Origin of the sequence: Roseovarius nubinhibens ISM, assembly GCF_000152625.1 — a bacterium.
Taxonomy (GTDB): Bacteria; Pseudomonadota; Alphaproteobacteria; order Rhodobacterales; family Rhodobacteraceae; genus Roseovarius; species Roseovarius nubinhibens.
Window position 1 is genome coordinate 625,050 of sequence record NZ_CH724156.1, and the last position, 112,682, is coordinate 737,731.

At 62.1% G+C, this 112,682-nt stretch carries 111 protein-coding genes and 1 tRNA gene (2 of these 112 cut by a window edge); 42 read left to right on the forward strand and 70 right to left on the reverse strand.

From position 1 onward, the window contains the following. Together ISM_RS03130 and ISM_RS03135 are read left to right on the forward strand one after the other, a co-directional pair. On the forward strand, position 1 holds a 1-nt sliver of the coding sequence (locus tag ISM_RS03130) for a CoA transferase subunit A (protein ID WP_009812656.1). 695 nt of this gene lie to the left of the window's left edge; a 1-nt sliver of its 696-nt coding sequence is all that appears in the window; its start codon lies beyond the left edge, outside the window; only part of the stop codon is in view: it crosses the left edge, with 1 base visible at position 1. A gap of 2 nt (positions 2 to 3) precedes the next feature. Continuing rightward, a complete protein-coding gene (locus tag ISM_RS03135; RefSeq protein ID WP_009812657.1) occupies positions 4 to 630 on the forward strand; it encodes a 3-oxoacid CoA-transferase subunit B in 627 nt (208 codons plus the stop codon). 79 nt (positions 631 to 709) lie between these two features. Here ISM_RS03135 and ISM_RS03140 read toward each other — a convergent pair whose 3' ends face one another. Next, entirely contained in the window at positions 710 to 1,570 is an 861-nt protein-coding gene (locus ISM_RS03140) for a lytic transglycosylase domain-containing protein (RefSeq protein ID WP_009812658.1), read from the reverse strand. A 368-nt stretch (positions 1,571 to 1,938) separates the two neighbouring features. Between ISM_RS03140 and ISM_RS03145 the strand changes: the two genes are divergently transcribed. The 15 genes from ISM_RS03145 to pdeM all read left to right on the forward strand — a co-directional run bounded on the left by ISM_RS03145 (position 1,939) and on the right by pdeM (position 17,662). Further along, positions 1,939 to 2,148, forward strand: coding sequence for a Flp family type IVb pilin (locus ISM_RS03145; protein ID WP_040617804.1), 210 nt, complete (start codon positions 1,939 to 1,941; stop codon positions 2,146 to 2,148). A gap of 177 nt (positions 2,149 to 2,325) precedes the next feature. Further along, the gene (locus ISM_RS03150; RefSeq protein WP_009812660.1) at positions 2,326 to 2,517 is read left to right on the forward strand and encodes a Flp family type IVb pilin; all 192 of its coding nucleotides are present in this window, start codon (positions 2,326 to 2,328) and stop codon (positions 2,515 to 2,517) included. A 124-nt stretch (positions 2,518 to 2,641) separates the two neighbouring features. Beyond that, complete coding sequence (gene cpaB, locus ISM_RS03155) at positions 2,642 to 3,511, forward strand: Flp pilus assembly protein CpaB (RefSeq protein ID WP_040617805.1); 870 nt, start codon at positions 2,642 to 2,644, stop codon at positions 3,509 to 3,511. A 211-nt stretch (positions 3,512 to 3,722) separates the two neighbouring features. Next, complete coding sequence (locus ISM_RS03160) at positions 3,723 to 5,144, forward strand: type II and III secretion system protein family protein (protein WP_050754099.1); 1,422 nt, start codon at positions 3,723 to 3,725, stop codon at positions 5,142 to 5,144. Positions 5,145 to 5,160: 16 nt separating this feature from the next. Continuing rightward, complete coding sequence (locus ISM_RS03165) at positions 5,161 to 5,823, forward strand: OmpA family protein (RefSeq protein ID WP_009812663.1); 663 nt, start codon at positions 5,161 to 5,163, stop codon at positions 5,821 to 5,823. Positions 5,824 to 6,100: 277 nt separating this feature from the next. Beyond that, positions 6,101 to 7,318, forward strand: a complete 1,218-nt coding sequence (locus tag ISM_RS03170; RefSeq protein WP_338053127.1) for a CpaE/TadZ family protein — start codon at positions 6,101 to 6,103, stop codon at positions 7,316 to 7,318. Between the two features lie 28 nt (positions 7,319 to 7,346). Further along, entirely contained in the window at positions 7,347 to 8,795 is a 1,449-nt protein-coding gene (locus tag ISM_RS03175; protein ID WP_009812665.1) for a TadA family conjugal transfer-associated ATPase, read from the forward strand. A 5-nt stretch (positions 8,796 to 8,800) separates the two neighbouring features. Then, a complete protein-coding gene (locus ISM_RS03180; RefSeq protein ID WP_009812666.1) occupies positions 8,801 to 9,769 on the forward strand; it encodes a type II secretion system F family protein in 969 nt (322 codons plus the stop codon). Between the two features lie 13 nt (positions 9,770 to 9,782). After that, positions 9,783 to 10,754, forward strand: a complete 972-nt coding sequence (locus tag ISM_RS03185) for a type II secretion system F family protein (RefSeq protein ID WP_009812667.1) — start codon at positions 9,783 to 9,785, stop codon at positions 10,752 to 10,754. 61 nt (positions 10,755 to 10,815) lie between these two features. After that, entirely contained in the window at positions 10,816 to 11,364 is a 549-nt protein-coding gene (locus ISM_RS03190; protein ID WP_009812668.1) for a tetratricopeptide repeat protein, read from the forward strand. A 32-nt stretch (positions 11,365 to 11,396) separates the two neighbouring features. Then, complete coding sequence (locus tag ISM_RS03195) at positions 11,397 to 12,242, forward strand: tetratricopeptide repeat protein (protein ID WP_040617808.1); 846 nt, start codon at positions 11,397 to 11,399, stop codon at positions 12,240 to 12,242. 143 nt (positions 12,243 to 12,385) lie between these two features. Beyond that, a complete protein-coding gene (locus ISM_RS03200) occupies positions 12,386 to 12,880 on the forward strand; it encodes an A24 family peptidase (protein WP_009812670.1) in 495 nt (164 codons plus the stop codon). 269 nt (positions 12,881 to 13,149) lie between these two features. Then, positions 13,150 to 14,463, forward strand: a complete 1,314-nt coding sequence (locus ISM_RS03205) for an ATPase (RefSeq protein ID WP_009812671.1) — start codon at positions 13,150 to 13,152, stop codon at positions 14,461 to 14,463. 54 nt (positions 14,464 to 14,517) lie between these two features. Beyond that, positions 14,518 to 16,929 carry a ligase-associated DNA damage response DEXH box helicase gene (locus ISM_RS03210; protein ID WP_009812672.1) on the forward strand — a complete coding sequence of 804 codons (2,412 nt, stop codon included), beginning with the start codon at positions 14,518 to 14,520 and terminating at the stop codon, positions 16,927 to 16,929. Between the two features lie 67 nt (positions 16,930 to 16,996). Further along, on the forward strand, positions 16,997 to 17,662 hold the full coding sequence (pdeM, locus tag ISM_RS03215; RefSeq protein ID WP_009812673.1) for a ligase-associated DNA damage response endonuclease PdeM: 666 nt from the start codon (positions 16,997 to 16,999) through the stop codon (positions 17,660 to 17,662). Between the two features lie 3 nt (positions 17,663 to 17,665). Here the strand turns inward: pdeM and ISM_RS17650 are convergent, their stop codons facing one another. Next, the gene (locus ISM_RS17650; protein ID WP_156783299.1) at positions 17,666 to 18,466 is read right to left on the reverse strand and encodes a LytTR family DNA-binding domain-containing protein; all 801 of its coding nucleotides are present in this window, start codon (positions 18,464 to 18,466) and stop codon (positions 17,666 to 17,668) included. A gap of 125 nt (positions 18,467 to 18,591) precedes the next feature. On the opposite strand from ISM_RS17650, the gene ISM_RS03225 reads away from it, so the two are divergent. After that, positions 18,592 to 19,032: a PaaI family thioesterase gene (locus ISM_RS03225; RefSeq protein ID WP_009812675.1), complete on the forward strand. Its 441-nt coding sequence runs from the start codon at positions 18,592 to 18,594 to the stop codon at positions 19,030 to 19,032. Between the two features lie 54 nt (positions 19,033 to 19,086). On the opposite strand, the gene folD is transcribed toward ISM_RS03225, so the two are convergent. From folD to tolQ, 12 genes are all read right to left on the reverse strand, one after another. Beyond that, positions 19,087 to 19,977: a bifunctional methylenetetrahydrofolate dehydrogenase/methenyltetrahydrofolate cyclohydrolase FolD gene (gene folD / locus ISM_RS03230; RefSeq protein WP_009812676.1), complete on the reverse strand. Its 891-nt coding sequence runs from the start codon at positions 19,975 to 19,977 to the stop codon at positions 19,087 to 19,089. A 167-nt stretch (positions 19,978 to 20,144) separates the two neighbouring features. Continuing rightward, positions 20,145 to 21,821 carry a formate--tetrahydrofolate ligase gene (locus tag ISM_RS03235; RefSeq protein ID WP_009812677.1) on the reverse strand — a complete coding sequence of 559 codons (1,677 nt, stop codon included), beginning with the start codon at positions 21,819 to 21,821 and terminating at the stop codon, positions 20,145 to 20,147. Positions 21,822 to 21,969: 148 nt separating this feature from the next. Continuing rightward, positions 21,970 to 22,587, reverse strand: coding sequence for an MOSC domain-containing protein (locus ISM_RS03240; RefSeq protein WP_009812678.1), 618 nt, complete (start codon positions 22,585 to 22,587; stop codon positions 21,970 to 21,972). 111 nt (positions 22,588 to 22,698) lie between these two features. Then, positions 22,699 to 23,475, reverse strand: coding sequence for a methyltransferase domain-containing protein (locus ISM_RS03245; RefSeq protein WP_009812679.1), 777 nt, complete (start codon positions 23,473 to 23,475; stop codon positions 22,699 to 22,701). Between the two features lie 5 nt (positions 23,476 to 23,480). Beyond that, complete coding sequence (gene ftsH / locus ISM_RS03250) at positions 23,481 to 25,400, reverse strand: ATP-dependent zinc metalloprotease FtsH (protein WP_009812680.1); 1,920 nt, start codon at positions 25,398 to 25,400, stop codon at positions 23,481 to 23,483. Between the two features lie 81 nt (positions 25,401 to 25,481). Next, positions 25,482 to 26,672 (reverse strand): tRNA lysidine(34) synthetase TilS, encoded by a 1,191-nt coding sequence (tilS, locus tag ISM_RS03255; RefSeq protein ID WP_009812681.1) that lies wholly within the window; start codon positions 26,670 to 26,672, stop codon positions 25,482 to 25,484. A 65-nt stretch (positions 26,673 to 26,737) separates the two neighbouring features. Further along, positions 26,738 to 27,580 (reverse strand): tetratricopeptide repeat protein, encoded by an 843-nt coding sequence (locus ISM_RS03260; protein ID WP_040617810.1) that lies wholly within the window; start codon positions 27,578 to 27,580, stop codon positions 26,738 to 26,740. A gap of 20 nt (positions 27,581 to 27,600) precedes the next feature. Beyond that, positions 27,601 to 28,116, reverse strand: coding sequence for a peptidoglycan-associated lipoprotein Pal (gene pal / locus ISM_RS03265; RefSeq protein ID WP_040618272.1), 516 nt, complete (start codon positions 28,114 to 28,116; stop codon positions 27,601 to 27,603). A 110-nt stretch (positions 28,117 to 28,226) separates the two neighbouring features. Beyond that, positions 28,227 to 29,549: a Tol-Pal system beta propeller repeat protein TolB gene (gene tolB / locus ISM_RS03270; protein ID WP_009812684.1), complete on the reverse strand. Its 1,323-nt coding sequence runs from the start codon at positions 29,547 to 29,549 to the stop codon at positions 28,227 to 28,229. After that, positions 29,549 to 30,703 carry a hypothetical protein gene (locus ISM_RS03275; protein WP_009812685.1) on the reverse strand — a complete coding sequence of 385 codons (1,155 nt, stop codon included), beginning with the start codon at positions 30,701 to 30,703 and terminating at the stop codon, positions 29,549 to 29,551. The genes tolB and ISM_RS03275 overlap by 1 nt, the downstream gene beginning before the upstream one ends. Continuing rightward, complete coding sequence (tolR, locus tag ISM_RS03280; protein WP_040617812.1) at positions 30,703 to 31,176, reverse strand: protein TolR; 474 nt, start codon at positions 31,174 to 31,176, stop codon at positions 30,703 to 30,705. Before tolR ends, ISM_RS03275 begins: the two co-directional genes overlap by 1 nt. A 3-nt stretch (positions 31,177 to 31,179) precedes the next feature. Beyond that, positions 31,180 to 31,842 (reverse strand): protein TolQ, encoded by a 663-nt coding sequence (tolQ, locus tag ISM_RS03285; protein ID WP_246557592.1) that lies wholly within the window; start codon positions 31,840 to 31,842, stop codon positions 31,180 to 31,182. Here tolQ and ISM_RS18495 point away from each other — a divergent pair. Further along, positions 31,739 to 31,960: a hypothetical protein gene (locus ISM_RS18495; protein WP_254655712.1), complete on the forward strand. Its 222-nt coding sequence runs from the start codon at positions 31,739 to 31,741 to the stop codon at positions 31,958 to 31,960. The two genes, tolQ and ISM_RS18495, sit on opposite strands and share 104 nt — an antisense overlap. Before the next feature lie 31 nt (positions 31,961 to 31,991). Here ISM_RS18495 and ybgC read toward each other — a convergent pair whose 3' ends face one another. From ybgC to ISM_RS18625, 12 genes are all read right to left on the reverse strand, one after another. Continuing rightward, positions 31,992 to 32,420, reverse strand: coding sequence for a tol-pal system-associated acyl-CoA thioesterase (gene ybgC, locus ISM_RS03290; protein WP_050754100.1), 429 nt, complete (start codon positions 32,418 to 32,420; stop codon positions 31,992 to 31,994). Beyond that, positions 32,417 to 33,466, reverse strand: a complete 1,050-nt coding sequence (locus tag ISM_RS03295) for a 5-oxoprolinase subunit C family protein (RefSeq protein WP_009812689.1) — start codon at positions 33,464 to 33,466, stop codon at positions 32,417 to 32,419. Before ISM_RS03295 ends, ybgC begins: the two co-directional genes overlap by 4 nt. After that, a complete protein-coding gene (locus ISM_RS03300; protein WP_009812690.1) occupies positions 33,463 to 34,152 on the reverse strand; it encodes a 5-oxoprolinase subunit B family protein in 690 nt (229 codons plus the stop codon). Before ISM_RS03300 ends, ISM_RS03295 begins: the two co-directional genes overlap by 4 nt. A 2-nt stretch (positions 34,153 to 34,154) precedes the next feature. After that, positions 34,155 to 34,916 (reverse strand): LamB/YcsF family protein, encoded by a 762-nt coding sequence (locus tag ISM_RS03305; RefSeq protein WP_009812691.1) that lies wholly within the window; start codon positions 34,914 to 34,916, stop codon positions 34,155 to 34,157. A gap of 133 nt (positions 34,917 to 35,049) precedes the next feature. Continuing rightward, positions 35,050 to 35,703 carry a GntR family transcriptional regulator gene (locus tag ISM_RS03310; protein ID WP_009812692.1) on the reverse strand — a complete coding sequence of 218 codons (654 nt, stop codon included), beginning with the start codon at positions 35,701 to 35,703 and terminating at the stop codon, positions 35,050 to 35,052. A gap of 114 nt (positions 35,704 to 35,817) precedes the next feature. Then, on the reverse strand, positions 35,818 to 37,368 hold the full coding sequence (locus ISM_RS03315; protein ID WP_009812693.1) for an acetolactate synthase large subunit: 1,551 nt from the start codon (positions 37,366 to 37,368) through the stop codon (positions 35,818 to 35,820). 69 nt (positions 37,369 to 37,437) lie between these two features. Next, positions 37,438 to 39,063 carry an ABC transporter ATP-binding protein gene (locus ISM_RS03320; RefSeq protein ID WP_040617814.1) on the reverse strand — a complete coding sequence of 542 codons (1,626 nt, stop codon included), beginning with the start codon at positions 39,061 to 39,063 and terminating at the stop codon, positions 37,438 to 37,440. A 4-nt stretch (positions 39,064 to 39,067) separates the two neighbouring features. Then, entirely contained in the window at positions 39,068 to 39,907 is an 840-nt protein-coding gene (locus tag ISM_RS03325) for an ABC transporter permease (protein ID WP_009812695.1), read from the reverse strand. Next, positions 39,904 to 40,881, reverse strand: a complete 978-nt coding sequence (locus ISM_RS03330) for an ABC transporter permease (protein ID WP_040617815.1) — start codon at positions 40,879 to 40,881, stop codon at positions 39,904 to 39,906. The genes ISM_RS03325 and ISM_RS03330 overlap by 4 nt, the downstream gene beginning before the upstream one ends. A gap of 66 nt (positions 40,882 to 40,947) precedes the next feature. After that, positions 40,948 to 42,498, reverse strand: coding sequence for an ABC transporter substrate-binding protein (locus ISM_RS03335; protein WP_009812697.1), 1,551 nt, complete (start codon positions 42,496 to 42,498; stop codon positions 40,948 to 40,950). Positions 42,499 to 42,678: 180 nt separating this feature from the next. Continuing rightward, positions 42,679 to 43,452 (reverse strand): histone deacetylase family protein, encoded by a 774-nt coding sequence (locus ISM_RS03340; protein WP_338053128.1) that lies wholly within the window; start codon positions 43,450 to 43,452, stop codon positions 42,679 to 42,681. A gap of 30 nt (positions 43,453 to 43,482) precedes the next feature. After that, entirely contained in the window at positions 43,483 to 43,716 is a 234-nt protein-coding gene (locus ISM_RS18625; RefSeq protein WP_338053129.1) for a hypothetical protein, read from the reverse strand. 238 nt (positions 43,717 to 43,954) lie between these two features. Between ISM_RS18625 and ISM_RS03345 the strand changes: the two genes are divergently transcribed. The 3 genes from ISM_RS03345 (at position 43,955) to ISM_RS03355 (ending at position 47,270) form a co-directional block, all read left to right on the forward strand. Then, positions 43,955 to 45,319, forward strand: coding sequence for an aspartate aminotransferase family protein (locus ISM_RS03345; RefSeq protein ID WP_040618275.1), 1,365 nt, complete (start codon positions 43,955 to 43,957; stop codon positions 45,317 to 45,319). A 126-nt stretch (positions 45,320 to 45,445) separates the two neighbouring features. Next, complete coding sequence (locus ISM_RS03350; protein ID WP_009812701.1) at positions 45,446 to 46,192, forward strand: SDR family NAD(P)-dependent oxidoreductase; 747 nt, start codon at positions 45,446 to 45,448, stop codon at positions 46,190 to 46,192. 253 nt (positions 46,193 to 46,445) lie between these two features. Continuing rightward, positions 46,446 to 47,270, forward strand: a complete 825-nt coding sequence (locus ISM_RS03355; RefSeq protein WP_198011641.1) for a DUF995 domain-containing protein — start codon at positions 46,446 to 46,448, stop codon at positions 47,268 to 47,270. Positions 47,271 to 47,294: 24 nt separating this feature from the next. Here ISM_RS03355 and ISM_RS03360 read toward each other — a convergent pair whose 3' ends face one another. After that, positions 47,295 to 48,137, reverse strand: coding sequence for a glycosyl hydrolase (locus ISM_RS03360; protein ID WP_009812703.1), 843 nt, complete (start codon positions 48,135 to 48,137; stop codon positions 47,295 to 47,297). Positions 48,138 to 48,682: 545 nt separating this feature from the next. On the opposite strand from ISM_RS03360, the gene ISM_RS03365 reads away from it, so the two are divergent. The 5 genes from ISM_RS03365 (at position 48,683) to ISM_RS03385 (ending at position 54,070) form a co-directional block, all read left to right on the forward strand. Beyond that, positions 48,683 to 49,726 (forward strand): UDP-glucuronic acid decarboxylase family protein, encoded by a 1,044-nt coding sequence (locus ISM_RS03365; protein WP_009812704.1) that lies wholly within the window; start codon positions 48,683 to 48,685, stop codon positions 49,724 to 49,726. Next, positions 49,723 to 50,721, forward strand: a complete 999-nt coding sequence (gene galE / locus ISM_RS03370) for a UDP-glucose 4-epimerase GalE (protein ID WP_009812705.1) — start codon at positions 49,723 to 49,725, stop codon at positions 50,719 to 50,721. The genes ISM_RS03365 and galE overlap by 4 nt, the downstream gene beginning before the upstream one ends. A 4-nt stretch (positions 50,722 to 50,725) precedes the next feature. Continuing rightward, complete coding sequence (locus ISM_RS03375; protein WP_050754165.1) at positions 50,726 to 52,552, forward strand: glycosyltransferase family 2 protein; 1,827 nt, start codon at positions 50,726 to 50,728, stop codon at positions 52,550 to 52,552. Between the two features lie 3 nt (positions 52,553 to 52,555). Continuing rightward, the gene (locus ISM_RS03380; protein WP_040617816.1) at positions 52,556 to 53,467 is read left to right on the forward strand and encodes a beta-mannosidase; all 912 of its coding nucleotides are present in this window, start codon (positions 52,556 to 52,558) and stop codon (positions 53,465 to 53,467) included. Between the two features lie 318 nt (positions 53,468 to 53,785). Continuing rightward, positions 53,786 to 54,070, forward strand: a complete 285-nt coding sequence (locus ISM_RS03385) for a hypothetical protein (protein WP_009812708.1) — start codon at positions 53,786 to 53,788, stop codon at positions 54,068 to 54,070. Positions 54,071 to 54,080: 10 nt separating this feature from the next. On the opposite strand, the gene ISM_RS03390 is transcribed toward ISM_RS03385, so the two are convergent. Continuing rightward, positions 54,081 to 54,719, reverse strand: a complete 639-nt coding sequence (locus tag ISM_RS03390; RefSeq protein ID WP_009812709.1) for a hypothetical protein — start codon at positions 54,717 to 54,719, stop codon at positions 54,081 to 54,083. A gap of 108 nt (positions 54,720 to 54,827) precedes the next feature. Between ISM_RS03390 and ISM_RS03395 the strand changes: the two genes are divergently transcribed. Beyond that, a complete protein-coding gene (locus ISM_RS03395; protein ID WP_009812710.1) occupies positions 54,828 to 55,283 on the forward strand; it encodes a transglycosylase SLT domain-containing protein in 456 nt (151 codons plus the stop codon). Further along, entirely contained in the window at positions 55,280 to 56,215 is a 936-nt protein-coding gene (locus tag ISM_RS03400; RefSeq protein ID WP_009812711.1) for a cation efflux transmembrane domain-containing protein, read from the forward strand. The genes ISM_RS03395 and ISM_RS03400 overlap by 4 nt, the downstream gene beginning before the upstream one ends. A 16-nt stretch (positions 56,216 to 56,231) precedes the next feature. On the opposite strand, the gene ruvB is transcribed toward ISM_RS03400, so the two are convergent. From ruvB to ruvC, 3 genes are read right to left on the reverse strand one after another with little or no spacing between them, the layout of a single operon-like run. Continuing rightward, positions 56,232 to 57,260, reverse strand: a complete 1,029-nt coding sequence (gene ruvB / locus ISM_RS03405; RefSeq protein ID WP_009812712.1) for a Holliday junction branch migration DNA helicase RuvB — start codon at positions 57,258 to 57,260, stop codon at positions 56,232 to 56,234. 6 nt (positions 57,261 to 57,266) lie between these two features. Next, complete coding sequence (gene ruvA, locus ISM_RS03410; protein WP_040617818.1) at positions 57,267 to 57,941, reverse strand: Holliday junction branch migration protein RuvA; 675 nt, start codon at positions 57,939 to 57,941, stop codon at positions 57,267 to 57,269. Next, the gene (gene ruvC / locus ISM_RS03415) at positions 57,938 to 58,441 is read right to left on the reverse strand and encodes a crossover junction endodeoxyribonuclease RuvC (RefSeq protein ID WP_009812714.1); all 504 of its coding nucleotides are present in this window, start codon (positions 58,439 to 58,441) and stop codon (positions 57,938 to 57,940) included. Before ruvC ends, ruvA begins: the two co-directional genes overlap by 4 nt. A gap of 346 nt (positions 58,442 to 58,787) precedes the next feature. Between ruvC and ISM_RS03420 the strand changes: the two genes are divergently transcribed. Beyond that, positions 58,788 to 58,970 (forward strand): DUF1127 domain-containing protein, encoded by a 183-nt coding sequence (locus tag ISM_RS03420; protein WP_040617819.1) that lies wholly within the window; start codon positions 58,788 to 58,790, stop codon positions 58,968 to 58,970. Positions 58,971 to 59,106: 136 nt separating this feature from the next. Here ISM_RS03420 and ISM_RS03425 read toward each other — a convergent pair whose 3' ends face one another. From ISM_RS03425 to ISM_RS03440, 4 genes are all read right to left on the reverse strand, one after another. Then, positions 59,107 to 59,448 carry a hypothetical protein gene (locus ISM_RS03425; RefSeq protein WP_009812716.1) on the reverse strand — a complete coding sequence of 114 codons (342 nt, stop codon included), beginning with the start codon at positions 59,446 to 59,448 and terminating at the stop codon, positions 59,107 to 59,109. A 112-nt stretch (positions 59,449 to 59,560) separates the two neighbouring features. Next, entirely contained in the window at positions 59,561 to 60,424 is an 864-nt protein-coding gene (locus ISM_RS03430) for a 50S ribosomal protein L11 methyltransferase (protein ID WP_009812717.1), read from the reverse strand. Positions 60,425 to 60,442: 18 nt separating this feature from the next. Then, a complete protein-coding gene (locus ISM_RS03435) occupies positions 60,443 to 61,675 on the reverse strand; it encodes an MFS transporter (RefSeq protein WP_009812718.1) in 1,233 nt (410 codons plus the stop codon). Between the two features lie 184 nt (positions 61,676 to 61,859). Then, positions 61,860 to 64,139, reverse strand: coding sequence for a primosomal protein N' (locus ISM_RS03440; RefSeq protein WP_083780889.1), 2,280 nt, complete (start codon positions 64,137 to 64,139; stop codon positions 61,860 to 61,862). Positions 64,140 to 64,187: 48 nt separating this feature from the next. Here ISM_RS03440 and fsa point away from each other — a divergent pair, with 48 nt between their 5' ends. From fsa to ISM_RS03460, 4 genes are all read left to right on the forward strand, one after another. Continuing rightward, positions 64,188 to 64,841 carry a fructose-6-phosphate aldolase gene (gene fsa, locus ISM_RS03445; protein WP_009812720.1) on the forward strand — a complete coding sequence of 218 codons (654 nt, stop codon included), beginning with the start codon at positions 64,188 to 64,190 and terminating at the stop codon, positions 64,839 to 64,841. Positions 64,842 to 65,054: 213 nt separating this feature from the next. After that, positions 65,055 to 65,762, forward strand: a complete 708-nt coding sequence (locus ISM_RS03450) for a DUF484 family protein (protein WP_040618280.1) — start codon at positions 65,055 to 65,057, stop codon at positions 65,760 to 65,762. Then, on the forward strand, positions 65,759 to 66,676 hold the full coding sequence (locus ISM_RS03455) for a tyrosine recombinase XerC (protein ID WP_009812722.1): 918 nt from the start codon (positions 65,759 to 65,761) through the stop codon (positions 66,674 to 66,676). The genes ISM_RS03450 and ISM_RS03455 overlap by 4 nt, the downstream gene beginning before the upstream one ends. A 35-nt stretch (positions 66,677 to 66,711) precedes the next feature. Further along, positions 66,712 to 67,407: a CDP-alcohol phosphatidyltransferase family protein gene (locus ISM_RS03460; RefSeq protein ID WP_040617820.1), complete on the forward strand. Its 696-nt coding sequence runs from the start codon at positions 66,712 to 66,714 to the stop codon at positions 67,405 to 67,407. 177 nt (positions 67,408 to 67,584) lie between these two features. Here the strand turns inward: ISM_RS03460 and ISM_RS18140 are convergent, their stop codons facing one another. The 3 genes from ISM_RS18140 to trpA all read right to left on the reverse strand — a co-directional run bounded on the left by ISM_RS18140 (position 67,585) and on the right by trpA (position 69,705). Then, positions 67,585 to 68,220, reverse strand: coding sequence for a hypothetical protein (locus tag ISM_RS18140; RefSeq protein WP_156783300.1), 636 nt, complete (start codon positions 68,218 to 68,220; stop codon positions 67,585 to 67,587). Between the two features lie 158 nt (positions 68,221 to 68,378). Beyond that, entirely contained in the window at positions 68,379 to 68,831 is a 453-nt protein-coding gene (locus ISM_RS03465; protein WP_009812724.1) for a methylated-DNA--[protein]-cysteine S-methyltransferase, read from the reverse strand. Between the two features lie 82 nt (positions 68,832 to 68,913). Next, complete coding sequence (gene trpA / locus ISM_RS03470; protein ID WP_040618281.1) at positions 68,914 to 69,705, reverse strand: tryptophan synthase subunit alpha; 792 nt, start codon at positions 69,703 to 69,705, stop codon at positions 68,914 to 68,916. Positions 69,706 to 69,926: 221 nt separating this feature from the next. On the opposite strand from trpA, the gene ychF reads away from it, so the two are divergent. Next, entirely contained in the window at positions 69,927 to 71,024 is a 1,098-nt protein-coding gene (gene ychF / locus ISM_RS03475) for a redox-regulated ATPase YchF (protein WP_009812726.1), read from the forward strand. 280 nt (positions 71,025 to 71,304) lie between these two features. Then, positions 71,305 to 71,394 (forward strand) — tRNA-Ser (locus ISM_RS03480). A gap of 90 nt (positions 71,395 to 71,484) precedes the next feature. On the opposite strand, the gene ISM_RS03485 is transcribed toward ISM_RS03480, so the two are convergent. The 4 genes from ISM_RS03485 to ISM_RS03500 all read right to left on the reverse strand — a co-directional run bounded on the left by ISM_RS03485 (position 71,485) and on the right by ISM_RS03500 (position 75,167). After that, on the reverse strand, positions 71,485 to 72,699 hold the full coding sequence (locus ISM_RS03485) for an NADH:flavin oxidoreductase/NADH oxidase family protein (RefSeq protein WP_009812727.1): 1,215 nt from the start codon (positions 72,697 to 72,699) through the stop codon (positions 71,485 to 71,487). 89 nt (positions 72,700 to 72,788) lie between these two features. Further along, positions 72,789 to 73,922, reverse strand: a complete 1,134-nt coding sequence (locus tag ISM_RS03490) for a DegT/DnrJ/EryC1/StrS family aminotransferase (RefSeq protein ID WP_009812728.1) — start codon at positions 73,920 to 73,922, stop codon at positions 72,789 to 72,791. Positions 73,923 to 73,926: 4 nt separating this feature from the next. Beyond that, a complete protein-coding gene (locus ISM_RS03495) occupies positions 73,927 to 74,574 on the reverse strand; it encodes an acetyltransferase (protein ID WP_009812729.1) in 648 nt (215 codons plus the stop codon). Continuing rightward, a complete protein-coding gene (locus ISM_RS03500) occupies positions 74,571 to 75,167 on the reverse strand; it encodes a sugar transferase (RefSeq protein WP_040617821.1) in 597 nt (198 codons plus the stop codon). The genes ISM_RS03495 and ISM_RS03500 overlap by 4 nt, the downstream gene beginning before the upstream one ends. Positions 75,168 to 75,286: 119 nt before the next feature. On the opposite strand from ISM_RS03500, the gene ISM_RS03505 reads away from it, so the two are divergent. From ISM_RS03505 to ISM_RS03510, 3 genes are read left to right on the forward strand one after another with little or no spacing between them, the layout of a single operon-like run. Beyond that, positions 75,287 to 75,550 carry a spike base protein, RCAP_Rcc01079 family gene (locus tag ISM_RS03505; protein WP_009812731.1) on the forward strand — a complete coding sequence of 88 codons (264 nt, stop codon included), beginning with the start codon at positions 75,287 to 75,289 and terminating at the stop codon, positions 75,548 to 75,550. A 14-nt stretch (positions 75,551 to 75,564) separates the two neighbouring features. Continuing rightward, on the forward strand, positions 75,565 to 76,278 hold the full coding sequence (locus tag ISM_RS18145) for a beta/alpha barrel domain-containing protein (RefSeq protein ID WP_217622860.1): 714 nt from the start codon (positions 75,565 to 75,567) through the stop codon (positions 76,276 to 76,278). Next, positions 76,275 to 76,592 carry a hypothetical protein gene (locus ISM_RS03510; protein WP_009812732.1) on the forward strand — a complete coding sequence of 106 codons (318 nt, stop codon included), beginning with the start codon at positions 76,275 to 76,277 and terminating at the stop codon, positions 76,590 to 76,592. The genes ISM_RS18145 and ISM_RS03510 overlap by 4 nt, the downstream gene beginning before the upstream one ends. Here ISM_RS03510 and ISM_RS03515 read toward each other — a convergent pair. The 13 genes from ISM_RS03515 to ISM_RS03580 all read right to left on the reverse strand — a co-directional run bounded on the left by ISM_RS03515 (position 76,578) and on the right by ISM_RS03580 (position 91,958). After that, the gene (locus tag ISM_RS03515) at positions 76,578 to 77,846 is read right to left on the reverse strand and encodes a glycosyltransferase family 4 protein (protein ID WP_009812733.1); all 1,269 of its coding nucleotides are present in this window, start codon (positions 77,844 to 77,846) and stop codon (positions 76,578 to 76,580) included. The genes ISM_RS03510 and ISM_RS03515 overlap by 15 nt on opposite strands. A gap of 7 nt (positions 77,847 to 77,853) precedes the next feature. Further along, positions 77,854 to 79,668 carry a glucosamine 6-phosphate synthetase gene (locus ISM_RS03520; RefSeq protein WP_009812734.1) on the reverse strand — a complete coding sequence of 605 codons (1,815 nt, stop codon included), beginning with the start codon at positions 79,666 to 79,668 and terminating at the stop codon, positions 77,854 to 77,856. A 15-nt stretch (positions 79,669 to 79,683) separates the two neighbouring features. Next, positions 79,684 to 80,877 (reverse strand): glycosyltransferase family 4 protein, encoded by a 1,194-nt coding sequence (locus ISM_RS03525; protein WP_050754101.1) that lies wholly within the window; start codon positions 80,875 to 80,877, stop codon positions 79,684 to 79,686. An 83-nt stretch (positions 80,878 to 80,960) separates the two neighbouring features. Next, complete coding sequence (locus tag ISM_RS03530) at positions 80,961 to 82,268, reverse strand: hypothetical protein (protein ID WP_156783302.1); 1,308 nt, start codon at positions 82,266 to 82,268, stop codon at positions 80,961 to 80,963. A 37-nt stretch (positions 82,269 to 82,305) separates the two neighbouring features. Continuing rightward, complete coding sequence (locus ISM_RS03535; protein ID WP_156783303.1) at positions 82,306 to 83,757, reverse strand: polysaccharide deacetylase family protein; 1,452 nt, start codon at positions 83,755 to 83,757, stop codon at positions 82,306 to 82,308. A gap of 7 nt (positions 83,758 to 83,764) precedes the next feature. After that, positions 83,765 to 84,766 carry a GNAT family N-acetyltransferase gene (locus ISM_RS03540; protein ID WP_009812738.1) on the reverse strand — a complete coding sequence of 334 codons (1,002 nt, stop codon included), beginning with the start codon at positions 84,764 to 84,766 and terminating at the stop codon, positions 83,765 to 83,767. Then, the gene (locus tag ISM_RS03545) at positions 84,759 to 85,748 is read right to left on the reverse strand and encodes a sulfotransferase family protein (RefSeq protein WP_040617823.1); all 990 of its coding nucleotides are present in this window, start codon (positions 85,746 to 85,748) and stop codon (positions 84,759 to 84,761) included. Before ISM_RS03545 ends, ISM_RS03540 begins: the two co-directional genes overlap by 8 nt. A gap of 33 nt (positions 85,749 to 85,781) precedes the next feature. After that, complete coding sequence (locus ISM_RS03550; RefSeq protein WP_040617824.1) at positions 85,782 to 87,302, reverse strand: lipopolysaccharide biosynthesis protein; 1,521 nt, start codon at positions 87,300 to 87,302, stop codon at positions 85,782 to 85,784. Further along, positions 87,295 to 88,383 (reverse strand): DegT/DnrJ/EryC1/StrS family aminotransferase, encoded by a 1,089-nt coding sequence (locus ISM_RS03555; RefSeq protein ID WP_009812741.1) that lies wholly within the window; start codon positions 88,381 to 88,383, stop codon positions 87,295 to 87,297. The genes ISM_RS03550 and ISM_RS03555 overlap by 8 nt, the downstream gene beginning before the upstream one ends. A 2-nt stretch (positions 88,384 to 88,385) precedes the next feature. Beyond that, a complete protein-coding gene (wbpD, locus tag ISM_RS03560; protein WP_009812742.1) occupies positions 88,386 to 88,967 on the reverse strand; it encodes a UDP-2-acetamido-3-amino-2,3-dideoxy-D-glucuronate N-acetyltransferase in 582 nt (193 codons plus the stop codon). Then, positions 88,964 to 89,908, reverse strand: coding sequence for a Gfo/Idh/MocA family protein (locus tag ISM_RS03565; RefSeq protein WP_009812743.1), 945 nt, complete (start codon positions 89,906 to 89,908; stop codon positions 88,964 to 88,966). The genes wbpD and ISM_RS03565 overlap by 4 nt, the downstream gene beginning before the upstream one ends. Positions 89,909 to 89,912: 4 nt before the next feature. After that, positions 89,913 to 91,241 (reverse strand): nucleotide sugar dehydrogenase, encoded by a 1,329-nt coding sequence (locus ISM_RS03570; protein ID WP_009812744.1) that lies wholly within the window; start codon positions 91,239 to 91,241, stop codon positions 89,913 to 89,915. Between the two features lie 342 nt (positions 91,242 to 91,583). Beyond that, entirely contained in the window at positions 91,584 to 91,958 is a 375-nt protein-coding gene (locus ISM_RS03580; protein WP_009812746.1) for a MarR family EPS-associated transcriptional regulator, read from the reverse strand. Positions 91,959 to 92,566: 608 nt separating this feature from the next. Here ISM_RS03580 and nusG point away from each other — a divergent pair. After that, positions 92,567 to 93,076: a transcription termination/antitermination protein NusG gene (nusG, locus tag ISM_RS03585; RefSeq protein WP_009812747.1), complete on the forward strand. Its 510-nt coding sequence runs from the start codon at positions 92,567 to 92,569 to the stop codon at positions 93,074 to 93,076. Positions 93,077 to 93,205: 129 nt separating this feature from the next. Here the strand turns inward: nusG and ISM_RS03590 are convergent, their stop codons facing one another. The 15 genes from ISM_RS03590 to ISM_RS03660 form a co-directional block, all read right to left on the reverse strand. Continuing rightward, on the reverse strand, positions 93,206 to 94,141 hold the full coding sequence (locus ISM_RS03590; protein WP_009812748.1) for a 3-hydroxyacyl-CoA dehydrogenase NAD-binding domain-containing protein: 936 nt from the start codon (positions 94,139 to 94,141) through the stop codon (positions 93,206 to 93,208). Beyond that, a complete protein-coding gene (locus ISM_RS03595; RefSeq protein WP_009812749.1) occupies positions 94,141 to 94,881 on the reverse strand; it encodes an SDR family NAD(P)-dependent oxidoreductase in 741 nt (246 codons plus the stop codon). Before ISM_RS03595 ends, ISM_RS03590 begins: the two co-directional genes overlap by 1 nt. Further along, the gene (locus ISM_RS03600; RefSeq protein ID WP_009812750.1) at positions 94,881 to 96,299 is read right to left on the reverse strand and encodes a gamma-aminobutyraldehyde dehydrogenase; all 1,419 of its coding nucleotides are present in this window, start codon (positions 96,297 to 96,299) and stop codon (positions 94,881 to 94,883) included. The genes ISM_RS03595 and ISM_RS03600 overlap by 1 nt, the downstream gene beginning before the upstream one ends. Positions 96,300 to 96,329: 30 nt before the next feature. Further along, positions 96,330 to 97,265: a 3,5-dioxohexanoate:acetyl-CoA acetone transferase gene (kce, locus tag ISM_RS03605; protein WP_009812751.1), complete on the reverse strand. Its 936-nt coding sequence runs from the start codon at positions 97,263 to 97,265 to the stop codon at positions 96,330 to 96,332. A 14-nt stretch (positions 97,266 to 97,279) separates the two neighbouring features. Next, positions 97,280 to 98,071 (reverse strand): SDR family NAD(P)-dependent oxidoreductase, encoded by a 792-nt coding sequence (locus ISM_RS03610; protein ID WP_009812752.1) that lies wholly within the window; start codon positions 98,069 to 98,071, stop codon positions 97,280 to 97,282. Beyond that, positions 98,068 to 99,624, reverse strand: a complete 1,557-nt coding sequence (gene betC, locus ISM_RS03615) for a choline-sulfatase (protein ID WP_009812753.1) — start codon at positions 99,622 to 99,624, stop codon at positions 98,068 to 98,070. The genes ISM_RS03610 and betC overlap by 4 nt, the downstream gene beginning before the upstream one ends. Next, positions 99,621 to 100,784: an aromatic ring-hydroxylating oxygenase subunit alpha gene (locus ISM_RS03620; RefSeq protein ID WP_009812754.1), complete on the reverse strand. Its 1,164-nt coding sequence runs from the start codon at positions 100,782 to 100,784 to the stop codon at positions 99,621 to 99,623. The genes betC and ISM_RS03620 overlap by 4 nt, the downstream gene beginning before the upstream one ends. A 130-nt stretch (positions 100,785 to 100,914) precedes the next feature. Continuing rightward, a complete protein-coding gene (locus ISM_RS03625) occupies positions 100,915 to 101,946 on the reverse strand; it encodes a GlxA family transcriptional regulator (RefSeq protein ID WP_009812755.1) in 1,032 nt (343 codons plus the stop codon). Between the two features lie 154 nt (positions 101,947 to 102,100). Beyond that, a complete protein-coding gene (locus ISM_RS03630; protein WP_009812756.1) occupies positions 102,101 to 104,512 on the reverse strand; it encodes an FAD-dependent oxidoreductase in 2,412 nt (803 codons plus the stop codon). 22 nt (positions 104,513 to 104,534) lie between these two features. Next, positions 104,535 to 106,088, reverse strand: coding sequence for a trimethylamine methyltransferase family protein (locus ISM_RS03635; RefSeq protein WP_083780891.1), 1,554 nt, complete (start codon positions 106,086 to 106,088; stop codon positions 104,535 to 104,537). Positions 106,089 to 106,189: 101 nt separating this feature from the next. Continuing rightward, positions 106,190 to 107,077: a LysR substrate-binding domain-containing protein gene (locus ISM_RS03640; RefSeq protein ID WP_009812758.1), complete on the reverse strand. Its 888-nt coding sequence runs from the start codon at positions 107,075 to 107,077 to the stop codon at positions 106,190 to 106,192. A 361-nt stretch (positions 107,078 to 107,438) separates the two neighbouring features. Continuing rightward, positions 107,439 to 107,753 carry an H-NS histone family protein gene (locus tag ISM_RS03645; protein ID WP_009812759.1) on the reverse strand — a complete coding sequence of 105 codons (315 nt, stop codon included), beginning with the start codon at positions 107,751 to 107,753 and terminating at the stop codon, positions 107,439 to 107,441. A gap of 282 nt (positions 107,754 to 108,035) precedes the next feature. Next, entirely contained in the window at positions 108,036 to 109,472 is a 1,437-nt protein-coding gene (locus ISM_RS03650; protein ID WP_009812760.1) for an NAD-dependent succinate-semialdehyde dehydrogenase, read from the reverse strand. 100 nt (positions 109,473 to 109,572) lie between these two features. After that, the gene (locus ISM_RS03655; RefSeq protein WP_009812761.1) at positions 109,573 to 110,538 is read right to left on the reverse strand and encodes a LysR substrate-binding domain-containing protein; all 966 of its coding nucleotides are present in this window, start codon (positions 110,536 to 110,538) and stop codon (positions 109,573 to 109,575) included. 20 nt (positions 110,539 to 110,558) lie between these two features. Next, complete coding sequence (locus ISM_RS03660; protein WP_009812762.1) at positions 110,559 to 111,341, reverse strand: aspartate dehydrogenase; 783 nt, start codon at positions 111,339 to 111,341, stop codon at positions 110,559 to 110,561. Positions 111,342 to 111,518: 177 nt separating this feature from the next. Here ISM_RS03660 and ISM_RS03665 point away from each other — a divergent pair, with 177 nt between their 5' ends. Both ISM_RS03665 and ISM_RS03670 read left to right on the forward strand, forming a co-directional pair. Beyond that, complete coding sequence (locus tag ISM_RS03665; protein WP_009812764.1) at positions 111,519 to 112,472, forward strand: dihydrodipicolinate synthase family protein; 954 nt, start codon at positions 111,519 to 111,521, stop codon at positions 112,470 to 112,472. Between the two features lie 9 nt (positions 112,473 to 112,481). Further along, a protein-coding gene (locus ISM_RS03670; protein ID WP_009812765.1) for a DMT family transporter crosses the window boundary here: on the forward strand, positions 112,482 to 112,682 show its 5' end (the start). The gene runs 717 nt beyond the window's last position; the window shows 201 of its 918 coding nt (coding positions 1-201); its start codon is at positions 112,482 to 112,484; its stop codon lies off the right edge, out of view.

Genomic DNA, 112,682 nt, shown 5'->3' on the forward strand with positions numbered 1-112,682 from the left:
ATCATGCCCTGGGACCGCAATCAAATGGCCGCTCGCGCCGCACGCGAGCTCGAAGACGGCACCTATGTCAATCTCGGCATCGGCATCCCGACCCTCGTGCCGAATTTCATCCCCGAGGGTGTCAGCGTCACGCTGCAATCAGAAAACGGGATGCTCGGCATGGGCCCCTTCCCGGTGGCGGGCAGCGAAGACGCTGACCTGATCAACGCCGGCAAGCAGACCATCACCGAACTGCCCGAGACCGCCTATTTCGACAGCGCCACCAGCTTTGGCATGATCCGTGGCGGCAAGATCGCCATGGCGATCCTCGGCGCGATGGAAGTGGCCGAAAACGGCGATCTCGCCAACTGGATGATCCCCGGCAAGCTGGTCAAAGGCATGGGCGGCGCGATGGATCTCGTCGCCGGTGTCGGCCGCGTGGTGGTGGTCATGGACCACACCAACAAGCATGGCGACAGCAAACTGCTCAAATCCTGCACCCTGCCGCTCACCGGCGCGGGCGTGGTCAACCGCATCATCACCAACCTCGGTGTGCTCGATGTGGTCGAGGGTGGTCTGAAGCTCGTCGAGCTCGCCGATGGCGTCACTGAGGACGAACTGCGCGCCGCGACCGAGGCCACGATCCTCTGAGCCGATATATATAGAATGACAAAACGGCCCTCCGCGCGGGGGCCGTTTTCATTTGGGCACTTATGGGTGACGCCCGGATTTACTGCGCCGAGGCTAGGGTCAGCGCACAGCCATCGGTCACAAACTGCGGCCGCGTCTTGCACAGCCCCCGCGCCACCTCAAAGGCCGCCAGAACCTTGGGCACATAATCGAGCGTCTCGGCATAGGGCGGCACGCCCTTGTGGCTCTTCACCGCGTTCTCGCCCGCGTTATACCCCGCCAGCGCGAGGATCGGATCGCCCTTGAACTCGGTCAAGAGCCAGTCGAGATAGGCCACCCCGCCGCGAATATTCTCGCCCGCGTCGAGACTGTCCTTGACCCCGAACCGCGCCGCCGTGTCGGGGATGAGCTGCATCACCCCCTGCGCGCCCGCGCTGCTCACCGCATCGGCCCGGCCACCGGATTCCACCGCGATCACCGCCAAGACCAGCGCCGGCGACACCTCTTTGCCAAGCGTCGACACGAGGATCTGCGGCCCATAGGCGGCGGCGAGCTTTTGCAGATGCTGCAGCCGGAACTGCGGCGCGACCTCGCCCGCCGGCGGCTTGCTCAGCCGCAACAGCGCCGTCTCGAACCGCAACAGCGTCTCTTCGCTGACCCCCGTGGGGACACCATCCCAGAACCAGCCGTATTTGCCCCGCGCCGTCGCCACATCCGGCACGGCGGCCTGCGCCCCCCCGGCGTCGGCTTCGCCCGCAGATTGCGAGGGTCGGGGCGACGGGGTTTGCGCCGCAAACTCTTCGGGCGTGATCCGCACGTCGATCCGCTTGCGCGTTCCGGGTTTGGGCGGCTTGCCCATCTTAAAGGTGAATTCTGGAAACGGGGGGGGATCCTTGGCCCAGACAGGGGCGCTGTGCAGAAAGAGACCTGCTGCCACCATCAAAACCGCCCGGCCTGCCATCCGAGAGAGATACTGCATGTTCACTGCCCATCTTTATTTTTGGGCAAAGTATCACAGAATCCCGTCAATTGCGCCAGCTTCGGCGACAATCGCACCGGTTGATTCTGCTGATTCTTCATGTTTTCCGGGTGTTACGCCGCGAAGTGCAAAAAAGTTTATGAAAAATTTCCGTTATACTTCAAACAATTAACCCTTTTACCCGCAATTAATTCTGGTTGCGCGAAAATTGCACGAATCGCGCCCAATTCCCGCCCGATTTCGCTGGCTATATCTCCCCATACCGCAGCCAAGGTCGTTTAGAGAGAGGCGGCCAGGACGGTGGAGCGGTTGTTAACTTGAGATTACATGATCCTTTGGAGGGACGACTAATGACCAAATTCATCAATGCTTTCGTGAAAGACGAAGACGGTGCCGTGACTGTTGACTGGGTCGTGCTGACCGCAGCCATCGTGGGCCTTGGTATTGCAGGCGTTGCCGCTGTCAGCGACGGCGTGGACGAGCTGGCCGGCCGTATCAGCGACGGTGTCCAAGCCGTTGACGTTGAAGGCGCACCGGCAGCCGGCGGCGAAGCTGAATAATCGCTCGCCGATACGATTTGAGAAAGCCGCGAACATCCTGTTTGCGGCTTTGCTCACCCCCAGACTTCCAGGTTGCAGCGTCGCCTGACGTGGTGCCACAACGAGGCCCGCAAGGAACAGTTCATCATTTGCTTCGCCGTTGCACATCGTAATGCTGCTGAACAAAGGATGAGTGCCATGAAAACGCTCCTTAGAAATTTCCTAAAATCTGAATCGGGTGCGATCACCGTCGATTGGGTTGTTCTGACAGCCGCAATTGTCGGGCTTGGGCTGGCCGCCGTGGCCAGCGTCCACAACAGCACCAACGGTCTGTCCGAAAGGGTAGGCAACGCCGTGGCGATCACCACGCTCGGCACCGAGGGCGAATAACGCCGCCAGAACTTCATGATCCGCGCGTGGTTTCGCCACGAAGGGTCTCTAAACTGAACGCAACCCCGGCCATGACTCGTGCAGTGGAAGATGCGCCGGGAGAAAAACGGGAAAGGAACGCCCAATGCGATTGGTATTTGGATTGGTTTTGATCGTCGGCATCGGCCTGGCGGGATTTGCCGTTTACATGGCAAAATCCGTGATTCAGGGATACCGGACAGAACTCAACAGCGCGCGCGCGGCCAATCAGCCGGCGATCAAGACCGTGGATGTCTATGTCGCCAAACGCGCCCTCGCCTATGGCGACCGTCTCACCAAGGAGGACGTCGTTCAGGTGAAATACCCGGCCCGCGCCCTTCCCGAAGGCGTGTTCCAGACCGTCGAGGATCTCTTCCCCGAGGGTCAGAAAGAATTCCGCACCGTCCTGCGGGCGATGGAGAAATACGAGGCGCTGCTTGGCGTCAAGGTCACCGCCCCCGGCGAAGATGCCGGCATCCTGACCAAGCTCGAGCGCGGCAAACGCGCCTTCGCCATCAAGGTGGACACCACCTCTGGCGTCGCGGGTTTCCTGCGTCCTGGCGATCGTGTCGATGTCTATTGGACCGGCAACACCGGCCGGGGCGGGCTGCGCACCGAAGGCGACAGCACCGGCGACGTGACCAAGCTCATCCTCACCGGCGTCAATCTGATTGCCGTGGATCAGTCGTCCAACGACCAAACCACCGGCGCCATTCTGGCACGGACCGTGACCGTCGCGGTGTCGCCGCAAGAGGTCGCCGCCCTCGCCCAGGCTCAGGCCACCGGCAAGCTCACGCTCTCCCTGCTCGGCACCAAGGAAGACACTATCGCCGAGGTGATCGAGGTCGACCAATCCTCCCTGCTCGGCCTGCAACAGGTGCAAAAGCAGGTGCAGGCGCCCGTCGAACAGGTCTGCACGATCAAGTCCCGACGTGGTGGCGAAGTGGTGGTCACCGAGATCCCCTGCACCAATTGATCGGATCGCAAAGCCACAAGAATTCAGGGCGTTCCGCACGGGACGCCCTGTTGGTTTCACGTAGCATTCCTGCAACTATTGCCCGTACAAAGCGGGAAACATGCAGCATTTTCCTTTGTTCCTTGATAAAAAATGCGAATTAGCGCAGTCTGAGCGCAATATTGGGCAAGAAGACCCACATAACTGAGGCGTGATCGGAAGGCAGGTCACAATGAAAATTAAATCTATTTGCATCGCGGCCCTATTGGGGGTCGCCATCTTTGCAGGACAGGCACCTTCGCCGGTGTCGGCAGAAAATCTTCACGTGGTACGCAAGGGCGCGTCCCGCGACATCTCTGTTTCCATGAACCGCGCGATTGTGGTCGAGAGCGATGTTCCCTTCGCGGAGCTCAGCGTCGCCAACGCCTCCATCGCGGATTTCTCTACATTGTCGGATCGCACGATCTACCTCCTCGGCAAGGCCCCCGGCCGCACGACGCTGACGCTGCTCGACGAGGCCGGTCGGCTGATCACCAATGTCGAAATCCATGTCAGCGCCGATATTTCCGAATTCAAGGAACGGCTCCGGCAGATCCTGCCCAATGAGAAAATCGAAGTGCGCACCGCCAATGACGGGATCGTGCTCTCCGGCGTGGTCTCCTCGACCCCGCGGATGCAGCGCGCCCTCGACCTGGCCCAGCGCTACGCCCCGGAACGGGTCTCGAACCTGATGTCGGTCTCCGGCAAACAGCAGGTCATGCTCAAGGTCCGCTTTGCCGAGATGCAGCGCAGCGTCTCCAAGAGCCTCGGCACCTCGCTCTTCATCGACGGGCTGAGCAACGCGGGCATCGGCGGCGCGATTTCAACCAACGGCATCGGCAGCTCGGCCCAGACCCCCGTCGGCGTTCAGCCTGGTACCGGCACCGCTGGCACCAACAACGGCGCCGCGTTCATCGGTCTGAACGCCGGGTCCGCCCAAGTCGGAATCCTGATCCAAGCGCTTGAAAGCAAAGGGCTTGTTCGCACGCTGGCGGAGCCGAACCTCACCGCCCTGTCGGGCCAAGAGGCCAATTTCCTCGCCGGTGGCGAATACCCGATCCCGGTGGCCCAGGAAGAAGGCGCCATCGCCGTCGAATTCAAACCTTTCGGCGTGCAGCTCAACTTCGTGCCCTACGTGCTCGACGACGAGGTGATCAACCTCGAGATTGCCGCTGCCGTCTCCTCCATCGACCCGAGCAATGGCTATAGCGACGGCACGATCACCATCGCCGGCTTCCGCACCCGCTCGACCTCGACCACCGTATCCTTGCGCGACGGCGACAGCTTTGCCATCGCCGGGCTCCTGCAGGATGATTTCGAGGACACCAACGGCCAGGTGCCATGGCTTGGCGATCTGCCGATCCTCGGCGCCCTCTTCCGCAGCGCCAATTATCAGCGCTCGCAGACCGAGCTGGTGATCATTGTCACCGCCCATCTGGTCACGCCCACCCGGGGCGAGGCGCTTGCCCTGCCCACCGACCGGGTGCTGCCCCCCTCCGAGGCGGATCTCTTCCTCAATGGCCGGGTCGCCCGTCAGGTGCGCAACTCCAAAGGCAGCGTCGGTGAAGTGGCCAAGCAGGACTTCAACGGCTCCTATGGCTATGTGATGGATTGATGAGGGGAGAGGGACAATGAAACATACCACAACTTTCCTCGCGCTACTGGCCCTGGCTGGCTGTGCGGCACCGGGCAGCGAAGTCTACCGCTCCTATCACAGCGAGGCGGGCGCCCTCGTCGACACCGGCAGCTTCGGCAACGCCACCATGCAAAACCAGCATGCGATGACCAATGAGGGGGCCTATGTCTACAACCTCTCGCATCGCTTCGCTAATGAGGTGGCCACCACGGTCAACTTCGCCTTCAACTCGGCCCAGCTCGATGCCGGCGCCCGCGACACGCTGCGCGAACAGGCGCATTGGATCCGGCAATTCCCCGAGGTCCGCTTCCGCGTCTATGGCCACACCGACAAGGTCGGCTCGCATGGCTATAACAAGGCCCTCGGCATGGCCCGCGCCCGTGCCGTGGTCGCCTATCTCGCCAGCCAAGGCATCAGCACCTCGCGGCTCGAGGCGGTCGCCTCTTTCGGCGAGACGCAACCGCTGATCGTCACCGAAGGCCGCGAACGCCGCAACCGCCGCACCGTGACCGAAGTCAGCGGTTTTGTGAAATCGAACCCGATCATCATGGACGGCAAATATGCCGAGGTGGTCTATCGCGAATATATCAAGAGCGCGGTCTCCGGCGCGAGATGGACCATCGTTGGCGACGCCGGCTCCTCCGAAGGGTCAGAGTAACACAAACGAGTTTCTCCCTGCCCGGCTTGTCCGGGACACCTAAAAGCCCGCCGCGACTAGGCGGGTTTTTCTTTGTCTCTAATGACCGCACAATTACGGTTTTTTAGCCCTAATGTTGCCCAGATTTTCACCGACATTCCCCTAAGCCAAAGATGCGCCCGCCCCTTATTTCGTGGGCGTATCGGGTCAGGAGAATCGTCGAACATAACGGCGGCCTGATCACCACGTCGCCAGGCGCGGCACTGAATAGGACGAATACGGCATGACGAGTAGTGCGATGCAACAACCAGAACCGAGCCCGATCGTCGCCTGCACGATTAGCAGGGACGTGCGCAACTTTGATCTGCTGATCGAGGACATGGAAACCGTCATGGGCGAGGCCTGGGGCGACCTTGGCTTTCACGAAGCCTTGGCCTTTCTCAATCAACCGGATGCCAAGGCGCTCGAATTCGTGGCCATTGCCATTGACGAGACGGACGAGAGCAATCTCGAGATGATCTCCGACATCATCCGTCAGGCCCGCGGCCGCAACATTCAGGTGATCCTCATCGCCGATGATGTGAGCCCGATCGCCCTGCACTCCCTGCTGCGTCAGGGTGCCGATGAATTCGTCCCCTACCCGCTGCCGGAGAACGAGCTGCAAGCCGCCATCGAACGGCTGCGCAAACCGGCCGAACCCGCCCCAAGTGCGACGAACAACGCGCCCACCGCCTCCGGGCGCGATGGCGTGGTCATCGGCGTCCAGGGCATTGCCGGCGGCACCGGGGCCACGACGCTCGCGGTCAACCTCGCCTGGGAGCTGACGCTCACCGACAAGAAAAATCCGCCCAAGGTCTGCATCCTCGATTTCAGCCTGCAACAGGGCAGCGTCTCGACCTTCCTCGACCTGCCGCGCCGCGAGGCCGTCTATGAAATGTGGTCCGACACCGAAACCATGGACGAGGACATCTTCCGCTCGGCTCTGCAATCGCATGAGGACAGCCTCTGGGTGCTGACCGCGCCGCCCGACATCCTGCCGCTCGACCTGATCAGCCCCGAGGATGTGAGCCGGGTGCTCGAGCTGGCCCAAAGCCTCTTTGACTATGTCATCATCGACATGCCGACGACGCTGGTGCAATGGACCGAAACCGTGCTCACCGCCTCGCAGATCTATTTCGTCACCATCGAAATGGACATGCGCTCGGCCCAGAACACGATCCGGCTCAAACGCGCCCTGCAGGCCGAAGAGCTGCCGATGGAACGGCTGCGCTTCTGTCTTAACCGGGCGCCGAAATTCACCGACCTCAACGGCAAGTCGCGGATCAAGCGCCTGTCGGAAAGCCTTGAGATCGGCATCGAACTGCAATTGCCCGATGGCGGCAAGCCGGTGACCCAGGGCGCCGACCACGGCCTGCCGCTGGCGGCCTCCGCCCCCAAGAACCCGCTGCGCAAGGAAATCGCAAAACTGGCCACCTCGCTCCACGAGCTTGGCAAGGCCGAAGCCGAGGCCGCCTGAGCCAGGGCCATGTCCGAAGGATTGAACGATGTTTTCGAGATATAAAAAGAACGGGGCCGAGCCCGCAAAACCCGTGATCCCCGCGGTCAAAGCCGAACCGCAGAGCGCCGCCGCCGCGCCCGCCCCCGAGGTCAAACCCTCGCTGCGCAAACCCCTGCCCGCAAGCTCGGCCCAGGCCGCGCCGCAGGACAAGGAGCGCAAGCGCAAGGAACGTCTCGGCGAGATCAAACTCGAAATGCACCGCTCGCTGCTCGACAATCTCAACCTGAGCGCGCTGGAAACCGCCTCCGAGGCCGAGCTGCGCGCCGAAATCGGCGCCATCACCGGCGAGGTTCTGGAAGAGCGTTCGATCATCCTCAACCGCGAAGACCGCACCACGCTGGTGCAGGAACTCTATGACGAGGTGCGCGGCCTTGGCCCGCTCGAAACCCTGCTCAAGGACGACACGGTCAACGATATTCTGGTGAACGGCCCGCATCAGATCTTCGTCGAACGCGAAGGCAAGCTCCAGCTGAGCGACGTCACTTTCAAGGACGAACGCCACCTGCTTCGGATCATCGACAAGATCGTCTCGGCCGTGGGCCGCCGCGTCGACGAATCCAACCCCTATGTCGACGCCCGTCTGGCCGACGGCTCGCGGTTCAACGCCATGGTGCCGCCGGTTGCGGTGGACGGCTCGCTCGTCTCGATCCGGAAATTCAAGAAAGACAAGCTCGGCATCGACGATCTGGTGAAATTCGGCGCCTTTTCCGAGGAAATGGCCGCCTATCTGCAGGCCGCCGTGGCGACCCGGCTCAACGTGATCGTGTCGGGCGGGACCGGTTCCGGTAAGACGACGACGCTCAACGCGCTGTCCTCCTTCATCGACAATTCCGAACGTATCCTGACCATCGAAGACACCGCCGAACTTCAGCTCCAACAGACCCATGTTGGCCGGATGGAAAGCCGCCCGCCCAACGTCGAAGGCAAGGGCGAAGTGTCGCCGCGCGACTGTCTCAAGAACGCCCTGCGGATGCGTCCTGACCGGATCATCGTCGGCGAGACCCGTGGCGAGGAAGTGATCGACATGCTGCAGGCCATGAACACCGGCCACGACGGCTCGATGACCACGATCCACGCCAACAACCCGCGCGACGGCATCAGCCGTCTGGAAAACATGGTCGCCATGGCTGGTATGGAAATGCCGCTCAAGGCCGTCCGCTCGCAGATTTCCTCGGCGGTCAACCTGCTGGTGCAGGCCTCGCGTCTCCAGGACGGCTCGCGCCGCATGACCTCGATCACCGAGATCACCGGTATGGAAGGCGACGTCATCTCGATGCAGGAGGTCTTCCGCTTTCAGCGCGTCGGCCTCACCCCCGACAACAAGATCATCGGCCATTTCACCGCCACCGGCGTCCGCTCGGCCTATTCCGAACGGTTCCGTCTCTGGGGCTATGACCTGCCGCCGTCCATCTACGAACCCACAAAGGCGGGATAAGCCCCATGAGCCTCAGCATCGAACCCATCATCTACGGCCTGATCTTCGTCGGCGTGCTTGTGCTGGTCGAAGGGATCTACCTCACGGTCTTCGGCAAATCCATTTCGCTCAACAGCCGCGTCAACCGCCGGCTCGAGATGCTGGACAAAAACGCCAACCGCGAAGAGGTCATGGAAAAGCTGCGCAAAGAGATGCAGCTCCACCTGCGCTCGCGCCGCATCCCGCTCTATGCGATCCTCGCCACCAAGGCCCAGAAGGCCGCCATCGCCTTCTCGCCGAAACAGCTCATCATGCTGATGGTGCTGCTGAGCATGGTGGCCTTCGTCGGCCTGACCTTCGGCACCGCCACCTCGCTGCCCGTCCGCATTCTCGCCTCCATCGGCATCGGCGTCAGCGCGATCTTCATGTGGATCTCCTCCAAGGCCAAGAAACGCACCGCCCGGCTCGAGGAACAGCTCCCCGACGCGATCGAGCTCATGGTGCGCTCGCTTCGCGTGGGTCACCCGTTCTCGGCCGCGATCTCCATCGTGGCCAATGAGGTCTCTGACCCGCTCGCCACGGAGTTTGGCATCATCGCCGACGAGGCCGCCTATGGCCGCGAACTGGGCGAGGCGCTCAAGGACATGGCCGAACGGCTCGACATGCAGGATCTGCGCTTCCTCGCCGTGGCCGTCACCATCCAGCAGCAATCGGGCGGCAACCTCGCCGAAATCCTCGACGGCCTGTCCAAGGTGATCCGCTCGCGGTTCAAGCTCTTCCGCCGGGTCAAGGCCATCACCGCCGAGGCCAAATGGTCCGGCAACTTCCTCTCCGGCTTCCCGTTGATGGCCCTCATCGGCATTCAGCTCATCGACCCCAATTACTATGACGAAGCCATGGAACACGCGTTTTTCATCCCCGCGGCTATCACCGTCGGCGTCTTTCTTGTCCTGAACCTGATCGTCATGCGCGGTCTGGTGAACATCAAGGTTTGAGGAAACTTACCCCATGTCTCAATTGAACGATTTCCTCACGGCAAACCTGGGCGAATTTGGCCCGCTGATCGCCGTCGGCACGCTCGGCCTGCTCTTGATCATGATCACCGTGGTGCTCATGATCAATCAGCCCGAAGACCCGCTCGACAAGCTCAAGAAATCGCAAAAGCAGCAGGGCCTGGAAACCAAGGCCAAGCTGCGCTCCGGCTCGCGCAACGAAAAGCTCGACAAATATGCGAATTTTCTCGAGCCGCAGGACGAGAAGCAGATGTCGGAGATGCGCAAGAAGCTCCTGCAAGCGGGCTATCGCAACCGTGACGCCGTGCGCTACTACCATTTCGCCCAATTCGCCCTCGGCCTCGGGCTTCTGGTGGTGGGCGTGATCTACTTCCTGCTCTTCGTGCAGGGCCCGGACACCACCACCACCCAGACCATCCTCTATATCCTCGTGCCCGGCGCCATCGGCTATCTCGCGCCGAAATACTGGGTCACCAAACGCCAGCAACAGCGCCAAGAGGAAATTCAGGACGGCTTCCCCGACAGTCTCGACATGATGCTCGTCTGCGTCGAGGCCGGGCAATCCATGGACCAATCCATCGTCCGCGTCTCCGAGGAAATCCGCGCCTCCTACCCGGCGCTGGCCGATGAATATCAACTCGTCGCGCAACAGATCAAAGCCGGCCGCGACAAGGCCTCAGTGCTCAATGAAATGGGCGACCGCTGCGGCGTGCAGGACATCTCGTCCTTCGTCACCGTGCTGGTCCAGTCGCAGACCTTCGGCACCTCGGTGGGCGATGCGCTGCGCGTCTATGCCGCCGAGATGCGTGACAAAAGGGTCATGCGAGCCGAGGAAAAGGCCAACAAGATCCCGACCAAGATGACTTTGTGCACGATGGGGCTTACCGTGCCCCCATTGCTGATCATCCTTGTCGGCCCTTCGGTTCTCGGCATCATGGACCTGATGACCATGGGCACGGGTCTCTGACCCCCGCCCGAGGCGGACCGATAGGCTAGACGGGCACAGGCTGGACCGGTAGACGGTGGGAATGACAAAGACGGCTCTTGCTCTGGCACTGCTCATCGCCCTGGCCGGGTGCTCCGACAGCACCCTGCCGGAGGACCCCTTTGCACCCGGCGTCGCCGACAGCGGCCATTCCACCGACCCGCTCACCGTGGCCCATCGCCTCGTGCGCGCCCAGGAATACGAACTGGCGCTGCAGGCCTTCTCCCGCGCCGCGCTCAAGGACGGGATGACCCCGGAAATCATGGCCGGCATGGGCACCGCCAATCTCGGGCTGCGCCGCCTCGGCCAGGCCGAAACCCTGCTGCGCGACGCGATCAAGGCCGAGGACGCGGTGCCGGAAACCTGGAACAACCTCGGCGTCGTGCTGATGGAACGCGGCGAAACCGCCGAAGCCTCGCAAATCTTCCGCCACGCCTATGCGCTCGACAATGGCGAAAGTGACGCAATCCGCGATAATTTACGCTTGGCACTCGCCAAGCTTGACGAGGCGGTTTATGATCCTGACACAGAGCAAGAATATAAAATCGTGCGACGCGGCAGCGGGGATTTCCTGATCCGTAAGATACGATAACGAGGCAGTAGCAGTAAGAGGACGCAGAAAAAATGCGCCACCCTATCCTTGTTTCGCTGTGCATCCCGGCACTGGTGGCTTTGGCTGCCTGTGAAAATACCGGTGAGGATGCGACCCGATCCTTCAATGGCGTGAACGTCATTGACGAAAGCAATCTCAACGATGTCATGCTGACCGTCGGCGACCCGAACGAGGCGGTCACCTATTTTCAGCGTGCCACCGGCGAACAGCCCGACCGCATCGACCTGCAACGCGGGCTGGCCAAATCGCTGATCCGCGCCGGACGCCATACCGAGGCCGTCTCCGCCTGGCAAAAGGTCGTGGCCCATAAGGACGTCACCGATGACGACCGGGTGGAACTGGCCGATGCGCTGATCCGCAACGGCGACTGGAAAGCCGCGGAAAAGACCCTGAACACCGTGCCCCCCACGGTCGAGACTTTCAAACGCTACCGGCTCGAGGCGATGGTCGCCGACAGCAACAAGGACTGGAAAAAGGCCGACAGCTTCTACGACACCGCCGTCGGTCTCACCACCACCCCGGCGGGCGTCATGAACAACTGGGGCTATTCCAAGCTCACCCGCGGCGATTACGCCGATGCCGAACGGCTCTTTGCCGATGCGATCCGGCTCGATGGCAAGCTTTTCACCGCCAAGAACAACCTGATCCTCGCCCGGGGTGCGCAAAAGAAATACACCATGCCGGTGATGCCCATGTCGCAATCCGAGCGCGCCGAGCTGCTCTATTCTCTCGGGCTCACGGCGGTGAAACAGGGCGATGTCACCATCGGCAAGGGGCTCTTGCGCGATGCGGTCGACACCCACCCCCAGCATTTCGACGCCGCCGCCCGCAGCCTGGCCGCGCTGGAAAACTCCTAAACCCTGTCGCGCGGGGGCTCCCTCCCCCTCCTCCGCGCGCCCCACCCCGTCACTATCTGGCACCCACCACGATCTGAGCTGAGCCACCGCAACACCGGCCTTCCCGGATCACAGGACATCGCCATCGCGCCAGGAGCCGAGCCATGGAGATCACTCAAACAGCCGCGACGTGGTTTTTCCCCTTCGCCCTGCCCATCTGCCTCTGGGTCGCCTATACCGACCTCAAGCTGATGAAGATCCTCAACCTCGCCGTTCTGGCGCTGATCGCGGTCTTTGTGGTGATCGGCCCCGTCGCCCTGCCCTTCGACGCCTATCTCTGGCGCTATGCGCATTTCCTGGTGATCCTTGCGCTTGGCATCGGGCTCAACGCCGCCGGTCTCGTCGGCGCGGGCGACGCCAAATTCGCCGCCGCCGCCGCGCCTTTCGTGGCGCTGGGCGACATCCGGCTCCTGCTCGTCATCCTCGCCTTCACCCTCGTGGCGGGCTTTGCGGCGCATCGGCTCGGCAAACACACCCGCCTGCGCAACCTCGCCCCCCATTGGGAGAGCTGGCACCGCGAAGGCAAATACCCGATGGGGCTGAGCCTCGGCGGCGCGCTGGCGATCTACCTCGGCCTCGGCTTCTGCTACGGCGCGTGAGGCGCGCGCTCAGGGCGAAATCCACCACAGCCGCTTTACCGCCGCCATACCGACAGGATACCGACCCGCCATATCGGCGGGTTTTTCCTGTGCCGCGGGCGTGCTTTTGGCGGATTTCGCCACTGTCGTTTTACCGTCGCAATACCGACGTGGTACCGACCCGCCATTTTACCCTCTGCCGCCCCTCCCCGGCCCAACGGCTTCCTTAATATGTCCTCATTTTGCAGGCATACCGGAGCCGAGTTCGGACAGGTCATGGAACCCCAATCATGAATATGGAAGTCACCCAGCAAGGCGTGCAGCCCCCCCCGCCGCCCAACCGTATCGAAGAGATGCGTATCCCCGTCGTGATGATGCGGGACATCTTGCTAAAAACCATGTTTCGCAAGAACTTAGACCTCGTGACCGACATCTCCGAGGCGATCTGCCTGCCCCGTGCCGTGACCCAGGAACTGGTCGACATGGCCCGCACGCAGCTGCTTCTCGAAGCCACCGGCACGCTCAATGCCAACTCCGGCAACGAGATGGGCTATCAGCTCACCGACGCCGGCAAGCAACGCGCCCTCGACGCTCTCGCCCAGTCCGAATATTTCGGCGCCATGCCCGTCCCCCTCTCGGTCTATTCCGAACAGATCAAACGCCAATCCATCCGCAGCATTCAGATCACTCGGCAGGAACTGACCTCGGCGATGGGCCATCTCGTGCTGCCCAACAACCTGCTCGATCAGCTCGGCCCGGCGGTCTCCGCCGGTCGCTCGATCCTGATGTACGGCCCGCCGGGCAACGGTAAATCGAGTATTTCCAACGGCATACGTGACGCTATGGGCGACAAGATCTATGTCCCCCGCGCCATCGAATATTCCGGCCAGGTGATCACCGTCTATGACCCGATCGTGCATTCCAAGGCCGAGGTCGAGACCGACGACCCGAACTCGCTCCGCCGCCGCCGCACCTTCGACACGCGCTATGTGCGCTGCGAACGGCCCACCGTGATCACCGGCGGGGAGCTGACGCTCGACATGCTCGACCTCGTCTACAACCCCACCGCCCGCACCTATCAGGCCCCGCTGCAGCTCAAGGCCACCGGCGGCATCTTCATCGTCGACGACCTTGGCCGTCAGGCCGAACCGCCGCAGAACCTCGTCAACCGCTGGATCGTCCCGCTCGAAGAGAGCAAGGACATCCTCGCCCTGCAATCGGGCGAGAAATTCGAAGTGCCTTTCGACACGCTGGCGATCTTCTCGACCAACTTCCATCCCAATGAAATCTTTGACCAAGCCGCGCTCCGCCGGATCTTCTACAAGATCAAGATCGACGGGCCTAACCAGGCGGATTTCCTCAAGATTTTCGCCATGGTCGCCAAGAAAAAGAAGATGCCGCTGAGCGAACCCGCCCTCGTGCATCTGCTGAAAAAGAAGTACCCGACGATCAACAATGTCTATGCCAACTATCAGCCGGTCTTCCTCATCGACCAGATGATTTCGATCTGCGAATTCGAGGGCATCCCCAATCAGATGTCGCCGGACCTGATCGACCGGGCCTGGGCCAACATGTTCGTCAAGGACGAGGCCATCGTGCGCTGATCGCGCGGCAGTTTTTGCAAGAAAATCACCGGGCGGCGCATTACATATCTCGGCATGACCGAGCTCGCGCCGCCCTTTTCCACCTTCTTCACCGCCCGTGGCTGGACCCTCCACCCGCATCAGCGCGACATGCTCGCCCGCGCCGACGCCGCCGCGCTGCTGCTTGTCGCGCCCACCGGCGGCGGCAAGACGCTGGCCGGATTTTTGCCGACACTGGTTGAACTTGGCCCCGATCCCGCCCCCGGGTTGCACACGCTCTATATCTCGCCTCTCAAGGCGCTCGCCGCCGATATCCGCCGCAACCTGCGCCGCCCGGCCCAAGAGATGGGGCTCAACATCCGGATCGAGGACCGCACCGGCGACACCTCCTACACCCAGAAGCGCCGCCAGCGCGCCGACCCGCCCCATATCCTGCTGACCACGCCCGAAAGCCTTGCGCTCTTGACCTCCTACGAGGACGCGCCGCGCATCTTTGCCGGGTTGCAGCGGGTGGTCATCGACGAGGCCCATGCGCTGGCCGAGTCCAAGCGCGGCGATCAGCTCATGTTGGCCCTATCGCGGCTCGAGACGCTCTGCCCCGGTCTGCGCCGCGTCGGTCTTTCCGCCACGGTCGAGGACCCGCCCGCGCTCGCCCGCTTCCTCGCGCCGCATCCCGCGCCCTGCGAGATCCTCCTGGCCGATCCCGGCCCCGATCCCGATATCGCCATGCTCGACGTCGACGCCGCCCCGCCCTGGGCCGGGGGCGGGGCCGCCCATGCCATCCCCGCCGTGCTCGACGCCGTGCGCGCCCACAAGACCACGCTGATCTTTCACAACACCCGCGCGCAGGCGGAAATTTTCTTTCATAATCTGTGGCTTGCCAATGACGATGCGCTGCCCATCGGCATCCATCATGGCAGTCTCGACCGTGCCCAGCGCGAGCGGGTCGAAGCCGCCATGCAAGAAGGCACGCTGCGCGCCGTGGTCTGCACCGGCAGTCTCGATCTTGGGCTCGATTGGGGCAATGTCGATCTGGTGATCCAGATCGGCGCCCCGAAGAATGTCAAACGGCTGGTGCAACGAATTGGGCGCGCCAATCACCGCTATAACGCGCCCTCCAAGGCCCGGCTGGTCCCTGCCAACCGCTTTGAGGTGATCGAATGCCGCGCCGCGCTCGAGGCGGTGCGCGCCCGCGATCTCGATGGCGCGCCGCGTGGTCCCGGCCCGCTCGACGTGTTGTGCCAGCATATCCTGATCAGAGCCTGCTCTGGCCCGTTTGACGCCGACGCACTCTATTCTGAGGTTGCCCGCGCCGGTCCCTATGCCGATCTCAGCCGCGCCACGTTTGACGATTGTCTCGCGTTTTGCGCCACCGGCGGCTATGCCCTGCGGGCCTATGACAAATGGCGTCGCCTGATGCAGCGGCCTGACGGGCTGTGGCAACTGCGCGACCCGCGCAGCGCCGCGCTCATCCGGATGAATATCGGCACCATTCAGGATGCCGATCTGGTTAAGGTCCGGCTCAGACGCAACCGGGGCGGCAAGCCGCTGGGCGAGGTCGAAGAGGCCTTTGCCGCCTCGCTGTCGCCCGGAGATACCTTTCTCATCGGCGGTCAGATCGTGCGCTATGAGGGGCTACGCGAGATGGTGGTCGAGGTCTCGCCAGATGCCGCGCGCAAACCCCGGCTGGCGGTGTTTGGCGGCACGAAATTCGCCACCTCCTCGCAGCTCAGTCAGCGTATCCTGACCATGCTGCAACAAGACAGTTGGCCCGATCTGCCGGGATATAGCCAAGACTGGCTCCGGTTGCAGCGCGAGATGTCCCGCCTGCCCGAGCCCGGTCGATTGCTGATCGAGAGCTTTCCCCATGACGGGCGCGAACATGCCTGTGTCTACGGCTTTGCCGGGCGCAATGCGCAGCAAACACTGGGGCTTTTGCTGACCAAGAGGATGGAGGACCTGGGCCTTGATCCGCTGGGGTTCGTGGCCACGGATTACGCGACGCTGATCTGGGGGCTCGAGCCGCTGACCGATGCCACGCCGCTGCTCGACATTGCCTCTCTGCGCGACGGTCTCGACCATTGGCTGATGGGCAACGCGGTGATGAAGCGGAGCTTTCGCGGGGCGGCCACCATTGCCGGGCTCATCACCCGCAACATGCCCGGCAATCGCAAGAACGGGCGGCAGGCCACCATGTCGTCGGATATCCTCTATGATACATTGGTGAAATACGACCCCGACCATTTGCTGTTGCGGATCACGAGGGACGAGGCGATGCGCGGCCTTGTAGATTTTGCCCGGATCGAAGAGATGGCCGAGCGGGTTGCAGGGCGGATCGATCTGCTGCGTCTCGACCGGATTTCGCCCTTTGCCGCGCCCTTGCTTCTCGAAGTGGGCAAGGTGCCGATCAAAGGCGCCGCCGAAGAGCGGCTGCTCGGCAAAGAGACCACGCGGCTCTTGGCCGAGGCTGGGCTGGATGCGCTCTGATCCTTGCCTGCCGGAGCGCGCATCCGATCTCTTGCAATTTCCGCGCAGGCCAGCCAAAGAACATTGCATGAACGGGCATGCATTCACCTTGGCGGGAACCGATCTCATCGCGCTGGCCAGCGGCGCGCTCTATTGGCCTGCGCAGGATGTGCTCTGTGTCTCGGACCTGCATCTCGGCAAGGCGGCGCGGCGCGGGCGGCTCGGTCAGGCGACGCTGCCGCCCTATGAGACGCGCGACACGCTGGCGCGGCTGGGGGCGGTGCTCGGCCATACCGCGCCCCGCACGGTCATCTGTCTCGGCGACAGTTTCGACGATCCCGAGGCGGCGCGAGAGCTGAGCGACCCCGATGCTGAGACGCTTAGAGCCCTGCAAAACGGACGACGTTGGATTTGGATCGAGGGCAATCACGATCCCGGGCCCCTCGGTCCTGCAGGGGAGCATATGCCGAATCTGGCGATCGGCGCGCTGCGGTTTACCCATAATGCCACCCCGCAAGGCTCGGGTGAAATATCGGGCCATTATCACCCAAAGGCCACGGTACGGAGCAAGGGGCGGGCCATGTCGCGCCCGGCCTTCCTGATTGATGCGACGCGGGTGATCCTGCCCGCCTTTGGCACCTATACCGGCGGCCTGCGCTGTTCCGATCCCGTGCTCGCCCGCCTCATGTCACCCGATGCCATCGCGGTGCTCACCGGGGCGCGGGCGCTCTGCCTGCCCATGGGGCGCGCCTAGCGGCTAGAGGATGCCCGCCGCTTCGAGATCCGGTTTGTATTTGCGTCCAACCGGGATTTCATCGCCATTGGTGAGGCGGATCACAATTTTGTGAGGTGTGGGTTTCAACACCTCCTGAATGGCCGCACGGGTCACCCAATGCGACCTATGGGCGCAATAGCCCTCTTGCGGATCGGTTTCCCCAATCGCGTCGATGAATCGCATGCGCAGGCGGTGGCTGCCATGTTCCGTCACCACCTCTACAAAATGCCCATCGGCAGACAGGCGCAGGATCTGACCGCGCAACTCTTCGGGAAGCCGCTGCATGAGCCGCGGTTCCGGAAGTTCGATCTTGCCGGGATAACGGTCACCACGCTGGGACGGACGGCGGAACTCCGGTGTGAGGCGGCGCAGGAGGACGAGAACCATACAGACCAGCAGCACATACATGACCGCCACGAAGAACGATGGTGCGGGATTGCCGTTGAGATTGGCAAGAAACGCCCCAACCCACCATACGAAAGGACCGAACAGCATCAGTCCCAGTGTCACAGCGACCAGTTCAAACTTGGCCTTATCCTGCGGGCGAATGAACGCCATCGTCACCGCCCGAACGAAGTGATCGCCCAAGATCGCGACGGTGACCACCGCCGTCCAGAACCCCAGCCGCGGCAGCGCCTCCATGGCGATATAGGTGCCAAACGGACCGGCAGCCCAGGTCACCAAAATCAGACTGACCCATAGGCTCACCGTTAACGGCGACGACAAGCTGCCGAAGATCTGTGCGAAGACGTTTCTGACATGATCTCGGGTTGGTAAACTCAAAGCGAACCTCTTTCTCGGACATTACAACCCTGACAGGCAATTGTATATTTTTCGTAGACACGACAAGGACTTCTGTCAGTTTGGACGGTAAAAGAGCTTATCAATCGATTGGCGGGAAAACAAAAATGGGAAATTCAGAAGGCTGGTCCCCATCGCAGATCAGCAAGATCCAACGCAGCTTTGCGTCGCAATCCCTCATGGCGACATTGGGCGCACAGCTGAGCCGGGTTTCCAAGGGGGAAATCGAAATTACCTGCCCGATCCTCGAAGGCAGCCAGCAGCAGCACGGCTTTGCCCATGCCGGACTCACTTTTTCGATAGGTGACAGCGCGGCGGGCTATGCCGCGCTCAGCATCATGCCCGAAGAGGCTGAGGTGCTCACCTCCGAGATGAAGATCCACCTGCTCGCCCCGGGGCGTGGCGATGTTTTGGTGGCGCGCGGCAAGGTCATCAAGCCGGGCCGCCGGCTGGTCATCGCGCAGGCCGATATCTTTGGCGTGACCGAGGGCCAGGAAACCCATGTGGCCACCATGCTCGGCACGCTGGTTCCGATCCTGCCAAAGTAAAACCCCGATGCGCGCACCGGGGTTCTAAGACGTCTCAATTCAAGTCGGGATTGTTCAGGCGGTGAGCCCTTCGGGCTCGGACAGGTCATTTGACCGGCAGCACGCGGTGACCGTATTGGCCAGCAGGCAGGCAATGGTCATCGGCCCGACACCACCCGGCACCGGCGTGATCGCCCCGGCCACCTCTTTGGCGCTTGCGAAATCGACATCGCCCACGAGGACATTCTTGCCGTCACGCTCGATCCGGTTGATGCCCACGTCGATCACGGTGGCGCCTTCCTTGATCCAGTCACCCGGCACCATTTCAGGGCGGCCAACGGCGGCCACGACGATATCGGCGCGGCGCACCACCTCTGCCAGATCCTTGGTCCGGCTATGGGCGATGGTCACGGTGCAGCTGTCGCCCAGCAGAAGCTGTGCCATCGGTTTGCCCACGATGTTCGAGCGGCCAATCACCACCGCATTCATCCCCGAGAGCGACCCGTGGTGATCGCGGAGCATCATCAGGCTGCCCAGCGGCGTGCAGGGGACCATGCTCTTTTGCCCGGTGCCGAGCAGGCCAACGTTCGAGATGTGAAAGCCGTCCACATCCTTTTCCGGGCTGATCGAGTTGATCACCAGATCTTCATCCAGATGCTTGGGCAGCGGCAGTTGCACAAGGATGCCATGCACGCTGTCATCCTTGTTGAGCGTGTCGATCAGGGCCAGCAGATCGGCCTCGGACGTGTCGGCGTCGAGCTTGTGCTCGAAAGAGTTCATGCCCACTTCGACGGTCTGTTTGCCCTTCGAGCGGACATAGACCTGGCTGGCCGGATCTTCGCCCACCAGAACCACCGCCAGACCGGGGGTGATCCCATGCTCTTCCTTGAGCCGCGCCACATGGCCCGCGACCTTTTCGCGAATGGTGGCGGCGAAGGCTTTGCCGTCGATGATCTTGGCTGTCATTTCAAACTCTCCTTGCGGCGCGTGACCGCCGTGTACTCTGTTCGCTGTGTGACCTCAGGCGCGACCCGCCTGAGGAGAAGTTCCATAAATCCGGCGTCGCAATGACAATCTCCCTGCCGCCACGAGGGCGACAGGGAGGTCGGTATGTCAGCCGAAGGATCGCGGCATCAGAAGAGGCCTTCGATCTGCCCCGCGTCGTTGAGGCGGATCGCCTCGGCAGAGGGGACGCGCGGCAGGCCGGGCATGGTCATGATCTCACCGCAGACAACCACGACGAAACCGGCACCCGCCGAGAGGCGCACTTCGCGCACCGGAACCGAATGGCCGGTGGGCGCGCCACGCAGGTTCGGATCGGTCGAGAAGCTGTACTGCGTCTTGGCCATACAGATCGGCAGCTTGCCATAGCCCTGCTCTTCCCAGAGCTTGAGCTGATCGCGGATCTTCTTGTCGGCCAGAACCTCGTCGGCACGATAGATGCGCTTGGCGATGGTTTCGATCTTCTCGAAGAGCGGCATGTCGTCGTCATAGATCGGCGAGAAGTTGGCATTGCCCGCATCTGCGACTTCGACAACCTTGCGTGCCAGATCGGCAGAACCTTCCGAGCCCAGTTCCCAGTGACGCGACAGGACGGCCTCGGCGCCATGCGCCTTGACGAAATCCTTGACGGCCTGGATCTCGGCGTCGGTGTCGGTGACGAAATGGTTGATCGCCACGACCACCGGCACACCGAAGGATTTGACGTTCTCGATGTGACGACCGAGGTTCGGACAGCCCTTCTTGACCGCTTCGACATTCTCAGCGCCAAGATCGGCCTTGGCCACGCCGCCGTTCATCTTCATCGCGCGGACGGTGGCCACGAGAACCACGGCAGACGGTGCGATACCGGCCTTGCGGCACTTGATGTTCATGAACTTTTCAGCACCGAGGTCGGCGCCAAAGCCTGCCTCTGTCACAACGTAATCGGCCAGTTTCAGCGCCGTGGTGGTGGCGATGACCGAGTTACAGCCATGCGCGATGTTGGCGAAGGGGCCACCATGCACGAAGGCCGGGTTGTTTTCGAGCGTCTGCACGAGGTTGGGCTGCATCGCGTCCTTGAGCAGGACGGTCATTGCGCCTTCGGCCTTGATATCGCGGGCGAACACGGGGGTACGGTCACGGCGGTAGGCCACGATCATGTCGCCGAGACGACGCTCGAGATCCTTCAGGTCGTTGGCGAGGCAGAGGATCGCCATGACTTCGGAAGCCACGGTGATGTCAAAGCCGCCTTCGCGCGGGAAGCCGTTGGCCACGCCGCCGAGCGACACGTTGATCTGACGCAGGGCGCGGTCGTTCATGTCGACAACGCGACGCCATTGCACCCGACGCACGTCGATCTCGAGCTCGTTGCCCCAGTAGATGTGGTTGTCGATCATCGCCGACAGCAGCGAATGCGCGCTGGTGATGGCGTGGAAGTCACCCGTGAAATGCAGGTTCATCTCTTCCATCGGAACGACCTGCGCATAGCCGCCACCGGCCGCGCCACCCTTCATACCAAAGTTCGGCCCGAGCGACGCTTCGCGGATGCAGATCATCGCTTTCTTGCCGATGTGGTTCAGGCCGTCGCCCAGACCCACGGTGGTGGTCGTCTTACCTTCGCCCGCCGGGGTCGGGTTGATCGCGGTCACGAGGATCAGCTTGCCGTTCTTGCGGTCCTGAACGGAGTTGATGAAATCCTGGCTGACCTTGGCCTTGTCATGGCCATAGGGCAGCAGATGCTCGGACGGAATGCCAAGCTTGTCGCCGATCTCTTGGATCGGTTTTTTATTCGCCTCGCGTGCGATTTCGATGTCGGTTTTGTAACCCATGCTGGTCCCCTTCTTTGGCCAAGGCCGATGTCTCTCTGGCGTCTGATAGCGAGTCTGCCTTGGGTTCCAGCACGGTTTTCCGACATATATCACCTTGGTTGCGGCGATAGCGGCTGAAATCGTTTCCCTTCGGAAACAATTTGATCGCTTACCAGCGCTTGGCCTCGGCGCTGAGCACCCCGTCGAGCGGCGCCCAGACTCGCTGATCGGGGATGAAAAGCCGCAGCGCATCACCGACCCGAAGCCGCCCCTCGCGTTCGACCCAGGCCGTCACCCCGCGCCGACCGCGGGCAGCTGGCAGGAAGGTCTTGCCCTCACCGGGACGCGCTGCCTCAATCTCGCGCGCAGGGAGCTGACAGGGGCGGTTCTCCATATCGATCACCAAGGTGACGCCATCTTCGCCCTGCAGCCGCGACGACGGCGGCACATGGGTGAAATCAGGGATACCTTCGATCAGGATCGACACGCCGAGCCATTGCGGGTCGAGCTCCTCTCCGCCCATCGTCTCGCTGATCGCCGCGACCTCTTCGGCAGACAGGATCGAGAACTGACGCACATTGCGAATGTCCGTGCCGCGCGGGTGCATATCCTTGACCCGCACACAGGAGGGCCGGGTTTCGCCCCAGTGACGGCCCCGGGTGTCGCCGCCATAGCGCGCCTCGATCTCTTGAACCGGGCTGGCGCGCACGCCGTCGCTCTCGGGGCGGTCGACACAGCCGAGCCAAGTGATACGGGCGATAAAGTCGGTGGCGGCAAGGGCGGGCATAGGCATCTCCGGTGACAAAGGAACTGCCGCCAACCTTCCCGCCCGATGTGATCAGGTCAACGCAAAAGCGGCGCAAACTGCGCCGCCTTCATCAGAAATATACTTGGGTCATTAGACCGTGAGCGTGAAGAACAGCCGCCGGAAGGGAAAGAGCACCGACCCATCGGCGCGCACCGGATAGGCCACCTGCATCGCCTCTTCATAGCGGCGGATCAATTCGGCCTTTTCATCGGCCTCCAGCGCGTTGAGAACGGGGCGCGCATAGGTGCTCTCGGTATAGCGGCGCACGGGATGGCTGCCTTTTTCGGCCACGAGGCGTTGATAATACTCGGTTTCCCAAAGGCGGAACCGGCCCATCGGCGCCAGCAGCTCGTCATATTTCTGCGGTGCCATGACCCCCGGCGTGCCCATCTTCTCGATCCGGTTGGGGAACATCTCTTCGCTCAGCGACAGCCACACGCGATGCGAGGGTGCCTTGTTCTGATGCGGCATCTGCACCGCCAGCGTGCCGCCCTTCGCAAGCATCTGCGCCAGACGCGGCAAGAGCTTTTCATGCTCGCCCACCCAATGCAGCGCCGCATTGGAAAAGATCAGCCCCGGCGCACGGCGCGGATGCCAATCCCGGATATCGGCCTGCTGCAGGCTGGCGTAACAGCTCGCGGTGCGGGCCTTTTCAAGCATCGCGGGCGAGGCATCGACCCCGACGATCGATCGGCCCTCTGCCCGCGCCTTGAGAGCGGGGCCAAGCTGACCATTACCACAGCCCAGATCAATGACATCCCCGGCGGCCATCTGGCCCACCGCGTTCAGCAGATCCAGCCCCGGGCGCAAGCGGAGATCCCGGAACCGTTCATAGGCACCGGGATTCCAGTCAGGGCTATTGGCCATACCGCTCACGCAGAGGGCTCGGGCTCGAGACCGCCGTCACCGCCACGCGGGGTTTTCGGCTTGGTTTTCGGGATCGCGGTGACCGAGGGCGCATTGCCTTCGTCCGATCCGTCATCCTCGTCATCGCTGAGATGCGGCGGCTCCCCGCGCATCACGCGCTTGATCTCTTCGCCGGTCAGCGTCTCGTATTCGAGAAGGCCCTGCGCCAGACGCTCGAACTCTTCCTCGTTTTCCGAGATGATCTTGAACGCAATGTCATAGCCGTCATCGATGAATTTCTTCACCTCTTGCTCGATCAGCTCCTTGGTATGGGCCGAAACCGAGAGACCGGCAGTGTTGCCGCTATAACCTTCATGGGCTTCGGCATAATCGACATTGCCGACCTTGTCCGACATGCCATAGCGCAGCACCATGGCCCGGGCGAGCTGGCTCGCCTGTTGAATATCGCCCACCGGGCCCGACGACACGCTGTCGGCACCGTATTTGAAAATCTCGGCCGCCTTGCCCGCCATGGTCATAGCAATGCGCTGATGCAGCTCGTCTTTGAACATCTGCAGCTTGTCGATCTCCGGCAGGCTCATCACCATACCCAGAGCGCCGCCGCGCGGGATGATCGTCGCCTTATAGACCGGATCGCATTTCGGCAGTTTCAGACCGACGATGGCATGACCAGCCTCGTGATAAGCGGTCTTTTCCTTCTGGTCCTGCGTGAGAACCATCGACCGCCGTTCGGCCCCCATCATGACCTTGTCCTTGGCCATCTCGAAATCGTCCATGGTGACAAACCGCCGCCCGATCCGCGCCGCCATGAGCGCCGCCTCGTTTACGAGGTTGGCCAGATCCGCGCCCGAGAAGCCGGGCGTGCCGCGCGCGATGATGCGCAGATCGACATCGGGGCCGAGCGGCGTCTTGCGGGCATGCACGCCGAGGATCTTCTCGCGACCCTTGATGTCGGGATTGGGCACGGTGACCTGACGGTCAAACCGGCCGGGACGCAGCAGCGCCGGGTCCAGCACATCCTTGCGGTTGGTGGCCGCGATGATGATCACGCCTTCATTGGCCTCGAACCCGTCCATTTCGACCAGCAGCTGGTTGAGCGTCTGTTCACGCTCGTCATTGCCGCCGCCATAGCCCGCGCCACGATGGCGCCCCACGGCGTCGATCTCATCGATGAAAACGATGCAAGGCGCGTTCTTCTTGGCCTGTTCGAACATGTCGCGGACACGGCTCGCGCCGACACCGACGAACATCTCGACAAAGTCAGAGCCCGAGATGGTGAAGAAGGGCACACCCGCCTCGCCCGCAATCGCCCGCGCCAGAAGCGTCTTACCGGTGCCCGGAGGGCCCACCAGCAGCGCGCCTTTGGGGATTTGCCCGCCAAGACGGCTGAATTTCTGCGGATTGCGGAGAAACTCGACGATCTCTTCGAGCTCTTCCTTGGCCTCATCGATCCCGGCCACATCGTCAAAGGTCACGCGGCCATGTTTCTCGGTGAGCATCTTGGCCTTGGACTTGCCAAAGCCCATCGCGCCGCCTTTGCCGCCGCCCTGCATCCGGTTCATGAAATAGACCCAGACCGCGATCAGCAGAAGGAAGGGGGCAAGCGTCAGAAGGAAGGCCTGGAACCCGGATTGTTCCTGGCTTTCGGCCTGAACGGGGATGCCCTTTTCGATGAGAAGCTTGGTCACTTCGGCATCTTCCGGCTTGATCGTCATGTAGTTGACGCCAGCATTATCCTGAAAGCGCACGGTCTCACCATCGAGCGTGACTTCGCTAACGGTGCCTTCATTGACCGCCGAGACAAACTCGGAATAGGCCAGAGGCTTGCTCTGAAGTGTACTTCCGGTACCGCTGAACAGGTTGAACAGCGCCACTACCAGCAGGAACAGAACCAGCCAGAAGGCGATCGTGCGTGCATTGCCCAAGGCAAATCTCCCCAAAACATATGTCGGCCCCGCATCTAGCACAGGGGGCATAGGTCTTAAATAGCAATCCTGCCGGGTTGTTCAATGCGACAGAAGCGTGTCATTCAAATCCCGTCGCGACCGGAGGCATTCCGCCGACCATCCCTCAGATTGCCCCAGCCCGGCCAAGGGCGCCGCGATGAGCTGCCCGTCGCGCCAGACGGCGGGCGACGCGATCAGGCTCGCCGCGGGATAGCCTGCCTGTCGCCGGTCAGGACAGAGCGACAGCGAGGCCTCTCCCAGCGCGCGGATGCGATCCTCTGGCTCAAACGGGCCGGAGACCTGCCAGCGACCATCCCAGAGCGTCCCCGGACAGGCTTCGAGATCCGCCACAGCGGCCCATTCCCGGGTGATCCGAATGTAATCACGACGCGGGATGTTGCGGCAGCCATGCAATGTCATCGCCTCCTCGCGCTGCAGCGCCTCGAGCAGTGCCTCGACCGCCGCGCCGCGCGCTGGATAGCCATGGCCAGAGACCCAACGCAGCGCCGCTTGCAAGATGCGCCTTTGGATGTCCCTGCGTTCCTCACCCCATGCCTGCGCGTCGATGACCAGATCGCCTGCATCGAATTGCACCAACCGCTCTGCGGCCTCTTGCGCCACATGGCCGATGGTCGCGCGCGCCTCCCGCAGATAGCCCGCCACCTTGGCTAAGGCCTCGACCTCGACGCCTGCGCTCTCCAGCGCGGACAATGCCGCACGTGTCCGCACCCGGGCGTATTGAGGATCCTCATTGCTCGGGTCATCGGCCCAACCGATATCTCGCCGCCGCAAATAGGCCCGAAGGCTTTCGCGCGAAACGCCCAAGAGAGGCCGGTGCAGGGTCATCGCACCACGTGCGGTCCGCGCGCCCATGCCGGCCAGCCCGTCGAGCCCCGCCCCGCGCGCCAAACGCATGACGAGGGTCTCCGCCTGATCATTCTGGGTGTGCCCCAAGACGAGATCGTGAATATCGTGGCTTAGCGCCCAGTCGGCCATCAGATCATATCGCGCCCGGCGGGCCGCATCAGACAGGTTGCCCTGCCCGTCCCAGCCCTGCCACTCAAGACAGTGATGCGGCAGAGCGAGCTCGGCACAAAGCTGCGCCACCGCTTCCGCCTCGTGGGCCGCTGCCGCCCGCAACCCATGATCCACGGTGACCGCATAGAGGGAGACCTCGCGCCCTTGGGCCCAGTCCTTCAGCCCAAGCAATAGCGCGGTGGAATCGCTTCCGCCCGAAACGGCGACAGCCATCCGGGCGGGAGAACTCTTGGAAAAATGGGCCTCTAACGCGTCGCAAAGCAACGCCTGAGGGTGGCTCATGAACAGCCCAGTTCGGCCATCGTCCCCTGCGCCTCGGCCACGGCGGGCGATCCGGGGTAACGTTCCCCCACTTCGGTCAGGGTGACACAGGCCTCATTGGTCTGGCCAATCCGTCCCAATGTGCGCCCGAGACGGTAGAGTGCCGTCGAGGCGGCCGGGCCCTCTCGATCCGCCGAGAAGGTGTCGAGATAGGCCCGTGCGGCCCCGGTCAGATCGCCTTCGGCCTCAAGTGCCTGCCCACGCAAGACTCCCGCCTGCCCGCTGAGCGGACCGCCGGGATAGGCCGTCTGAAAGGCCGAGAACAGCTCGGCCGCCTTGGCCGTGTTGCCAGCATCGAGCTCGGCCTTGGCCCGATCGAAATCGGACTGTTCGCCGATGGCGAGCTCGGTCTGTGCCTCGCCGGTGGCAGCCGTGCCGCCACCAAGCGCTGCCGCCCCGCCGGTGCTGCCTTGGATGGCCTCACCGCCCAAGGTCGAGGTTTCGCCGAGCTTGCTCACGTCGCCGCCCTCAAGCTCGACCAAACGAAACTCGAGATCGCCGATCCGGTTGGTGCCGTCGCTGACCACGCGGTTGATGTGCAGCTCGAGCTCTTCGGTGTTGGCCGTGAGCCGCTGCAGCTCGCTCTCGATGGCGTTGACGCGCGCGATGACCGAGCCGCCGCCGGTGGCGGTGGCCGCCCCGCCGGTCGTGCTCAGCTCGCGCTTCAGCTTCTGGATTTCGACATGCAGCACGGTAAGCTCTTGCCGAATATCGGCCAGTGTTTCAGTCCGGGACTGCGCCCCGACCGCCACAGGCATCGCCATCAGGACGACACATGACAGGATAGTCCAATACCGCATTTCTCAATCTCCCGTTCGGCTTAGACGCCCGCGCCGGCCGAAATCACCGTGACCGACCGCCGGTTTTGCGCATAGCAGCTTTCTTCGCTGCAAATCTCGATCGGGCGCTCCTTGCCATAGCTGATCACCTTGAGACGGGTCGACGGCACGCCTTGGCTGATCAGGTATTCCTGGACCGAATTGGCCCGCCGCGCACCAAGCGCGAGGTTGTATTCGCGCGTGCCCTGCTCATCCGCGTGACCTTCGATCAGCGCGTCATAATCGGTGTTGCGCAGCAGCCATTGTGCCTGACCGTTGAGCGTCTGCTGTGCGGTCGAGGTCAGCGTGTGCTGATCGACGGGAAAGAGGACGCGGTCCCCGACTGTCTGGCTGAAATAGGCGGGCGAAGTCGGATCCGATGCCGAGCCCGCAATCACGCCCGAATTGGCCCCTGTGCCGTTGAGATCGACAGTGCTGTCCCCGAACCGGTCCGGGCTGGAACAAGCTGCCAGAAGCAGACCTGTCCCGAGGATCATCGCCTTTTGAAACGTCTTCATTTTAGTGCCCCGCTCGCGTTTGTTGGTCGTCGGTGTGGTTTTCATCTTGCCTAAGCCCTTATCTATCACAGCCCAAGCTTTATGGGAATCGTCATGCAGGTCCCGGCGAATTATTGCAAAGGCGACCAGCTCGGGTCGCTCGCACCGCCCGGTGTCTGGACCTGCCGCAGGTTGCGCCCGGTGATATCAACGGACCACAGCCGCGACTGCCCCTGCGCGCCTTGGGTTTCCCGGGTGAACATGATCACCCGGCCATTCGGCGACCAAGTCGGCCCCTCGTCGAGGAAGGACGCGGTCAAGAGCCGCTCTTCCTCACCATTCACCCGCATGACACCGATATGGAACCGGCCCTTGGATTGCTTGGTAAAGGCGATGTAATCCCCACGCGGCGACCAGACCGGCGTGCCATATTGGCCGGTGCCACCGCTGATCCGCCGGGCTTCGCCGCCCTGAGCGTTCATCACATAGATCTGGTTCGTCCCGCTGCGATCGCTTTCAAAGACGATCTGGCGGCCATCTGGGCTAAAGCTCGGGGCGGTCTCGATCGACGGCGCATTGGTCAGGCGCTGGCTCGCCCCCGTGGCAATGTCCATCGTATAGATGTCGGTGTTGCCACCCTGGATCAGCGAATAGACCACCGTGCGGCCATCCGGGCTAAAGCGCGGCGCAAAGCTCATCGTGCCATCTTGGCTCTCCAAGAGGCGGCGGCTCACGCTTGCCACGTCGAGAACATAGACCCGGGGGAAGCCGCTTTCATAGCTTGTATAGAGCACCCGGTCGCCCGTGGGCGAGAACCGCGGGGCAAGCACGATGGACGAGCTGTCGGTCAGGTATTTCAGGTTCGCACCGTCGTAATCCATGATCGAGAGACGCTTGGCACGGTTATCCTTGGGTCCGGTCTCGGACACGAAAACGACGCGGCTGTCGAAATAGCCGCCCTCCCCGGTGATCCGGCTATAGACCTGATCCGCCACCTTATGCGCGATCCGCCGCCAGCCATCGACCGTGCCGACAAATTGCAACCCGCTGCCGAGCTCTTGCCCCGCAAACACGTCCCAGACGCGGAACTTGGCCGTCACCCGGCCCGTTCCGTCGACGGCCACGGCCCCGGTGACAAGCGCCTGCGCGTTGATCGCTTTCCAATCGGCAAATTGCACCGGGCTCGAAAAGCTGGTGACGCGGCTGATGAACGCGTCTTGGGAAATCTCGCGAAAGAGCCCGGTGCCCGAGAGATCGGCCGCCACGACCCGCGCGATATTGCGCGACAATTCTTCGGCAGCGCCGCTTTCAGGGACGAAATCCGGCACGGCAAAAGGCATCGGTTCGATCACCCCTTCCTTGATCTCGAGCCGCAGGGGACCGTCCTGGGCCTGCAGAGCCGGAGCCTGAAACGCCACCAGACAGGCCAGCGCGAGTGTCATCATGCGATACATCATTTGATCCTCATATTCTCCGGGTTGAAGGTCATCTCGATGGTTTTCCACTGACCGTATTTCTCAATCGGCAAGTTGAACCCACTACTGCCACAGCGAATGATCGCCCGGCGCGCCGCCTCAAAGGCCTGCCCCGCCGCCGCAGCGCTGCCGCCGCTTGATCCGATCATCTTGATTGACCCGTTTATCGGTTTGCTATCTTCGCCCATATCGACCGTCACCACCACCGTGGTGCCGAGCGCCTCGGTGCTGAGAGACCCCACGTTCCAGCAGGACTGCACCGCCACGCGCAGCGCGTCTTTTTCACCGCCCGTCAGGGGCGGCCCGCTCGGCGCGGTGTCGGGCGCAGGCTCACTCGCCTGCCCCAAAGCCGCAGCTAGCGCGTCCTGCACCGCGGAATTATCCGTCTCTGCGGGCTTCGGCGTCGCCGGTTTCGGCGTTTCGGGCTGGGTTTCCGGTTTGGCCTCAGCGGCTTGCGTGGGCCGCTCGGGGCGGGTCTTGGGCCGCATCGACGCGGTGGGGGCGATAGGACCACCGCCCTCTTCGGCCTCGGTCACGATCTCGGTCGCGGCCTCTTCGGGCGCGGTTGCCTCGGCTTCTTCGCGCTGCGTCGTGGCTGTGTCATCTGCCACAACCTCTTCGCGCACGACATCGTCGATGGCCGTTTCCGGCTCGGGCGGGGCGACCTGTTCCGGGGCCACACGGGGGGCCGGACGCGGTTTGGGGCGCAGGGATTTCTCGGGCAGCAGAACCGCCGTGTCCTGCGGCGGGCTCGGCAGGACGGGGGCCGTATCCTCGACCTGCGCCTCGGGGCGCGGCGTCGGGGCGGGCGGCTCCGGCGTCGGGTCCGGGGTGATCGGTTCGGCCGGTGTCGGTGGGGTCTGTGCCGTCTCCGCATCCGTCTGTGACGAAAGCGCCGGTGCCGGCGGCTCGACCGTCTCGGGCGGGGTCGGCTCGGTCACGGAAGACGCCGCATTGGGCGCGCGTTCCACCGCCATCAACGCCTCGAATTCCTCTGTCGAAATCGCCGTCACCTGGGTCACCTCAAACGGGATCGGATCGGTGTTGAACGCACCGCCAAAGAGCAGCCAACCGATCAACACGGTATGCCCTGCCCCTGATATAATCTGACCCGTGTTCATGGCGGTGGCCATCAGTTGCTCGCATTATCCAGTGTCGGACCACCAGCATCCGTCACGAGCCCGATATCGTCGAACCCACCCCGGTTGAGCGCGCCCATGACCTGCACGACATCCGCATAGGGCACAGCCCCATCGGCGCGCAGGAAGACCTTGCTGCCGTCACGCTCTGCCGCGATGGCGCGCAGCTTGCTCACCAGCTCGTCACGGGCCACTTCGGTCGTCTGGATCATCACGACGCCCTCGGCAGTGATGGTAATCGCCAGCGGCTCTTCCTGTTCCCCGGCAAGCGCATTGGCGGCGGTTTTCGGCAACTCGACCGGCACGCCCACCGTCATCAACGGGGCAGCCACCATGAAGATGATCAAGAGCACCAGCATGACGTCGACAAAGGGCGTCACGTTGATCTCGGCCATCGGGCGTGACCGGCCGCGCCCGCGGCGTCGGCGGCCACCACCTCCGGTTTTTTGAACCACACCCGCGCCCATGGCTCAGCTATCCAACTGACGGCTGAGAATGGTCGCGAACTCGTCGGCGAAGGCCTCGTAGCCTGCGACGATCCGGTCCACATCCGCGCTGAGCTTGTTGTAGAAAATCACCGCCGGGATCGCGGCGAGAAGACCGAGCCCGGTCGCAAGAAGCGCCTCGGCGATACCCGGTGCCACGACGGCGAGGTTGGTGTTCTGTTCCTCGGCGATGCCGATAAAGGCGTGCATGATCCCCCAGACGGTGCCGAAGAGACCGACGAAGGGCGCGGTCGAACCGACCGTGGCGAGCACCGACAGCCCGCTCTGCAAATCTTCGCTTTCCTTGACGATGGCCACATCCATCGACCGGTCGATCCGGGCGGTGGCATTGGCGATCATCCCGCCGTCATTGCGGTGGCTGCGGCGCCATTCGGTCATGCCGGCGGCGAACACCCTCTCGGATTGTCCACTGGCCTCGGTGCCGATCTCGTCAAAGAGTTCATCCAGCGGCTCGCCAGACCAGAATCGCTGATCGAAACGTTCGGCCTCGGCCCGGGCCTTGCGATACATGATGAGTTTTTGAATGATGATCGACCATGCCCAAAAGGATGCGATGATCAACATCAGCATGACCAATTTAACAACAATCGTTGCTCGCGCGAAAAGCGCCCACATGGAGAAGTCCATCTCCTGTGCCAACGCCAGAGTTTCTGCTTCCATCTGCCTGCTCTTTTTGTGGTGGCCGTTTTTTATTTGGCCTTGTTTTGCAGGAAATCTAGCGCAGTTTCACGGGGAAAGCCAATAACAAGCGCATCATGCGCGGCAAAATACCGTTCTTAGTGCAGCAGCAGGCGGATATTCGCCGGGAGACGCACGGGTTGGCCAGCGTCACTGATGCAGACGATCGTCACCACGGCCGAGAAAATCAGGTCCTCGCCGCGCATGACTTGTTGCTCCATCATCAGCCGCGCGCCAGAGACGGAGAGGCAGCGGGTGAGGACCTCGAGCTGGTCGTCGAATTTCGCGGCCATGAGGTAATCGGCCTCGACGCGGCGGACGGCGAAGGCGATGCCGTCTTCTTTCATCGCGACCTGATCGACGCCGAGGCCCCGGACCCAGTCGCTGCGGGCGCGTTCGATGAATTTGAGGTAATTGGCGTGGTAAACGATGCCGCCCATGTCGGTGTCTTCATAGTAGACACGGACCGAAAACCGGTGTTCGTCGCCGGGACGGGAGAGGGTAACAGATTGTAATTGCTTGGTCATTTACGTGCGCTGCCTCCGGGTTCTGCCGCGTCATTCGCCTCGGCACTCAGCTCATAGCCGCTGATCAGGTTCTCGCGCATGAGGCGCTGGGCCAAGGTGCCTTTGGGCTCGCCGATCTCGGCCAGATAGGCGTCAAGCGCGGCGGCGTAGGACCGGCTGATCGTCACGGCCTCCTCGGCGCTAACCGGTTGAAAACGCAAGGAATCCCCGGCGCGAAGCTGGGTCAGACGGTCGGTGTCACAGGCCAGAATCGTGGCGATCTTGGGATAGCCGCCGGTGGTCTGGTGATCGGCCAAAAGCACCGTCGCCACCCCGTCGCCCGAGACCTGAACAGAGCCGCGGGTGATCGGCTCGGACGGGATCGAGAGCGCCTCGGAGAGGGTCAATTCCGGCCCCGAAAGCCGCACGCCCATCCGGTCATAGGCGTCGGTGAGGCGAAATTCCTCCTGTCGGTAAGACGACAGTATTGTGTCGGTAAAGCAACGGTCCTGCGGACCCATCACTACGCGCATCGGATCGGCCATGTTTCGCAGCTCTGCCAAGGCGATCTGACCATGCCGATCCTCGCGCAGCTGGGCGTTTTCCACGCGCAGCCGCTGTCCCGTCTGCAACTGCCCGCCGCCGAAGCCAGAGGTCGAGTGAGTCGCCGCATGACCGAGCCAACGCTCGGCCTGCAGATCGCCCGCGAAGGCGAGATAGGCCCAGCTGCCCTGCTTGCCGGGGCGGATGCTGAGCCTTTGCCCGGCCTCGATCTCGAACACCACCCAGCCGCTGAGCTTGGTGCCGCCGATCTCGATATGAAAATCGCCGCCCGCGAGCGCGAGCGAGAGCCGGCCCGACACGCATTCGAGCTGTAGCCCGCCCATCGAGACCTCGATCACCGTGGCGTCCGCCGTCGCCCCCAGCGCGGCGAGCGCGGCGCGGTAGGCGAGCCGATCCATCGGGCCGGAGGCCGGGACGCCAAAACGCATGTGACCGCGCCGCCCGGCGTCCTGAAAGCTCACCAGCGGGCCTGCGAATTGCACCCGGAACTCTGCGTCGCTCATGTCGCATCCTCCCGATAGCTTGCGTCGAATTCGGCGCGGTCGATGCGGCGGAATTTGATCCGGTCGCCCACGTCGAACAGAAAGGGCCGTGCCGGGTCGTTGCAAAGCACCTCGGTCGGCGAGCGGCCGATGATCGACCAGCCGGTCGGCATCTTGAGCGTGGTGACGAGACATTGCGGCCCGGCGATGAGCACCGCGCCACGCGGGATGCCCCGCACCGGGGCGGGTTTGCGCGGGACGCGCAACGCCTCGGGCACGCCGGAGAGATAGGCATAGCCCGGCGCGAAACCATACATGCCGACGCGGTAATCGCCGGAGAGGTGTAGCGCGATGGCCTCTTCCTCGCTGATGCCCCGGGCCTCGGCGACCGCCGCGAGATCGGGGGCGAGATCGGCATCGTAGCAGACCGGCACCTCATGCAGCGTGCCGGCGTTGTCACGCACCTCAGCGCGTTCGGCACAGCCTGTGATCTGCGCCTGCAGCGTCGCGTGATCCGTCACCAGCGGGTCAAACTCGACCAGCAGGTTGACGAAGGCGGGCACGGTTTCCTGCACGCCTTCGATCCCGGCCGCCGAAATCGCCTTGTCCAGCGCGACCACCTGCGCGCTCAGCGCTTCGCTCACCTCGGTGCCGAGCTGCACCATGAGCGCGTGATCGGCCACGGGAAGGAATGTCAGCTCTTGCATGGTCAGCCCGCCGTGAAGGGGGCAAAGGCCACGCCTTCGGCCTCGAGCCGGGCGCGGATCTGCTGGGCCATGGCGACCGCGCTTGGCCCGTCGCCATGCACGCAGATGGATTGCGCCTTGAGCGGGATCGGATCACCATCGACCACCGGCATCAGCCCGGTCTTGAGAAAATCGAGCAGCCGCTCTGCCGCCGCGTCCGCGTCATGGATCATCGCCCCGTCAGAGCCGCGCGGCACCAGCTGACCGTTGCTCTGATAGCCCCGGTCGGCAAATATCTCGGAATAGGTCGCAAGCCCCAGCTCGCGCCCCGCCTCTTCGAGACAGGTGCCAGAGATGGCCAGCAGGGCCAGATCGGGATCAATGGCGTGGACCGTGCGGGCGATGGCAAGCGCCACCTCCTTGTTGCCCGCCGCGAGATTGGCCAGCGCGCCATGGGCCTTGACGTAATGCACCTTGACCGGAACGAGCCGCGCCATCGCTTGCAGCGCACCGATCTGGGCCGCGACCATGCGGCCGATTTCGGCGGGCTGCATCGGGATCACCCGGCGGCCAAAACCTTCGCGGTCGTTATAGCCGGGGTGCGCGCCCACATGGACGCCACGGTCGGCAGCGGTCTTGAGGGTCTGAAACATCGTTTCCGGGTCGCTGGCATGGCCGCCACAGGCGATATTGGCGCTGTTCACCAGTTGCAGCATCGCCGCGTCATTGCCCATCTGCCAGGGGCCGAAACTTTCGCCCAGATCCGAGTTGAGATCGATCTTCATTCTGTCATCCACCATCCGTCACGCGAGCGCGCTGCGCCGCCGCTGGCAGGCACGCGTCTCTCTTGCGCCCAGAGTACGGGCGGGCCACGGTGAAGGCAACGGGGGGCGGGGCTTGGTTTCGCGCTGGGCGCGGTCAGTCGCGGATGTCGTCGATCTTGATCCCGCTGGCCACGATGTCATCGGCAATGGCCTGTCGCGCCGCCGGGCCGTCGCCACGTTTCAGCGCGTCGATCACGGGGTAATGGTGGCGGACGAAATCATCGGCCTCGGCATAGCTCGCCCAGCTGGCGATCAGCGGTGCCATGCGCAGCCAGAGCCGGTCGAGGATTTCGGCGGCGACCTCCATCCCCGACAGCCGGTAGAGATGGCTGTGGAAGGCGCGGTTATGCGACAGGGCGAGATGGGCGTCGCCCTCGGCAAAGGCGGTGAGGATCGTGTCGTTGAGCTCTTCGAGACGGGCGATGTCCTGTGGCGTGGCGCGGGCGGCGGCGGCCTCGGCGGCCATGCCTTCGAGCGTCACCCGCAGGAGCCGGATTTCGGCCAGTTCCGCGCCGCTCAGATGCGGCACGCGGATTTCGCGCGGGCTTGGCATTTCGAGGGCGCGTTCCATCACGAGTTGCAGCAGCGCATCGCGCACCGGCGTGCCGCTCACCGCCATCTGACCGGCGATCTCGCGGATCTTGACCTTGTCCCCGGGGCGGAAATCGCCGTTGAGAATAGCCTGCCGGATCCGGTTATAGACCGTTGTGCCAAGGGTTTCCTTGCTGACCGCCTCGAACTCAGGCATGTCGCTGCCCCTCTGGGTCCGGCTGTGCTCTCATATCGGAATTTCCTATCTAACCCTATAAGCCGTGCGAATATATCCAAGACTTCCCGCGCAGGGAACCGTCAAACCGCGCCCTCACCCGATCCGCGCCTCGATGAGGAAGGGGCCGGGGGTGGCATAGCTCTGCTCGAGGAGCTGCATCAGCGTCTCGGCATCCTCGGCGCGGGCGGCGGGCACGCCAAAGCCCTTGGACAGCGCCAGCCAGTCGATGGCGGGGTTTTGCAGGCTCATCATGTCCTGGGCCAGCGGTCCGGGGGTCGGCACGCCGATATTGGCCATTTCGCCCTTGAGGATCTCATAGCTCTGATTGGCGAGGATCACCGTGGTCACGTCGAGCCCTTCGCGGGCCTGGCTCCAGAGCGCCTGCAAGGTGAAGAGCCCGCTGCCATCGGCCTGCACCGAGACGACGCGCCGATCGCGGGCGCCCATCGCCGCCCCGAGCGCCAGCGGCAGCCCGTTGCCAATCGCGCCGCCGGTGATCTGCACCCAGCTGTGCGGCGGGCCATGGGTCGTGGCGGGCATGACCTCGCGGCCCTGGGTCAGCCCTTCGTCGCAGATGATGGCGTGCTCTGGCAGGGTGGCGGCAATGGCGGCGGCGAGGCTGGTGGGGGTGATCGCGCCGCTGGGGCGAGCGGTTTCGATGCGTTCGGTCACGCGGTAGGCTGTGGCCCCGGTGCCGAGCCGGTCGGCCAGCGCCTCGAGCCCGGCAACGGCATCCATGCCGGCCTCGCTGAAGCGGTGGAGGGTGCAGCCTTCGGGCACCACGCTGCCGGGCGTGTCGGGATAGGCGAAGAACGAGGCGGGCTCGTCCGTGCCGACCAGCAGGATATGTTTGATATGGCCGATGCGGGCGCGGGCGAGGCCGGGATCATAGGGGATGCGGGCGATGTCGACGCGGCCTGCGCCACGGTCGTAGCGGGGGCCGTTCACCGGCGCGAGATATTCGACATGGGCGAGGCTTGCGAGACGGCCCAGCGCGCGGGTGCCGGCCTCGCTCAGCGCCGGGCCGGTGGCGAAGATCAGCACCGGCTCGCCACGTTCGATGATGGCGGCGGCCTCGGCGATGACCTCGTCGGCCACGGGGTCGAGACCGGGGACCTGCGGCGCGGAACTGAGCGGTGCGGGACCGGGGCCCCAGGCGAGATCGGTGGGCAGGACCAGCGTCGCGATGCCGCCCTTGGGGCCGGAGGACGCCGCGATGGCCTCGGACACGTCGCGGGCGATATCCTCGGGGCGGTCGATCTTGCGCACCCAATCCGAGAAGGGCCGCGCAATGTTCACCACATCGGAGGTCAGCGGCGTGTTGAAGCGCACATGGTCGCGCGCGTGATCGCCCACGATGTTGAGCATCGGCGTGCGCGCCCGTTTGGCATTGTGGAGATTGGCCAGACCATTGGCGAGCCCCGGCCCGCAATGCAGAAGCGTCAGCGCCGGTTTGCCCGCCATCCGGGCATAGCCATCGGCGGCGCCGGTCACCACGCCTTCGAACAGGCAGAGCGAACAGTCGATGCCGCCGACCCGGTCGAGGGCTGCGAGAAAATGCATCTCGGAGGTGCCGGGATTGGCGAAACATCGGTCGATCCCCGCCGCCGTCAAAGATTTCACAATGGATTCAGCGCCGTTCATCGCAATCGCCTTTTCAAATCAAATATCGTGAGACCCGGCGGGGCGGCCCGCCGGGCAATCCTGTGGCGCTCAGCCCGTGGCGCGGGTGCGGCGCAGCGGGCTGTCGTCCTTCCAGCCCGGCACCGCCGCCAGAAGCGAGCGGGTATAATCATGGCTTGGCGCGGCAAAGACTTCGGCGGTGCTGCCCGCCTCGACCACGCCACCCTGATGCATGACGAGGATACGGTCGCAGACCTGCGCCGCGACGCAGAGGTCATGGGTGATGAAGATGATCGACAGGTTGAACATCTCGCGCAGCTTCTGAAAGAGGTCGAGCACCTGCGCCTGAACCGACACGTCGAGCGCCGAGACCGCCTCATCCGCGATGAGGATTTCCGGGCGCATCATCAGGGCGCGGGCGATGCCGATCCGCTGCCGCTGGCCGCCGGAAAACTCATGCGGGTAGCGGTCGAGGCTCGAGGCATCGAGCCCAACGGTTTCGAGCAATTCGCGCGCATAGGCGAGCGCCTCTTGCTTGTCCTGACCCTGTGCCACCGCGCCTTCGGTGAGGATCGTGGCGATCTTGCTGCGCGGGTTGAGCGAGGCATAGGGGTCTTGAAACACCATCTGGACGCGGTTGCGCTGGGCCCGCAGCTCGCGCGAGGCGAGCGCGCCCCAGTCGAGCTCGCCAAGGCGAATTTCGCCTGCGTTGGGCTCCATCAGCCGGGCGATGCAGCGGCCGGTGGTCGATTTGCCCGAGCCGCTTTCGCCGACGATGCCGAGGGTTTCGCCACGTTTGAGATCAAAGCTCACCTTGTCGATGGCGCGGACCTCGCGTTTCGGGGTGAAAAAGCCGCCGCTGGTGACAAAGGTTTTCTCCAGCCCGGTGACCGAGACAGTCACCTTGTCGGCGCTCAGATCGCGGGGCGCGGGCGGGATGAGCGAGGGCACCGCGTTGATCAGACGACGGGTGTAGTCGGTCTGAGGCGCGCCGATGACATCGGCGGTGGCCCCCTGCTCGACGATCTCGCCTTGCCGCATGACGATCACCCGGTCGGCGATCTCGGCCACGACGCCGATGTCATGGGTGATGAAGAGCACCGCCATGCCGTGTCTGTCCTGCAGGTTGCGCACCAGTTTGAGGATCTGCGCCTGGGTCGTGACATCGAGCGCGGTGGTCGGTTCATCGGCGATCAGGAGCTTGGGCTCGAGCGCCAACGCCATGGCGATCATCACCCGCTGCCGCTGGCCGCCCGAGAGCTGAAACGGATAGGCGCGCAGGATCTTGGGCGGGTCGGGAAGCCCCACCTCTTCGACGAGTTTGAGCGCCTTGGCCTCGCGCTCTTCCTTGCTGAAGGCGCCATGGGCCTCGAAGACCTCGGCGATCTGATCCTTGATCCGCATCAACGGGTTGAGCGCGGTCATCGGTTCCTGGAAGATCATCGCGACCTCGGAGCCGCGCATCTGACGCTTTTCCGCATCCGAGAGCTTGAGCAGATCGCGCCCGCCCATTTCGATGGTGCCGGACACCGGGGTGAGCCCCGGCGGCAGCAGGTTCATGATCGTATTGGCGGTGACGGATTTACCCGAGCCGCTTTCGCCGACGATGCAGAGCACCTCGCCCGCCGCCACGTCAAACGTGATGCCGGTCATGGCATGGGGCCGGTCGGCCCCTTCGGGCAGGGCGACGCTCAGGTCTTTGACAGAAATCACCATGGTCTCACCGTCCTTTCCGCGCCAGACGCGGGTTGAGCGCATCATTGAGCCCTTCGCCGATCAGGTTCAGCGCCAGCACGGTGAAGAGGATGGCAAGCCCCGGAAAGACGCAGATCCACCATGCCTGCCGCAGCACGGTGCGCCCGGCGCCGATCATATAGCCCCAGCTCATCACATTGGGATCGCCGAGCCCGAGGAAGGACAGCGCGCTCTCGAGCAGGATGGCGCTCGCCACCATGAGCGAGGCCAGTACGATGATTGGCGAGATGGCGTTGGGCAGGATCTGGCGAAAGATGATGTTCATCGGCGACAGGCCCGACAGGATCGCCGCCTGAACATATTCCCGCGATCGCAGCGACAGGAATTCGCCGCGCACCAGACGCGCCACCGGTGGCCAGCTCACGATGGAGATGGCAAGGACGATGCCGCTCAGCGAGGGTTGCAGGATGGCGACGATGACGATGGCCAGCGCAAAGCTCGGGATGGTTTGAAAGAACTCGGTGAAACGCATCAGGATGTCGTCCCAGATGCCGCCGAAATAACCGGCGAGCGCCCCGATCGGCAAGCCGATCAGCAGCGCCACCAGCGTCGAGACCAGCCCGACGATGAGCGACACCCGCGCCCCATGCGCCAGCCCGGCGCCAATGTCGCGGCCGAGCACGTCGGTGCCAAAATAGAACCCGTCGAGCGCCATTGGCGGTTGAAACGGGCGCTGCACCATGGTCCAGGGCGATTGCGGATAGATGAACGGGGCGATGACCGCGACGATCACCACGATCGACAGCAGGATGAGACCGGCCACCGCGCCCTTGTTGCGGAGGAAGTTTTTCATAAACGCGTTCATGTGTTCAGCTCGATACGGGGATCGACCAGCAGGTAGATAAGGTCGGTGATCAGGTTGAAGAGGAGGACCATCGCCGAAGAGATCAGAAAGACCCCGAGCAGCACATTATAGTCGCGCTGCAACAGCGCATCGAACATCAGCCGCCCGATGCCGGGCCAGGCAAAGACCGTTTCGGTCAGCACCGCGCCGCCGACGATCTGTCCGGCCTGAAGCCCGGCGAGGGTCACCACCGGCAGGATCGCGTTGCGCAGGATATGGCGGCGGGCGATGCGCCCTTCCGACAGGCCCTTGGCGCGGGCGGTCTTGACGAAATCCTCGGCCGCGGTTTCGAGGAAGGAGGCGCGGGTCATGCGGGCATAGATGGCGGTGAAGAAGAGCCCCAGCGTGGTCGCGGGCAGCACCAGATGATGCGCCACGTCGAGCCAGTAGCGAAAGCCCGTCAGCTCGCTGCCGATGCTTTCCATCCCGTAGGACGGGAACCAGCCGAGCTGTACCGAGAAGAGAAGGATTGCCATGAGCGCCACCCAAAAGAGCGGCGTGGCATAGAGCAGGAGCGCCGCCACGGTGATCGCGGTATCGGCCCATTTGCCGACGCGAACCGCCGCCATGACGCCTGCGACCACGCCCAGCACGATCGACAGCACAAAGGCCGCGCCGGTGAGCAAGAGCGTCGCGGGAAGCCGGTCCATGATGAGATCCCAAACCGGCGCGTCCTGCCGGTAGGAATAGCCCATGTCGAGCTGCAGCAGCCCGGAGATGTATTTCCAAAGCTGGATATGGAAGGGCTGATCGAGGCCGAATTTTTCGCGCAATTGCTGCAGGAAAAGTTCGTCAGAGGCCCCCGCCTCGCCCGCCATGACCGCCGCCGGATCGCCCGGGGCCGCGTGAATGAGACAGAAGTTGAGGATGACGATGGCGAAGAGGATGACCGCCGCCTTCGCAAGCCTCATGAGAATATATCGCAGCGTTTGCATGGGTCCGCCTGTGTTGGGGTGGCCCGGACGGATGTCGCCCGGGCCTTTGGTCAGTTACCGAAGGGCTCAGCGGTCGAGCCAGGCGTCCTTGAACCCGTCATTCACGCCGATGGCGGTGGTCACGAGATCCTTGACGTCGCAGCGGTAGATCGTCGGGAAGGACAGTTCGAGCAGCCAGGCCGCGGCCACGTCTTCGACGATCTGGGCCTGGGCCTTGGTGTAGAGCTCTTGGCGCTCGGCCGCGCTGGCCTTGAGGGCCGCATCGGCAAAGAGCTGATCCACCTCGGCATTCTCATAGCCCGAGACGTTGTTCCACGGGCTGCCCTTGGCGATGTTGGAAGAGATATAGCTCCGCCCCACGCCGAGCGCCGGATCGCCATATTGGTAGAGATAGGTGAAGCCGAGATCGAAATCCCAATCCGAGAGCTTCTGGTTCCAGCCCGCCACATCGGTGGCGACGATCTCGGTCTTGACGCCGACCGCGTCGAGGTTCTGCTTGACCGCTTCGGCCCAGCGGTTCCAGGTCTCGCCATAGGGCAAGGGCAGGATGCGCACCGGGGTGCCGTCATAGCCGACCTCGTCCAGAAGCGCCTTGGCCTTTTCGGGATCGAACTCGTATTTGGCGACATCCGTGTCGTAGAAACGGGTCTTGGACGACACCGGGCTATGGGCCACTTCGGCATAGCCGTTCCAGATCACGTCTTTCATGAACTCGCGGTTCATCGCATACATGAGCGCCTGACGGAATTTCGGCTTGGCGGTCCAGCCTTCGCGGTTGTTCACCCACATGAAGGAATGCGGCGCGAAGAATTCCCAGCCCTCGGTGGTGGTGCAGACATTGTCCATACCGGCGAGGCGCGGCACGTCGAAATTCTCGACCGAGCCGCCGGGCAGCACGTCAATCTGGCCGGTTTCAAAGGCCACGGCGCGGGCCGCGGCATCGGGGATCACCTGCCAGTAAATCTCGTCGAGATAGGGCAGACCGTCGATGTAGTAATCCTCGTTCTTCACGAGATGGATATAGCTGCCCTTCTTCCATTCCTCAAACTTGAACGGGCCGGTGCCGATGGGCGTGGCATTGGCCGGGTTGTCCTTGAAGCTGGTGCCTTCATAGATGTGCTTGGGCACGATCGGCATGGTGCCCGCCTCGAACATGCCGAGGAAGGGGCCGAAGGGGTTTTTCAGCTGGAACACAACGGTTTCGGCATCGGGGGCGGTGATGCTCTCGACATGTTCGAGACCGACGCGGAACCGCGCATGGGTTTCACGCAGAAAGACATCGGCGGAGAACACCACGTCATCGGCCGAGAAATCTTCGCCATCATGCCATTTCACGCCGCTGTGCAGCTTGAACGTATAGGTGAGCCCGTCGTCCGAGACGGTCCATTCCTTGGCGAGCGACGGCTGCGGATTGAGATCCTTGTCGTAGCGCAGCAGGCTTTCATAGATGTTGCCCGCGACGTTCTGGGTCGGGCCGTTCTGGATCAGACCGAGCATCAGCCCCGGCGGTTCCGGCTGGACGACGACATTGATCCGGCCGCCCGATTTGGGCTCGGCCATTGCGGCTGTCGCCACCATGGCGGCGCCGATCAGGCCGGAAAGAAGTGCTTTCTTCATGGGTGTTTTCTCCTGTTGGTTCCCCGGTGTTTCCCGGTTTTTAACTTTGTGGCGAGCGGCCAGTTGGACCCTCTCTGCCAAGGCTGGCAAAGCCGGGATGGCGCCCCTGCGCACAGCGTAGCCCCCTTGATGCAACATGCAACACGATTCCTTGGACGGGTCCGTGAACGGGCATCCGCGTCATGCTAAGACGCCTGAAGAACAGGCACCTCCAAGGAAAGATGCGAGGTTTTCACTCAGTATCTCAGAGACATAACCGCCCTCTTGGCAATAGACCGTGGGCAGGCCGAGCGCGGCAATCGCCGCGCCGATGCGGAAAAATCCGCCCGTTGTGACCGAGGCGCCAGCATAGGGATCGGCCTCTGACGCATCGAGCCCGGTGGCCACGACGAGCGCCGTGGGCGCATAGAGCGCAATCCGATCCAAGGCCGCATCGAGGCTGCGCAGATAGAGATCATCGCCGGTCGCGGGCGGCAGCGGCAGGTTGAGATTATAGCCCTCCCCCACGCCCGCGCCGCGTTCGCAGGCGTGGCCCCAATGGAACGGGTAGAACTCGGCCGGGTCGCGGTGGATCGACACGGTGAGCACATCGGCGCGGTCGTAGAAAATCCCCTGGGTCCCGTTGCCATGGTGGATGTCGATATCGAGGATCGCCACCCGCGCATGGCGCGCCCGCAAGGCCTGCGCCGCGACGGCGGAATTGTTGAGAAAACACGAGCCGCCCGCCATATCGCCATAGGCGTGATGCCCCGGCGGCCGACAGAGCGCATAGGCGTGCGGCGCGCCCTGCATCACGATCTCGGCGGCGGTCAGCGCCGATTGCGCGGACCTGTAAGCCGCCGCAAAGCTGCGCGGCCCGATGGGACAGTTGGTGTCGCTCATATGCCAGCCGGTCTGGCCGACGACGCTTGTCGGATAGGTTGCGGCATAGTGGTTGGGGTGAATATTGGGCACCACTTCGGGACCGGGATCGCCGGGAAGCGCCTACCAGCGGTCATAGGCCGAGGTGAAATACTGCAGATATTCCGGCGAATGGACCGCCGCGATCGGCCCCATGCCGAAATCCTGTGGCATCTCGACCGGAAGCCCGAGCTGGGCCAGCCCGGCGAGCAGATGCTCTACCCGGTCCGGCGAATCCTTGCTGCGCTCGACCCGGCCTTTGACGAGGAAAAACGATGGGTCATGCCCGGCCTGATCCGGATGGTAAATTGCCCGCAAATCCTTGGCTTTCCTGTTGAAACATTCATCCCCTGCCGCGGCAGCGCCCGGCCATTCCCGGGCAGGCTGCACGATCCGTTAACCCAATGCAATAAATTTGTTGTGTGTTATATCTTATCGGCTAAGGTCGCTATGTCACTGCGGGTCATCGACTCGGCGCGATCAAATGTCATTTCAAGAAAGCCCTTGTTTTACAGCGTCGGGGATGACGCAGGACAAGGCTCAGGGAGGCCAAAACATGTCCGTCAACCCAAACTCTATCGAGGCGCGCGACGTCGCCTATCACATGCACAGCTATACCAACGCCCGCGCCCATCAGGAGAATGGCCCGGTGGTCATCGACCGTGGCGAGGGGGCCTATGTGTTCGACAGTACGGGCAAGAAGTATTTCGAGGCCATGTCGGGCCTGTGGAGCGCGGGGCTCGGCTTTGGCGAAGAGCGGCTGGTCAAGGCGGCGAGCAACCAGATGGCCAAGCTGCCCTATTACCACAATTTCAATTCCAAATCGCACGGGCCGGCGATTGATCTGGCGGAAAAGCTGATCAGCATCGCGCCGGTGCCGATGAGCAAGGTGTTCTACACCAACTCCGGATCGGAGGCGAATGACACGGTGATGAAGCTCATCTGGTATCGCTCGAACGCCATGGGCACGCCGGAGAAGAAGAAGATCATCAGCCGTCAGCGCGGCTATCACGGGGTGACCATCGCCTCGGCGAGCCTCACCGGTCTGCCCAACAATCACCGGTCGTTCGACCTGCCGATTGCCAATGTGCTGCACACCGGCAGCCCGCATCACTATCGCGACGCGCAGGACGGCGAGACGGAAGAGGCCTTTGCCAGCCGCCGTGCCGAGGAGCTCGAACAGATGATCCTCGCCGAGGGGCCAGAGACGATCGCCGCCTTCATCGGCGAGCCGGTGATGGGCGCTGGCGGGGTGATCGTGCCGCCCGCGACCTATTGGGAAAAGATCCAGGCGGTGCTGCGCAAATATGACATCCTGTTGATCGCCGATGAGGTGATCTGTGGCTTTGGCCGCACCGGGCAGATGTTCGGCAGCCAGACCTTCGGGATCGAGCCCGATATCCTCGTCATGTCGAAGCAGATCACCTCGACCTATTTCCCGCTCTCGGCCTTCATGATGAATGAGCGTGTGTTCGAACCCATCGCGGATGAGACGAACAAGATCGGCGTGCTGGGCCATGGGTTTACCGGTGGCGGCCATCCTGTCGGCGCGGCGATTGCGCTCGAAACCCTTGCCATCATCGAAGAGCGCGACCTCGTGGCGCGGGCGCAGGAGATGGGCGCGCATATGCAGTCGAGGCTGCGCGGGCTCTCCGATCATCCGCTGGTCGGTGAAGTGCGGGGCGTCGGCATGATCGCGGCGGTCGAGCTGGTCCTCGACAAGGCGGCCAAAACCGGCGGCGAGACCCCCGGTGCGCTTGGGGTGCAGGCCAATCGGCGGCTCGAGGCCAAGGGCGTGATCTCGCGCAACATGATGGATGCGATGGCGTTTTGCCCGCCGCTCATCTCGGCGCAGGCGGATCTCGATTTCATGGTCGACGCGCTCGCGGAGACGCTCGACGAGATGCAGGCAGCGATGTGACGCGACGGGGGCGCGCGCCATGGCGGCGCCCCCTCCCCCGGTCAATTCCTGCGGGCCATTCCCCCTTGCCCGGCAGGCGCGCAGGGCATAGGTCAGGTGCAACGGGGCCCAACAGGACATCTGGACATGACGGCGCAAGCGGACAGACCCATCGTCGCGGTGACCGGCGCGAGCCGGGGCATCGGACATGCCATGGTGAAGGATTTCCATCAGGCGGGCTGGGAGGTGTTTACCCTCGCCCGGACGCCGTTTTCCAAGGTCTGCCCTTGGGCCGAGGGCATCGTCAAACATATCGAGGTGGATCTGTCCGATCCGAGCTCGATCCTGGCCAGCTGTGAGGATCTCAAATCGCGGCTGGGGGACCGGGGGCTCAATGCGCTGGTCAACAATGCCGGGATTTCGCCCAAGGATGACGCGGGCGGCAGGCTCTCGGCGATGGAGACATCGCTGGCGACCTTTCAGCAGGTGCAGATGGTGAACCTTCTGGCGCCGATGGTGCTGAGCCAGCAGCTCTTGCCATCCTTGCGCCGGGCGCGCGGGGCGATCGTCAATGTGACCTCGATTGCCGGCACGCAGATCCACCCCTATGCCGGTGCGGCCTATGCCATTTCCAAGGCCGGGCTGTCGGCGCTGACCCGCGAGCTGGCCTATGAGCTGGCCGAAAGTGGCGTGCGGGTGAATGCGGTGTCGCCGGGCGAGATTGCCACCTCGATCCTGTCGCCGGGGACCGATGAGCTGGTCGAGCGGCATGTGCCGATGAAGCGGCTCGGCGACCCCAAGGAAGTGGCTGAGGTCGTGACCTTCCTGTGCAGCGCCAAGTCCTCCTATGTGAACGGCGCGGAAATCCCGATCAACGGCGGTCAGCACCTCTGAGCGCCCCTGATTCTCTGGCGAATTGCCGCGGTCTGCCCTCACTGCGGAGGGAGAAAACGCGCGGCTGTCGTGAGATCATCATCGCCAAATAAGCGGTTGTGAAGATGCGCAAATCGCCCCCAGACATCGGGGCGCAGAGCGGGTCGCACCTGTGTTGCGCCCGCCAACCTACTGGATTTTTTCGGGATTTTTCGATAGACTGGAAGATAGGGGAAATTTTTTAGGTAGTATCGCTATGAAGAAATTCATTCACATGGCGGCTGTTCTTACGCTGCTCGGCACGGGCAGTGCCGCAAACGCAGAGATCATTCCAACGCCATATAGCACGCTCGACGGGCAAGAGGTCATCTCGCTCTACAGCGACAAGACATGGCCTTGGAGCAAGGGCCATGCGTATTTTGGCCCGGCCGGTCAGTTTCAGGCCACCACCGGACCGCAGGACAGCGCCACGGGGCGCTGGTACGCGACCTCGAACGGCAAGCTGTGCTTTGCCGGGGAGTGGACGAGCGGCAGCACGTCAACACCGTCGAAACGCTGCTGGCAGCATGTGCGCGACGGCGATGGGCAGCTCTGGCAGGCCCCGGTCGGCGGCACCGGCCAGCGGTCCAACTGGACCCGGTTCGACAGTGCCGAGATGCTGATCGACGGCAACCCGCGCAAGCATCTCTACATGACGGCCAGCGGTCAGCGCGAACGGATCGTGGCGACGCGGCTTGCCGCCGATGATCTGGCGCGGCTCTATGCGGATCGAACCTGGCTCTGGGACGAAGGCTATGCCTATTTCGCGCCCGGTGGCGGGCTCACCGCCGCGATGGGGCGCGAGTCCTATGGCGAGGGGCGCTGGTTCACCAATGCCAAGGGGCATCTGTGCATCAATTCGACCTGGCACAGCCCGCAATATGCGCCGCGCAGTTCGACACGCTGCTGGCTCCATGCGCGCGATGCCGAGGGCAATATCCATCAGACCGACGCCGAGGATATGACCGCGTGGTACAGGTTTGACCCCGAAGCGAAGCTGCGCCACGGCAACCCGAACGCGCAGCAATTCGCGGCGATCAAGACCCGGCTGTCGCAGTAACGCGCTGGGCTTTCCGGGCTATGATTACTGGCGGGACGCCACCTGGCGACCGCCAAGCCGCCCGACCACCTTGTCGAACCGCTTGCCCGTGGGCGTCGGCGACAGATCGTCTGAGACCAGATTGATCTGTGGCACCGTGCCCTTCCAGGGATAGGGGTTGGCCGCGAACCAGGCGTGGCGTTCGACAAAGGGCAAACCCTCCATCATCTCAATCGCCGCCTGCGCGAAATCGGCGCTTTGGCCATAGCTGACCGAGCCGGGGCGCGACCAATCGATGAGCGCAAACTCGGTCACCCAGATCGGCCGCCGGTATTCGCGATGCACCGCCTGCAGCCAGCGCCGGAATTTCCCCACATCGCCATCGCGGGAATAGTAATGGACCGCCATGAAATCCACGCGCAGACCGCGCGCCTCGACCTGATCCATGAAGCGGCGCTGCCATGATCCGGGGCCGAGCGTGCCGTCCTGCGTGGTGGCCGGGCTGCCGAGGCGCACCCCCTTGGCCATGAGGCGCGGCCAGAGCGCCACCGCCCGCTCGACCGAGAGCCCCGCCTGATGTTTGCCGCTGCGCCCGTCCGGTTCGTTGAAGCCAAGAAGCGCGCGCACCGGGCCGGAGGCGCGGATCGGTTTGCCGACATCCTTGGCGCCGTGGATCATCGGCACGAATTCCACCTGCCGCGAGCGGCGGCCGGGGGCATAGAGCTGATCCGCGCGCCAATTGTAGTACCAGCCCAGGCCCGGGCTCTGTTCGATCCAGTCGAGCATCGTGTGGCGGGAGTTTTCCCAAGCCCCGACGCCCGCCTTCTGGGCCAGCGCCGCACCGGTGAGGCAGGCGTAAATCAGAAAGGCAGTGGTGATCTGGCGCATCTCGGTCCCTCGGCTGTGTCACGCCAAAGGGATGCGGGGCTGCGGCAGGTGTATCTTGCGCCAAAGCCCGCGGCATGTGCTGTCGCGGGCATGGGCTTGTGTGTACTTTCTTCGGTTTACCTGCTCGTCACCTGCCTGACCCCTTGGCCTAGCTCCTTTGATGGTATATAGATACTCCTATACGCCGCAAGATATAGGCGCCCCTTGCCGAGAATCGCGCAAGATGTTGCCACTCCCCTGGGCAACGGGTCGTAAATCTATGTTGGGTGGCGCACAGGAAACCTATTTCGGGTTGAGACGCCGCTGCACGCCTCGGCCTATAGTTGTATTTCCGGCCAATTTTGCCCCATTTTCAACAAATTGATTTGACGGCGTCACCGGCCCGCCGCCTAATTAATACATTGTCATAAACTTCTAAAACGAATGAGTGCTTGGGGTTCAATTCATAATAATTGGCGTGGGTGGCCAGTCACCGCAGGGTTTAGATAGCGGCTAGGTAACATCTTCGAGCAGGCGCTTTGCTAGAACTTCGCGAGGGGGAAGCGATGCTCGGTTTTGATAAGTCACACCATGGCCAGACGGCCAGCTATACGAAATATGATATTGGCCAGATGCGGCGCACTGTGCTCATCACGGGGGGCGCTGGATTTCTCGGCTCGCAGCTCTGCGATGTCTATATCGCGCGCGATTACCGGGTGATCTGTCTCGACGATCTGTCGACCGGACGCCTGTCGAACATCGGCCATCTTCTCGACCATCCCAGTTTTGAATTTGTCGAACAGGACGTGATCGAGCCCTTTCAGCCAAAGGGCTGTATCGACCTGATTTTCAACATGGCCTGCCCCGCCTCGCCGCCGAAATATCAGCGCGACCCGATCCATACGTTCAAGACCAACATCCAGGGCGCGGAGAACATGCTGCGCCTCGCGCATAAGCATGGGGCGCGCATCCTTCAGGCCTCGACCAGCGAGATCTATGGCGACCCCGAAATCTCGCCGCAGAGCGAGAGCTATCATGGCAATGTGAACACGCTCGGCCCGCGCTCTTGTTACGACGAGGGCAAGCGGGCGGCGGAGACGCTGTTCTATGATTTTCGCCAGCAATATGGCGTGGATGCGCGGATCGCCCGTATCTTCAACACCTATGGGCCGCGGATGGACCCCGGCGACGGGCGCGTGGTGTCGAATTTCGTGACCCAAGTGCTGCGCGGCGATGACATCACCATCTATGGCGATGGCTCGCAAACCCGGTCCTTCTGCTTTGTCGATGACCTCATTCAGGGGCTGTGCGCGCTGATCCATCTGCCGAAATCGCCGGGCCAGCCGGTGAACCTCGGCAATCCTGAGGAATTCACCATCCGGGAATTGGCCGAGATCGTGATCGAGGAGACCCACAAGGACGCGCGGATCGTCTACAAGGACCTGCCCGTCGACGACCCACGGCAGCGGCGGCCCGACATCAGGCTGGCGCATCAGATGCTCAACTGGCGGCCGCAGTTCACCCTGCGCGAAGGCCTCCGGTCCACCATCCCCTATTTCATGGCCGAGCTGTCGCGCAACAGCGCGCCCAGCCCGATTGCCGCGCAATGACCCGGCCGCCCGTCATAGTCACGGGGGGCGCCGGATATATCGGCAGCCACACCTGTAAGGCCTTGGCGCAGCGGGGTTATCTGCCGATTGCGGTGGATGATCTGCGCACCGGCCATGCGGATGCGGTGCGATGGGGGCCTCTCGAACAGCTCGATCTGGCCGAGACCGACAGGCTCACCGAAGTGATTGCCCAGAGCGGCGCGCGGACCGTGATCCATTTCGCCGCCAGCGCCTATGTTGACGAGTCGATGCGCGAGCCTCTGCGCTATTACACGAATAACGTCGCAACCACCGTCTCATTGCTTCGAGCGATGGAACGATGCGATGTCACGCGGATGATCTTTTCCTCGAGCTGTGCGACCTATGGCATCCCCGACCGGATGCCGATCGCCGAGTCCACATCTCAGCATCCGGTCAATCCCTATGGGCGCACCAAGCTCATGTGTGAAGAGATCATCCGCGATCATTTCAACGCAGTCGGCGGGCAATTCGCCCTGCTGCGCTATTTCAATGCCGCCGGGGCCGACCCGATGGGCCAGCTGAGCGAGCGGCACGACCCCGAGACCCATCTGATCCCGCTGGCGCTGATGGCGGCGGCGGGGCTGCGGCCACCGCTCGAGGTGTTCGGCACCGATTATGACACGCCCGACGGCACCTGCATCCGCGATTACATCCATGTCAGCGATCTGGCGCGGGCCCATGTCTGTGCGCTCGAACATCTCAGCAATGGGGCGGGCGCGCTGGCGCTCAACCTCGGGACGGGCGCAGGGCTCTCGATCCTCGAGATTGCCGATGCGATCGAGCGCCTGACCGGGCGTCCGATGCCATGGACCCCCGCGCCGAGACGGGCCGGAGACCCGCCCATCCTCGTCGCCGATCCACGCGCCGCGCGGGAGGTGCTGGGCTTTTGCCCGAGGCTGTCGGATATCGACACGATCCTGCGCCATGCCGCGCCGCAGTTCGGGCTGGAGGTGCAGCATGCGCGCGTCGCCTGACACCATGACAGCCGCCCCACGGCAACGGCAGCGCGATCCGCGCTTTACCCGGCCGTTGCTCACCGGGGCGAAACGGTTGAAATACGATGTCATGGCGCTTGGCTGGCTGGTGGCCGCGATATGGTTCTGGCACTGGTGGTTCCAGCCGGAGCACATCCTGCCCGGCGCAAGCTATTGGATCGTGACCGCCTGTTTGGGCTGGCTATTTTTCCTGCAGGGGTTTTTCGTGACGGTCATTCGCAAGGCGCGGGTTCCCGATGGCCCGCCGCCCGATCCCGCCATAACGCGGGTCGCCATGGTCGTGACCAAAGCCCCGTCCGAGCCGTTTTCGATGGTCCGCCGCACGCTTGAGGCGATGCTCGCGCAAGACTATCCACACGACACATGGCTCGCCGATGAAGACCCGCAGCCTGCGACCATCGCCTGGTGCGAAGCCCATGGCGTGCGGATTTCGACCCGCAAGGGCTGTGCCGCCTATCACCGGGTCGAATGGCCGCGGCGGACACGCTGCAAGGAGGGCAACCTCGCCTATTTCTACGATCATTACGGCTATGAGCAATATGATGTCGTCTCGCAGCTCGATGCCGATCACGTGCCGCAGCCCGGCTATCTCACCGAGATCCTGCGCGGGTTTCGCGATCCGGCCGTGGGCTATGTCAGCGCGCCGTCGATCTGTCGCCAGAACGCGGGCCAGAGCTGGGCCGCGCGCACACGGCTTTTCACTGAGGCCGCATTTCACGGGATGTTTCAGGCAGGCTATAGCGGTGCGCTTGCGCCGATGTGCATCGGGTCGCATTACGCGGTGCGCACCAAGGCGCTGCGCGAGATTGGCGGGCTCGGGCCAGAGCTGGCCGAGGATCATTCCACCACCATGCTGATGAACGCGGGCGGCTGGCGCGGGGTGCATGCGCTGGATGCGATTGCCGAAGGCGACGGCCCTGCCACCGCCGCCGATCTCTGCACGCAGGAATTTCAATGGTCGCGCAGCCTCTTGTCGCTGCTTTTGCACCACACGCCCCGCTACCTTGGTCAGATGCCGTGGCGGCTGCGGGCGCAGTTCCTGTTCTGTCAGCTGCTCTACCCGCTGTTCGCGCTGTTCATGACGGCGTTCTACCTGCTGCCCATCGCGGCGGTGATCTTTGACATCCGCTATGCCGATGTGACCTATCCCGCCTTTCTCGGGCATATGGCGGTGCCGCTACTGATCCTCGTGATCATTGCCTTTGCGATCCGCGCCGATGGATTCTTTCGGCCCCGTGATGGCAAGGTCATCGCCTGGGAAAAGGCGCTTTTCATGGCGCTGCAATGGCCCTGGGTTCTCTGGGGCTGCGTCATGGCAGTGCGCGACCGGATCGGCGGCGGCTTCGTCGATTTCCGCATCACCCCCAAGGGCGAGGCGGTCGAGGCGCAATTGCCGTTGCGGGTCACCCTACCCTATGCCGCGCTGGCGCTGGGCTGTTTGATCCCCGTGCTGCTCTGTGCGGAGGTGACGCAGGCGCGTGGGTTTTACATGCTGACCCTGATCAACGGCATTTTCTACAGCCTGATCGTCGCCACCATCGTGTTTCGCCATCTGCGCGATCATCGGCTGCGGCCGCGCGATCTCTTGGGGCATCTCGCCTTTCCGCCGCTGCTCGCCGCGCTGATCGTGGCGGCGGTTGGACTTCGCGGCGAAGACGGGCTCTTTGCGCTGGCCTATGGCGTCGCGCCGGTCGGCATTGTCGATCACCATTATGTCGTCGCCGGCGCCGGGATGGGAGACCCCGGCACCGTGCGGTTCGAATGGAATCTTAACTGGGTGTCAGACCTTGTTTCTGGCAGAAAGGAGTAAACCATGACCCGTTTCATGCACCATATCGTCAGATGTACCATCATGGCAGGCTCGATGACCCTGCCGCCTCTGACAGGTTTTGCAGCACCTCCGGGCGATCTGCCCTTTGGGGTCTATGACCCCCATGGCGATTTCGCGGATGATCCCAATGTGCAGATCGAACATCTGTTTCTGCCCTGGGAGGATGTCTATCTGCCCTCGCTTCTCGAGGCCGATCAATATGCGCGGGACCGCAACCGGTCGGTCCTTGTGACCATCGAGCCCTGGACCTGGACACGGTCGGATCGCAACACGCCCGCCGTGCTGCAGGCGGGGATTTCCGATGGCAGCTATGACGCGAACATGTCGTCGATCTGCGGCATGCTCAACCAATTCCAGAGCCCGGTGACCGTGCGCTGGGCGCAGGAGATGGAGGATGGCTCGGGGCAGTTCATCTGGGCCGATTGGGAGCCGGAAACCTTTATCGCCGCCTATCGCCGGATGGTCGATGTCTGTCGCACCGAGGCGCCCGAGATCGATTTCATGTGGTCGCCTCTCGGCCTAGAGGGGTTCGAGGATTACTTTCCCGGCAAGGATTATGCCGATGTGGTGGGCCTGTCGGTCTTTGGCCTGCAGCCTTGGGAAGAACAGGTTCTTGGCAGCGCGCAGAGCTTTCGCGACATTCTTGTGCCGCGCTATGAGCGGGCGCTGCAATTCGGCCTGCCCATCGTGGTGGCCGAGGTCGGCTATTCCGGCAAACAGACCTATGTCGAGACCTGGCACAACGACCTGCGGCAGGATCTGGCGGATCTGACCGAGCTGCAGGCGGTGATCTATTTCAACCAGCAAGAGGTCTATCCATGGCCCGATGGCTTTGGTCTGCCGAATTGGCAGGTCAACAAGAATGTCATCCTAGAAACCGCGATGGGGCAATAATTCGCCCCCTCGCCCCGCCCCACGGGCGGATTTCGGCCGGTCCCCGAGGGGATCGCGGCCCCGGCTTTCCATAACATCTCAGATCGGCCATGAGGCCCGGATCGGTTGCACCCCTCTCGATCTTGGGGACGAGAGCGCGGCCGGTGCGGCCAATGGTGCGGTGCGATCCTGTTGCCTCCACGACACGCGGGGGAGGCATGGTGCAAACCGGATTAGGTCATCGATCAAGAGTTCATTAAGCTAACCCATGTAGACACGTTCAGGCCCGCCAGCACAACGAGTTGGCCAAACGTCAGGCAAACAGGCAAAGGAACGGATATGTTTCGCGCAAACCTCGGAACCGCGCTTCGCGGCTCTTGCACCCTATTCACGGCCCTCATCGTCCTTCACAGCGCCCCCAATGCGGCACAGGCGCATTCGGAAAAGACACGCGCCGCGACCATTTCGACAAAATCGGCAGAGCGGACACCGGCCCGGATCAACCTGCTCGCAGGTCCCCGCGCCGCCAAGCGGACAACCATCCGCGCCTCGCAGGTCGGCAATGGCAGCTATATCTGCTCGCCCGCCGGGTTTGGCCGCAAGTCGCGCTGCTACAGCAACTAAGCGCGACTGATCACTCGGGGCGCGCACCGGCCTGCAGCCGCGCGAAGAGGCGCAGCGCGTGGCTCGGGTCTTGGGACATGGCGGGCATGACCGGCGCATAGCCTGCGGCGATCAGCCCGGCGATCTCGGGGCGCAGGATCACCCGATCCGTGTCCGGCGCGATGGCCAGCGGCGACAGCGATTGAAACGCCGTGTCGGACCAGAGCAGCATGATCTGCACCACCTGGCTCAGCGCCAGGGTTTCGGCCGGCATGTTCGACAGCGCCTCATCCATCCGCAGAAAGACAAAGCTCGCCCGAATGGCGCCGTCCTTGTCAAACCGGAACATCCGGTATTGATTGGCCCCCGCCCCCTTGAGCCGCGCCACCAGCGGGGCGAGATCCGGCACCAGCCGGTCGAGATCGGGCACCTCGAGCAGCTCATCCCAATCGCGGAAGAAGAAGAACATGAGATTGCTGCCGAGCTCGGGATCGGTCTCGGCCATCTGATGACCGGCGAGCGTCACCACCGCCTCGAGCGCGCCCTTGACCACCTCGAGAGTGGCATCCTCGACGCCAAAGACGATGGGCGCGATGGGCCGCCCCCAACGCGCGAAGAGGTAGCTGCCGTCGGAGCGGGTGAAAAGCCGGGCGATGTCGTCATGTGTCATGGCGCTCTGCTACAAAGTCAGCCCGCGCCGCGCAACCCCTTGGGCGGAACCGGGAGCGGGGCCTTGCGTTGACAAGGCGCGAGCAGACAGCCCCGGCGGAGACCCCACGTGACGCGACATCTGAGACCCTGGCTCTGGCTCATCGCTGCGGTGACGATGCTGACGGGCTGCTATTTCCCCGATGATCCGAAACACACGCTCGCGACCATCGAGCGACAGGGCGTGATCCAGGTCGGGATACTGGCCGAACCGCTGCCCGAAGCCGATGCCAAGGTGATCGCGCGCTTCGCCAAGAGCCTGGGCGTGCGCACCGATTATGTCCGCGGGCCAGCCCATGCGCTGCTCGCCGGGTTGGAAGAGGGCAATATCCATCTGCTGGCAGGCGACATCCCCGAAGACACGCCGATGGCAAGCCACGCGGCGCTGAGCAATCCTTACCCGCCGCGCGTCAGGCTGCCGGGACGGACGGAGAGTCGGTCGGAGAAGCGCGTGCTGTTGCTGCGCAAGGGCGAGAACCGGTTGCTTCTGCGGCTCAACCGAAGCCTGAGGGAGGCCGGGCAATGAGTGATCGGCCGACGTTGCCCCCGCATATCCGGCAGAGCCTCGAGAGGGCGCGGCGGCTCGAATGGTGGACGTTGGGCTGGCTCGTCAGCATCGTGGCGGTGATGGCCCTCGTGATGGGGTCGAGCCAGGCGATGCAGGCGGCCTGGATCGAGGATATGCTGTCGCTCCTGCCGCCGATCCTCTTTCTTCTGGCGGCGCATTTCGAAGGCAAACCCGCCTCGCCCGCCTATCCCTTTGGTCTCGATCGGCTCGGGTCGCTGTGCTTTTTGCTGGCCGCCGGGGCGCTCACCCTGATGGGCGGTTATCTCATCTATGATGCGCTGCATGTGCTCATCGCCCAAGAACATCCGACCATCGGCAGCGTATCCCTCTTTGGTCACGAGATCTGGCTCGGCTGGCTGATGATGGCGGCGCTGGCCTATTCGGTGGTGCCGCCGGTGATCCTTGGCCGCAAGAAACGCGCGCTGGCGCCGGAGCTGATGGATAAGGTGCTCTTTACCGATGCCGAAATGAACGCGGCCGATTGGAAAACCGGGCTGGCCGGGATCGTCGGGGTGATCGGGATCGGCTTTGGGATCTGGTGGGCGGATGCGCTGGCGGCAGGGGTTATCGGGGCCGATATCCTGCGCGATGGGCTGCGCGCCTTGCGGATTTCGGTGGCAGAGCTTCTCGATGGGGCCCCGCGCGAATTGAACTCGCCCGAGGTGTCCGGGGCCGTCGCGAAAATCCGCGCGGCCGTGCCCGTAGACCGGCCCGTGCGGGTCCGCGAAACGGGGCGCTTCCTGCATGTGGAGATCGCCGACGATCAGGACACCACCCCGTCAGAAGCGTTTCAAACCAAGGCCTTGGGCGAGGATGGCTGGCGCATCGTCAATGTCACCGGCCCCGCGCCGCCGGACATCCGCAAGGGCGCGCGCCACAACGAGGAATAGCGCCATTGCCCGCTGGTTACTTGCCGAAGAGGTCCGTGCTGCCCCGCGCCACCGGCGGGGCCAGCCCGAGATGGGTCCAGCCGCCTTGGGCCAGCATCCGGCCGCGCGGCGTGCGCTGAATGAGCCCCTGCTGCAGCAGGAAAGGCTCAATCACCTCTTCCAAAGCGTCGCGGCTTTCGCTTAGCGCGGCGCTCAGCGTTTCGATCCCCACCGGGCCGCCTTGGTAGGCCTCGGCGATGAGCCGCAGATAGCGCCGGTCGGCCCCATCCAGCCCGAGATGATCGACCCCGAGCCGGGTCAGCGCATTGTCGGCCAGCGCCTTGGTGATCTTGCCATCGCCCTCGACCACGGCGAAATCCACCACCCGTCGCAACAGCCGCCCGGCGATCCGGGGTGTGCCCCGCGAGCGGCGGGCAATCTCCATCGCGCCATCGCGTTCGGCGGGCACTTTGAGCTTGTCCGCGTTGCGCCAGACGATCTCGTTCAGCTCCTCCACCGTGTAGAATTGGAGCCGCGTCGGGATGCCAAACCGGTCGCGCAGCGGCGTGGTCAGCAGGCCGAGCCGCGTCGTCGCGCCGACCAGCGTGAAGGGCTGCAGCTCGATCCGCACGGTGCGCGCCGCCGGCCCCTCGCCGATCACGAGATCGAGCTCGAAATCCTCGAGCGCCGGGTAGAGCACCTCTTCCACCGCCGGGTTGAGCCGGTGGATTTCGTCGATAAAGAGCACATCGCGCGCCTCGAGATTGGTGAGGATCGCCGCCAGATCGCCCGCCTTGGCGAGGACCGGCCCCGAAGTCATGCGAAAACCGACCCCCAACTCGCGCGCCATGATCTGCGCCAGCGTCGTCTTGCCAAGTCCCGGCGGCCCGTGAAACAGCGTGTGATCCATCGCCTCGCCACGCTGGCGGGCGGATTGGATAAAGATGCGCAGGTTCGAGCGGGCCTCGGCCTGACCGATGAAATCCTCGAGCGCCTGCGGGCGCAGCGCGCGGTCGAAATCCTCGGCCATCGGTTCGGGGCGCAATGTGGGATCGGGTTCGCTCATCTCCGGTTATCCCTGTGGTGCCAAGAGCTTGAGCGCGGCGCGGATGAGCGCGGGCGTCTCCGCCTCGGGCGCGGTATCCGCGGCCTGGGCCACGGCGCTTGCCGCCTCGCCCGGCGCATAGCCGAGATTGCTCAGCGCCGAGAGCGCCTCGGCCTGAGCCGATTGCGAGGCCCGGGCAGGCGTCGGCGCGGCGGCGGCGCGCGGGGTCTCGATCACCTCGTCCTGATCGTCAGGAGCGGGCATAGGGGCCGTCGCGGCCCCGGCCCCCATCGCCATCACCTGCGGTGCTTTGTCCTTGAGCTCATTCACCACGCGCTGAGCGGTTTTGGGGCCGACGCCCTTGGCCGCCTTGAGCGCGTTCCAATCGCCGAGATTGATGGCGCGGCTCACCCCTTCGACCCCGAGCGTGCCGAGAATGGCGAGCGAGGCCTTGGCCCCGATGCCCTGCACCCCCATCAGCAGGCGGTGCCATTCCTTTTCCACGAGGCTGGTAAAACCGAAGAGCTGCAACAGGTCCTCGCGCACCAGAAGATCGGTATAGAGCGCCGTATGTTCGCCCACCGGCGGCAGTGCCTGCAATGTCCGGTCGGAGCAATAGACGAGATAGCCCACCCCCCGCACATCGAGCAGAACGTGATCCTCGGCGCGGTAATCCACCCGACCTGCCAACCGTCCGATCATGCCTGTACCCTTCCTGCTTCGCGCAATTCCTGCCCGCCCCGTGTATAATGCGCGTGGCAAATGGCAATGGCGAGCGCGTCGGCGGCGTCCGGGCTTGCCGGGTTGGCGCCGGGCAGTTGCATCTTGACCATATGGGCGATCTGCCCCTTGTCGGCATGGCCGACGCCGACCACGGTTTTCTTGACCCGGTTGGGGGCGTATTCGCCGACAGATATCCCCGCCTGCGCAGGAACCAGGAGGGCGATCCCCCGCGCCTGACCGAGCTTGAGCGTCGCCACCCCGTCCTTGTTCACGAAGGTCTGCTCGATAGCCGCCGTGTCGGGCGCAAAGCGCGCGACAATCTCGGTGAGCTGGATGTGCAGGGACAAAAGACGCTGGGCCAGATCGTCGCCGGTCGAATGACAGACACCGTTGGCCACATGGCTGAGCCGGCTGCCCGAGACATCGATGACGCCCCATCCGAGGTTCCTCAGCCCAGGGTCGATCCCGAGTACGCGCATGCCTGCCACCCTGCTCTCTTGGTGTTTTGTGTTTTCTCTCGCATAGCACGAAACAAGAACAAACGCCAAGCACCATCGCAGCCTGGGCCCAAGCCTTGCCCCAGCTCGGGCCGCTCTGTGACCGAAAGGATGCACATTTTTTAAGCAGGTTTTTCGGGGGCCGCGCGGGCCCGTTGGCGGGCGGCGCAGCAGAGCCCTTTTATACAAGGCCATGGGCGTACAAACGATCCATGCACGCACTGCATAAGGACTATGCAACTTGCACAGTTGTTACATTTCGCGCCACCCCCTAAATGGCGCCTTAGCAACAGACAACATAATACGCTCCGATAGAAGGAATGGCCCCATGGCTGCAATTGAAATGACCCGCCCCGTCGCTCACCGTCCGCTGGCCCGCCTGATGGAACGCCTGAGCGCTTGGAATGCCGCACGCGCCACCCGCGTTGCCCTGTCCCGCCTCAGCGACCGCGAGCTTGAAGACATCGGTCTCGAGCGTGGCGACATCCACAAGGTCGCCTACACCCGCTAAGACAGGGTTCAGGCGTGGATGCGCCTGTGCCACGTGAACAAAGACCCTACGCCGCACTGGCGCAGGGTCTTTTTTAATGCCCTGAGAGATGGGCCAACGCATGAACACATCTTGAGAGAGATGCTGGAGGGTGCGCTTAGAAATACGGGGCCACGTTGCGGGCGACCACTTCGGCCAGGGGATCGGGCTGCATCACAAAGGCGCCGATCTGCTCTTGCAGGGGACCTTGGGACATTTCGCTGATCCGCTGTTCATAGCTCGCCGCGCCGATCTGCGCGATCACCAGCCCTTTGAAGGCGAGAAAGCCGACCACGATCAGCGCCAGACTGCGCCAGGGAAAGCCGATTTTGCGGCGTTTGGGTTTGAAAACGATGAGACCATCGCGGCCAACCTTGCAGGAATAGCCCCGTGCGAGTTTGGCGTGTTTCCGTTCGACCGCTTTAAGCCGGTTGGAAAATGTGTTCGTTGCATCGGACATAGCAGCATCCTGAAATCCGGCCCCCACCGGTTCAGAGACAAAACTAGGTTGGAAATGTGGCAATTTCTGGGCGGACGCCCTGAAATTGCTCTTATTTATCGGAGATTTAGGCTTATTTTTGGAGGATTAGCGTCGTCCATTCACCAATCTCGGTCCGCTGGACCAGACTGTTTCCAAGACCTTCATAAACCGCCACGACCTCATCCGCCTGCTCGTTGAGAATCCCCGAGAGAATCGCATAGCCGCCGGGCAGACGCTGCTCTGTCATTTCCGGTGCGAGGTCGATCAGCGGGCCTTTGAGGATATTGGCGAAGATCAGATCGAATTGGGTCGCTTGCAGCACCTCATGGTCGAACCCCATCGCCTCGAGGCAGTTGACCCGCCCCTCGAGGCCATTGGCCGCGACATTGGCCTCGGCCACCTCGACCGCCACCGCGTCGATGTCGCTGGCCAGCATCACACCGGGCCAGATCCGCGCCGCCGCCATCGCCAGAACCGCCGTGCCACAGCCGATATCGGCCACGGATGTGCCGACAAAGCCCTGATTGGCCAGATGATCCAGCGCCTGAAGACAGCCCTGCGTCGTGCCGTGATGCCCGGTGCCAAAGGCCATGGCGGCCTCGATCAAGAGCGGCTCGGCCCCGTCCGGCACCTTGTCGGCATCATGGCTGCCATAGACAAAGAACCGCCCCGCCTCGACCGGGGTCAGCTCGCGGCGCACCTTGGCGACCCAATCCTGATCCGGTACTTCGGAGACGGCGAAAGGCTTCGCCCCATAGGCCGCCGCAAGCAGTTCGAGCCCGGCGATATCGGGCTTTTCGATGAAATAGCCGCCCACTTCCCAAGTGCCCGAGCCGTCTTCGACCTCGAACACCCCGATGCCGGTGGCTTCGGGCTCGAGCATCTCCATCGCCTCTGCCAATGCCTCGGCGGGCTCTTTTCCAGTCAGGGTCGTGAGGGCGGTATAGGTGGACATGGCGGGCCTCTGTCAGAGTTATTCTGCGGGGCGGACCAGCGGGTTGGTCAGCCTTGTTTCATTGCCGATAGCCGGATGGCGCGGGATAAGCAACGCCAGCAAGAGCGACACGGTCGCCATCGCGGCCGCCAGAATGAACACGGCGGCGGGCGACACGAGCCACAGGTAGCCCAAAAGCGCCGGCAGGAAGACGGCGGCGATATGGTTGATGGTAAAGGCCACGGCGGCGGTGGGGGCGATATCGGCGGGATCGGCGATTTTCTGGAAATAGGTCTTGAGCGCCAGCGCCAGCGCGAAGAGCAGGTGATCCACCACATAGAGCACCGCCGCGAGCAGCACGCCCCAGCCGAACATGTAGATCCCGCCATAGGCGAGGAACACCAGCGCCAGCCCGGCATATTCGAAAACCAGCGTGTTGCGTTCGCCGAACCGGGCCACGGCCTGGCCCATCAATGGCGCGAAAATCATGTTAGCGACGAGGTTGATGAGAAAGAGCGCAGTGACTTCATGGACGTCGAAGCCGAACTTCTCGACCATCATAAACCCCGCAAAAACCACGAAAATCTGGCGTCGGGCACCGGCCATGAATTGCAGCGCGTAATAGAGCCAGTAGCGGCGGCGCAGGATCATCTTCTTGACCTGCGGGGTGGGCGATTCAAACTGCGGGTAGGCGAAGAGGGCAATGAGCGCGACCAGCGCGGTAAAGCCGCCCGAGGCCATGTAGACGATATTGTAGCTCAGCCCCAGCGTCTCCCAGAGCGCCACGATGATCACATAGACCACCAGCGTCGCCGCCGAGCCCGCCGCCACCAGCCAGCCGAGCACCTTGGGCGCGCGGACCTTGTCGAGCCATTGCAGCTGAAGCGACTGGTTGACCGTCTCGTAATAATGGAAGCCGATCGAGCTCAGCATGGTGATGGTGAGGATGCCGCCCATGGTCGGAAACCAGGCGGTGATGGCCGTAGCGGCCCCCAGAAGAGCCAAGGAAACAAGGCCCAAGACCTGTTCGCGCATGAAGATGATGATGGCGATGACCCCCACCGCCAGAAAGCCCGGGATCTCGCGCACCGTGTGCAGCCAGCCGATGTCGGAGCCGTCGAAGCCGGCGACTTCGATGGTGAAATTATTGAGCAGCGCCGACCAGGTGGAGAAGGCGATGGGCATGGCGGCGGCCATCAGGAACAGAAGGGTCACGGGCCGGCGCCAGAAAGGCAGATGGCGGGCCTCGCCGAGGGGGACGATCTGGGTCATGGCAATGGCTTTACGCCCAAACACCGGGCTTGGCGAGAGGCTTTGGCGCCAAGCGGCGGGCCGGGGGATTTGGGTATTTGACACCAGAAAGAGGCCGGAAATGGCGCATCGGTGACACGTCGGTATTACGGCGGTATCGCGACAGTGCGGATTTGGGCCCCGATCGGCGGGGTCAGCAGAGGCGTCAGTAGAAGCTTTGCGGGTCGATATCGACGCTCATCCGCAGGTTGGGACCGGGGCGGATCTGCGCCACCCAGCGCGCCACCGCGCCCTGCAGCGCCGCGCCTTTCGGGGCCTTGACCAGAAGCCGCACCCGGTGGCGGCCGCGCACCCGGGCGATGGGCGCGGGGGCGGGACCATAGACCTGCGCCCCGATGGCGCGGATCGGCGCATCGCCACGGGCCAGCGCGAGGCCCGCGTCAAACGCCTCTTGCGGGTCGGGCGAGGACAGCACGATCCCCGCCATGCGGCCATAGGGCGGCACGCCCGCCGCCTCGCGTTCGCGCGCCTCGGCCCGCCAGAAACCCTCTTCGTCGCCCGACAGGATGGCGCGGATCACCGGATGTTCAGGTTGAAAGGTCTGGAGGAGCGCGGTGCCCGGTTTCTCGGCCCGGCCGGCGCGGCCCGCCACCTGACGCATCAGCTGAAAGGTGCGTTCGGCTGCGCGCAGGTCCGAGCCTTGCAGCCCGAGATCGGCGTCGATGACGCCGACCAAAGTGAGATTGGGGAAGTTATGCCCCTTGGCCACCAGCTGGGTGCCGATGACGATGTCGGCGCCGCCCTGCCCGATGGCGGCGATCTGTTCCTTGAGCGCGCGGGCCGAGCCGAAGAGATCCGACGACAGCGTCGCCACCCGCGCATTGGGGAAAAGCGCCTGTGCCTCTTCGGTGAGCCGTTCGACACCGGGGCCGACCACCGCCAGCTTGCCCTCGACCTCGCAGGATGGGCAGGCCTCGGGGATCGGGGCGGTTTCGCCGCATTGGTGGCACATCAGCCGTTTCAGAAACCGGTGCTCGACCATGCGCGCGTCGCAATCGGGGCAGGCGATCTGATGGCCGCAGGCCCGGCAGATGGTCACCGGAGCATAGCCGCGCCGGTTGAGAAAGAGGAGCGATTGTTCGCCCGCCTCGATGCGGCGCAGCACCGCCGATTGCAGGCTGGGCGAGATCCAGCGGTTCGACGGCAGGGTTTCGGCCCGCATGTCGATGGCGCGCAGTTCCGGCATGACGGCGGGGCCAAAGCGGGCGGTGAGATCGAGCCGCGCGTATTTACCGGCCTCGGCATTGGCCCAGCTCTCGAGGCTCGGCGTGGCGGAGGCGAGCACCACCTGCGCGTCGCAGATCGAGGCGCGCAGCACCGCCATGTCGCGGGCATTATAAAGCACGCCATCCTCTTGCTTGTAGGAGCTGTCATGTTCCTCGTCGACGACGATGAGGCCGAGATCGCGGAACGGCAAGAAGAGCGCCGAGCGCGCGCCCACCACCACCTGACAGCCGCCCTGCCCCACCATTTTCCAGATCCGGCGGCGTTCGGTCATGGTCACGCCGGAATGCCATTCGGCGGGCTGCGCGCCGAACCGCGCGCCAATGCGGCGCAGGAATTCCTCGGTCAGGGCAATTTCGGGCAAGAGCACCAGCGCCTGCCGGTTCTGGCGCAGACATTCGGCCACCGCTTCGAGATAGACTTCGGTCTTGCCCGATCCGGTCACCCCGCGCAAAAGCGTCGTGCCATAGCGCCCGGCGCGCAGACCTTGCGCCAGATGGGCGGCGGCGCGGGATTGATCCTCGGTAAGCTGGGCCGCGGGCAGACCGGGATCGAGCCTTGGGAAGGGCAGATCGCGCGGCGTGTCCTCTTCGGCCACCGCGCCGAGCTTGACCAGCCCCTTGACCACGGAGGAGGTGACGCCAGCCTGATCGCTCAGCTCCTTGAGGGTGAACGCGAGCCCGCCATAGTCGCGCAGCACCTCGAGCACCCGGGTGCGGGCGTCGGTCATCCGGTCGGGGGTGGCGTCGCCCAGCCGGTAGACCTTGCGCATCGACGGCGGGTCCGAGAGCCCCGGCGCGCGGGCCGCGAGGCGCAGCATGGCGGGCATCGGTGTCAGCGTGTAATCGGCGGCGCGGGTCAGGAATTCCTGCATCTCGGCGCGCATCGGCGCCACGTCGAGCACCCGCAGCACGGCGCGCACCTTGGAGAGGTCGAAATCACCGCGCCCCCGGCCCCAGACCACGCCCAGCACCTTGCGCGGCCCGAGCGGCACCTCGACAAAAGCGCCCAGGTGACAGCCGCCTTCGGGTGCGCGGTAATCGAGCGTGCGATCGAGCGGCTGGGTGGTCAGCACCGCGATCAGCTCTCCCGTGTCGAAATATCCGGGGGCGTCGGCATATCCGGGGGCGGTTTGCGGCAAATTATCCTCGTCTCCTGCGGGTGGTCGGGCCGCCTTCGGGGTTTCGGCAGGCTGCACCATGAGGTACACGGGATGCAAAGGAAACGCCAATCCATGAAGGGGGCCGTTATGAAATTTTTCGTCGATACCGCAGAGGTCGATCAGATTGCCGAGTTGAACGATCTCGGCATGGTGGACGGGGTCACCACCAACCCGTCGCTGATCATGAAATCCGGGCGCGACATTCTCGAAGTGACCAAGGAGATTGCCGCGATGGTAGACGGCCCGGTGAGCGCCGAGGTTGTCGCCACCGAGGCCGATGACATGATCGCCGAGGGCCGCAAGCTCGCCCAGATCGCCGAGAATATCGCGGTCAAGGTGCCGCTCACCTGGGCCGGGCTCAAGGCCTGCAAGACGCTCTCGGATGAGGGCAATATGGTCAATGTGACGCTGTGCTTCTCGGCCAATCAGGCGCTCTTGGCGGCCAAGGCGGGGGCCACGTTCATTTCGCCCTTTATCGGGCGTCTCGACGACATCAACCTCGATGGGATGGAGTTGATCGCCGACATCCGTCAGATTTATGACAATTACGGCTATGACACGCAGATCCTCGCCGCGTCGATCCGCACCGTGAACCACGCCTATCAATCGGCGATGATCGGGGCCGATGTGATGACCGCGCCGCCGAAAGTGATCAAGCAGATGGCCGAGCATGTGCTCACCGACAAGGGGCTCGAGGCGTTCATGGCGGATTGGGCCAAGACCGGTCAAAAGATCCTCTGATCGCGCCCAAAGCGCGACGATTGCGATGCGATGCGCCCGGTCCCTTCAGGGGGCCGGGCGTTGCCATTTGCGGCACAGGTTGAGGCACAGGTTGAGGCACGAGGCCGGGGCAGCGGGGCAATTTCCCGGGGGGCGAGACCAGAAAACCCTTTAAAAATTCGGCCCGAGAGGCGATAAGACTAGGCAAATACGGCAATGAAGACCGAGGCAGATATGAGCAGCACCCCCCGCATGGACGAACCCTTGCGCGAAAAGATCATGACGCAACCCGATGTGATTCTTGACGACAAGGAGCTTATGCGGGCGTTGATCGCGGCGAATGAGCGGGCGATGGGCGGAAATATCGTCGATCTGCGCGGCATCGCCATGGATCGACTCGAGACGCGGCTCGACCGGCTTGAGGACACCCATCGCAGTGTCATCGCCGCCGCCTATGAGAACCTTGCCGGCACCAATATCATTCATCGCGCGATCTTGCGGATGCTCGACCCCGTGGAGTTCGAGTGTTTCCTGCGCGATCTTGGCGGCGATGTGGCCGAGATCCTGCGGGTCGACAGCGTGCGGCTCATCCTCGAATCGGCGCAGAATGACAATGACCCGAGCGTGCAGCGCATGGGCGACGTGCTCTCGGTGGCGGAGGTCGGGTTCATCGACCGCTACCTCGCCGACAGCCGGAGCGGGCCGGGGCGGATCGTCACCTTGCGGCAGCTTTCCGACGCGGATGCGCGGGTGCATGGCGAGCGGGCGGCGTTCCTGCGGTCCGAGGCCTGTATCCGGCTCGATCTTGGCAAGGACCGGCTGCCGGGGATGCTGGTGCTGGGGGCGGAAGATCCGCATCAGTTCACGCCGCAGCAGGGCACCGATCTTCTCACCTTCTTTGGCGGCGTCTTTGAACGTGCGATGCGGCGCTGGCTGTCATGATGTCGCCTGCCGCCCGCGATGCGTTGCAGGGCTGGCTCGACATGTCGCGCGCGCTCAAGGGGCAATCGGACAACACGATCGAGGCCTATGGCCGAGATGTGGCGGAATTTCTCACGTTTATGAGCCTGCATCTCGGCGGTGAGGCGGGGATCGCGGCGCTGGGCCGGATCAGCGTCACCGACATGCGGTCGTGGATGGCGCAGATGCGCAGTGGCGGCGAGGTCGGACCCCGGTCGCTGGCGCGGAAGCTGTCGGCGGTGAAATCCTTCATCCGCTGGCTGGCCGAGCGCGAGGGGTTTGACCCCACCGCCGTGCTGTCGATGCGGTCGCCGAAATTCACCCGCAAACTGCCCCGGCCGCTCAGCGCGGAGCATGCGCGCGATGTGATCGAGACGGCGGGTCAGCAATCGAGCGCGCCGTGGATCGGGTCGCGGGACATGGCGGTGATCACGCTGCTTTACGGCTGTGGCTTGCGGATTTCCGAGGCGCTGTCGCTCACTGGCGAAAGCCTGCCCTTGGGCGAAATGCTGCGCATTCGCGGCAAGGGCGGCAAGGAGCGGCTGGTGCCGGTCATCGGGGCGGCGCGGGCGGCGGTGGCGGAATATGCCAAGCTCTGCCCCTACCCTCTCGACGAGGGCGCGCCGCTCTTTCGCGGGGCGCGCGGCGGGCCGCTCAGCCCGCGGATCGTGCAGAAAGTGGTGCAGCAGGTGCGGATGCAGCTTGGCCTGCCCGCCAGCGCCACGCCCCATGCCATGCGCCACAGCTTTGCCACCCATCTGCTCAACGCCGGGGGCGATCTGCGCACCATTCAGGAATTGCTCGGCCATGCGTCGCTCTCGACCACGCAGGCCTATACGGCGGTGGACACCGCGCGGCTTCTCGAGATCTACCGCGCCGCCCATCCCAAAGCCTGATTGAACCGCCCGGCGTTTTGCGGCAAGAAAGCCCAATGACAGATCGTATGAAGGCGCTGAGCGTCCATTTTTTCACGGCCACCGGTGCGGTGTTTGCCATTCTCGCCATGCTGGCCGCTGTGGACGGGAAGTGGAGCCTGATGTTTCTCTGGCTCGTGGTGGCCTTTGCGGTGGATGGGATCGACGGGCCGCTGGCACGCCGCTATGACGTGGCGCGCAACGCGGCCGAGTTCGACGGTGTGCTGCTCGATCTGATCATCGACTATCTCACCTATGTGTTCATCCCGGCCTTTGCGCTGTTTAAATCGGGGCTCTTGCCCGGCTGGACCGGCTGGTTCGCGATCATCGTGATCACCTATGCCTCGGCCATGTATTTCGCCGATACGCGGATGAAAACTAAGGACAATTCATTCTCGGGCTTTCCCGGCTGCTGGAACATGCTGGTGCTGGTGATCTTTGCGGTCGAGCCGAATTTCTACATCAGCCTGTTTCTCGTGGCGACGCTGGCGCTGGCGATGTTCCTGCCGCTCAAATTCATCCACCCGGTGCGCACCGAGCGCTGGCGCAAGCTGTCGCTGCCGATGGCGCTGGCCTGGACCTTTTTCGCGGGCTGGGCGGCCTGGGTCGATTTCCACCCCGAAAGCTGGGCGCATTGGGGGCTTGTCGTGACCTCGATCTATCTGGTGTTCGTCGGCATCGTGCAGCAGATCGTGCCGGAGCGGCGCGGGTAAGACGGCATCAGCTTGTAGAGGTTTTATTGCGCTGAAGTAGACAAACAATGAAGTGGTTCTACTCAACGATAAATTTCAGCAAGCGTTTCGGGTACTGCCACGTCCCCAGCCTCATCAAAGTATGACTAGCAACGTCAAAGAACCAATTTGTTGTTGGGCTTTAGATAGCGACTGCCATCAACCCCAAGAGCTTTGCATATCCATAGCGGCTGACATTGAAACATTTCCATTTTGTTCGACGACTACTGTCAGACAGCTAGACCCGTCGTTTATTCCAAATATATAACGACATCTGGCTTGCCTAGCTGCCTCTTCGTTGCTGCGTACTCCGTGGGAAAAAGCTTCAGAGCCGAAGTCCGCATTCCCTGACCAATCCATATCTATGCGGTCAGTTTTTAGAAGATCTTCGTAGCCAGGGTAGCTCGTGAAAAAATGACGAATAGCCATGTGAACTGACATGCTGTTCGGATCAATCCCGCAAACGGCTACAGAATGGTGCATCGCAATTACCTGCGCGCTATCACGGTCGATCCGAAACTCTCCATGAAACTCGATCACTTTCTGTGCAATACTATCAAATATTTCTTTCCATACAGGCCAGTTTTCTTCGATAGTTGAGGGTGCGGACAAAATTGCAAGCGCAACGGCAGCCCCGTTTAGGCTCTTCCAAACCCCAGCAGGCCAATCGGCGCCAAGCCCAGCGTTTCCGTCCAATACAACCACCCCTTCAGGTGGATTTGTAACTAACTCGAGAAATGCTTCATTGGAGTGATCACCAGGCCCATAAACATTTGTCGTCGTCAATAACTGCATTGATAGAACTTTCTTTAGACTAAGTTGACTCCGCCATATCAAATACCACAGCGCCATCTCACCAAATATAGATCAAACACTCAATCGAAAGAAAAGTGGGCGTCGTTTAACCCGCTTCACCAGACAGATTCAGCTCAAATTTCCCCCGTCTTAAGGCTTTAAATCAACAGCCCCGCCGCCCCTTCGTGACGCAGGAGCCAGACCTTGGTCTCCACCCCGCCCTTGGCCGAAAACCCGCCCAGAGACTTGGCGCCGAGCACCCGGTGACAGGGGATGATGATGGCGATGGGATTGCCGCCACAGCCCGCGCCGATGGCCTGGGCCGGTGCGCCAAGCTCGCGGGCGAGATCGCCATAGGTCAGGGTGTCGCCAAAGGGGATGGCCTGCATCCGGGCGCAGACGCGCTGTTGAAACTCGGAGGCCTCGACGCGCAGCGGCAGGTCGAACGTCTGTCGCGTGCCGGCGAAATAGGCGTCAAGCTGGGCCTCGGCTTCGCAGAGCTCGGGCGTGGTGTCGCACGCGCCTTGGCGCCAGTCGAGCGCGGTGATCGCGCCGCCACTGGCGGTGAGGGTGATGGGCCCCAAGGGCGTCTGGATCATGCGTTCAGCCATGCGGCCACATTGGCCCCGCATGGGCGGAACAGGCAACCCGGAACCTGCGATTTAGAGTAATGTGCGGTGGCTCAGCCCGTGCTCAGGCGGAATGCGCGCCGTCGGCCAGACCTTTGACGAAGTCGAGCACCTCGCCGACCGGCTTGCCCTCGGCCATGGCGCTCACGATGGCGGAGCCCACGACCGCGCCATCGGCGACGCTCGCCATTTCGCGGCTCACCTCGGGGGTGCGGATGCCAAAGCCGATGATCACCGGAAGATCGGTCGCCGCCTTGATCCGCGCCACTTCGGGCGCGACATCGCTGGCCTGCGGCACGGCGGCCCCGGTGATGCCGGTGATCGAGACGTAATAGACAAAGCCCGAGGTGTTTTGCAGCACTTTCGGCAGGCGTTTGTCATCGGTGGTGGGGGTCGCGAGACGGATGAAGTTCAGCCCGGCCGCCTGGGCGGGAATGCAGAGCTCTTCATCCTCTTCGGGAGGCAGATCGACCACGATGAGCCCGTCGATGCCGGCCTCTTTGGCGTCGGCCAGAAAGCGATCGACGCCGCGGTTATAGATCGGGTTGTAATAGCCCATCATCACGATCGGGGTGCTGTCGTCGCCTTCGCGGAACTCACGCGCCAATTGCAGCGTGCGGTCGAGCGTCATGCCGCCTTCGAGGGCGCGCTGACCGGCGAGCTGAATGGTCGGGCCGTCGGCCATCGGATCGGTGAAGGGCAGGCCCAGTTCGATGATGTCGACACCGGCGCCCGGCAGACCTTTGACCAGCTCGAGCGAGCGGTCGTAATCGGGATCGCCCGCCATCACATAGGCGACAAAGGCTTTCTTGCCCTCAGCCTTGAGCTGGGCGAATTTGGCGTCGATACGGGTCATGGCGGTCATCCTTCAAAACGTCGCCCTCCTTTGGCGCATAACGTGGGTGAATTCAATGGTCCCTGCGGCGCAGGCGGTGCAATTTGCGCCATATGGGCGGGGTCTGTGGCCTTGCTGCGCAAGTTCCGGTCCCTATCTGGGCCAATGACTGGACCAGTAACGGGGCTTGTATCTGTGGCCTTGCGGCCCTAGAAGCGGCCCGTCGCTAGGAAAGGTGCATCATGGGCTTTAAGATGGGGATTGTCGGGCTGCCGAACGTGGGCAAATCGACGCTGTTTAACGCGCTGACGAAAACCGCCGCCGCGCAGGCTGCGAATTTTCCCTTTTGCACGATCGAACCCAATGTCGGTGAGGTCGCCGTGCCCGATGCGCGGCTCGACCGTCTGGCCGAGATCGCCGGCAGCCGTCAGATCATCCCGACGCGGATGACCTTTGTCGATATCGCCGGTCTCGTCAAAGGCGCGGCGCAGGGCGAAGGGCTCGGCAATCAGTTCCTGGCCAATATCCGCGAAACGGATGCGATTGCCCATGTGCTGCGCTGTTTCGAGGATGGCGATGTGACCCATGTCGAAGGCCGCGTTGATCCGGTGGCCGATGCCGAGACCATCGAGACCGAGCTCATGCTCGCCGATCTCGAGAGCATCGAGAAGCGGCTTCAGAACATCATCCGCAAGGTGCGCGGTGGCGACAAGGAAGCGGTGCAGCAGCAGCGCCTGCTCGAGGCCGCCAAGGCGGCGCTCGAAGAGGGGCGTCCGGCCCGCACCGTGGCGGTGGATGACGACGATATGCGCGCCTGGAAGATGCTGCAGCTCTTGACCACCAAGCCGGTGCTCTATGTCTGCAACGTCTCTGAGGAAGAGGCCGCCACCGGCAATGCCCATTCCGCCAAAGTGGCCGAGATGGCCGCCGCGCAGGGCAATTCCCATGTGGTGATCTCGGCCCGGATCGAAGAGGAAATCAGCCAGCTCGACGACGAGGAAGCGGCCATGTTCCTTGACGAAATGGGGCTCACCGAGGCCGGGCTCGACCGGCTGATCCGGGCGGGCTATGAGCTGTTGCATCTCGAGACCTATTTCACCGTGGGCCCCAAGGAGGCGCGCGCCTGGACCATCAAGACGGGCACCTCGGCGCCCAAGGCGGCGGGTGTGATCCATGGCGATTTCGAGAAAGGGTTCATCCGGGCCGAGACCATCGCGTATGATGATTTCGTGAGCCTCGGTGGCGAGCAGCCGGCCAAGGACGCGGGCAAGATGCGGGCCGAGGGCAAGGGCTATATCGTCAAGGATGGCGATGTGCTGCACTTCCTGTTCAACACCTGATCATCCCCGTCGCAGCGCCCCGTCGCAGCGAGAGGATAACAAGGCCGGGCCGAGCGTCCGGCCTTTGTCTGTGAGACGTCGGTAGTGCGACGGTAAAGCGACGGTGCGCATCAGGCGGCGCGCGCCAAGTCTTAACGCAGCGCCTGTCAGCCGTCCGGCCCGCTGCCCAGCCTCCCGCCCAGCCTCCTGCCCTGCCCCCGTCTGGCACATCGGCAAGAGATCGAAAAATCGTCCAGATTGCCCCTTGCCCCCCCGCGCCATGGTCGATAAACACGCCAGCGGAGCTGTGGCCGAGTGGTCGAAGGCGCTCCCCTGCTAAGGGAGTAGGCCCGGAAGGGTCTCGTGGGTTCGAATCCCATCGGCTCCGCCATTTCCCCCCGAAATGCGATCCGACACCACCGCCCTGATGGGGGCGGCTGTGGACCTGCATGAGACCTGCTGACGTCAGCAGGGATGCGGGTCAGGCCTCACGCCGCGTGGGCGCCACAGGACCGAAATGCCGCGTCCAGATCTCAGTCCGTAACCCATCTCGGGCGTCGTACTCCGCGAGCGCCTGATCCAGGTCGCAGAAATCACCGGTCTCTGCGTCGGCACCGATTTCAGTCAACCGCATCGTGTACCACGCTGTGATCCCACCTTCAGGTGCATGAGAAAATCTTGGAAAGGCGGGCTCTGGCATCTGATGTGCCAGCCACAGATTGGGCAGGCTAGGTTCGAGCACCAGCGCCCGAGCCAGACCGACAACATCGGCGGCCCCGCTCAGCACGGCCTCTTGCGCCTGTGCGCGCGTTTTGATGCCGCCCGTCAGCATCAGGGGCTTGGACGTCACGGTGCGGGCACGTTTGGCAAAGGCGATGAAATATGGGCCGCCTCCGGCACTGTCTGAGGCAGATTTGGCGCCGGGGAAATAGGTCCCGCCGCTGATGTCGATTGCATCCACCGAGGATGTGTCCAATGCGGCGACGACCGCAAGCGCATCCTCTTCGCCGAGCCCGCCCTCAAGCTGGTCGGAGGAATTGAGTTTCACGGCGATTGGAAACTGGGGACCGACGGCCGCACGGGTTGCCTCGAGCACGTCGAGCAAGAGCCGCATGCGGTTGGCAATTGATCCACCGTAGTCATCAACGCGCTTGTTGAACAATGGCGACAGAAACTGGCTCAGCAAGAAGCCGTGTGCGGCATGAATTTGCACGCCACTGAACCCGGCCTCCTGTGCCAGCCTGGCTGTCTGCGCGAGGTCCAAGGGCACTTGGCGGATCTCTTCGCGTGACATGCCCGCGCAGCGAAGGCCGGGCAGATCGAGGGCGCTTGGCCCTCTGGGCGTGCTGATCGGCGCATAGGCGAGCGCCCCGGCGTGACCGAGTTGCAGCCAAAGCTGCGTGCCGTTCTCTTTGCCATGCGCCGCAAGCTCACGGAACCTGGCCAAATCAGAGGCCGGGTTGAGCACCAGATTTCCGGGTTTTTCGGCAAAGTTTGAGGTGGGCTGCACTTCGCCGATGATCGACACGGCCACGCCACCTTGTGCCCAACGCTGATAGAGCCGGGCTTGGGCCGCCGTCGGATGACCGGTGCCATCGCCGAGCGAGTCGGACATCGCAGATTTCGCGATCCGGTTTTTGAGGAGTGTGCCACAGGGCAGTTCAAGCGGCTCGAACAATGTACCTTCGTGCTGCATCCGAACCGCTCCAGTTACGTTTCACTGACCACACGGCATCAAAGCACAAGTCTGCGGCGTTCCTCTAGCAGGAAGGGGCGTAGCGTCGGTCAGCGGCCCTGATCGAGGCGCGCTGTGACCCGGTCGATCACCTCGTCTTGTTGCGCGTCGCTCATGTCGCTGCCCGAGGGCAGGCAGAGCCCGTGGGCGAAGAGGCCTTCGTCGACGCCGCTGCCGTGATAGGGCGCGCCGGCGTAGAGGGGCTGAATATGCATCGGTTTCCACAGCGGCCGGGATTCGATCTGATGTTCGAGCAGCATCAGGCGGATGTCCTCGCGCGTGACGCCGGTGACCTCGGGGTCGATGATCAGGGCGGTGAGCCAGCGCGTTGAGTGCCGCCCGTCGGGTTCCGGCATAAAGGTGAGGCCGGGCCGGGACAGGGCCGATTGGTAGCGCGCGAAAATCTCGCGGCGGCGGGCGACGCGGGCGTCGAGCACCTCCATCTGGCCCAGCCCGATGGCGGCGCAGATATTCGACAGGCGGTAGTTGTAGCCCACGGTGGAATGTTCGTAATGCGGCGCCGGATCGCGCGCCTGCGTGGCGAGAAAACGTGCCTCGTCGGCCCAAGCCTTGTGGCGGGTCACCAGCATGCCGCCGCCAGAGGTGGTGATGATCTTGTTGCCATTGAAGGACAGGATCGCGGCATCGCCGCCGGTGCCGGCCTTGCGCCCGTCCAGATAGGCCGCGCCGAGGCTTTCGGCGCTGTCGAGGATCAGCCGCACGCCATATTGCGCGGCGAGCGCCTCGAGCGGATCGAGATCGACGGATTGGCCATAGAGATCGGTGGGCACGATGGCCTTGGGCAGGCGGTTCTCCTTGGCTGCCTTGGCGAGTTCCTCGGCCAAGATATCGGTGTCGATGGTCCAGCTTGCGGCGGAGAGATCGAAGAAACGCGGGTGCGCCCCGAGGTAGTTCACCGGAAAGATGCCGCCGGCGAAAGTCATCGAGGAAATCCAGACTTCGTCGCCCGTGCCGACCCCCGCCATGCGCAGCGCCAGATGCAACGCGGCAGAGCCTGAGGAGAGGCCGACGCAATGGAGATCTTGACCGAGGTAGCTGCGAACCGAAGCCTCGAACGCATCCAGCTGTGGCCCGAGCGGGGCGATGAAATTCGAGGCGAAGGCTTCGGCAACGCGAAGCTCTTCCTGACCGGACATATGGGGGCGGGAGAGGTAGATGCGCATGGGGTCAGTCCTTGATCAGGGGTTTGGCCGGATTGCCGATGACGGTGACACCGGGCGGCACATCGCGGGTGACGACGGCCCCCATGCCGACAATGGCGCCTTCGCCAATCGTGAGAGGTTTGTCGGGCCTTCCCTGACGAATAATGGCCCCGGTTCCGATATAGGCATTGTCCCCGATATGAACATTTCCATTGCACATCACCCGGGGGGCAAAGGTAACGAAGTCTCCAATGACGCAATCATGCGCGACATAGGAATAGATGTTCGCGTGGAAATGCCGACCGATTTTGGCGTTCGAGGTGATGGTGGAAAACCCGCACATTACGAGGCCTTCGCCGATTTGAGAGCCGTCCAACTCAATACTGTTGGCCGCCCTAACATCGATAGTATCCACTTCGGCATGGGCACATTTCTCTGCCAGCTTGCGCCGAGTACCGCCATCAGCGATCGCCAAAGTGACCGCGCGATAGTCTGCCGGATGGTTCCGAAATTGCTCAAATGAGATGCATTTGCAACTGTTTACGGTCTCGCCACTTCCCGCATCATCGATAAACACACATTCCACTTCGAGATCATTTCCGACCTGCTGTCGCAACAGCGGCATGACCTCGCGACCAAAGCCGCTGGCACCGTAGACACCGTATAATTTCATTGTTTTGTTCCCGTAAACCTCGACATGGTGGCCTCGCCCGCGGCGGAAATGCCCTCGCGCTTGACCACCTTGCGTATGGTCAGCCAGATGATTTTCAGGTCGAGCCAGAGGCTGCGGTTGTCGACATACCAGACGTCGAGCGCGAATTTCTCATCCCAGGAGATGGCGTTGCGGCCATTGACCTGGGCCCAGCCGGTGACCCCGGGGCGGACTTCATGGCGTCGGGCCTGTTCTGGGGAGTAGAGCGGCAGGTATTCCATCAGCAATGGCCGGGGGCCGACGAGGCTCATCTCGCCCTTCAGCACGTTCCAAAGCTCGGGCAGTTCGTCGAGCGAGCTCGACCGTAGAAAGCGGCCCAGCTTGGTCAGCCGCTCCGCATCGGGCAGCGGTCGTCCATCCGCGTCAATCGCGTCGCGCATGGTGCGGAACTTGACCATCTCAAACGGTATGCCATGCCGCCCCGGGCGCGTCTGGCGGAAGAACACGGGCGATCCCATCTCGCGGCGGATCATCAGCGTGATGGCGACCAAAATGGGGAAAAAAATGATTAACCCGATGGCTGCACCTTGAATATCTAAACCGCGCTTGAACACTTAACAAACTCCTAACATTGCAAACGGTCCATCAATTTGAATGACACCCTTCTGGTTGATCTTTCGCTGAACATCAATCGTGGGAGCGCCCAACCTCCCCTCAGCGAAAAGGCTTTAGCATGAACCCCTTTACCGATCGAGCCCGTTCCATTAACGGCCCCGCAACCGACGCGCTGCCGGTGACACCGGATGACGCCACCGATCTCACCCATGTTGCCATCGCCCTCTATGTCGAAACCGGTGGCACGGTGGTGATCGACACAGTGGCTGGCGGGACGCGTAGCGTGACAGTCGCCGATTTCTCTATCCTGCCGCTAGGGGTCACCCGGGTTCATGCCACGGGCACGACGGCGGCGGGTATTCATGCGCTGGTACTGGCATGAAAACAATATGCGATTTGAGCGCGACCAGCGCGCCCCGGCGCGCAGCAAGCGGTTGGCATCCCGGCTGGCTTTTCCGAGATGGCGCGCAGGGGGCTTGGTTTGACCCGACTGACGCAACGTCGCTGTTTCAGGATGCCAACGGGACCACCCCCGTTTTGAATGATGGGGATCCGGTGGGACTGATGATGGACATCAGCGGTAATGGCAACCACGCAACACAGTCCACTTCGGCCGCGCGACCGAGCTGGCGAACCGACGGGAATTTGTGCTGGCTGGAGTTTGACGGGGCCGATGATAAGTTGGTGATAGCCCCGATTGCTTACTCTGGCAGTGAATTCGGGCTTTCGATCGGGCTGAGGCACGAGCCCGGCGACACAAAATTCGGGGCATGGCGGGCGCTGCATGTCGATGGCGTCTACCTTGGCCTGTCGCAACCAACCTCGCCGGGCGCGATCCAGAACATCAGTGGTCAGCTGTCGGTGGACGGTGCGGCTGCACCGGCAACGCGATCTGGTCTGCGTTCGCAGTTGCTCTCTCCGGCTGTGGGAATTGCCACCGGCGTCCCAGTTTCAGCTTTTGCCGGAAGCAATTGGCAATTTGGCGGATATTCGGTGCCAGCCGCACCTGCCTGTAGGGTCTATGGTTATCTAGAATCCGAGGCGCTGATGCCTGCGACGCGGTCGCATACTCGCCGTTGGATGGCCCAAAAGAGTGGAGCACCGGTATGAGAAAATCACTCGTAATTATCGCCCCCGTCTCCAAGATGCAGAGCGCCAACAAACTGCTGGCTGGAATTGGGTGGGAAGAGGACAATTTCACCGTGCCCCTGACCGCCGACGAAAGCAGCAGCATCAGCCATTTCGGTCTACGTGCATCTATCCGCCCTGCGTTCAGCGAGGTGCTTGCGGAGCATCTGGCGCCTCTGACGGCTCTCGCTCAATCTCTGGTGATAGACCTGCGCGAGGAAACCGATCGACATGGCCATTTCGCCGATGTGATTGATGCCGAAGGGTTGCGCGTCATACGACTAGAAGTCGCATGAACCCTTGCGGCGCGGCGTTTCGTACGCCGCGCCTTGCCCGTCTAGTCCCATATGGTGCAGGTAGTCCCGCGCAAGGTCTTTGTACTGACGATTCTCCATTAGCCAGTCGCGGCCTCGCGCACCCAGCTTTGCACGGTCTTCTGCGGGCAAAGCTGCATATCGTAGGATCTCGGCACGCAAGGCTTCTACATCCTCAGCCGGCACATATGTCCCACATTCGGCCTCATTGATCATCGACGGAAAACCTGTAAACGAGGCGAGCACAGGTTTACCGGACAGCATGTAGTCAATTACTTTGTTCAGAGATTGGCCAAACCGCATCATAGGCGATTTGTGCACTGCAAAATACACGAGGTCGACCTTCTGCAAGATGGATTGAACGGCCTTTTTCGGGACCCCAGGCGCGAAGCTGACATTGTCGAGATCTGCTGCCTCGGCAACAAACCGGTCCTTCAGGTACCCTTCGCCCACGAGCAGGAAATGAATGTCTTGCCGGTCCATCATTGCCCGCGCGCAAGCCAGCAAAGTCTCGAGCGCATTGTCGGCGCCGATCGATCCCGCATGACAAACAACAAACTTATTCTCCGGGAAATGGGCCTCCATATAGTCGTCCGATAGCGGTTCTGGCGGGGCCAGAAGCCCCGGGTCTAGACCTTGTGGGATACAGGCAACAGGCCTGACCGAACTGCTGACTTCGGCCACATGCTCGCGAAGGTTTGGCATGGTGCCGACAATAAGGTCGGCACGCCGATAACCGAGACGCTCAACCCAAGCAAGAAACATGACCGCCGGGTGTCGCGGGCTAATACCGCCAGCTGTAGTCAGAACAAGCGGCCAAATGTCCCGGATTTCAAACACAAGCTTGCAACCGAAGCGACGGCGCAGATGCAACCCATTAAAAATCGTGAGCGGCGAGAGGCTGGAGACGACGACCACGTCCGGCTTGGGCAAGCCCTCCAACGGCATGCGCCTGATCTGCCATTCGAAATCAAACCAGCTTAGGATGCGTCCGAGCGAGCGAGCGCCGGTGTATTTTCGGGTCCGGAGCCAATGCACGTCGACACCGTCGATCGCCTCCTCTTTACGCGGGGAGGTTAGTTTCGGCACGTTTGCAAGATGATTGGAGTCCGACGTGATCAAGAGGGCCCTATGGCCCATCTGTACAAATTCACGCAGAAGCAGAAATCCTCGTGCGCCCACCTTGGCCACCCCCGGTGGCGTAACATACTTCGAGATGTACCAGATCGTTGCCATCGCCGGACTATTCCGCGTAGAGTCGGGGAATGGCATTAACCACGCGAATAACGTCTGCGAAGTCCATGCCGATTGCATCCAAATACCATTTGATATTCGGATAGCGTGGTTGGTTTTCGTCCTTTACGAGAACTAGAGCCTCTTCGCGTGTCAGCTGCCCCTCCCGGATCTGGTTGCTCCGGAAGGTGTCATGCTCGGTGAAACCCGCTACCGTGTAATAGATGTAGTTGTAGAGGCCTGCGGTCCCGTCCCCGATGCGCCAAGTGGTGCTAGTATCCGGCGCGGTTTCCCAATCATACATTGCCAACGTCTGATTGACGCGGTTTTCGTCCCAGGTCCAGTAATCGAAAATATGGAAGTAATCTGATTTCTTCAGGAAGCTGCGATAGTATTCACCCGAAAGCGTATCCCATAGGGAACTGTTAAAGTACCCGGGGCTCTTCATCATCGCTTGGAACCGCAATTTCTGATAACGCAGCTGCTTGCGCGCACCGCTAGAATAGACTTTGTCCTCTTCGAAATCTGGCGGAATACCCAAGAAACCGGCCTTAAAGTGAGTGACCTCAAGCGGGCTTGTCCCCCAGAGATTGATGTCGATGCCCGTCTGTTTCTTGATCGTTTCCACATGGCGAAAGAAATGCTTGTCGCCCGCTGTCAGAATGCTGATCATCCCAAGATGGGGCGATTTCAACCACGCCTTGAGGTTCATCGCAATGTTGTCGCGTTTTTTGGCAATATCATCGGCGACAATAATGTTCTCAACGCCGAGCTCAGCGCACATCCGGCTGACATTCCGGCGTCCCAAATCTGTCACCATGCCCCAGTCATAGGTATATGTGATCGGTTTCATTTTAAGTTCGTTGACGATCAGGTGCAGACCATAACAGCTGTCGCGCCCGCCCGAGAACGGGACAATGCAATCGGGCCCATGCGCCCGACGATAGGGCTCAACCAGCTTGAAGAGTTCTTCCTTTGGCTTTGGTTTGTTGCGCTGCGTGTAGTTGTGGCAATAGTTGCACACCCCGTCTTCATCGAAACGGATAAACGGCATGGTTTCAGGAAGGATGCATTTGGAACAGCGGCGGAGCTCTGGCTCTGGGTAAACCAGGAGCGCGGCCTCTGTGCTGTTGAGCACCAATTCTGGGATTAGATTCTTAACCCGCGACTTGCTGTCCGCAACCGTTACGCATTCATGGACCGGAATATCCAGCACAACGGTTTCAAAAATCTGATCGACATTGGCACAGCCGACCTGATTCAGCGCAAAAGATTCCGAAGCAAAGTGGAGGCTCTCGCCCTTCTTGCCGGAATAAAGGCTGCCGTTGTTCGAGAAAAGCAGTAGCTTACCCAAACGCGGCACCGCAAGGGCGCAGGAAATGGTGCCCTTGCATGTTTCCAGAACGATCTTGCCGATATCTTCGACCGCACCGCCCGCGTCCAGATGATCTGCCGCAATGGCCGCAATGACCTCGCTATCGACCTCGAGCTCTCGTGTCCGGGTCAGTTTCGGCCAGATTTCATCAAAATTTACGATGATCCCGTTATGGATGACAACGACGCCATCGCGAACAATAGGTTGGTTGTCGGACAGACCGTTGGTAATCAGGCGACTGTGCCCCATCACAAGGCGCGTTTTCCCAATGGTCGTTTTCTTCAAAAGTTTACGGATTTCGAAATCCGCGCGTTGCACATCGTACCCCGACTCACGAGCGATCACGAGGCCGCTCGAGTCGCGCCCCCTTTGTTCGGCGTGATGCGCAAGGATTGGCAGGTCACCAGGTGCCAGAGCCAAGTTCGTAACAATTCCGAAAATTCCACACATGCTATCGTCTTCCGTTCATCTCTTGGATTGCAAATCGCACGACCGGCGATTCAGGATCGTTTCATAAGTTTGGATCAGGGTTTCCGCCTCTTGTTCCCAATTGAGGCGGCTCAGGATGGCCGCACGTCCTCGGTGTCCCATGGCCTCCGCTTCCTCTGGATTTTCGATCATCCAGCGCATCGCCGCGGCAATTTCTTCGGGGTTCTCGGGATCGACTAAAAGCCCACAACCGACCTCCTCGACGATTTCGCGCCATAGCGGGAAGTCGGACGAAATGACCGGCACACCTGCGGCCATGTATTCGAAGAGCTTTATAGGCAGCGTCAGCATCTCATGCTCTACGGGTCTTAGCACCACAAGCCCCGCGCGTGCGTTTGCAAGAATGTCGGCCACGCCCTCGCGCGAGACCCAGCCATCGAACTTGACGCGGTCCCACCCAGTGCGCGTGAGCGCGACATGACGGTCCGCCTCAATCGTAAAATCCCCCGCGAGACGCAAGGTGGCCCCGGTCTCTCGCAAGGAGCCAACAGCGTCGATCATGCCCAGAATATTGCGATTCCGGGTGATCGTACCGATATACGCAAACTCCATAGGTCGATCACGCATAGGTGTGTCGACAGGCTCGTGAAATTCTTCCACCAGCGGCCAGTTCCGAACCAATATCGTCTTTTTACTAGGAAACCGTTTCTGAATCTGGGGCGTCACTGTCACGATAGAACTAAAGAATGGTGATGAGAACCATTCAACAAAACGCACGATTGGCGGCAAGAGCTTACGCGCGACCTTTGGCAGCCGGTAATTCTCAGAAACCGCCTCAGGATAATCCTCGTGCACGTCATAGATAACCTTGATGCCAAACAAGCGAAGCAAGACCCCCCAAGGGATAAGCTCTGGATCGTGGAAATGAGCAATACAAGGCTTTTGCCGCAAGATAGAGCGAAACATTCTCCAACCGCCTAACGACATGCGCTTCAAGCGTCGAAGTCGTGGTCCGGTATCGATCACCCGATATCCGGCACTGTCGATTTCATCGCCTAGACCATCCTGAACCAGTAGTGTCACACGCCCCGGAAAACGTCGCTGGAGCGAGGCCATCATTTTGGATCGAATGCGAGAATCATCGCGCAAATGCACCGTCGAAAAATGGATTATTTCGTTTTTATTTTTCATGTTTATGATGAGATTTTCTGTATCGGAGATCGAAGCCATAAGCGCGAGAAATCCATTAAACCACCCTTTAATTTCATTGAACCACTCTCCATAAGCAGGACCCTCGACCAACGTATAAAGCTTTAATATTTAGCTTCAGAGTGCACATCTTCCTTGCGTGGAGCGAAAGTGAGAAAAAGAAATAAAAACACTAAGCCATGGGTCAGCAAAACCGTAGTAAAGTCGCTAGATCGCGTTATGTTCATTACCGACAAAAGTGCTAACGCGGACACTAGAGCATGCCCAATGCGCTTTCCATATGCATTGAGAAATGCAAGGAGCAGGCCAAACAAGATGGAGTAAATGATAACCCCCAAGTATCCAGCATGGGAAAAACCGCTACCAATCAAGCCCGTGTTCGCCGCCCAGGTGGTAGAACCAAAATACTCTTCTCCGATGATAAAAGGGGAGGCCAAATCATATGGACTCTCAACCAAACCCAATGAAATCCGTGACGTAGACCAATAATATAATGGGTTATCCGAAAAGAAGATGACATGACGCTCATCAAGCATCGGTGGCGTAAAAAGCATACGCCTAATAAAATTATTTACAAAGAACAGAAACTGATCAGTTTGAAGAATAAATCGCGCCAAGACAACATTTAGCATCGCGAACAATGGAAGAATAAAGAAATACAAGGATAGATAGCCAGCCCGCGACGGAGACCTGAGAAATGCATAAAATGAGATGAAAAGAATTGGCGCGAAAAGAATGTTTTTGAAGTTTGTCAACCCGAAGAACACCAACTGCACGGAAAGAGCCAAAGCAAGAATTCCAAACCGACGCAGCTCAATAGAATAAAGAATTGCGAGTGGAAGAAGAATGGCGGACAAAAGAGACACAAAATACCCCAAAAAACCAGGGACTGAATCCAAATTATCAGCGCGCACCTGATAAACATTAGAAAGATTAAAGTTCAAACGGTACACTCCCCCCAGGACCATATAAAGAATCAAGAACACAAGCGACAACCCCAGCGCAAAATTCAAAAACTGTTTAATTTTGATGGGCCTCATGAGAATCGGTCGGAAATTGAGCGCTGAAATTTGGACCGAGAAAATAATTACAAATGCCAAAGTCACAACGTATCGCAGGTCGGCACCCGCAAGAAAAGAAAACACAATAGAAGGTATGAAGAATAGGAAATTCGTGCAAATCAACAAATATGTACGCGTATCCCTTTTGTTTGGAAGCATCAAGGCCGTCAAAATTGTCGCAACTGAAATCTTAGTTAGAGCCAAGGGCGTCTCGGCCACCCGAAAACCTTGATAGTCCCAAAACGCCGCGACTTCATTCTTATAGAGCCAGGCCAAAAGAAGTGCGTAAACAAGGCTTGTCGCAACCTTCAAAGCCGCAGGATAATCAAACTTTAGGCTCGCGGTGGTCACAGCACTTCTCGCCGCGGATTAAGAGATGACGCCATGCTTAGTATCTCGATTGACTAACGGGCGTGCGAAGCTGAGATGCGAGCGCTGCCTGAAAGATTGATTTCTGCTGATAGATTAAAAGCTCGGAATTATGCCACAGTAAGCTAAATTCGCCCCCATACTGGGTCGTTTTTTGTTTGAGCGACAGGACGGTTGCGAGCGCCTCTTCAAAGCTCAACTGCTGATACAGAGGGGACAGCAATGACCCCTCCATTACAATCAAAGGTTTTTGGGTCAAATCAAGTGGTTCCAATCTTTGCCAGCTCCACATGCGGAACGGTCGGCCGGTACCATACCGAAACCCTGCCATATCAGCAAAGCCGCCTGATGTATCCATCTTGAAGCCAGCAGCAGAAAGGCAATCAGGGGTCAAGGCTGCATCCCATCTTAGGTAATGCTGCCTGTTCTCCAAAACATCGAGGGGAACGCCTGCAGCCTCCAATGCCACGACAAGCCGTAGTCGCTCCCTCTTTAGCCGGTCAATATCTTTGTAGGTGTTATAGCTCCCGTGCATCCCAATGCGGTGGCCACGCCTTGCGATAGCTCTCAGTAAATTCGCTATTCTGGGATCTTCAATCTCATATGTACCATCTATAAGGCCGGCACTTTTGCCTGCAATGAAATAGAAGGTTGCCCGAACCCCATGTGCCTCACAGATGTTCATATACCAGTCGAAGGTATAACACGGGTCGAAGCGCAGACCAAAAACACTGCTAAATGCAAAATTCACAAGCCGCTTGGCGGCGAGCGCAGGACTGCGACGTTTCAATAGGTCCCCCGCTAGGGTGCGCAACAAGGCGGCTGGGCTTCTGACCGAACGGTCAAACGGCTCATCAACGTCGCAGCTGACGTGAATCGGCTGCGCGGGATATTTGGGCATTTTGAGCCCTGGCCAGAGCAGGGAAACTAAGGCCCAGATTGCATGTCGGTATATATCCGCCAGCGGGTGCGACAAGAACTTCTCTCGATAGGCCAGAGAAGCACTTCCAGGGAACCGGTCATGTGTATCCCGCTCGGCAGAAACGATCTCTTCAAAGCGCGACAGCAAGAAGAAGATGCCACCGAACAGATCAGCGTCGACCTTGAGCCCCGTTGCGGTAGGCGCGACTTCCGGTCCCCCAAACAGAATCGGCATGCGTTCAATTGGCAGGGGAAGGGTAAAGCTCTCGACAGCCTCTGCGGAAAATTCCTGCAACGGCTCGGCAGGGCTTTGCTGAGACCATTCCTCCCGCGGTAAATCGAGCTGTGGAAACAGGGAAGCGAAAATCAGCGTTTTCCCCGCTGCGGAAATCTCGATGTGATCCTGGTCATGTAACGACAGTTGCAGCCCAGGGATGGCCTGGCCGAACACGAAGTCGCACACCCATTTCAGCGCCTCTTCCTTTCGCTGCGGCAATGACACTTGTAGGCCTTCTTGCTGCAAAGGGGGCAGGTCGGATTTAGCACTCATGAGGCACCTATTTTCCGACGCCTGAGTGTCTCATGCGCCGGACCTGTTTTAACCTTTGTAAGCCAAGGTAGGCTTGGCCTTTCCAGCTGGCAGCTCTTCGAATGCTCATATAGGGGGTCTGACGACCGCCAAACCCGCGGAAGAACCGTTCGATAGGTTCGATCATGGACCCCTCGAAGTCAAAAATCTTAACCCGTTCTGAACTACGCTGAATGGCTTCCCACAAGATCAAACTGGCCGCGCCGCTGTTGCGGTGCTCGGGGTCACCGCCGCCCATGATATAGTAGGCAGTGTCAGGACCATAAACGATTATAGCAGCTGCATGGAGTTCGCAACTTTGTCCTTCGGCGACGAGTAGATCGACTGCGCCGTGTCTCTCGGCCGCCGATACAAGAGATTCCACATAGCTTTCAGAGTAAGGCACGGACAAACCTTGTCTTTCAAAGGTTTTGCCGCACACGTCCACTGCTTCCTTCGTTGAGACTGCCTGACGAATTCGCACACCTTCTCGGTCGCGCGCCTTGCGGATGTCATTTCTGTTATTCTGATCCATCGCGCGCCAAATCGCGTCGGTATCTGAAAGATCCTCAAGGCGATAGGTGTAGCCCGTCGATTGCTCGTAGCCCTTCCAGTACAGAGGCTGCCAATTCTGCTGATCCACGTGCCAATTCTGCTGGTAGAGATCGTGCGGAGGGAGGGACTGGAACAAATCTGTTAGCAGACTTTTTTGCCGCGCGATCCGTTTGTTGCTCTTGCCCGCATAAGGGCGCAACCATGGTCCGAGCGCCGGGGTCAGGTTTGGGACAGTCAGAACTGTTATACCAAACCGCTGCCGTACATAAAACGGGAGTGCGGCTTCGATCCGCTCCCCTTTGCGAACAAGAGCAACGTCCCAGGCTTCAGGCCCAACGGCTGCATCGAGCCACCAAGCCTGACTAAACAAAGGAATTGAAGCCTCCGTCTCGCAAAGTGCCTGATAGGCGCTCTGGCGTATTTTGACATCAGACATCGTTGGTTGTTCCTTGCTCCAGGGCCCAAAGTCTGTCGACGATTTCCTTAGGCAGCTGGTTTGACCTGCGGCGTTCAAATCGCATTGGCGGATCACCAACCAGTGACAGTTCGACGCCACGAGAGTTCAGAAAGGTCTGGGCACGGCTCAAGAACGCTGCCGGATCGGCACAGATGTCGCGGTAATTGACCTTCATCATTTGATCTCCGAGGCCGAGATTGCGAGTGTCCCTATCAATCTGCGCTTCTATTAGGTCAATTTGGGCCATGACCTGATCAGCAGCAGGCTGACCAATCCAGGCCTCGTAACCCGGTGGAGGAACAGACCACCATGTGTTGAAGTTCCCGTTCGCAGCATTTCGGCCTTCGAGGATCGAGATGGCATTCTCAACCCGGTCGCGTTGGACATGAATGAAAATTGCATCAGGAAACATTGCGACGATAGGTTCAAGGCGTAGTCCCGCGTAAAGGTTCTTGAAGACCAGCGGCCGATCTTCAGCGTTGGCAATCGTTTGCAACGAGCGTTGAAAGGCTTTCAACGCTCCCGTCGGCATGTCTTCCCTCCTGACATAAGCTGGATCTCGAGGAAAGAACCTGTACCACCATTCCCCGCACTCAGAAGGCCCATAACGCCCGGAAGTGCGCCCGTAATTGGATTTGAAATCGATATTTCGATCTTTGTTCTTCAGTAAATGCGAGGCAAGAGCCGGGACGCCAAAAACCATACAATGGGTATTGGTCAAATAGCCTAGCCGAAAACCGGATACCATCAGTTGGAACGTCAAGGTCGTTCCGGCACGAGGTGCCCCAATGATGAAAATCGGAGTGTTCGCGGGCGCTGCAGCGCGATCGACGTTTGTCCAAATGAGTCTCTCAAACAACGGCCCCAAATACCTGTTTGTTGTCATATATGCGGACACGAGTGCCTTTTTGATCACTTTTTTCACAAGGGACTCATTGGTGTTTTCTGCAAGCTGCAGCATTGGGAGAAGCAAGCCGTCATAATCTCTTGGTGCCTAACTAGCGATGCCTGCAGGTTGGCTGCCCGCCCCCTGTTCGTACGGCCCTATGTCAATCTCGGGCAATCTTTTCCACGCCCAGCGGATCGCGACGGCGGCCAGAAGCGCACCACAAGAAATAGCAAACAGTAGAGCTAGAACCGGTTTACCCGACCAAACATTGGGCACAACAAAGGCAGGCAACACCCCGATCGCCGCAATCATCAAGCCTCGAAGGACCACCGCCACACCGGTCAGGGCCTGCCCACCTGCTAGACAATAGGCGATGGAAATGCGCGCAAGGTACACAAGGCTAGCAATTGCCGAAAGCAATTGTACGGCAAACAGAGCGTCGCCTCGCAACCAAAGTGCCACTGAAAATGCAAGTACCGGTGCTGCAGCGAGGCTGAGGTCTAACAGAAGCGCAAGTCCCAGTCGCCCAACAATGGGGAATATTCCAGTACATGGCGTGACGGTAAGCTGAAAAAGCATCCAAGGCAGGATCCAAACCGCGAATGTACCGGATACCCGCCAGGCTTCGCCGAACATCAGCACAAAAGCGTCTGGGAGAACGAAAGCCGAAAGAGCAAAAAACGGCAATGTTGCAAGCACCAGACGCGATTGAACAGCTAGAATAAGCTCAGCTAATCTGCCTGTCCTATGGGCGTCGACTGCCTTTCGGTAGAAAGCGTTCTGGACCGCAACGCCGATGATGCTCATCGGAACAACCATCACCATCATCGTCATTGCGAAGTAGCCGGCCATCTCGAGACCGAAAAACGCCGCAAACATTAGCGGTGTAATCGAGCTGCCTATACTGGATGCCAGCGCGGACCATGTCGAAATGAGTGGAAACGTCCGATAGTTGATTGCAACCCGCCAAAGATCATAGAGTTTCAGCGTGCGAACCGTGACAGAGTAGTCCAGTCCTATCCCGCGCACCAATTGAATTGCGGCTGCCACGTGCCCAAGAACCCGTCCAATAATGAGAGCCGCCCCCCCGAGCGAAAATCCTGCGACCTGTACAACTACAGTAATTGCGGATTGAAGGACTTTTGCCTTTGCCATGTCGCCAAATCGCTCATGCCGAACACATAGCATATTGAGCAATAAGAATAGGCCATTGGCAAAAAAGGTGACCGGTAAAAGCCATAAATATGGCGCTAGAATGGGAGCGTTGAATTGATTGGCCAAGGATTCGGAGTAGCTCGTAACCAAAGCAAACAGCGCCAAGGAGAAAAGCACCACAACCACCGCGCCCGTGACGCTTAAGGCTGCAGCATTGCGGTCATCTTCGGGCAAGGGGATAGCAAGTTCGAACCTAAGAGCGGCAATTCCTCCGACAAGTCCCAGCATAGAGAGGAAGACCGACAGAATTCCAAACTCATCTGGGCTATAAAGACGTGTGAGCAAGGGGGCCGAGGCAATCAAAATTGCTTGCGCACCGACCGTCCCGCTCGCCAAGGTTAGAACACCTCGAACAAACGTGTTTTGAGGCAGAATTTTAATCAACGAACCCATCTCGATGCGCTCAGACAAGCGCCCCGGTCAAATGCGACACAATCAACATCATTTGATCTGTAGACATATATGGATGCATGGGCAGGCTTAGAACCTCATCTGCGGCCTTGTCGCCCACTGGGAGCATGGCGGCGGCATCTGCTACCGCGGGCTGGCGGTTCAGAGGCAGCGGGTAATGCACGGCGGTGGGAATGCCTGCGGCTTTGAGCGCCTCCTGAACCTTGGTGCGGTTCGCAACTCTTACCGTGTATTGGGCCCAGGCACTGGTGCAGTCGGGCGCAATCCGTGGTGCGGGTATGCCTGAAGCGCCCAGCGTGGCGGAATAGGTCTCTGCCACTGCCTGACGCGCGGAGATTTCCGCGTCGAGAATGGCCAGTTTCGGTAGCAAGACCGCGGCTTGCAGCGTGTCGAGCCGAGAGTTCACACCGACGCGTATGTGGTAATAGCGCTTTTCCTGCCCATGTCGGGCGACCTGACGGATCACCTTGCCCAGTTCCGGATCAGAGGTGAAAATCGCCCCGCCGTCACCATAGCACCCCAGCGGTTTCGAAGGAAAGAAACTGGTGCAGGCGATGGTGCTGAGGTTGCAGGATCTACGCCCCTTGTAGCTGGCACCAAAGCTCTGAGCCGCGTCCTCGATCACCGGCAGGTCATGCCGCGCGGCAATCGCGTTGATCGCATCGAAATCGGCAGGCTGGCCGTAGAGCGAAACCGGAATGATCGCCTTGGTCCGTGGCGTGATCGCGGCTTCGAGGAGGGCCGGGTCCATGTTGTAGCTGCCCGGGTCAATATCGACATAAACGACCTTGGCCCCCAGCACCACGGCGGCCTCGGCGGTGGCGATATAGCTAAAGCCGGGCGTGATCACCTCATCCCCGGGTCCGACGCCCAAGGCCATGAGCGCAATCTGCAGCGCATCGGTGCCGTTGGCCACGGTGATGCAATGCGCAGCACCGGTATAGTCGGCGAGCTTTTCCTCTAGCTCAGCCACTTCCGGGCCGAGAATATACTGCCCATGCTTCAAAACACGAGCGATACCCGCTTCAATTTCGGGCCGCAGCCGGTCCTGTTGGGCGGCGAGGTCGATGAATGGGATCATGGTCAGGCCTCCTTGCGCGTCACGACCGAGCCGGAAAGCGTGTAGCTATCGCCCGTGTGCGGGCATGTGACGCGGGCGTCGCCGGTCAGCGGCAGGTCCAGTTGTTCGCCATAGGCGCTCATCCAGCCGCATTGGCGGCCGGGCACGCCGACGATCAGCGCATAATCCGGCACGTCCTTGTTGACCACGGCGCCCGCACCGACAAAGGCGTAGGCACCGATGGTCACGCCGCAGACGATGGTGCAATTTGCCCCCAGGGTCGCGCCGCGTTTGACCAATGTGTCACGGTACTGGTCCTTACGTTCGATCAGGCCGCGCGGATTATAGACATTTGTGAACACCATGGAGGGGCCGCAGAACACCCCCTCCTCCAATGTCACATTGTCATAGACAGAGACGTTGTTCTGCACTTTGCAACGGTCACCAATTACGACCTTGTTGCCAACAAAGACATTCTGTCCGAGCGACACGCCCGCCCCGATACGCGCCCCGCCGCAAACGTGCACGAAATGCCAAATCCGGCTGTCGTCGCCAATCTGCGCCCCGTCATCGACGATGGCGCTCGGGTGTTGGTAATAGCTCATCCTTGCGACCGCACGAAGGGGTGGGTGAGATCGCCAATCGGGGCGATGGGCGCATTGCGAATGTTGGAAACCGTTTCGATGGCCACCCGATTGTCTTCGACCCCGAAGCCCCCGCCTGAGAGGATGTCTTGGTAAATCTTGGTATGCAGCTCGGTAAAGCCGTCCGAGAATTCGAGGTTCTCGCCATCGGCGACCACCGCCCGGAAGGTCCGCTTGCCTTTGGCGCGCTCCTCGGCGGGGACATCGTTCACGTCCAAAGACAGGAACCAGCGCACGCGGGCGCGTTCATATTCCAGATAGCCTGCCGCCTTGGTCGGTGTATTAAGGTGGACGATATTCTCTTGCACTGCGCCGTAGACGAAATGGAGCATATCGTAGAAATGCACGCCGATATTGGTGGCAATGCCGCCCGATTTTTCGGTCAGGCCCTTCCAGCTTTTCAGATACCAGTTCCCCCGCGAGGTGATGTAGGTCAGATCGACATCGACCTTTTCGCCTGCGGGCATCTTGGCGACGCGGTCCCGCAGGGCGAGGATCGCGGGGTGCAACCGCAATTGCAGGATGGTATGAATCTTTTGGCCAGTATCGGCCTCGACCGCTTTGAGCTCGTCGATCTGTTCTGGCTGCAGCACCAATGGTTTTTCGCAGATCGCATCGGCACCCGTCCGGAGTGCCCATTGCATATGTGCCGAATGCAAGAAATTCGGCGAAGCGATGGAGACATAGTCCAATCCGCCTAGCGTGCGGCGTTGAGCGTTCACATGGGCGTCGAACAACTCAAAATCGGTAAAGAACTGCGCGTCTGGAAAATGGCTGTCGATGATCCCGACCGAGTCGTTCACATCCATCGCGACAACCAAGTCATTTCCAGTGTCGCGGATCGCTTTCATATGTCGGGGCGCGATATAGCCGGCAGCGCCAATGAGGGCAAACTTCTTCATGACATTAAGCCTTTACAACGTTTTCTGCCGCGGTGCGATAGACCCCACGGCTGTCAATGATGACCTGCGCATGGGCGCGGATCATTTCGTAGTCGAATTTCGCATGATCCGTAGCCAGGACCACGGCGTCGAAACCTGCAATATTTTCGGGTGTCAGCGCAACCGAGGCCAGGTCGAACTTATGTTCACGCATTTTCGGAAAGACCGGCACATGCGGGTCCGAATAGGCGACCTCGGCCCCATTGTCGCGAAGCAGTTCCATAACCTCTACCGAAGGGCTTTCGCGCATGTCGTCCACGTTTTTCTTATAGGCAATGCCCAGCACAAGCACCTTGGAGCCATGCAGCGCCTTGCGGCGTTCGTTCAGCGCCTTGACCAATTTGCCGACCACATATTCCGGCATGGCTCGGTTAATCTCACCCGACAATTCGATAAAGCGCGTGTGCAGACCGTATTCCCGTGCCTTCCATGTCAGGTAGAACGGATCGATCGGGATACAGTGCCCCCCCAGACCCGGACCGGGGTAATAGGCCGTAAACCCAAAGGGTTTGGTGGCGGCGGCGTCGATCACTTCGAATATGTCGATGCCCATACGGTCGGCAACAATTTTCATTTCATTGACCAGGCCGATATTCACGGCACGATGAATGTTCTCCAGAAGTTTGGTCATTTCGGCCGCCTTAGTCGAAGTGACCGGTACGATCCGGTCGATGGCCTGACCGTACAAGGCCTCCCCGACCTCAAGGCAGATCGGAGTGTGACCACCAACGACTTTGGGAATCGTGTTGGTGGTAAAGTTGGCGTTGCCAGGATCTTCCCGTTCGGGCGAATAAACAAGAAAGATTTCCCTGCCAATTTTCAACCCACCAGAAGTAATACGTGGCAGCAATTCTTCCTCGGTCGTGCCAGGATATGTAGTGCTCTCGAGCGACACGACTTGGCCGGCGCGCAGGTAGGGCACGAACGAGTCGGTGGTGTCGACAACAAAGCTGAGGTCCGGCTCACGGTACTTGTTTAGGGGCGTGGGCACGCAGAGGATCAGCGCATCCGCCTCTGGAGTACGGCTGATATCGACGGTGCTTTCCATACCGGATGCGTTCGCTTCGGCTATTGCTTCGTCGGAGATATGCTCGATATCAGATTGGCCGCCGTTCAACAGGTCGACTTTTTGCTGATCAATGTCGAAACCGATGACCTTATAGCCCAACTGGGCGTAGCGAAGAGCCAATGGCTGACCGACATAACCCATGCCAAAGATGCCAATAGTGGCTGTCCTGTTCGCAAGTTTTTCGATCAGTTGATCAGCAACTGCATCGGTAGATTTCATAGTCATTATGGTCCTTTCCGGCACTAATAATCGCATTCAAAAAGCCAGCTGGGCGCTGAAGAGCGCTTGGTATCTAGAGAAAATATCCATGGTGCCGTTATGATCGCGCCCGAACTGAAGCTGTGGGCAACGTCGAGAAAACACTTTCCGCGACCCTTCAACATGCACTTCGATAGCTCACGAAATTTGATTTCGTAGATTTCTTTGACAAAGTCGAACGCGCGCGCAATGAAATCTTCGTTCATTTCATAAACAATTTTGGCTGAGTGTTAAAGCGGCCAAACTTCGCCAACGGAGAATCCCGAGCTAGCCGACGAGCAAAGGCTCGAAACCGCCGGAGGCGTAAAATTACTTTGCAGATACCTTTAAAGCGCGCGTCTCTTCAATCGGTTCGCTTTCCTTTCGTAGCGCGTCAATTTCCTCTTTCAGCGCCTCGTACTCTGCCATCTTTCTAGCGAGAAAGGCACGTGTCAGAACTGTTTTCCGCGCAATTCCCTTTGGCGTTAGAAGATAGGCATAGCGCCGCTTGTCTTCGGCGGCCGAAAAGTTCCCGAGCTTGACCAGCCCCTTGTCGATGAGCGCGTTCAGCACGTAGTGTATCCCGCCAACGCTGATCCCGACCGCATTGGCCAGCTCTCGCTGCGACATTTCCGGATCATCTTGCAGGATGCGAAGTACGCGAAAGTGAGTGTCTTCCTGAAGCTTGCTGCGCTTGCTACTCATTTTGGCTTTTTCTCAGGCTACCGCACAAGGACTGCCCGCAGGGCGCCTTGCTTCATGGAATTCGATGGAGATCGGTAGAATCATCATCGCTCAATTCTGAGCGGTATCAAGCGTGGCATCTGCACGCAAGTTGCAATGTGACATCCGCCCGATCGAATTGCGGCATTCAAGAATGCCCACACCTCAGCGATAACGCTCACGACACTTTCTGCGACCTTTGTCCTCTAGCAAGACCATCGAGCGCCCGCGCGCACAACCTATAGAAGCATTTCCTAACGCCGATGTCAGCTCCCCTTCTGCTGAACAAGTAGAGTACACCTTGATGCGTAAGATCAGACAACCAGACGGAGCTCTGAAATCCACTGACGCTATTCTTCTACTCCCCTAATGGTTGGGAACATTGCGAAGGATGGCCTGCGCCTGCCGCCCAACTTCCTTGGCCGAAGATACTGATTTGACATCTCGATAATCTAAGAGCATCGATAGCCGAGGTCGTTTGAACTCAGAATCTTCATCAAAGATTCATGTTTCATTGAGAAAAATGACTTGCTAGCGCTCAAGATTGAGCGGTATGTGGGGCCGTGCGGTATTAACGAGGGCGTAGGATAATGTACCATGATCGCGGTAAAAATTGGTTTCTGGCGCAAGTGAAACCGAACTGCGCCAACATCGCGGACAAGAACCTCAAACGGCAGGGGTTCAAAACCTTCCTCCCGCTCGAAGAAGAGACACGCCAGCGCAACGGCAAGTTTGTCACTGCCATGCGGCCACTATTTCCCGGTTATATATTCGTGGCATTCGATGCGGCTCGCGGATTCTGGCGCACGGTCAACTCAACCTATGGTATCACGCGCTTGGTGAGCTTTGGCAATGAACCGACAGCGGTTCCGCTGGATCTAGTCTCGTACCTGATGCAGCGTTGCGATGCGGAGGGCAAGCTGTTGCCGGCAACGCATCTGTCGTCCGGCGATAAAGTGACATTGACAACAGGGCCCTTCGCCAACTTCGTGGCAGAGGTAGAAAAAATCGCGCCGGACCGGCGCGTCTGGGTCCTGATGGACATCATGGGTGGCCAGACCCGCGTTGCGGTCGGGGCGGATCAGCTCCGGGCGGTGTAAAACAAGGGACCTCCGAGCCTGATCATTAATGGCATATCATCCCAGCAATCCAAGGATCCTTGGGCCAATCCCCTCAGCCAGAGGCAAAGGGGATTGATAAACAGTGCCACTCGAATGGACCGTCGCCCCCTAGCCGTCCTGACGCAGGCCAGCGGTGGCTTTTTGCATCGCGAGGATGAGCGCGTCGCGCCGCGCCGAGAGCGCGGCAGGGCTGTCGCCGCGGGCCTCGTCATTGACGCCGCGGATCAGGATTTCGGCCACCTCCGGGGTCAGTTGGACCTGTCCCAGATCGTCCCACCAGCCGTTGAACGTGTCGCTGAAATGGTCGCAAAAGGCGCGCAAGCCGCCCGCGCCCGCGCCCAGATTGAAGAGCATCGTCGGCCCCATCGCCGCCCAGCGCAGGCCCGGCCCGGCCCAGACCGCCTTGTCGACATCCTCGACGCTGGCCACGCCTTCGACCACGAGGCTGATCGCCTCGCGCCAGAGCGCCGCCTGCAGGCGGTTGGCGACATGGCCGTTCTTTTCCTTGTTGAGCCGGATCGTCACCTTGCCGACCGCGCGATAGAACGCCTCGGCCCCGGTCACCGCCTCGGGTGCGGTGCGCGCATTGCCCATCACCTCGACCAGCGGGATGAGATGCGGCGGGTTGAACGGATGGCCCAGCACGAACCGCGCCGGATCGCGCCAGCCGCCCTGCATCTGGCCGAGCGTCAGCCCCGAGGCCGAGCTCGCCACGATGGCGGCGGGATCGAGCGCCGGTTCGATCTCGGCAAAGATGGCCTGTTTGATCGGCAGGCGTTCGGGCACGTTTTCCTGCACAAAGCCCGCGCCCGCGACCGCCTCTGCGGCGCTTTGGGCGAAGGTGATCGCATCGGGGCGGCCCTCTGTGGTCAGCCCCAGCTCGGTCAGCGTGGGCCAGGCCGTCGCGATATAGTCGCGCACCGCGCGCTCCGCATCGGGGGCTGGATCATAGAGGGTGACAGAGCGGCCGGAGGCCAGAAACAGCGCCGCCCAGCTCGCGCCGATGACGCCGCCGCCGAGACAGGCGGTATGTGAAAAATCCATCAAAATAACCCCGGTTGCAAAGGGGAGGCCGCCGTCAGGCCGCCATCCACGGTGAAAAACTGCCCCGAGACGAACCGCGCCTCGTCCGACGCCAGCCAGACCGCCATGGCGGCAATATCCGCCGGTTCGCCAAAGCGCCGCGCCGGGTGGCGGCGGATCGCATCGGCGCGCGCCGCCTCCGGGTTTTGGGCGAGGTCGAACCCCGCCTCGAGCATGCCGGTGTTGATCCAGCCCGGGCAGATCGCATTGCAGCGCAGCCGCGGCCCGTGATCGACCGCGATCGAGCGGGTGAGCCCATGCACGAACCCCTTGGACGCGTTATAGAGCGCCATGGAGGGATCGGCGTGATTGGCCGAGATCGACCCCATGTTGAGGATCACACCGCCGTCGCGCAGCACCGGGATAAAGCCCCGGCAGGCGTTGAACACGCCCTGGCAATTGGCCCCGATCACCAGATCCCAATCGGCATCCGTGCTGTCGGCCACGGTCTTTTCCACCTGCACGCCCGCGTTGTTGACCAGAATGTCGATGGCGCCGGCCTCAGAGACCAGCTGCGCCACCTGCGCCGCGTCCGACACATCCGCCGTCACCCAGCCGCAGCCCTCGGGCAGCCCTTCGGGCCGCGCCCCCCGGCCACAGGTGATGACCTCTGCGCCATGGTCGAGAAAGCCGTCGACGATGCCGCGCCCGATGCCCTGCCGTCCGCCGGTGACGACCGCCCGTTTCCCCGCGAGCCGCATCAGTGGGCCACCATCACATGGCGCACCGACGTATAGGCGTCGAGTGCGTAGATGCTCATGTCACAACCGGTGCCCGAGCCTTTCATCGCGGCCCAGGGCATTTCCGGTGTCGGCACGCCATGGGTGTTGACCCAGGTCATGCCATAGCGCAGCTGCGAGCTGAGGCGCATCGCGGCCGAGAGATCGCGGGTCCAGACCGAAGAGGCGAGCCCATAAGGCGCGGCATTGGCGATGCGGAGCGCCTCGTCGGCATCCTTGATCCGCGACAGGGTGACCACCGGGCCGAAGACCTCGGACGCCGCGATCTCGGCGTCATTGTCGACATTGGCGACGACGGTCGGTTGATAGAAATACCCCGGCCCTTCGCCCGAAGCACCGCCGGTGGCGATCTCGGCATGGCCCCGCGCCCGGTCGATGAACCCCGCCACGCGGTCGCGCTGTATCTCCGAGACGATCGGCCCCATCTCGGTGCCCTCGGCGCGCGGCGCGCCGATGCGGATCTGGCCGACCTGATCGGTCACCGCCTGCAGCACCTTGTCATAGACCGAGGCCTCGACCATCAGGCGGCAGGGCTGGGCGCAATCCTGACCGGCGTTGAAAAAGCTGCCATAGCGAATGGTTTCCGCCAGCGCACCGATGTCGGCATCCCCCAGCACGATCACCGGGGCCTTGCCGCCCAGTTCGAGATGGACATGGCGGATCTGACGGCTGGCGGCACGCATCGCGGCCATGCCAGTGGCGGGCGAGCCGGTGATCGAAATCCCCTCCATCCGGGGATCATTGATCAGAGCGTCACCCACCGAGGCCCCGCCGCCATGGATCACGTTGAGCACACCACGCGGCAGCACATCGGCCAAGAGTTCCGCCAGGCGCAGCGTGGCAAGCGGGGTGATTTCCGAAGGTTTGAGCACCATGGTGCAGCCCGCGGCCAGCGGCGCGGCGATCTTCCACGCAGCCATCATCAGCGGGTAGTTCCACGGCGCGATGCTGGCCACCGGCCCGATGGGATCGCGGCGGATCATGCTGGTGTGACCGGCCACATATTCGCCCGCAGCCGAGCCGCCCATCGTGCGCGCGGCCCCGGCCAGGAAACGGAACGTGTCGATGGTGAGCGGCATTTCCTCGTCACGCGCCATCGGCCAGGGCTTGCCCACATCGAGGGTTTCCAGCTCGGCCAGCTCTTCGATATTGGCCTCGATCACATCGGCGACGGCCAAAAGATGCGCCGCCCGTTCCGACGGGGTCGAGAGGCGGTAGCTCTCGAAGGCCTCATGGGCGGCGCGCGTGGCCGCCGCGATCTGCTCTGGCGTGGCCTCGGCCACCTCTGCCACCTGCGTGCCGGTGGCCGGATCGAGCACCGGCAGCGCCGCGCCCTGCCCGGCGACCATTTCGCCATTGATCAACATGTTTGTCTGCATCTCGCCCCCCTGATCCTCTCTGTCGCGCCCTTAGAATGAAACCTGATCGCCGCCCTTGAGCCCGAGCCGCGCGCGCGCCTGCTCGGGCGTGGCGATGTCGAGACCGAGGCTTTCGATGATGCCACGGATCTTGGTCACCTGATCCGCGTTGGAGCGGGCGAGCTGCCCCGGCCCGATGTAAAGACTGTCCTCGAGCCCGACCCGGACATTGCCGCCAAGCAGCGCCGCCTGCGTGGCAAAGCGCATCTGATGCCGCCCGGCGGCCAGCACAGACCATTCGTAACTGTCGCCAAAGAGCCGCTGCGCCACCCCGTGCATATGCACGAGATTGTCGAGATCGGCCCCGACCCCGCCGAGGATGCCGAACACCATCTGGATGAAGAACGGCGGCTTGACCCAGCCCTGGTCGATCACCCAGGCGAGATTGTAGAGATGGCTCAGATCATAGCATTCAAACTCGAACTTGGTGCCATGGCCATCGCCCAGCTCGCGCATCGCATATTCGATATCGGCGAATGTGTTGCGGAAGATGAAATCGCGGGTCATGTCGAGGAACTCGGGCTCCCAGTCATGTTTCCAGTCGCTGTATTTCGCCTTCATTGGGAAGATGCCGAAATTCATCGAGCCCATGTTCATCGAGGCCATTTCCGGGCTGGCCCGGAGTGCCGCGCGCAGCCGGTCCTCGCGGCTCATGCCGAGGCCGCCGCCGGTCGAGACATTCATCACCGCGCCCGTCGCCTGTTTGATGCGCGGCAGGAACTGCATGAAGAGCTCTGGATCGGCATCGGGCTGGCCGGTTTCGGGGTTGCGGGCGTGCAGATGGATGATCGATGCCCCGGCCTCGGCCGCGCCGATGCTCGCCTCGGCGATCTCGCTCGGGGTGATCGGCAGATGCTCGGACATGGTGGGGGTGTGGATGCCGCCGGTCGGCGCGCAGGTGATGATCACCGGGTTCGGTTTGGCCATGGTCGCGGTCCCCGTCAGAGTTTCATCTGTTGCACTTGCGCCGAGAGCCCGCCGTCGAGCACCCAGAGCTGACCGCTGGCATAGCGGGCCTCGTCGGAGGCGAGCCAATTGACGAGGTTGGCGATGTCGTCGGGCGTGCCATAGCTGCGCATCGGGTGCACATCGCGCACCGCCTGTTGCAGCTCGTCGATGCCCTTGCCGCCGCCGCCCGAACCGTCGCCGGTGAAAAAGCTCTGCAGCATCGGCGTGTCGATATAGCCGGGGCAGATGGCGTTGACGCGGATGCCTTCAGGACCGTGATCGCAGGCCATGGCGCGGGTCAGCGCGTGCACCGCGCCCTTGGTCGCGCAATAGGCGGCGAGGCCGGGATCGGCGATGAACCCGTCATAGCTGCCGAAATTGATCAGGCTGGCAGTGGTGCCACCCTGGGCCGCCGCCCGCATCAAGGGCAGCGCATGTTTCGAGGTGAGAAACGTGCCGGTGACATTGACTGCAAAGGACCGGTTCCATTCCTCGAGCGTGGTGTGCTCGATGGTCTTTTCGATCTCGATCCCCGCCGCGTTGACGAGAATATCAAGCTTGCCCGCCGCCTCGCGCACCTCTGCCATGGCGGCGATCACCTCGGCCTCGTCCGCCACATCGAGCCGCAGGAACTGCCCCGGCGCCGTGCCCGCGCCGAGCGATCCGCCCTCGTTCAGATCGGCGGCATAGACCGTCGCCCCTTCGCGCATCAACCGCGCACAGATGGCGCGCCCGATGCCGCCGCGCCCGCCGGTCACCAATGCGACCTTGCCTTCCAACATCATTTGTCTGTCTCCTTCAGGGGCGGGTATCTGTACCGCGCCGCCGCCACCGTCCAATCCATGTGATTGCGGACATATTCCTGGCTCGCATCGCGCGGCGGGTTGTAATCCCAGCTCTCGCCGCCCGCCGCCTCCATCGCCGCATGAAGCCGGCGCCGCGAGCGTTGCGTCGCGATGATATCGGCCCGCAGTTTCTCGCCATCCCAGCGCCCGGCCAGCTCTTCGGCGAACATGCGCGCGCGGCAGGCGTAATCGGGGTCCTCGACCCGGTTCACCCGCTCGCCGGGATCGACAGAGAGATCATAGAGCTGTGGCGGATCGCCATCGCAATGGATGTATTTGAGATCGCCACGCCGGATCATGAACACCGGCCAAGCGGTCATCTCGGCGCAATATTCGCTGATCGCCTCGTCCTGCGGATCGGCCTCGCCGCGCGCCAATGGCATCAGGCTGCGCCCATCCACCGGCTCGCCCAGCACGCTCTCGTCAGCGCCGGCAATCTCGAGGAAACTCGGCAAGAGATCGATGAGCGAACAGGCGTTGGCTGCCGCGCCCTGCACCACCCCCGGCCCCGCCATGATGAGCGGCACCCGCGCGGAATGCTCGAAAAAGTTCATCTTGTACCACAGCCCGCGCTCGCCCAGCATATCGCCATGGTCGGCGGTGACGATGACCACGGTGTTGTCGAGCTCGCCGGTCTCATCGAGGGTTTTCACCAGCGCGCCGATCTTGCTGTCGAAATAGCTCACATTGGCGAGATAGGCGCGCCGCGCCCGGATCACCTCGTCGCGCGAGAGCGGCACATAGGAGGCCTCGATCCCATCCATGAGCCGCCGCGAAAACGGGTCGTGATCGGCGAGCGGCAGCACCTCGGGCAGCTCGATCTCGTCATCGGAATAGAGATCCCACCATTCGGGCCGCGCCACATAGGGATCATGCGGATGGATGAAGGACGCCACCATGCATAACGGCGCCTCCTGCCCAGCCGCCCGGTCGCGCGCCCGGTCGATGAGCCAGCGCCGCGCGGCAAATTCCACCTCGTCATCGTAATCGGTCTGGAACGTGGCAATGGCACAACCGCTTTCCTTGACGGTCTGCATGTTGTGATACCATTTGTCGATCCGCTCGTCCGGGGCCTCCCAATCCGGGGTCCAGGCGAAATCGGAGGGGTAGATGTCGGTGGTCACCCGGTCCTGAAACCCATGTTTCTGATCGGGGCCGACGAAATGCATCTTGCCCGAGAGACAGGTGCGATAGCCCAGCGCCGACAGGTAATGGGCAAAGGTTGGCACCGTGGCGCGGAACTCAGACGCGTTGTCATAGGCGGCGATGCGGCTGATGAGCTGTCCCGACATGAAGGCAAAGCGTGACGGCGCGCAGAGCGGCGCGTTGCAATAGGCCGCGTCGAACCGCATGCCCCGCGCCGCCAGCGCATCCATATGCGGGGTCTTGGCCACCTGATGCCCATAGGCGCCGGTGAAATGCGGCGCGAGCTGATCGGCCATGATCACCACGATATTGGGACGCCGCGACGTGCCCTTGGCGGCCGCGCTCATCGCGCGGCCCGGTCTGCAGCCCGTTTTGCCGCCTGAGCGTAGGCGTCGAGAACGAGCCCGTGGAAATGATGCACCGCATGTTCCGATTTGCCCGAACCGCTGGGATCGCTGACGATCCGGCCCTGAGCAAAAGCGGGGGTGTTCATGCCGCGCTGCACGCTCTCAACAAGGCTAATGTCTTCGACCTGCAGCACCTCGTCGAGATAGCGGATCGCATCGCGTTCCATCGCATCCGGTTCCGGCGTCTCGAGATAGAAATCATAGGTCTCGAGCGTCTTGTCCGGCCCCACCGGGATAATGTTGAGCACGATCATGCTCGACCGGCCAGGATAGCGCATGAGACAGGTCGTGGGCCAAAGCCACCAGACCGCATGGGTGCGCACCGTGGCGTTCGACACGTCATAGGCGCTGTTTTCGCCCTGGCCCGCATCCGCCATATGCGAGGAATAGATGCCGTAGGTGGTCACCTTATAGGTGTCCATATCCACCAGATCGCAGAAATCCTTATGCGCGGTCGGGCAGTGATAGCATTCGAGGAAATTGTCGACGACATTCTTCCAGTTCGAATTGATCTCATAGGTCAGCCGATGCCCGAAGGTGAGCTGATCCACATCCGGCGCCCAATGGCGGATTTCGGTTTCGAGATTGCCCGATTGTTCCGCCAGCGGCGCGGCGTCGGGGTCGAGATTGACAAAAACAAACCCCGCGAATTCACTGACCTGCACCGCGTCGAGGCAGATGTCCTTGGGATTGAAATCCTCGAGATGGTCGGTCTCTGGCGCGCGCACCAGCTGCCCGTCGAGCTTGTAGACCCAGGCGTGATAGGGGCACATGATCCGCGTCGTGTTGCCCTCGCCGCGGAGCAGCTCATGCGCGCGGTGTTTGCAGACGTTGTAGAAGGCGCGCAGCACGCCGTCGCGGTCGCGCAGCACGGCGACCGGCTGACCGGCGATCTCGATGGCGATATAGGCCCCCGGCTCGCGCAGCTTTTCGACATGGCAAACCCATTGCCAGCTGCGCCCGAGGATCGCGGCGCGGTCGGCCTGAAACCATTCCTGCCGCGTATAGGCATCGGCCTTGAGCGACAGCGACCGGCCCGCCTCTGGCGCATAGCCCTCGCCGATCCGGGCGAACGCATCCTTTGATGGCATTTCGAACATGGCAGCCTCCCGAGCTTTGCTGTGGTCGCGGCACCGCATCCCGGGTGCCCTATGATCTCAGCATCCTCTCAAACGGCCCGGTAAACCACACTTAGATCGCCGTCCATTTATCCTAATTCGACACGCACGCTCATTTTTCGCGGCTTGGACGGTGCATCGGCCAGGCGCGAAACTCAAAGGGCACGCGGCCCTCGACCCGGTCTTGGCGCGGTGGCAGGCCAAACCTCTCCTTGTAGGAGCGCGAGAAATGCACCTGTGTCGAAAACCCCGAGGCGAGCGCCACCTGCGCCAGCGGCATCTCGGTCTGGGTCACCAGCCCGCGCGCCCGGTCGAGGCGAATGTCACGATAGTAGAGCGCCGGGGTCCTGCCCACATAGGTGCGAAAGAGCCGTTCCAGCTGACGCTGCGACAGTCCGGCGCGGTCGCTGATCTCGGGCAGGCTCAGCGGTTGTTCGAGATGGCGCTCCATCTCGGTGATGGCGCGGCGCACGGAGACCGGCGCGCTGTTGCCCAGCGGTTCGAGCGCCTCGACATTCTGCTGGCTGCCCGCCGGGCGCACGCTTTGATGAAACACATAGCGGGCGGCGGCATTGGCGATGTCGTCGCCATGGGTGCCACGCAGGATGTTGAGCGCGAAATCCACCGCCGCGCTGCCACCGCAACAGGTGATGCGATTGCCATCATAGACAAAGAGATCCTCGGTCAGCTCGCAATCGGGATACATCTCGCCAAAGGCGTCGATATGTTCGTAATGCACCGTCGCCCGCCGCCCGTCTAGAAGCCCCGCCTCAGCAAGGATAAAGGCCCCGGTGTCGAGCCCGCCCAAGGTCGCCCCCTGCCGCGCCCAGCGCCAGAGCGCGCTGTGCAATTGCGGGCTGCGATTGGCCTCGGGCGTCCAGCTGCTCGACACGATCACCATGTCGGGCGCAGTCTCTCCCCGCGCCTCGCGCAGCTCTGATAGCGGCCTTGTGTCGATCACCATGCCATTGCTCGCAGGGCAGGCCCCGCCCTTTTCCGAGACGATCTGCCAGCGCACCAAGCCCCGGCCTTCAAGGTAATTGGCGGCGCGAAACGGGTCGAGAAACCCGGCGGTGGCGCTCATGTTGAAATGCGGGGTGAGCAGCACCAGAAGGTTGAGCGTGCCACGGTTGAGCGGGTCCATCTGTCGCCTCAGGTTCAGTTTTCGGGGACAGTTAACCTTATGCGACATGCCGCCGCGCTGTCACGCGGTTTGGCGCGGCGGGCATTCTGGGTATTTGGAACCAGAAAGAGGCGCGCGGCCCGGAGAAGGATCGCGCGCCGGACTTGGCAGAGTTTCAGGCCTTTTGCCGGGCGTTGTCGGGGTCCCAGACCGGCGCGTCATGCAGTGTGAATGCGCGCCGTTCGCCGAGCACCACCACCTCGAGCCCTTCGGTGATCTCGGGGGAGACATAGGCAAAGGCGAGGCTCTTGCCGGTGGCATGGCCATAGCCGCCCGAGGTGCAGACGCCGACGACCCGGTCGCCCTGCATCACCGCCTCGCCGCCATAGATGTCGCAATCCGTGGCAGCCACCTCGCCATAGACGAGCTTGGTCACGATGCCCTCTTGGTGGACCTTCTCGGTGGCCGCGCGGCCGATGAAATCGCCCTTGTCAGGTGCATAGAACCTCTGGCAATCGGCCTCGATCAGCGTGATTTCATTGGTGAGCTCTGCCGCATAGCCGCGATAGCCCTTTTCCATGCGCAGCGAATTGACCGCCTGCACGCCGAAATCGGCGATGCCGTGGTCAGTGCCCGAGGCCCAGATCGCATCGTAGAGACGCGCCAGATCGGCCATGGGCGCGTGCAGCTCCCAGCCAAGCTCGCCCACATAGTTCACGCGCAGGGCGCGCACCGGGATGCCCGCGATCTCGATCTCCTGACCCGAGAGCCAGCGGAAGCCCGCGTTGCTCAGATCGGCGTCGGTGAGAGGCGCCAGCACGTCGCGGGACTTGGGCCCGGCCACCACCAGCATGCCATAGCGGTCGGTCACATTGCTGATCTCGACATCCGCGCCTGCGGCAAGGCTGAGCTGATCGCGCGCCATCCGTTCGGTGCCTGCGCCCGAGAGCACATAGAACCGGTCGTCGCCGAGACGGGTGATCGTCCATTCGCCCTCGATCCGGCCATTTTCCGACAGCACATGGGTGAGCGTGATGCCGCCTTGCTTGCGCGGCAGCCGGTTGGCGGTGAGCCGGTCGAGCAGCGCCTCGGCACCGGGGCCGGAGACGTCGAACTTGGCAAAGCTCGACAGGTCCATGACGCCCACCCGCTCGCGCACGGCACGGCATTCCTCGGCCACGATGTCAAAGACGTTGTTGCGGCGGTATTGCAGCTTTTCCTCGAACCCGTCGGGGGCGAAATACTTGGGCCGTTCCCAGCCATAGACCTCGGTGTAGACCGCGCCCTTGGATTTGAGCGGCGCGTAGAGCGGTGTCACCCGGCTCGGGCGGCCAGCATGCACCTCGCGGCCCGGCAGCGGCGTCTCGAACATGTTCTCGTAATCGTCAAAGCTCTTGGCGCGGGTATAGTCCGGCGTGGCATAGGCCCCGAAGCGGCGCGGATCGACGCAATGCATGTTGATCTCGGCATCGCCATGCACCATCCATTGCGCGAGATATTTGCCGGTGCCCGCGCCCTGCGCGATGCCGATGGCCGAGCCGCAGCATTGCCAGAAATTGCGCAGCCCCGGCGCCGGACCGACCAGCGGATTGCCGTCCGGCGTGTGCGGGATGGCGCCGTTGATGATCCGCTTGATCCCGGCATTGGCAAAGATCGGCATCCGTTCGAGCGCCTTTTCAAGCCAGGGCGCGATCCGGTCGATATCGCCCTCGAAAAGCTCGTTCTCGCTGTCCCATTCGGGAAAGCCGCCGCGCCCGGCCCAGGCTTCGCGGCTGCCGTAATGTTCATAGATGCCGACGAGCCCGGCCTTTTGTTCCTGCCGGTAATAGCCCGCGGTGGCCGGGTCGCGCATCACCGGCAATTCAAAATCGCTGCCGGCGAATTCCGCCAGCGGTTCGGTCACCAGATATTGGTGTTCCATATTGGTGATCGGCGTTTCGACACCGACCCATTTGCCCACCTCGCGGGCATAGCAGCCGGCGGCGTTGACCACATGCTCGGCCCGGACGGTGCCCTGATCGGTCACCACGTCGAATTCGCCCGAGGGCAGAACCTGAATATCGGTGACGCGGGTGCGGCGGATGATCGTGGCCCCCATCTGCCGCGCGCCCGCCGCCATCGCGTTGCAGGCGCTCGACGGGTCCACATGGCCATCCATATTGGTATAGGCCCCGGCGAGGATGCCGTCGGTCTCGAGCCACGGGTTAAGCTCCTTGATGCGCTCTGGCCCGATGACCTCCATGTGAAAGCCGACATTGGCCGAGAACCCGGCCACATGGCGGAACCAATCCACCTCTTCCTGCGTCGTTGCCAGCCGGATACCGCCACAGCCATGCCAGCCCGCGGGCTGACCGGTGATCTCTTCCAGACGCGGGTAGAGCGTGTTGGAATAATGGTGGATCTTGGCCATGTTGTAATTGCTGATAAAGCTCGGGCATTGGCCCGCCGCATGCCAGGTCGATCCGCTGGTCAATTCGCCCTTCTCGATGAGCAGGACATCTTTCCAGCCTTCTTCGGCGAGGTGATAGGCAAGCCCGACCCCCATCATGCCGCCCCCGACGATCACGACCTTTGCATGTGATTGCATGAGCAAATTCCTTTTCTTGAGATTACCAGATGCCATTGCCGGCCCGCATCCGGTCTCTGGGCAGAATGATGTTGAACGCGTCGCGCAGCTGCCGATCCACCGCCTCGGGGATATGGCTCGGGTAATGGTCGGCGAGAATGGCGCTGACCTGATCGCGGGCGATCTCGCGGGCGTCGCGGGCGCCGGCCTCTTCCCAGGCGCTGATGCTGCGGCGGTCGGCGATCTGCGGGTAGAGGTAATCGGTTTTCATGCGGGTGTAGGTCTGCGGATGGCCAAGGTAATGGCCCTCTCCCAGCACCACATCGCGGATCACCTCAAAGTTCACCGTGTCCTCATTGACCTCGACGCCCTTGACCGTGCGCAGGATCGCGCCAAGCAGGTCATTGTCGAGCGCATAGCTCTCGAAACTCGTGCCCATGAGGCTGCCATGCATGCCCGCGCTTTCATGGATCATCGACGCCCCGGCATGGGCCGCGAGCGAGATCGTATAGCCCTTTTCGCCGCCCGACTGCATATCCGGCAGCTTGCTGTCGGTCATGCCCGCGGGCACCGAGTTCGGCAAATCATAGAACGCCGCCATCTGGGCACAGGCCGCCGACAAGAGCGCCTGTTCGCCCGAGCCCCCGGACATCGCACCGGTGCGCAGATCGCTGACAAACGGCCAGGTGGCAAAGATGCCCCGGCAATTCGGGTCGATGATGTTGCACAGGATGAGCCCCGCCAGCACTTCGGCACAGGCCTGTGCCACGGCCCCGGCAAGTGCTGCGGGCGCGGTGGCCCCGGCCTGCCCAGCGGCGACCAGAAGGATCGGCATCCCGGCCTCGACCGCCGCTTCGAGCGCGTCACAGCTCTCGGTCGCAAAGCGCATCGGCGGCACCACGTGACAGCAGACGGCGGTGCAGAAGGGCCGTTCGCGGAACTTGCCCTCGCCCCCGGCCACCGCGTCGAGCATCGGCATCACCGCGCGCACGCTGGCGCTGTCGGTATAGCTCACGGCGATGGATTTCGTCGTGCCCGAAAGGCAGGCATAGGTGGTGTTGATATCGAGATCGAGAATGGTCTTGGTGTCGCGCGCCACGACCGAGCGGTGATACCAATGGATATTGTCGAGCCGGTCCACCAGCCGCGCGATGTCATAGAGATCGGCCACGGTGCTTTCACGATATTTGCCGCTGGCGAAATCCATGATCGTCGGCGCCGCGCCGCCGGTGCCGGCATGGACGCGCTGACCGCCGATCTCGAGATCATGCGCCGGGTCGATCCCGTGCAGCGTGAACTTGCGCCGGGTGCGGGCGATCACATCCTCGACGAGCGCCCGGGGAAAGCGCAGACGCCCCGCCCCATCCACCTCGCAGCCCGCCGCAACGGCGCGGGCTTCGAGGCTGGGGGTGATCTGCGACAGGCCGAGATCGGCCAAGAGATCGAGCACCAGCGTGTGAATACGCTCGACCTCGGGCCCGGTGAGCGGCCGGTAGCGGCCCCCGACCATGCCGGGGCTGATCGGCGGCAGGGCTGGTGTGGTCTCGGGCTTGCCGCGACCTCGGCGGTTCGGTTTGCGGGGGGCAGTGACTTGCATGGGGGACCTCGCGGCGTTTTCCTGTCCCAGTAGCGGCCGAATCTGCCCCTTTCTCAAACGATCATTTTGAATGCAACGCATTCCTCTGGCTCATGCCATGATCATTCCATGCCGTCGCATTCCTCAACCATCCATTGCAAAAACGCCGCGACCGCCGGATCGGCGGCCCGGGCGCTGGATGCCCCGATGTAATAGCTACAGCTGGTGACAAGCGGCGTATCGAAGAGACAGACCAATTGCCCCGAGGCGAGCATCGCATCGGTGATATAGCTCCAGCCGAGCGCCACGCCGCGCCCCGCCTCGGCCCCTTGCAGGACCATCGGATAGCTGTTGAGCCGAATGCCCCGCCGCACCGGCTGGCCGGTCACGCCTTGCTGCACCAGCCAGGCATGCCAATCCACCGCGCCCCAGATCGTGCCGCCACCATCAAGATGCAAGAGCGTCTGATCGAGCAGGTCGCTCGGACGGCGCAGCTCGGGATGGTTCTGCAGATAGCCCGCGCTGCACACCGGATAGACCCTCTCGCCAAAGAGCCGCCGCGCCTCGACCCCCGGCCAGTTGCCATCGCCAAAGAGCACCGCCACATCGGCATCATCCTTGCCCAGATCAACGAGCTGATCGGTGGCGAGAATGCGCAGGTCGATTTCGGGATAGCGGTCCGCGAAACGCTCCAACCGGGGCATCAGACAATAATAGGAAAAGGCCACCGAGGTGGCGACGGTGATCTGCGGCGTGTCGCTGGCGCGACGCAGCCCATTGACCGCGAGCGCAATCTCATCAAGCCCCCGGGTCACCGCCTCGAAAAGATCGCGCCCCTCTTGGGTGAGCTCAATGGCGCGATGTTTCCGCAGGAAGAGCGCCCGCCCCAGATCCTCTTCGAGCGCGCGGATCTGCCGGCTGACCGCGCTTTGCGTGAGGCAGAGCTCGTCCGCCGCGGCGGTAAAGCTCATCCGGCGCGCCACCGCCTCGAAACTGTGGAGCTGCGACAAGGCAGGCAAAGCGTATTTCCGCAAAGAGGCTCCCCCTCGGCAACGGCGATACGAGCGAGCCTATCTGCCAATGGGTTCGCGGGCCAAGCGAGAACTCACCCTATAGGCGTAATTTTTTATCGCGCGCCAAAGGGCCCCAATAAAACCCATTTCGCCAAAACACGGATAGCGAGCTAAAGGGCGTGCACCTCATCTTATGATTGATCGACGGCCCCGAAAGCATCCCCTTTCTTTAAAAGTCCTTTTAACAGGGCCACCCCATCCCAATCCCGAACCATGGCAAAAAGAAACAGCCCCCCGCAGCGATTGCGAGGGGCCGTTCTTTATCTTCTCAGATCTCTCGGCTGGAGGCCAATAAATCTCAGATCGCGAAATCTTCGATCTTCGCGCCTTTTTTCACCGCGTCCTGAATCCAGTTGGGCTTACGCCCCCGGCCGCTCCAGGTTTGCGAGGCATCTTTGGGGTTGCGGTATTTCGGCGGCAGCTTGTCTTTGGCTTTCGCTTTGGACTTGCCCGAAACCAATTCCGAAAACTCGAAACCGCGTTTGGCTGCCATGGCTTTCATTTCAGCCAGAACCTCTTCGCGTTCTTCGACTTTCTTACGGGCGATTTGTTCGTCGATCTCCTTGCGCATTTCCTGCAGCTCGGCGACGGACATCTTGGCATAGTTCGGCATGTTTCTATTCCTGCTAGAATGTGCGTATACGCACTAAATCTAACAGTAGAATTAAATAAGCAAGGGAAATTCGTGAAATAAACTATTCTCACGTCTACGGGACTCGGGGAGTAAATGCCTCGTCTTCACATTATTTAACACTGAATAAACCTCAGGGCCGCTCGGTGCCATTGCGCTTGCCCTCTCCTCTTTGACACTGGCTTTCCTAAAGAAGATCAGCCCGAAAACAAAAAACGGGCCGCCCCATGGGACAGCCCGCGCCGGCAAATTCCTAAAATAGGGTTAACGTATCTCGGCGCTATGCCAGACATTCTTGATGGTGAGATAACTCTCGAGCCCCTCGGTGCCGCCCTCGCGGCCATAGCCGCTGGCCTTGACGCCACCAAAGGGCGTCTCGGGCAGCGACGCCTCGAGCGTGTTGATCGACAGGTTGCCAACCTCGACCTCATCCACCAGCCGCGCCATATAATCGGCCCGGTTGGTAAACCCATAGCCTGCCAGACCATAGGGCACCGCATTGGCGCGGGCGATGGCCTCGTCGAGGTCCCTCACCGGGTTGAGAATGGCGATCGGGCCAAAGGGCTCTTCCTGCATGATCCGGGCATTGTCGGGCACATTGGCCAGCACGGTGGGCGCAAAGAAATAGCCCCGCTCCCCCATCGCCGCCCCGCCACAGCGCAGCTCGGCCCCCTTGGCCACCGCATCCTCGACCAGCGCCGAGAGAACCGGCACCCGGCGGTCATTGGCGAGCGGCCCCATCTCGACCCCGGGCTCGACGCCATTGCCGACCACAGTGGCGGCGGCGCGCCGGGTGAACGCCTCGGCGAACTGCTCGAAAATATCCTGATGGATGAAGAACCGCGTCGGCGAGGTACAGACCTGCCCGGCGTTGCGCATCTTGCGCACCGCGCCGCTGATCGCCGCCCGTTCGACATCGGTGTCCTCGCAGACGATCACCGGCGCATGACCGCCCAATTCCATAAGAACCCGCGTGTCGCTCTGCGCCGCCAGCGCGGTGAGCTGACGGCCCACCGCCGTCGACCCGGTCAGCGCCACCAACCGCACCGAAGGCTGTGGGATGAGATAGCCGGATATTTCCGAGGGCGTGCCAAAGATGAGGTTGAGCACCCCGGCGGGAAGCCCCGCATCCTCGAACGCGCGCACGATATGGATGGCCCCGGCGGGGGTTTCCTCGGCGGCCTTGAGGATGATCGAACAGCCCGAGGCAAGCGCCCCTGCGATCTTGCGGGCGGGCTGGCTCATCGGGAAATTCCAGGGCGAAAACGCCGCGACCACGCCAATCGGGTGATGATGGACCGAGATATGCGACCCCGGCGCGGCCGGGATCACCCGGCCATAGACGCGCATCGCCTCGCCCGCGTCCCATTCGAAAAACTCCACGCCCCGGATCACCTCGAGCCGCGCCTGCGGCAAGGGTTTGCCATGTTCGGCGGTGATCGACTGGGCGATCTCTTCCTGCCGCTCGCGCATCAGGGCGGCGGCGCGCAGGATGATGTCGGCACGCGCGCGCGGCGGGGTCCGGCTCCACAGGCGTAGCCCCTGTTCGGCAGCCGCAAGCGCCTCTTGCAGATCGGAAATCCCGGCCTTGGGCAGGCGGCCCAGCTCTTCTTCGGTGGCCGGGTTGACCACCGCCATATCCTCGGCCGCCCCGCGCCATTCGCCATTGATGAAGAGTTTCAATTCCGGATAGCTGTACATGCCGACCTCGTTGCTGTCTGTGTCTTGGGCCCAAGTTTTCCTATGGCCGAGGCATCACAACAACTGAATTGAACAAATACTGGTATCCAAAAGCCGGATATCAGAGCGGGCCAAGCGTCCGCGCCACCTGCCCCGCCGCCGCATGCAACGCAGCCAGGAAACTCTGCCCCGCGGGCGACAGGCTCTGGGGGCCGCGATAGGACACGCCGACCGGCCCCGCCCCAAAGGGCGCGACCCAATCGATGCTCGCCAGAAGACCGCTCTCGATGTCGAGCGCCGCCACATGCGCGGGCATCAGCCCGATGAAATCATGCGACCGCAAAAGCGACCGATTGGCGAGGTAGGAGACGGATTCAATCGCCGTGCGCGGCACATATTGATCCTGACGCACAAAGAACTGATCGGTCTGACGGCGCAGCGTGGTCTCCACCGGCGGCAGGATCCAGCCATAGGGTTTGAGCTGCTCGAACGACACATTGGCTTCTTGCGCCAGCGGATGCTGCGTCCCCGCGACGGCCAGCACGCGTTCGTCAAAGAACTTCTCCTGCGTGATGTTCTCGCGGTGCCGGTGGCTTGGCAATCGCCCCACCACCATGTCGATCTCGCCGGCCAAAAGCGCGGGCATCAGCACCTCATTGGTGCCCTCGACAATCTTGATCGCCACCTTGGGCCGATCCTTGAGCAGACCTTCGACCGCCATCGGCAAGAGCGACGGCGACGCCGCCAGCAAAGTGCCGACCACCACCCGCCCGCTGTTGCCTTCGTTGAGGTCGTCCAACTCCTGCGCCGCGTTGGAGACCTGCGAAAAGATCAGCTTGCCATGCCGGATGAGCGCCGCGCCGAACACCGTCGGCACCACCCCGCGATTGGTCCGGTCAAAGAGCTTCACCTCGAAATCGAGCTCGAGATCCTGGATCATCTTGGTCGCCGCGGGCTGCGAAATGTTGAGATCATGGGCGGCGTTCTGGATGCTGCCATGCTGCCCCACAGCCACCAAGAGCCGCAATTGCCGCAGCTTGAGCCGGGTCATCGCCCGTTCGACGATACGCGTGTGACGGTTGGCCATGGGCTCTCCTCGATAACGGCTTAGATCGTAATGGGGGCGCAGCGGCGCTCGATTGCCGCCACCGCGCTCATCGCGGCCAGCGCCGAACTGCGCGGATTGTCGGGCAAGGGCTTGCCATTGATGCGAAAGCTCAGCGTGCCAAACGCCCCTTCGGCGTGGATCTCATGGATATTCTCGGTGACGCCCGGATCCGCCACCAGCCGCACCTGCGTCGCGTCAAAACCGATCCCGGCAAAGGCCACCGCCGCCGCCACATTGGCGTTTTTCGGATAGCGCTGCGCCGCCTCCCGGGCGCTGCCCTCGAAATGCGTGGCCGCCTGGTCGAGCCTGGCCAGGTCGAGCTTCTCTTCGGCGGGCGAGCCCTGCCAGCCGCGCGGCGGTTTGCGCCCGACATAGGTCACCGAGGCAAGCCCCCCGACCCGTGCCGCCGCAAGCGCGTCAAGCGCCCCGATCGCACCGCTCGCCAGATGCAGCTGCGCGCCGCCCCGCTCTGCCGCCGCGCTCAGCCGCTCGGCCAGCGCCGGATCGGCCAGCGCCCCCAGCGACACGGTGATCAGATCGATCCCCCGCTCGAGGATCGCCGCCCCATGTTCGGCCAGCGCCGCATGGCCCGCGCAATCCACCATGAGCGTGATCCCCTCGGGCAGATCCTCCAGCCGCCGCAACCGCAAGACACCATCACTGCCGCGCGCATCCTCCGGCCCCGACCGGGTCAGCACCGCCTCCGGGCCAAGCCCCCGCGCCGCCAGCTCTGCCGCCACATAACACCCGATGGCGCCGCCGCCGATGAGACCTATTTTCATGCCATTCTCCTAATCTGGCTGCAACGTATCCGAAATCACCGCGCGCTGGTTATCATTTTTTTGGATATCCAGTTTCCCGGAATGCGGTTGGTTTTCGCCCATCCCGGCGGGCAAATACCGGCAGACCTCGGCGCCACCGCGCGCGCCAAACCCTGTTGATCACACCGGAGCCGGCCCATGAAATACGCCAAGAAAGACGCCAAAGCCTATGCCCGCGAAACCATGCGCGGCATCTGGGCGGCGGCGCTCAACCCGTTCGACGAAACGCTCGCGCTGAACGAGGCCGGGCTGCGCAGCAACATCCGCCACTGGATCGACGACCTCGGCATCAAGGGGCTGTTCATCGCGGGCAAGCAGGGCGAGTTCTGGTCGATGTCGCTCGACGAGCGCAAGCGCAACATGACCATCGCCGTCGAGGAATGCGGCGACAAGGCCGGCACCATCATGTCGATCTCGGATCAGAACGTCGAAACCGTGCTCGACCTCGGCCGTCACGCGCAGGATTGCGGCGCCGATTACGTCGTCGTCCACGCCCCGATGCTGAGCTTCTGCCATGACCGCGACGAGGTGCTCTACAATTACTACAAATACCTCTGCGACCGGCTCGACATCGGCATCGCCATGTGGAGCCACCCCGACAGCGGTTATCTGATGGAGCCCGAGACCTGCGCCCGCATCGCCGAGCTGCCCAATATCATGGCGATCAAATATTCCGTCCCGCGCGAGATGTATGCCCGGCTGACCAAGATGGTCGGCGACAAGATCCTCGTCTCGACCTCGGCCGAACCCGAGTGGCTCGACAATATCGAGGAACTCGGCTGGCAGCTCTACCTCTGCTCTTCGCCCCCCTATCAGCTGCAGACCAAGAACGATCTGCGGATGCAGGAATATACCGAACTGGCCTTCGCCGGGAAATTCGACGCCGCCCGCCGGGTCCGCGACAGTCTCGACCCGGTGCGCCACGCCATACAGAGCACCAAGCCCGGCGGCAAACCCACCGCCCATGGCAAATATTGGCAAGAGCTGCTCGGTCAGGTGGGCGGGCGCGTTCGTCACCCGATGCTGGAACTGACCGAGGCCGAAAAAGCCGCGACCAGCGCCGCCTTCGAGGACAGCGGCCTACAGCTCTGATCCCGCACAATGACCGGCGAAGCCTTTGCCGTGCTCGCCGCCCTGGCCTACGGGGTGGCGGGCGTCGCCATTGTCCAAGGCCGCCCCATAGCACGCGGCGACAATGGCGTCTTTCTCTCCGTCCTGTTGACCGCCGCCCTGTCTTGCCTGCTCTGGCTCGGCTGGGGCGGGACCACGACGGGCGCGCAGCTCGCCCCGCGCGACCTGACG

What these genes read in the sequence shown, in the direction of transcription:
- ISM_RS03135 (WP_009812657.1), top strand. Translation starts at nt 4, where the DNA reads ATGCCCTGGGACCGCAATCAAATGGCCGCTCGCGCCGCACGCGAGCTC.
- ISM_RS03140 (WP_009812658.1), bottom strand. Translation starts at nt 1,570, where the DNA reads ATGGCAGGCCGGGCGGTTTTGATGGTGGCAGCAGGTCTCTTTCTGCAC.
- ISM_RS03145 (WP_040617804.1), top strand. Translation starts at nt 1,939, where the DNA reads ATGACCAAATTCATCAATGCTTTCGTGAAAGACGAAGACGGTGCCGTG.
- ISM_RS03150 (WP_009812660.1), top strand. Translation starts at nt 2,326, where the DNA reads ATGAAAACGCTCCTTAGAAATTTCCTAAAATCTGAATCGGGTGCGATC.
- cpaB (WP_040617805.1), top strand. Translation starts at nt 2,642, where the DNA reads ATGCGATTGGTATTTGGATTGGTTTTGATCGTCGGCATCGGCCTGGCG.
- ISM_RS03160 (WP_050754099.1), top strand. Translation starts at nt 3,723, where the DNA reads ATGAAAATTAAATCTATTTGCATCGCGGCCCTATTGGGGGTCGCCATC.
- ISM_RS03165 (WP_009812663.1), top strand. Translation starts at nt 5,161, where the DNA reads ATGAAACATACCACAACTTTCCTCGCGCTACTGGCCCTGGCTGGCTGT.
- ISM_RS03170 (WP_338053127.1), top strand. Translation starts at nt 6,101, where the DNA reads ATGCAACAACCAGAACCGAGCCCGATCGTCGCCTGCACGATTAGCAGG.
- ISM_RS03175 (WP_009812665.1), top strand. Translation starts at nt 7,347, where the DNA reads ATGTTTTCGAGATATAAAAAGAACGGGGCCGAGCCCGCAAAACCCGTG.
- ISM_RS03180 (WP_009812666.1), top strand. Translation starts at nt 8,801, where the DNA reads ATGAGCCTCAGCATCGAACCCATCATCTACGGCCTGATCTTCGTCGGC.
- ISM_RS03185 (WP_009812667.1), top strand. Translation starts at nt 9,783, where the DNA reads ATGTCTCAATTGAACGATTTCCTCACGGCAAACCTGGGCGAATTTGGC.
- ISM_RS03190 (WP_009812668.1), top strand. Translation starts at nt 10,816, where the DNA reads ATGACAAAGACGGCTCTTGCTCTGGCACTGCTCATCGCCCTGGCCGGG.
- ISM_RS03195 (WP_040617808.1), top strand. Translation starts at nt 11,397, where the DNA reads ATGCGCCACCCTATCCTTGTTTCGCTGTGCATCCCGGCACTGGTGGCT.
- ISM_RS03200 (WP_009812670.1), top strand. Translation starts at nt 12,386, where the DNA reads ATGGAGATCACTCAAACAGCCGCGACGTGGTTTTTCCCCTTCGCCCTG.
- ISM_RS03205 (WP_009812671.1), top strand. Translation starts at nt 13,150, where the DNA reads ATGAATATGGAAGTCACCCAGCAAGGCGTGCAGCCCCCCCCGCCGCCC.
- ISM_RS03210 (WP_009812672.1), top strand. Translation starts at nt 14,518, where the DNA reads ATGACCGAGCTCGCGCCGCCCTTTTCCACCTTCTTCACCGCCCGTGGC.
- pdeM (WP_009812673.1), top strand. Translation starts at nt 16,997, where the DNA reads ATGAACGGGCATGCATTCACCTTGGCGGGAACCGATCTCATCGCGCTG.
- ISM_RS03225 (WP_009812675.1), top strand. Translation starts at nt 18,592, where the DNA reads ATGGGAAATTCAGAAGGCTGGTCCCCATCGCAGATCAGCAAGATCCAA.
- folD (WP_009812676.1), bottom strand. Translation starts at nt 19,977, where the DNA reads ATGACAGCCAAGATCATCGACGGCAAAGCCTTCGCCGCCACCATTCGC.
- ISM_RS03235 (WP_009812677.1), bottom strand. Translation starts at nt 21,821, where the DNA reads ATGGGTTACAAAACCGACATCGAAATCGCACGCGAGGCGAATAAAAAA.
- ISM_RS03240 (WP_009812678.1), bottom strand. Translation starts at nt 22,587, where the DNA reads ATGCCCGCCCTTGCCGCCACCGACTTTATCGCCCGTATCACTTGGCTC.
- ISM_RS03245 (WP_009812679.1), bottom strand. Translation starts at nt 23,475, where the DNA reads ATGGCCAATAGCCCTGACTGGAATCCCGGTGCCTATGAACGGTTCCGG.
- tilS (WP_009812681.1), bottom strand. Translation starts at nt 26,672, where the DNA reads ATGGCTGTCGCCGTTTCGGGCGGAAGCGATTCCACCGCGCTATTGCTT.
- ISM_RS03260 (WP_040617810.1), bottom strand. Translation starts at nt 27,580, where the DNA reads ATGCGGTATTGGACTATCCTGTCATGTGTCGTCCTGATGGCGATGCCT.
- pal (WP_040618272.1), bottom strand. Translation starts at nt 28,116, where the DNA reads ATGAAGACGTTTCAAAAGGCGATGATCCTCGGGACAGGTCTGCTTCTG.
- tolB (WP_009812684.1), bottom strand. Translation starts at nt 29,549, where the DNA reads ATGTATCGCATGATGACACTCGCGCTGGCCTGTCTGGTGGCGTTTCAG.
- ISM_RS03275 (WP_009812685.1), bottom strand. Translation starts at nt 30,703, where the DNA reads ATGGCCACCGCCATGAACACGGGTCAGATTATATCAGGGGCAGGGCAT.
- tolR (WP_040617812.1), bottom strand. Translation starts at nt 31,176, where the DNA reads ATGGGCGCGGGTGTGGTTCAAAAAACCGGAGGTGGTGGCCGCCGACGC.
- ISM_RS18495 (WP_254655712.1), top strand. Translation starts at nt 31,739, where the DNA reads ATGATGATCGACCATGCCCAAAAGGATGCGATGATCAACATCAGCATG.
- tolQ (WP_246557592.1), bottom strand. Translation starts at nt 31,842, where the DNA reads ATGGACTTCTCCATGTGGGCGCTTTTCGCGCGAGCAACGATTGTTGTT.
- ybgC (WP_050754100.1), bottom strand. Translation starts at nt 32,420, where the DNA reads ATGACCAAGCAATTACAATCTGTTACCCTCTCCCGTCCCGGCGACGAA.
- ISM_RS03295 (WP_009812689.1), bottom strand. Translation starts at nt 33,466, where the DNA reads ATGAGCGACGCAGAGTTCCGGGTGCAATTCGCAGGCCCGCTGGTGAGC.
- ISM_RS03300 (WP_009812690.1), bottom strand. Translation starts at nt 34,152, where the DNA reads ATGCAAGAGCTGACATTCCTTCCCGTGGCCGATCACGCGCTCATGGTG.
- ISM_RS03305 (WP_009812691.1), bottom strand. Translation starts at nt 34,916, where the DNA reads ATGAAGATCGATCTCAACTCGGATCTGGGCGAAAGTTTCGGCCCCTGG.
- ISM_RS03310 (WP_009812692.1), bottom strand. Translation starts at nt 35,703, where the DNA reads ATGCCTGAGTTCGAGGCGGTCAGCAAGGAAACCCTTGGCACAACGGTC.
- ISM_RS03315 (WP_009812693.1), bottom strand. Translation starts at nt 37,368, where the DNA reads ATGAACGGCGCTGAATCCATTGTGAAATCTTTGACGGCGGCGGGGATC.
- ISM_RS03320 (WP_040617814.1), bottom strand. Translation starts at nt 39,063, where the DNA reads ATGGTGATTTCTGTCAAAGACCTGAGCGTCGCCCTGCCCGAAGGGGCC.
- ISM_RS03325 (WP_009812695.1), bottom strand. Translation starts at nt 39,907, where the DNA reads ATGAACGCGTTTATGAAAAACTTCCTCCGCAACAAGGGCGCGGTGGCC.
- ISM_RS03330 (WP_040617815.1), bottom strand. Translation starts at nt 40,881, where the DNA reads ATGCAAACGCTGCGATATATTCTCATGAGGCTTGCGAAGGCGGCGGTC.
- ISM_RS03335 (WP_009812697.1), bottom strand. Translation starts at nt 42,498, where the DNA reads ATGAAGAAAGCACTTCTTTCCGGCCTGATCGGCGCCGCCATGGTGGCG.
- ISM_RS03345 (WP_040618275.1), top strand. Translation starts at nt 43,955, where the DNA reads ATGTCCGTCAACCCAAACTCTATCGAGGCGCGCGACGTCGCCTATCAC.
- ISM_RS03350 (WP_009812701.1), top strand. Translation starts at nt 45,446, where the DNA reads ATGACGGCGCAAGCGGACAGACCCATCGTCGCGGTGACCGGCGCGAGC.
- ISM_RS03355 (WP_198011641.1), top strand. Translation starts at nt 46,446, where the DNA reads ATGGCGGCTGTTCTTACGCTGCTCGGCACGGGCAGTGCCGCAAACGCA.
- ISM_RS03360 (WP_009812703.1), bottom strand. Translation starts at nt 48,137, where the DNA reads ATGCGCCAGATCACCACTGCCTTTCTGATTTACGCCTGCCTCACCGGT.
- ISM_RS03365 (WP_009812704.1), top strand. Translation starts at nt 48,683, where the DNA reads ATGCTCGGTTTTGATAAGTCACACCATGGCCAGACGGCCAGCTATACG.
- galE (WP_009812705.1), top strand. Translation starts at nt 49,723, where the DNA reads ATGACCCGGCCGCCCGTCATAGTCACGGGGGGCGCCGGATATATCGGC.
- ISM_RS03375 (WP_050754165.1), top strand. Translation starts at nt 50,726, where the DNA reads ATGACAGCCGCCCCACGGCAACGGCAGCGCGATCCGCGCTTTACCCGG.
- ISM_RS03380 (WP_040617816.1), top strand. Translation starts at nt 52,556, where the DNA reads ATGACCCGTTTCATGCACCATATCGTCAGATGTACCATCATGGCAGGC.
- ISM_RS03385 (WP_009812708.1), top strand. Translation starts at nt 53,786, where the DNA reads ATGTTTCGCGCAAACCTCGGAACCGCGCTTCGCGGCTCTTGCACCCTA.
- ISM_RS03390 (WP_009812709.1), bottom strand. Translation starts at nt 54,719, where the DNA reads ATGACACATGACGACATCGCCCGGCTTTTCACCCGCTCCGACGGCAGC.
- ISM_RS03400 (WP_009812711.1), top strand. Translation starts at nt 55,280, where the DNA reads ATGAGTGATCGGCCGACGTTGCCCCCGCATATCCGGCAGAGCCTCGAG.
- ruvB (WP_009812712.1), bottom strand. Translation starts at nt 57,260, where the DNA reads ATGAGCGAACCCGATCCCACATTGCGCCCCGAACCGATGGCCGAGGAT.
- ruvA (WP_040617818.1), bottom strand. Translation starts at nt 57,941, where the DNA reads ATGATCGGACGGTTGGCAGGTCGGGTGGATTACCGCGCCGAGGATCAC.
- ruvC (WP_009812714.1), bottom strand. Translation starts at nt 58,441, where the DNA reads ATGCGCGTACTCGGGATCGACCCTGGGCTGAGGAACCTCGGATGGGGC.
- ISM_RS03420 (WP_040617819.1), top strand. Translation starts at nt 58,788, where the DNA reads ATGGCTGCAATTGAAATGACCCGCCCCGTCGCTCACCGTCCGCTGGCC.
- ISM_RS03425 (WP_009812716.1), bottom strand. Translation starts at nt 59,448, where the DNA reads ATGTCCGATGCAACGAACACATTTTCCAACCGGCTTAAAGCGGTCGAA.
- ISM_RS03430 (WP_009812717.1), bottom strand. Translation starts at nt 60,424, where the DNA reads ATGTCCACCTATACCGCCCTCACGACCCTGACTGGAAAAGAGCCCGCC.
- ISM_RS03435 (WP_009812718.1), bottom strand. Translation starts at nt 61,675, where the DNA reads ATGACCCAGATCGTCCCCCTCGGCGAGGCCCGCCATCTGCCTTTCTGG.
- ISM_RS03440 (WP_083780889.1), bottom strand. Translation starts at nt 64,139, where the DNA reads ATGGTGCAGCCTGCCGAAACCCCGAAGGCGGCCCGACCACCCGCAGGA.
- fsa (WP_009812720.1), top strand. Translation starts at nt 64,188, where the DNA reads ATGAAATTTTTCGTCGATACCGCAGAGGTCGATCAGATTGCCGAGTTG.
- ISM_RS03450 (WP_040618280.1), top strand. Translation starts at nt 65,055, where the DNA reads ATGAGCAGCACCCCCCGCATGGACGAACCCTTGCGCGAAAAGATCATG.
- ISM_RS03455 (WP_009812722.1), top strand. Translation starts at nt 65,759, where the DNA reads ATGATGTCGCCTGCCGCCCGCGATGCGTTGCAGGGCTGGCTCGACATG.
- ISM_RS03460 (WP_040617820.1), top strand. Translation starts at nt 66,712, where the DNA reads ATGACAGATCGTATGAAGGCGCTGAGCGTCCATTTTTTCACGGCCACC.
- ISM_RS18140 (WP_156783300.1), bottom strand. Translation starts at nt 68,220, where the DNA reads ATGCAGTTATTGACGACGACAAATGTTTATGGGCCTGGTGATCACTCC.
- ISM_RS03465 (WP_009812724.1), bottom strand. Translation starts at nt 68,831, where the DNA reads ATGGCTGAACGCATGATCCAGACGCCCTTGGGGCCCATCACCCTCACC.
- trpA (WP_040618281.1), bottom strand. Translation starts at nt 69,705, where the DNA reads ATGACCCGTATCGACGCCAAATTCGCCCAGCTCAAGGCTGAGGGCAAG.
- ychF (WP_009812726.1), top strand. Translation starts at nt 69,927, where the DNA reads ATGGGCTTTAAGATGGGGATTGTCGGGCTGCCGAACGTGGGCAAATCG.
- ISM_RS03485 (WP_009812727.1), bottom strand. Translation starts at nt 72,699, where the DNA reads ATGCAGCACGAAGGTACATTGTTCGAGCCGCTTGAACTGCCCTGTGGC.
- ISM_RS03490 (WP_009812728.1), bottom strand. Translation starts at nt 73,922, where the DNA reads ATGCGCATCTACCTCTCCCGCCCCCATATGTCCGGTCAGGAAGAGCTT.
- ISM_RS03495 (WP_009812729.1), bottom strand. Translation starts at nt 74,574, where the DNA reads ATGAAATTATACGGTGTCTACGGTGCCAGCGGCTTTGGTCGCGAGGTC.
- ISM_RS03505 (WP_009812731.1), top strand. Translation starts at nt 75,287, where the DNA reads ATGAACCCCTTTACCGATCGAGCCCGTTCCATTAACGGCCCCGCAACC.
- ISM_RS03510 (WP_009812732.1), top strand. Translation starts at nt 76,275, where the DNA reads ATGAGAAAATCACTCGTAATTATCGCCCCCGTCTCCAAGATGCAGAGC.
- ISM_RS03515 (WP_009812733.1), bottom strand. Translation starts at nt 77,846, where the DNA reads ATGGCAACGATCTGGTACATCTCGAAGTATGTTACGCCACCGGGGGTG.
- ISM_RS03520 (WP_009812734.1), bottom strand. Translation starts at nt 79,668, where the DNA reads ATGTGTGGAATTTTCGGAATTGTTACGAACTTGGCTCTGGCACCTGGT.
- ISM_RS03525 (WP_050754101.1), bottom strand. Translation starts at nt 80,877, where the DNA reads ATGGCTTCGATCTCCGATACAGAAAATCTCATCATAAACATGAAAAAT.
- ISM_RS03535 (WP_156783303.1), bottom strand. Translation starts at nt 83,757, where the DNA reads ATGAGTGCTAAATCCGACCTGCCCCCTTTGCAGCAAGAAGGCCTACAA.
- ISM_RS03540 (WP_009812738.1), bottom strand. Translation starts at nt 84,766, where the DNA reads ATGTCTGATGTCAAAATACGCCAGAGCGCCTATCAGGCACTTTGCGAG.
- ISM_RS03545 (WP_040617823.1), bottom strand. Translation starts at nt 85,748, where the DNA reads ATGCTGCAGCTTGCAGAAAACACCAATGAGTCCCTTGTGAAAAAAGTG.
- ISM_RS03555 (WP_009812741.1), bottom strand. Translation starts at nt 88,383, where the DNA reads ATGATCCCATTCATCGACCTCGCCGCCCAACAGGACCGGCTGCGGCCC.
- wbpD (WP_009812742.1), bottom strand. Translation starts at nt 88,967, where the DNA reads ATGAGCTATTACCAACACCCGAGCGCCATCGTCGATGACGGGGCGCAG.
- ISM_RS03565 (WP_009812743.1), bottom strand. Translation starts at nt 89,908, where the DNA reads ATGAAGAAGTTTGCCCTCATTGGCGCTGCCGGCTATATCGCGCCCCGA.
- ISM_RS03570 (WP_009812744.1), bottom strand. Translation starts at nt 91,241, where the DNA reads ATGACTATGAAATCTACCGATGCAGTTGCTGATCAACTGATCGAAAAA.
- ISM_RS03580 (WP_009812746.1), bottom strand. Translation starts at nt 91,958, where the DNA reads ATGAGTAGCAAGCGCAGCAAGCTTCAGGAAGACACTCACTTTCGCGTA.
- nusG (WP_009812747.1), top strand. Translation starts at nt 92,567, where the DNA reads ATGTACCATGATCGCGGTAAAAATTGGTTTCTGGCGCAAGTGAAACCG.
- ISM_RS03590 (WP_009812748.1), bottom strand. Translation starts at nt 94,141, where the DNA reads ATGGATTTTTCACATACCGCCTGTCTCGGCGGCGGCGTCATCGGCGCG.
- ISM_RS03595 (WP_009812749.1), bottom strand. Translation starts at nt 94,881, where the DNA reads ATGCGGCTCGCGGGGAAACGGGCGGTCGTCACCGGCGGACGGCAGGGC.
- ISM_RS03600 (WP_009812750.1), bottom strand. Translation starts at nt 96,299, where the DNA reads ATGCAGACAAACATGTTGATCAATGGCGAAATGGTCGCCGGGCAGGGC.
- kce (WP_009812751.1), bottom strand. Translation starts at nt 97,265, where the DNA reads ATGGCCAAACCGAACCCGGTGATCATCACCTGCGCGCCGACCGGCGGC.
- ISM_RS03610 (WP_009812752.1), bottom strand. Translation starts at nt 98,071, where the DNA reads ATGATGTTGGAAGGCAAGGTCGCATTGGTGACCGGCGGGCGCGGCGGC.
- betC (WP_009812753.1), bottom strand. Translation starts at nt 99,624, where the DNA reads ATGAGCGCGGCCGCCAAGGGCACGTCGCGGCGTCCCAATATCGTGGTG.
- ISM_RS03620 (WP_009812754.1), bottom strand. Translation starts at nt 100,784, where the DNA reads ATGTTCGAAATGCCATCAAAGGATGCGTTCGCCCGGATCGGCGAGGGC.
- ISM_RS03625 (WP_009812755.1), bottom strand. Translation starts at nt 101,946, where the DNA reads ATGGACCCGCTCAACCGTGGCACGCTCAACCTTCTGGTGCTGCTCACC.
- ISM_RS03630 (WP_009812756.1), bottom strand. Translation starts at nt 104,512, where the DNA reads ATGCAATCACATGCAAAGGTCGTGATCGTCGGGGGCGGCATGATGGGG.
- ISM_RS03635 (WP_083780891.1), bottom strand. Translation starts at nt 106,088, where the DNA reads ATGCAAGTCACTGCCCCCCGCAAACCGAACCGCCGAGGTCGCGGCAAG.
- ISM_RS03645 (WP_009812759.1), bottom strand. Translation starts at nt 107,753, where the DNA reads ATGCCGAACTATGCCAAGATGTCCGTCGCCGAGCTGCAGGAAATGCGC.
- ISM_RS03650 (WP_009812760.1), bottom strand. Translation starts at nt 109,472, where the DNA reads ATGTACAGCTATCCGGAATTGAAACTCTTCATCAATGGCGAATGGCGC.
- ISM_RS03655 (WP_009812761.1), bottom strand. Translation starts at nt 110,538, where the DNA reads ATGGCCAACCGTCACACGCGTATCGTCGAACGGGCGATGACCCGGCTC.
- ISM_RS03660 (WP_009812762.1), bottom strand. Translation starts at nt 111,341, where the DNA reads ATGAAAATAGGTCTCATCGGCGGCGGCGCCATCGGGTGTTATGTGGCG.
- ISM_RS03665 (WP_009812764.1), top strand. Translation starts at nt 111,519, where the DNA reads ATGAAATACGCCAAGAAAGACGCCAAAGCCTATGCCCGCGAAACCATG.